Annotated in this window: 108 protein-coding genes and 2 pseudogenes (1 of these 110 only partly in view); 67 read left to right on the top strand and 43 right to left on the bottom strand. The window is 64.5% G+C overall.

The features are described from left to right. Positions 1–476, top strand: the final stretch of a protein-coding gene (gene lpxD / locus IVA78_RS06535) for a UDP-3-O-(3-hydroxymyristoyl)glucosamine N-acyltransferase (RefSeq protein WP_247275939.1). It extends 592 nt beyond the left edge of the window; the window shows 476 of its 1,068 coding nt (coding positions 593–1,068); the start codon falls outside the window, past its left edge; the stop codon is at positions 474–476. After that, complete coding sequence (gene fabZ / locus IVA78_RS06530; protein WP_247275940.1) at positions 473–934, top strand: 3-hydroxyacyl-ACP dehydratase FabZ; 462 nt, start codon at positions 473–475, stop codon at positions 932–934. The genes lpxD and fabZ overlap by 4 nt, the downstream gene beginning before the upstream one ends. Before the next feature lie 9 nt (positions 935–943). Here the strand turns inward: fabZ and IVA78_RS06525 are convergent, their stop codons facing one another. Then, positions 944–1,267 (bottom strand): KTSC domain-containing protein, encoded by a 324-nt coding sequence (locus IVA78_RS06525; protein ID WP_247464842.1) that lies wholly within the window; start codon positions 1,265–1,267, stop codon positions 944–946. A gap of 176 nt (positions 1,268–1,443) precedes the next feature. Here IVA78_RS06525 and lpxA point away from each other — a divergent pair, with 176 nt between their 5' ends. From lpxA to lpxB, 3 genes are read left to right on the top strand one after another with little or no spacing between them, the layout of a single operon-like run. After that, positions 1,444–2,235 carry an acyl-ACP--UDP-N-acetylglucosamine O-acyltransferase gene (lpxA, locus tag IVA78_RS06520; protein ID WP_247275942.1) on the top strand — a complete coding sequence of 264 codons (792 nt, stop codon included), beginning with the start codon at positions 1,444–1,446 and terminating at the stop codon, positions 2,233–2,235. A gap of 19 nt (positions 2,236–2,254) precedes the next feature. Next, positions 2,255–3,112, top strand: a complete 858-nt coding sequence (gene lpxI / locus IVA78_RS06515; RefSeq protein WP_247418443.1) for a UDP-2,3-diacylglucosamine diphosphatase LpxI — start codon at positions 2,255–2,257, stop codon at positions 3,110–3,112. Beyond that, positions 3,109–4,293 (top strand): lipid-A-disaccharide synthase, encoded by a 1,185-nt coding sequence (gene lpxB / locus IVA78_RS06510; protein WP_247275944.1) that lies wholly within the window; start codon positions 3,109–3,111, stop codon positions 4,291–4,293. The genes lpxI and lpxB overlap by 4 nt, the downstream gene beginning before the upstream one ends. Here lpxB and IVA78_RS06505 read toward each other — a convergent pair. The 8 genes from IVA78_RS06505 to gltX all read right to left on the bottom strand — a co-directional run bounded on the left by IVA78_RS06505 (position 4,290) and on the right by gltX (position 13,582). Beyond that, positions 4,290–5,057: an SDR family oxidoreductase gene (locus IVA78_RS06505; RefSeq protein ID WP_247275945.1), complete on the bottom strand. Its 768-nt coding sequence runs from the start codon at positions 5,055–5,057 to the stop codon at positions 4,290–4,292. The two genes, lpxB and IVA78_RS06505, sit on opposite strands and share 4 nt — an antisense overlap. Then, positions 5,054–6,163, bottom strand: a complete 1,110-nt coding sequence (ugpC, locus tag IVA78_RS06500) for a sn-glycerol-3-phosphate ABC transporter ATP-binding protein UgpC (protein WP_247275946.1) — start codon at positions 6,161–6,163, stop codon at positions 5,054–5,056. The genes IVA78_RS06505 and ugpC overlap by 4 nt, the downstream gene beginning before the upstream one ends. A gap of 10 nt (positions 6,164–6,173) precedes the next feature. After that, positions 6,174–7,031 (bottom strand): carbohydrate ABC transporter permease, encoded by an 858-nt coding sequence (locus IVA78_RS06495; RefSeq protein WP_247275947.1) that lies wholly within the window; start codon positions 7,029–7,031, stop codon positions 6,174–6,176. After that, entirely contained in the window at positions 7,024–7,953 is a 930-nt protein-coding gene (locus IVA78_RS06490; protein WP_247275948.1) for a sugar ABC transporter permease, read from the bottom strand. The genes IVA78_RS06495 and IVA78_RS06490 overlap by 8 nt, the downstream gene beginning before the upstream one ends. Then, the gene (locus tag IVA78_RS06485; protein ID WP_247275949.1) at positions 7,950–9,236 is read right to left on the bottom strand and encodes an ABC transporter substrate-binding protein; all 1,287 of its coding nucleotides are present in this window, start codon (positions 9,234–9,236) and stop codon (positions 7,950–7,952) included. The genes IVA78_RS06490 and IVA78_RS06485 overlap by 4 nt, the downstream gene beginning before the upstream one ends. Positions 9,237–9,293: 57 nt before the next feature. After that, the gene (locus IVA78_RS06480) at positions 9,294–10,472 is read right to left on the bottom strand and encodes an ROK family transcriptional regulator (protein ID WP_247275950.1); all 1,179 of its coding nucleotides are present in this window, start codon (positions 10,470–10,472) and stop codon (positions 9,294–9,296) included. Between the two features lie 231 nt (positions 10,473–10,703). Then, on the bottom strand, positions 10,704–12,008 hold the full coding sequence (gene gltA, locus IVA78_RS06475) for a citrate synthase (protein WP_247275951.1): 1,305 nt from the start codon (positions 12,006–12,008) through the stop codon (positions 10,704–10,706). A 146-nt stretch (positions 12,009–12,154) separates the two neighbouring features. Next, positions 12,155–13,582, bottom strand: a complete 1,428-nt coding sequence (gene gltX / locus IVA78_RS06470) for a glutamate--tRNA ligase (protein ID WP_247275952.1) — start codon at positions 13,580–13,582, stop codon at positions 12,155–12,157. A gap of 143 nt (positions 13,583–13,725) precedes the next feature. Here gltX and IVA78_RS06465 point away from each other — a divergent pair, with 143 nt between their 5' ends. The 4 genes and pseudogenes from IVA78_RS06465 to IVA78_RS06450 all read left to right on the top strand — a co-directional run bounded on the left by IVA78_RS06465 (position 13,726) and on the right by IVA78_RS06450 (position 18,492). Continuing rightward, a complete protein-coding gene (locus IVA78_RS06465; RefSeq protein WP_247275953.1) occupies positions 13,726–15,402 on the top strand; it encodes a glutamine--tRNA ligase/YqeY domain fusion protein in 1,677 nt (558 codons plus the stop codon). Between the two features lie 7 nt (positions 15,403–15,409). Then, positions 15,410–15,796 carry an SgcJ/EcaC family oxidoreductase gene (locus IVA78_RS06460; RefSeq protein ID WP_247275954.1) on the top strand — a complete coding sequence of 129 codons (387 nt, stop codon included), beginning with the start codon at positions 15,410–15,412 and terminating at the stop codon, positions 15,794–15,796. Positions 15,797–15,885: 89 nt separating this feature from the next. Beyond that, positions 15,886–16,119, top strand: coding sequence for a DUF2171 domain-containing protein (locus IVA78_RS06455; protein ID WP_247275955.1), 234 nt, complete (start codon positions 15,886–15,888; stop codon positions 16,117–16,119). Positions 16,120–16,214: 95 nt separating this feature from the next. Beyond that, a pseudogene (locus IVA78_RS06450) lies at positions 16,215–18,492 on the top strand (ComEC/Rec2 family competence protein). A 138-nt stretch (positions 18,493–18,630) separates the two neighbouring features. Here IVA78_RS06450 and IVA78_RS06445 read toward each other — a convergent pair. From IVA78_RS06445 to IVA78_RS06420, 6 genes are all read right to left on the bottom strand, one after another. Beyond that, positions 18,631–19,065 carry a hypothetical protein gene (locus tag IVA78_RS06445; protein WP_247275957.1) on the bottom strand — a complete coding sequence of 145 codons (435 nt, stop codon included), beginning with the start codon at positions 19,063–19,065 and terminating at the stop codon, positions 18,631–18,633. A gap of 554 nt (positions 19,066–19,619) precedes the next feature. Beyond that, the gene (gene lexA, locus IVA78_RS06440) at positions 19,620–20,321 is read right to left on the bottom strand and encodes a transcriptional repressor LexA (RefSeq protein WP_247275958.1); all 702 of its coding nucleotides are present in this window, start codon (positions 20,319–20,321) and stop codon (positions 19,620–19,622) included. 177 nt (positions 20,322–20,498) lie between these two features. Beyond that, positions 20,499–21,710, bottom strand: coding sequence for a gephyrin-like molybdotransferase Glp (glp, locus tag IVA78_RS06435; protein WP_247418393.1), 1,212 nt, complete (start codon positions 21,708–21,710; stop codon positions 20,499–20,501). Positions 21,711–21,931: 221 nt separating this feature from the next. Further along, the gene (locus IVA78_RS06430) at positions 21,932–22,138 is read right to left on the bottom strand and encodes a hypothetical protein (RefSeq protein WP_247275960.1); all 207 of its coding nucleotides are present in this window, start codon (positions 22,136–22,138) and stop codon (positions 21,932–21,934) included. A 161-nt stretch (positions 22,139–22,299) separates the two neighbouring features. Next, positions 22,300–22,923: an HAD-IA family hydrolase gene (locus IVA78_RS06425; RefSeq protein WP_247275961.1), complete on the bottom strand. Its 624-nt coding sequence runs from the start codon at positions 22,921–22,923 to the stop codon at positions 22,300–22,302. 16 nt (positions 22,924–22,939) lie between these two features. Beyond that, positions 22,940–24,073, bottom strand: a complete 1,134-nt coding sequence (locus tag IVA78_RS06420; protein WP_247464839.1) for an alpha-hydroxy acid oxidase — start codon at positions 24,071–24,073, stop codon at positions 22,940–22,942. 319 nt (positions 24,074–24,392) lie between these two features. Here IVA78_RS06420 and IVA78_RS06415 point away from each other — a divergent pair, with 319 nt between their 5' ends. After that, positions 24,393–25,730, top strand: a complete 1,338-nt coding sequence (locus tag IVA78_RS06415) for a S41 family peptidase (RefSeq protein ID WP_247275963.1) — start codon at positions 24,393–24,395, stop codon at positions 25,728–25,730. 80 nt (positions 25,731–25,810) lie between these two features. Here IVA78_RS06415 and IVA78_RS06410 read toward each other — a convergent pair whose 3' ends face one another. The 5 genes from IVA78_RS06410 to IVA78_RS06390 all read right to left on the bottom strand — a co-directional run bounded on the left by IVA78_RS06410 (position 25,811) and on the right by IVA78_RS06390 (position 32,982). Further along, a complete protein-coding gene (locus tag IVA78_RS06410) occupies positions 25,811–28,531 on the bottom strand; it encodes an EAL domain-containing protein (RefSeq protein WP_247418384.1) in 2,721 nt (906 codons plus the stop codon). Between the two features lie 175 nt (positions 28,532–28,706). Beyond that, positions 28,707–29,225 (bottom strand): cyclic pyranopterin monophosphate synthase MoaC, encoded by a 519-nt coding sequence (gene moaC, locus IVA78_RS06405; RefSeq protein WP_247418383.1) that lies wholly within the window; start codon positions 29,223–29,225, stop codon positions 28,707–28,709. Position 29,226: 1 nt separating this feature from the next. Beyond that, complete coding sequence (trpC, locus tag IVA78_RS06400) at positions 29,227–30,048, bottom strand: indole-3-glycerol phosphate synthase TrpC (RefSeq protein ID WP_247418382.1); 822 nt, start codon at positions 30,046–30,048, stop codon at positions 29,227–29,229. Positions 30,049–30,055: 7 nt separating this feature from the next. After that, positions 30,056–31,069 carry an anthranilate phosphoribosyltransferase gene (gene trpD, locus IVA78_RS06395; protein ID WP_247275967.1) on the bottom strand — a complete coding sequence of 338 codons (1,014 nt, stop codon included), beginning with the start codon at positions 31,067–31,069 and terminating at the stop codon, positions 30,056–30,058. A 14-nt stretch (positions 31,070–31,083) separates the two neighbouring features. After that, complete coding sequence (locus IVA78_RS06390) at positions 31,084–32,982, bottom strand: SurA N-terminal domain-containing protein (protein ID WP_247464836.1); 1,899 nt, start codon at positions 32,980–32,982, stop codon at positions 31,084–31,086. Positions 32,983–33,203: 221 nt separating this feature from the next. On the opposite strand from IVA78_RS06390, the gene tpiA reads away from it, so the two are divergent. From tpiA to IVA78_RS06375, 3 genes are all read left to right on the top strand, one after another. Further along, positions 33,204–33,959, top strand: coding sequence for a triose-phosphate isomerase (gene tpiA, locus IVA78_RS06385; protein ID WP_247276044.1), 756 nt, complete (start codon positions 33,204–33,206; stop codon positions 33,957–33,959). A 139-nt stretch (positions 33,960–34,098) separates the two neighbouring features. Next, on the top strand, positions 34,099–34,479 hold the full coding sequence (gene secG, locus IVA78_RS06380; RefSeq protein ID WP_247275969.1) for a preprotein translocase subunit SecG: 381 nt from the start codon (positions 34,099–34,101) through the stop codon (positions 34,477–34,479). A 166-nt stretch (positions 34,480–34,645) separates the two neighbouring features. Further along, positions 34,646–36,277: a CTP synthase gene (locus tag IVA78_RS06375; protein WP_247275970.1), complete on the top strand. Its 1,632-nt coding sequence runs from the start codon at positions 34,646–34,648 to the stop codon at positions 36,275–36,277. Here the strand turns inward: IVA78_RS06375 and IVA78_RS06370 are convergent. The 3 genes from IVA78_RS06370 to IVA78_RS06360 form a co-directional block, all read right to left on the bottom strand. Next, the gene (locus tag IVA78_RS06370; RefSeq protein ID WP_247275971.1) at positions 36,240–36,974 is read right to left on the bottom strand and encodes an rRNA adenine N-6-methyltransferase family protein; all 735 of its coding nucleotides are present in this window, start codon (positions 36,972–36,974) and stop codon (positions 36,240–36,242) included. The genes IVA78_RS06375 and IVA78_RS06370 overlap by 38 nt on opposite strands. A 101-nt stretch (positions 36,975–37,075) precedes the next feature. Then, the gene (locus IVA78_RS06365; RefSeq protein ID WP_247275972.1) at positions 37,076–38,452 is read right to left on the bottom strand and encodes a HAMP domain-containing sensor histidine kinase; all 1,377 of its coding nucleotides are present in this window, start codon (positions 38,450–38,452) and stop codon (positions 37,076–37,078) included. Further along, entirely contained in the window at positions 38,449–39,123 is a 675-nt protein-coding gene (locus tag IVA78_RS06360) for a response regulator transcription factor (protein ID WP_247275973.1), read from the bottom strand. Before IVA78_RS06360 ends, IVA78_RS06365 begins: the two co-directional genes overlap by 4 nt. Positions 39,124–39,319: 196 nt before the next feature. Between IVA78_RS06360 and IVA78_RS06355 the strand changes: the two genes are divergently transcribed. The 3 genes from IVA78_RS06355 (at position 39,320) to IVA78_RS06345 (ending at position 41,819) form a co-directional block, all read left to right on the top strand. Beyond that, on the top strand, positions 39,320–39,646 hold the full coding sequence (locus IVA78_RS06355; protein WP_247275974.1) for an NIPSNAP family protein: 327 nt from the start codon (positions 39,320–39,322) through the stop codon (positions 39,644–39,646). Between the two features lie 116 nt (positions 39,647–39,762). Continuing rightward, on the top strand, positions 39,763–40,611 hold the full coding sequence (gene kdsA / locus IVA78_RS06350) for a 3-deoxy-8-phosphooctulonate synthase (RefSeq protein ID WP_247275975.1): 849 nt from the start codon (positions 39,763–39,765) through the stop codon (positions 40,609–40,611). Next, entirely contained in the window at positions 40,611–41,819 is a 1,209-nt protein-coding gene (locus IVA78_RS06345; protein WP_247448803.1) for an MFS transporter, read from the top strand. The genes kdsA and IVA78_RS06345 overlap by 1 nt, the downstream gene beginning before the upstream one ends. A gap of 40 nt (positions 41,820–41,859) precedes the next feature. Here the strand turns inward: IVA78_RS06345 and queF are convergent, their stop codons facing one another. Then, the gene (gene queF, locus IVA78_RS06340; RefSeq protein ID WP_247275977.1) at positions 41,860–42,312 is read right to left on the bottom strand and encodes a preQ(1) synthase; all 453 of its coding nucleotides are present in this window, start codon (positions 42,310–42,312) and stop codon (positions 41,860–41,862) included. Positions 42,313–42,363: 51 nt separating this feature from the next. After that, positions 42,364–43,341: a lyase gene (locus tag IVA78_RS06335; RefSeq protein ID WP_247464832.1), complete on the bottom strand. Its 978-nt coding sequence runs from the start codon at positions 43,339–43,341 to the stop codon at positions 42,364–42,366. Positions 43,342–43,515: 174 nt separating this feature from the next. Between IVA78_RS06335 and eno the strand changes: the two genes are divergently transcribed. The 5 genes from eno (at position 43,516) to IVA78_RS06310 (ending at position 48,387) form a co-directional block, all read left to right on the top strand. Continuing rightward, positions 43,516–44,799 (top strand): phosphopyruvate hydratase, encoded by a 1,284-nt coding sequence (gene eno, locus IVA78_RS06330; RefSeq protein WP_247275979.1) that lies wholly within the window; start codon positions 43,516–43,518, stop codon positions 44,797–44,799. A gap of 44 nt (positions 44,800–44,843) precedes the next feature. Further along, on the top strand, positions 44,844–45,983 hold the full coding sequence (locus IVA78_RS06325) for a zinc-binding dehydrogenase (RefSeq protein WP_247275980.1): 1,140 nt from the start codon (positions 44,844–44,846) through the stop codon (positions 45,981–45,983). A 111-nt stretch (positions 45,984–46,094) separates the two neighbouring features. Beyond that, entirely contained in the window at positions 46,095–47,093 is a 999-nt protein-coding gene (locus IVA78_RS06320; RefSeq protein ID WP_247275981.1) for an MBL fold metallo-hydrolase, read from the top strand. 226 nt (positions 47,094–47,319) lie between these two features. Further along, on the top strand, positions 47,320–47,871 hold the full coding sequence (locus tag IVA78_RS06315; protein ID WP_247275982.1) for an NAD(P)H-dependent oxidoreductase: 552 nt from the start codon (positions 47,320–47,322) through the stop codon (positions 47,869–47,871). Between the two features lie 198 nt (positions 47,872–48,069). Beyond that, complete coding sequence (locus IVA78_RS06310; RefSeq protein ID WP_008567889.1) at positions 48,070–48,387, top strand: septum formation initiator family protein; 318 nt, start codon at positions 48,070–48,072, stop codon at positions 48,385–48,387. Between the two features lie 168 nt (positions 48,388–48,555). On the opposite strand, the gene IVA78_RS06305 is transcribed toward IVA78_RS06310, so the two are convergent. After that, positions 48,556–48,726, bottom strand: coding sequence for a hypothetical protein (locus tag IVA78_RS06305; protein WP_247275983.1), 171 nt, complete (start codon positions 48,724–48,726; stop codon positions 48,556–48,558). Positions 48,727–48,780: 54 nt separating this feature from the next. Between IVA78_RS06305 and pdhA the strand changes: the two genes are divergently transcribed. The 9 genes from pdhA to IVA78_RS06260 all read left to right on the top strand — a co-directional run bounded on the left by pdhA (position 48,781) and on the right by IVA78_RS06260 (position 57,442). After that, positions 48,781–49,803: a pyruvate dehydrogenase (acetyl-transferring) E1 component subunit alpha gene (gene pdhA / locus IVA78_RS06300; RefSeq protein WP_247275984.1), complete on the top strand. Its 1,023-nt coding sequence runs from the start codon at positions 48,781–48,783 to the stop codon at positions 49,801–49,803. A gap of 29 nt (positions 49,804–49,832) precedes the next feature. Beyond that, complete coding sequence (locus tag IVA78_RS06295) at positions 49,833–51,224, top strand: pyruvate dehydrogenase complex E1 component subunit beta (RefSeq protein ID WP_247275985.1); 1,392 nt, start codon at positions 49,833–49,835, stop codon at positions 51,222–51,224. Between the two features lie 3 nt (positions 51,225–51,227). After that, positions 51,228–51,530: a DUF5076 domain-containing protein gene (locus tag IVA78_RS06290; RefSeq protein ID WP_247275986.1), complete on the top strand. Its 303-nt coding sequence runs from the start codon at positions 51,228–51,230 to the stop codon at positions 51,528–51,530. A gap of 1 nt (position 51,531) precedes the next feature. Further along, positions 51,532–51,984, top strand: coding sequence for a nucleoside deaminase (locus tag IVA78_RS06285; protein ID WP_247275987.1), 453 nt, complete (start codon positions 51,532–51,534; stop codon positions 51,982–51,984). Between the two features lie 62 nt (positions 51,985–52,046). Next, positions 52,047–53,399: a pyruvate dehydrogenase complex dihydrolipoamide acetyltransferase gene (locus tag IVA78_RS06280; protein WP_247275988.1), complete on the top strand. Its 1,353-nt coding sequence runs from the start codon at positions 52,047–52,049 to the stop codon at positions 53,397–53,399. A gap of 22 nt (positions 53,400–53,421) precedes the next feature. Continuing rightward, positions 53,422–53,655: a hypothetical protein gene (locus IVA78_RS06275; protein ID WP_247275989.1), complete on the top strand. Its 234-nt coding sequence runs from the start codon at positions 53,422–53,424 to the stop codon at positions 53,653–53,655. 16 nt (positions 53,656–53,671) lie between these two features. Then, positions 53,672–55,093 carry a dihydrolipoyl dehydrogenase gene (lpdA, locus tag IVA78_RS06270; protein WP_247275990.1) on the top strand — a complete coding sequence of 474 codons (1,422 nt, stop codon included), beginning with the start codon at positions 53,672–53,674 and terminating at the stop codon, positions 55,091–55,093. A 55-nt stretch (positions 55,094–55,148) separates the two neighbouring features. Next, positions 55,149–56,390, top strand: a complete 1,242-nt coding sequence (locus tag IVA78_RS06265; protein ID WP_247418374.1) for a threonine synthase — start codon at positions 55,149–55,151, stop codon at positions 56,388–56,390. Between the two features lie 83 nt (positions 56,391–56,473). Then, positions 56,474–57,442 (top strand): tripartite tricarboxylate transporter substrate binding protein BugD, encoded by a 969-nt coding sequence (locus IVA78_RS06260; protein WP_247275992.1) that lies wholly within the window; start codon positions 56,474–56,476, stop codon positions 57,440–57,442. A gap of 52 nt (positions 57,443–57,494) precedes the next feature. Here the strand turns inward: IVA78_RS06260 and IVA78_RS06255 are convergent, their stop codons facing one another. The 3 genes from IVA78_RS06255 to IVA78_RS06245 form a co-directional block, all read right to left on the bottom strand. Next, complete coding sequence (locus IVA78_RS06255) at positions 57,495–57,875, bottom strand: response regulator (RefSeq protein ID WP_247275993.1); 381 nt, start codon at positions 57,873–57,875, stop codon at positions 57,495–57,497. Between the two features lie 95 nt (positions 57,876–57,970). After that, positions 57,971–58,639: a response regulator transcription factor gene (locus IVA78_RS06250; protein WP_247275994.1), complete on the bottom strand. Its 669-nt coding sequence runs from the start codon at positions 58,637–58,639 to the stop codon at positions 57,971–57,973. Further along, a complete protein-coding gene (locus tag IVA78_RS06245) occupies positions 58,636–60,621 on the bottom strand; it encodes a PAS domain S-box protein (protein ID WP_247275995.1) in 1,986 nt (661 codons plus the stop codon). The genes IVA78_RS06250 and IVA78_RS06245 overlap by 4 nt, the downstream gene beginning before the upstream one ends. A 1,334-nt stretch (positions 60,622–61,955) precedes the next feature. Between IVA78_RS06245 and IVA78_RS06240 the strand changes: the two genes are divergently transcribed. Then, a complete protein-coding gene (locus tag IVA78_RS06240; protein ID WP_247275996.1) occupies positions 61,956–62,312 on the top strand; it encodes a hypothetical protein in 357 nt (118 codons plus the stop codon). Between the two features lie 76 nt (positions 62,313–62,388). Here the strand turns inward: IVA78_RS06240 and IVA78_RS06235 are convergent, their stop codons facing one another. After that, a complete protein-coding gene (locus IVA78_RS06235; protein WP_247418370.1) occupies positions 62,389–64,578 on the bottom strand; it encodes a lytic transglycosylase domain-containing protein in 2,190 nt (729 codons plus the stop codon). A gap of 319 nt (positions 64,579–64,897) precedes the next feature. Here IVA78_RS06235 and IVA78_RS06230 point away from each other — a divergent pair, with 319 nt between their 5' ends. The 8 genes from IVA78_RS06230 to IVA78_RS06195 all read left to right on the top strand — a co-directional run bounded on the left by IVA78_RS06230 (position 64,898) and on the right by IVA78_RS06195 (position 72,374). Continuing rightward, on the top strand, positions 64,898–66,634 hold the full coding sequence (locus IVA78_RS06230) for an adenylate/guanylate cyclase domain-containing protein (protein WP_247275998.1): 1,737 nt from the start codon (positions 64,898–64,900) through the stop codon (positions 66,632–66,634). 122 nt (positions 66,635–66,756) lie between these two features. Next, a complete protein-coding gene (locus tag IVA78_RS06225; RefSeq protein ID WP_247275999.1) occupies positions 66,757–66,933 on the top strand; it encodes a hypothetical protein in 177 nt (58 codons plus the stop codon). 151 nt (positions 66,934–67,084) lie between these two features. Beyond that, positions 67,085–67,297 carry a hypothetical protein gene (locus IVA78_RS06220; protein ID WP_247276000.1) on the top strand — a complete coding sequence of 71 codons (213 nt, stop codon included), beginning with the start codon at positions 67,085–67,087 and terminating at the stop codon, positions 67,295–67,297. Between the two features lie 101 nt (positions 67,298–67,398). Continuing rightward, positions 67,399–67,656: a hypothetical protein gene (locus IVA78_RS06215; RefSeq protein ID WP_247276001.1), complete on the top strand. Its 258-nt coding sequence runs from the start codon at positions 67,399–67,401 to the stop codon at positions 67,654–67,656. Between the two features lie 106 nt (positions 67,657–67,762). Then, on the top strand, positions 67,763–67,984 hold the full coding sequence (locus IVA78_RS06210; protein WP_247354391.1) for a hypothetical protein: 222 nt from the start codon (positions 67,763–67,765) through the stop codon (positions 67,982–67,984). A gap of 66 nt (positions 67,985–68,050) precedes the next feature. Continuing rightward, complete coding sequence (locus tag IVA78_RS06205) at positions 68,051–68,626, top strand: hypothetical protein (protein WP_247276003.1); 576 nt, start codon at positions 68,051–68,053, stop codon at positions 68,624–68,626. A 1,215-nt stretch (positions 68,627–69,841) separates the two neighbouring features. Next, positions 69,842–71,563 carry a dihydroxy-acid dehydratase gene (gene ilvD, locus IVA78_RS06200; RefSeq protein WP_247276004.1) on the top strand — a complete coding sequence of 574 codons (1,722 nt, stop codon included), beginning with the start codon at positions 69,842–69,844 and terminating at the stop codon, positions 71,561–71,563. Next, a complete protein-coding gene (locus tag IVA78_RS06195) occupies positions 71,550–72,374 on the top strand; it encodes a tetratricopeptide repeat protein (protein ID WP_247276005.1) in 825 nt (274 codons plus the stop codon). Before ilvD ends, IVA78_RS06195 begins: the two co-directional genes overlap by 14 nt. Before the next feature lie 16 nt (positions 72,375–72,390). Here the strand turns inward: IVA78_RS06195 and xth are convergent, their stop codons facing one another. Then, positions 72,391–73,188: an exodeoxyribonuclease III gene (gene xth / locus IVA78_RS06190; protein WP_247276006.1), complete on the bottom strand. Its 798-nt coding sequence runs from the start codon at positions 73,186–73,188 to the stop codon at positions 72,391–72,393. Positions 73,189–73,321: 133 nt separating this feature from the next. Between xth and IVA78_RS06185 the strand changes: the two genes are divergently transcribed. Then, complete coding sequence (locus IVA78_RS06185; RefSeq protein WP_247464828.1) at positions 73,322–75,652, top strand: PAS domain-containing sensor histidine kinase; 2,331 nt, start codon at positions 73,322–73,324, stop codon at positions 75,650–75,652. Positions 75,653–75,656: 4 nt separating this feature from the next. Here IVA78_RS06185 and erpA read toward each other — a convergent pair whose 3' ends face one another. Then, positions 75,657–75,986, bottom strand: coding sequence for an iron-sulfur cluster insertion protein ErpA (gene erpA, locus IVA78_RS06180; RefSeq protein WP_025036472.1), 330 nt, complete (start codon positions 75,984–75,986; stop codon positions 75,657–75,659). Positions 75,987–76,108: 122 nt separating this feature from the next. Here erpA and IVA78_RS06175 point away from each other — a divergent pair, with 122 nt between their 5' ends. The 12 genes from IVA78_RS06175 to surE all read left to right on the top strand — a co-directional run bounded on the left by IVA78_RS06175 (position 76,109) and on the right by surE (position 88,177). Beyond that, positions 76,109–77,317 carry a deoxyguanosinetriphosphate triphosphohydrolase gene (locus IVA78_RS06175; protein ID WP_247418365.1) on the top strand — a complete coding sequence of 403 codons (1,209 nt, stop codon included), beginning with the start codon at positions 76,109–76,111 and terminating at the stop codon, positions 77,315–77,317. 9 nt (positions 77,318–77,326) lie between these two features. Further along, positions 77,327–79,117, top strand: coding sequence for an arginine--tRNA ligase (gene argS / locus IVA78_RS06170; RefSeq protein ID WP_247418364.1), 1,791 nt, complete (start codon positions 77,327–77,329; stop codon positions 79,115–79,117). Between the two features lie 140 nt (positions 79,118–79,257). Beyond that, the gene (locus tag IVA78_RS06165; RefSeq protein WP_247464825.1) at positions 79,258–80,832 is read left to right on the top strand and encodes an SPOR domain-containing protein; all 1,575 of its coding nucleotides are present in this window, start codon (positions 79,258–79,260) and stop codon (positions 80,830–80,832) included. Between the two features lie 45 nt (positions 80,833–80,877). Then, on the top strand, positions 80,878–81,906 hold the full coding sequence (gene nagZ / locus IVA78_RS06160) for a beta-N-acetylhexosaminidase (RefSeq protein ID WP_247418363.1): 1,029 nt from the start codon (positions 80,878–80,880) through the stop codon (positions 81,904–81,906). Beyond that, entirely contained in the window at positions 81,903–82,742 is an 840-nt protein-coding gene (locus IVA78_RS06155; RefSeq protein WP_247276012.1) for a ScpA family protein, read from the top strand. Before nagZ ends, IVA78_RS06155 begins: the two co-directional genes overlap by 4 nt. 21 nt (positions 82,743–82,763) lie before the next feature. Then, positions 82,764–83,516 carry an SMC-Scp complex subunit ScpB gene (scpB, locus tag IVA78_RS06150; protein ID WP_247418362.1) on the top strand — a complete coding sequence of 251 codons (753 nt, stop codon included), beginning with the start codon at positions 82,764–82,766 and terminating at the stop codon, positions 83,514–83,516. Positions 83,517–83,679: 163 nt separating this feature from the next. After that, a complete protein-coding gene (locus IVA78_RS06145) occupies positions 83,680–83,916 on the top strand; it encodes a twin-arginine translocase TatA/TatE family subunit (protein WP_247276014.1) in 237 nt (78 codons plus the stop codon). Positions 83,917–84,005: 89 nt separating this feature from the next. Continuing rightward, entirely contained in the window at positions 84,006–84,542 is a 537-nt protein-coding gene (gene tatB / locus IVA78_RS06140; protein WP_247418361.1) for a Sec-independent protein translocase protein TatB, read from the top strand. Next, on the top strand, positions 84,539–85,351 hold the full coding sequence (gene tatC, locus IVA78_RS06135; protein ID WP_247418357.1) for a twin-arginine translocase subunit TatC: 813 nt from the start codon (positions 84,539–84,541) through the stop codon (positions 85,349–85,351). Before tatB ends, tatC begins: the two co-directional genes overlap by 4 nt. Before the next feature lie 199 nt (positions 85,352–85,550). Next, positions 85,551–86,882: a serine--tRNA ligase gene (gene serS / locus IVA78_RS06130; RefSeq protein WP_247418356.1), complete on the top strand. Its 1,332-nt coding sequence runs from the start codon at positions 85,551–85,553 to the stop codon at positions 86,880–86,882. A gap of 58 nt (positions 86,883–86,940) precedes the next feature. Next, positions 86,941–87,303 carry a hypothetical protein gene (locus IVA78_RS06125; protein WP_247418355.1) on the top strand — a complete coding sequence of 121 codons (363 nt, stop codon included), beginning with the start codon at positions 86,941–86,943 and terminating at the stop codon, positions 87,301–87,303. A gap of 106 nt (positions 87,304–87,409) precedes the next feature. Beyond that, positions 87,410–88,177 carry a 5'/3'-nucleotidase SurE gene (gene surE, locus IVA78_RS06120; protein WP_247276019.1) on the top strand — a complete coding sequence of 256 codons (768 nt, stop codon included), beginning with the start codon at positions 87,410–87,412 and terminating at the stop codon, positions 88,175–88,177. Between the two features lie 3 nt (positions 88,178–88,180). Here the strand turns inward: surE and IVA78_RS06115 are convergent, their stop codons facing one another. Then, a complete protein-coding gene (locus IVA78_RS06115) occupies positions 88,181–88,552 on the bottom strand; it encodes a response regulator (RefSeq protein WP_247418354.1) in 372 nt (123 codons plus the stop codon). Positions 88,553–88,775: 223 nt separating this feature from the next. Here IVA78_RS06115 and IVA78_RS06110 point away from each other — a divergent pair, with 223 nt between their 5' ends. Both IVA78_RS06110 and IVA78_RS06105 read left to right on the top strand, forming a co-directional pair. Beyond that, positions 88,776–89,426 carry a protein-L-isoaspartate(D-aspartate) O-methyltransferase gene (locus IVA78_RS06110; protein WP_247418353.1) on the top strand — a complete coding sequence of 217 codons (651 nt, stop codon included), beginning with the start codon at positions 88,776–88,778 and terminating at the stop codon, positions 89,424–89,426. A gap of 109 nt (positions 89,427–89,535) precedes the next feature. Next, entirely contained in the window at positions 89,536–90,918 is a 1,383-nt protein-coding gene (locus IVA78_RS06105) for a LysM peptidoglycan-binding domain-containing M23 family metallopeptidase (protein WP_247418352.1), read from the top strand. A 156-nt stretch (positions 90,919–91,074) separates the two neighbouring features. On the opposite strand, the gene IVA78_RS06100 is transcribed toward IVA78_RS06105, so the two are convergent. Beyond that, positions 91,075–92,079, bottom strand: coding sequence for an ATP-binding protein (locus IVA78_RS06100; protein WP_247418351.1), 1,005 nt, complete (start codon positions 92,077–92,079; stop codon positions 91,075–91,077). Positions 92,080–92,259: 180 nt separating this feature from the next. On the opposite strand from IVA78_RS06100, the gene yajC reads away from it, so the two are divergent. The 6 genes from yajC to IVA78_RS06070 are packed head-to-tail and all read left to right on the top strand — an operon-like array spanning position 92,260 to position 97,917. Next, positions 92,260–92,628, top strand: a complete 369-nt coding sequence (gene yajC / locus IVA78_RS06095) for a preprotein translocase subunit YajC (protein ID WP_247418350.1) — start codon at positions 92,260–92,262, stop codon at positions 92,626–92,628. A 60-nt stretch (positions 92,629–92,688) separates the two neighbouring features. Further along, positions 92,689–94,293, top strand: coding sequence for a protein translocase subunit SecD (secD, locus tag IVA78_RS06090; RefSeq protein WP_247295260.1), 1,605 nt, complete (start codon positions 92,689–92,691; stop codon positions 94,291–94,293). 10 nt (positions 94,294–94,303) lie between these two features. Further along, positions 94,304–95,323, top strand: coding sequence for a protein translocase subunit SecF (gene secF / locus IVA78_RS06085; protein ID WP_247418348.1), 1,020 nt, complete (start codon positions 94,304–94,306; stop codon positions 95,321–95,323). Positions 95,324–95,383: 60 nt separating this feature from the next. Next, a complete protein-coding gene (locus IVA78_RS06080) occupies positions 95,384–95,767 on the top strand; it encodes an MTH938/NDUFAF3 family protein (RefSeq protein ID WP_247464820.1) in 384 nt (127 codons plus the stop codon). Beyond that, positions 95,764–96,627 carry a phytoene/squalene synthase family protein gene (locus IVA78_RS06075; RefSeq protein WP_247418347.1) on the top strand — a complete coding sequence of 288 codons (864 nt, stop codon included), beginning with the start codon at positions 95,764–95,766 and terminating at the stop codon, positions 96,625–96,627. The genes IVA78_RS06080 and IVA78_RS06075 overlap by 4 nt, the downstream gene beginning before the upstream one ends. Before the next feature lie 45 nt (positions 96,628–96,672). Further along, the gene (locus IVA78_RS06070) at positions 96,673–97,917 is read left to right on the top strand and encodes a threonine ammonia-lyase (protein WP_247418344.1); all 1,245 of its coding nucleotides are present in this window, start codon (positions 96,673–96,675) and stop codon (positions 97,915–97,917) included. Between the two features lie 13 nt (positions 97,918–97,930). Here IVA78_RS06070 and IVA78_RS06065 read toward each other — a convergent pair whose 3' ends face one another. Beyond that, entirely contained in the window at positions 97,931–99,109 is a 1,179-nt protein-coding gene (locus IVA78_RS06065; RefSeq protein WP_247276028.1) for an aminotransferase class V-fold PLP-dependent enzyme, read from the bottom strand. A 156-nt stretch (positions 99,110–99,265) separates the two neighbouring features. Between IVA78_RS06065 and IVA78_RS06060 the strand changes: the two genes are divergently transcribed. Beyond that, positions 99,266–99,739, top strand: a complete 474-nt coding sequence (locus tag IVA78_RS06060; RefSeq protein ID WP_247418339.1) for a VOC family protein — start codon at positions 99,266–99,268, stop codon at positions 99,737–99,739. A 13-nt stretch (positions 99,740–99,752) separates the two neighbouring features. On the opposite strand, the gene IVA78_RS06055 is transcribed toward IVA78_RS06060, so the two are convergent. The 6 genes from IVA78_RS06055 to IVA78_RS06030 all read right to left on the bottom strand — a co-directional run bounded on the left by IVA78_RS06055 (position 99,753) and on the right by IVA78_RS06030 (position 105,572). Further along, positions 99,753–100,304 carry a CAP domain-containing protein gene (locus IVA78_RS06055; RefSeq protein WP_247418337.1) on the bottom strand — a complete coding sequence of 184 codons (552 nt, stop codon included), beginning with the start codon at positions 100,302–100,304 and terminating at the stop codon, positions 99,753–99,755. A gap of 93 nt (positions 100,305–100,397) precedes the next feature. Continuing rightward, the gene (locus IVA78_RS06050) at positions 100,398–101,492 is read right to left on the bottom strand and encodes a serine/threonine protein kinase (protein WP_247418335.1); all 1,095 of its coding nucleotides are present in this window, start codon (positions 101,490–101,492) and stop codon (positions 100,398–100,400) included. A gap of 7 nt (positions 101,493–101,499) precedes the next feature. Further along, on the bottom strand, positions 101,500–102,927 hold the full coding sequence (trmFO, locus tag IVA78_RS06045) for a methylenetetrahydrofolate--tRNA-(uracil(54)-C(5))-methyltransferase (FADH(2)-oxidizing) TrmFO (RefSeq protein WP_247418333.1): 1,428 nt from the start codon (positions 102,925–102,927) through the stop codon (positions 101,500–101,502). Positions 102,928–103,053: 126 nt separating this feature from the next. Further along, positions 103,054–103,206 carry a DUF1127 domain-containing protein gene (locus tag IVA78_RS06040; protein WP_007590701.1) on the bottom strand — a complete coding sequence of 51 codons (153 nt, stop codon included), beginning with the start codon at positions 103,204–103,206 and terminating at the stop codon, positions 103,054–103,056. 503 nt (positions 103,207–103,709) lie between these two features. Next, complete coding sequence (locus tag IVA78_RS06035) at positions 103,710–104,534, bottom strand: lytic murein transglycosylase (protein WP_247418331.1); 825 nt, start codon at positions 104,532–104,534, stop codon at positions 103,710–103,712. Positions 104,535–104,663: 129 nt separating this feature from the next. Beyond that, positions 104,664–105,572, bottom strand: coding sequence for a DUF2189 domain-containing protein (locus IVA78_RS06030; protein WP_247418329.1), 909 nt, complete (start codon positions 105,570–105,572; stop codon positions 104,664–104,666). A gap of 331 nt (positions 105,573–105,903) precedes the next feature. Here IVA78_RS06030 and IVA78_RS06025 point away from each other — a divergent pair, with 331 nt between their 5' ends. After that, complete coding sequence (locus IVA78_RS06025) at positions 105,904–106,290, top strand: DUF3597 domain-containing protein (protein WP_247276034.1); 387 nt, start codon at positions 105,904–105,906, stop codon at positions 106,288–106,290. A gap of 54 nt (positions 106,291–106,344) precedes the next feature. Here IVA78_RS06025 and IVA78_RS06020 read toward each other — a convergent pair whose 3' ends face one another. Next, positions 106,345–106,620, bottom strand: a complete 276-nt coding sequence (locus tag IVA78_RS06020; protein WP_247276035.1) for a GNAT family N-acetyltransferase — start codon at positions 106,618–106,620, stop codon at positions 106,345–106,347. Between the two features lie 319 nt (positions 106,621–106,939). Between IVA78_RS06020 and IVA78_RS06015 the strand changes: the two genes are divergently transcribed. Continuing rightward, positions 106,940–107,335 (top strand): SPW repeat protein, encoded by a 396-nt coding sequence (locus IVA78_RS06015; RefSeq protein WP_247276036.1) that lies wholly within the window; start codon positions 106,940–106,942, stop codon positions 107,333–107,335. 110 nt (positions 107,336–107,445) lie between these two features. Here IVA78_RS06015 and IVA78_RS06010 read toward each other — a convergent pair whose 3' ends face one another. Beyond that, positions 107,446–107,805 carry a hypothetical protein gene (locus tag IVA78_RS06010; protein WP_247418327.1) on the bottom strand — a complete coding sequence of 120 codons (360 nt, stop codon included), beginning with the start codon at positions 107,803–107,805 and terminating at the stop codon, positions 107,446–107,448. Positions 107,806–107,992: 187 nt separating this feature from the next. On the opposite strand from IVA78_RS06010, the gene IVA78_RS06005 reads away from it, so the two are divergent. From IVA78_RS06005 to IVA78_RS05990, 4 genes and pseudogenes are all read left to right on the top strand, one after another. Beyond that, entirely contained in the window at positions 107,993–108,397 is a 405-nt protein-coding gene (locus IVA78_RS06005) for a hypothetical protein (RefSeq protein WP_247418325.1), read from the top strand. A 105-nt stretch (positions 108,398–108,502) separates the two neighbouring features. Further along, positions 108,503–110,110 carry an acyl-CoA synthetase gene (locus IVA78_RS06000; RefSeq protein ID WP_247418324.1) on the top strand — a complete coding sequence of 536 codons (1,608 nt, stop codon included), beginning with the start codon at positions 108,503–108,505 and terminating at the stop codon, positions 110,108–110,110. 9 nt (positions 110,111–110,119) lie between these two features. Further along, positions 110,120–110,980 carry a DUF296 domain-containing protein gene (locus IVA78_RS05995; RefSeq protein ID WP_247464816.1) on the top strand — a complete coding sequence of 287 codons (861 nt, stop codon included), beginning with the start codon at positions 110,120–110,122 and terminating at the stop codon, positions 110,978–110,980. Between the two features lie 102 nt (positions 110,981–111,082). Continuing rightward, positions 111,083–111,880, top strand: a pseudogene (locus IVA78_RS05990) (AAA family ATPase). Positions 111,881–112,350: the final 470 nt, after the last annotated feature.

Here is a 112,350-nt window from a genome sequence, read left to right as displayed (position 1 = left end):
AGGACGGCTACGGCTTCATCTTCTTCGGTCCCGAAGGCCACCTGAAGGTGCCGCAGACCGGCCGCGTGCTGATCCAGAACAATGTGGAGGTCGGCGCCGGCACCACCATCGATCGCGGCTCCTTGCGCGACACCGTGATCGGGGAGGGCACCAAAATCGACAATCAGGTCCAGATCGGCCACAATGTGACCATCGGCCGGAATTGCCTGCTGGCGGCTCAAATCGGGCTGGCGGGTAGCCTGACCATCGGCGACAACGTGGCGCTCGGAGCAAAGGTTGGCATCAACAACCACCTCAAGATCGGCGATGGAGCCCAGGTCACCGCGATGAGCGGCGTCAAGGACGACATCCCGCCGGGCGGACGCTGGGGTGGTTTTTTTGCCAAACCGACCAAGCAATGGTTCAAGGAGATCATCGCGGTGGAGCGTCTGGTGCGCGACAGCAAGGTCGATCCGAAGGACGAGGGACGGGAATGACGCAGGAATCGCCTGTTAAGTTCGAGCTGGTAGATATCAATGCAATCCTGCAGACCCTGCCGCACCGCTTTCCGATGCTCTTGATCGACCGCGTGATCAACATCCGCGCCGATTACAGCGGCATCGGCATCAAGAACGTCACGTTCAACGAGCCGGCCTTCCAGGGGCACTTCCCCGAGCGCCCGGTCTATCCGGGCGTCATGATGATCGAGGCGATGGCGCAGACCGCTGGCGTGATCGGCATCAAGTCGGTCGAGGGTACCGAGAAGCCGCGGGCGGTCTACTTCCTCACCATCGACAAGTGCAAGTTCCGCAAGCCCGTGCTGCCCGGCGATACCATCGAATATCACATGCGCTCGCTCGGCCGCCGCAAAGCCATGTGGTGGTTTCACGGGGACGCCAAGGTCAACGGGCAGGTGGTTGCGGAAGCCGATGTCGGCGCCATGCTGACGGACTGAGCGCTCTCGTCATGCCCGGCAGTCGTAGCGGCTGCCGGCCACCTCGCGGCTGATATTGCGGTTGAAGAACTGGCCCATGGACGGTGCGCCCAGAAGGCCCTCGACCGTCTCCGCCGCCACGCCGCAATAACGATCGTACCTGCCGTTGATGGCGACGACGAGGTCCTGCCGCGCCCGTTCGTAGCAGACGCGCTGAAGCATCGTGCTGCGGTTGATGTCGCGGCATTCGAATGTCGCCAGATCCACGGGGCCGCGTTGGTCGGTCTCGATCGTCTCGGAGACGACCGGTGTGGCCACGAGCTGTGCGAGCAACAATGCAAGGGCTCTGACCACGATCGCTGAATCTCCGCATGAACTTGCTGACGAGCCGGGTAGGCCGCCTCATCCAGCACATGAAACACGACGAGATGATACGTCACTGGACAGATCGGGCATAGTCGCGCTAACCACCCGAAAACCGAGCGACTTCAATACATAACCTGACCTTCTTGACGAGTAAGATTGGCTTGATGAGCAAGATTGATCCCACCGCACGGATCGCGGACGGCGCGGTGATTGGCGATGGCAGCGAGATCGGACCCTATTGCATCATCGGCCCGAACGTCGTCATCGGCGCGAACTGCAAGCTGATCGGACACGTCACCGTCATCGGCCACACCTCGCTCGGCGATGGCTGCGTGATCTCGCCCTTTGCAGTGCTGGGCGGCGCCCCGCAGGATCTCAGCTACAAGGGCGAGCCGACGAAACTCGAGATCGGTTCCGGCTGCACCATCCGGGAAGGCGCGACGATGAATGTCGGCACGATCAAGGGTGGAGGGCTGACGCGAGTCGGCAACGGCGGCTATTTCATGAACAGCAGCCATGTCGGCCATGATTGCGTGGTCGGCGACAACGTGATCTTCGCGACGTCAGCGACACTCGGCGGTCATTGCGAGATTGGCGACGCCGTCTATATCGGCGGCCTGTCGGCGGTGCACCAGTTCACGCGCGTCGGCCCCTATGTCATGGTCGGCGGCGTGTGCGGTGTCCGCGACGACGTCATCCCATACGGGCTGGTCAACGGCCAATATGCGGTCCTGGAGAGCCTCAATCTGATCGGCATGAAGCGGCGCAAGTTCACCAGGCAGCGGCTTGCAACCGTGCGTGGGTTCTACCAAAAACTCTTCCATGGTCCCGGCACGTTCGCCGAGCGGCTGGAGGCGGCGCGGCCGCTCGCGGGCGAAGACCCTGCGATCGCCGAGATCCTCGACTTCATCGGCAAGGGCAAGCGCCCGCTCTGTCTTCCCGCCATCGCGAAGTGATCCTGGGATGGCCGCGGGCATGACATCGGCGGCTGCGGAGGTTTCCTCGCCGGTCGGCATCGTCGCCGGCGGCGGCGCCATGCCGTTCGCGGTCGCCGAATCGCTTGCGGCGCGCGGCATCACGCCGGTGCTGTTTCCGCTGCGCGGGGCCTGCGATCCGGCGCGGGTCGAGAAATTCCGCCACCGCTGGATCTCGGTCGGCCAGCTCGGCCGCGCGATGCGGCTGTTTCGCGAAGAAGGCTGCAGCGACCTGATCTTCATCGGCACATTGGTCCGCCCTTCGCTGTCCGAGATCCGGTTCGACGTCAAGACGCTGCGCCTGCTCGGCAACGTCATTCGCGCCTTCCGCGGCGGCGACGATCATCTGCTGTCCGGCGTCGGCCGCATGCTCGAGCAGGACGGCTTTCGCATGGTCGGCATCAAGGACGTCGCGCCCGATCTCCTGATGCCCGAGGGCTGCATCAGCCGCGCTTGGCCGAGTGACACCAGCAAGACCGACATCGAGCGCGGGCGGGCGGTGCTGAGCGCGCTCGGTCCGTTCGACATCGGGCAGGCCGCGGTGGTGATCGACGGTCATGTCGTGGCGATCGAGGACATCGAGGGCACTGACGCGCTGCTCGCGCGTGTCGCGCGGCTGCGTGAGGAGGGTCGCATCCGCGCGGCCAGGGGCCGCGGCGTGCTGGTGAAGGCGCCGAAGAGCGGCCAGGACCTGCGCTTCGACCTGCCGACGATCGGCCCGCGCACCATCGAGGGTGTTGCCAAGGCCGGCCTTGCCGGCATCGCTGTCGTCGCAGGCAACACCATCGCCGCCGAGCCGCAGGCGATGATTGCGCTCGCCGACGCAAAATACCTCTTTGTCATCGGCCTGCCGGCGTGATGCAGGGCCGCGATCGCAAGCGCAAGATCTTCCTGATCGCCACGGAGGAATCCGGCGACCGGCTTGGCAGCGCCTTGATGAAGGTGCTGCGCCAGCGGCTCGGCGACGGCGTTGAGTTCGTCGGCGTCGGCGGCCGCACCATGGCGCGCGAGGGGCTCGAGACGCTGTTTCCGATCGAAGAGCTGTCGATCGTCGGCTTTGCCGCCGTCGTTCAGCAATTGCCGAAAATCCTGCGGCTGATCCGCAAGACGGCGGACGCCGTGCTAGAGGCCGCGCCCGACGCGCTCGTCATCATCGACAGCCCCGATTTCACCCATCGCGTCGCCCGCCGCGTGCGTGCCCGCAATCACGCGATCCCGGTCGTCGATTACGTCTCGCCGCAGCTCTGGGCGTGGCGGCCGGGACGGGCGCGGACCATGCTCGGCTATGTCGACCATGTGCTCGGTCTTTTGCCGTTCGAGCCGGAGGAATACCGCAAGCTCGGCGGGCCGCCATGCAGCTATGTCGGCCATCCCCTGGTCGAGCAATTGGCGTCGCTGCGGCCGAACGCGGAGGAGCAGGCGCGCCGCGACGGCGAGCCGCCGGTGCTCCTGGTGCTGCCCGGCAGCCGCCGCAGCGAGATCCGGCATCACCTCGACGTGTTCGGTGCAGCACTCGGCCGCTTGCAGGCGGACGGGCGCGCGTTCGAGCTGATGCTGCCGACCATGCCGCACCTCGAAGCCACCATCCGCGAGGGCATCGCGAATTGGCCGGTCAAGCCGCAAATCGTGATCGGCGAGAACGACAAGCGCGCCGCTTTCCGCATTGCCCACGCGGCGCTGGCGAAGTCCGGCACGGTGACGCTCGAGCTCGCGCTGTCGGGCATTCCGATGGTGACGGCCTATCGCGTCGGCGCGATCGAGGCCTTCATCCTGCGCCGCGCGATCCGGGTCTCCTCGGTGATCCTCGCCAATCTGGTGATCGGCAAGGATGTGATCCGCGAGTTCCTGCAAGAGGACTGCACGCCGGAGAAGCTGGCAACGGCCCTCGCTACCCTGCTGACGGATTCGCCGCTGCGACGGGAGCAGGTCGAAGCGTTCGCCCGGCTCGATCAGGTCATGTCGACCGGCAACAAGTCGCCGAGCGTGCTCGCCGCCGACATCGTGCTCGCGACGATGCGCAAAGGCACTCGGGCGAGCTAGCCGAGGCCGCCGTCGACCTGGAAACATTGACGCGTGATACGCTGGCTTTCGTCCGAGGCGAGGAACAGCGCCATGTTGGCGATGTCGTCGGGTGTCACCGCATCGGGAACCGCCTGACGCGCGCGCACCTCGGCGATGGCCTGCTCGTCCGGATACCACAGCCGGCGCTGGCGCTCGGTGATCACCATGCCCGGCGCGATCGCGTTGACGCGAATGCGGTCGGGCCCGACCAGCCGGGCCAGCGAGTTGGTGAAGCCGACGATCGCTGCTTTCGCCGCGGCATAGGCCGGCAGCGCCGGTGCGCCACGCATCCAGGCGATGGACGACATGTTGATGATCGAGCCGCCGCCGCGCGCCTGCATCTGCGGCACCACCGCCTGTGCTGCGAAGAAGACGTGCTTGAGGTTGACACCGATCATCCAGTCGAACTCGGCCGGCGTTACCTCGGAGAGAACCTGGCGTTGATCGTTGGCGGCGTTGTTGACGAGAACGGCGGCGTCGCCGAGCGAACGGTGGACCTCTGCCATCGCGGTGCGCAAGGCGTCGATGTGCAGGAGATCGCAGGGCACGAACAGCGGCGTGGTCCCGCGCGCTGCCGCCACTTCCCGCACCAGCGTTTCACCGGCATTCGTATCGATGTCAAGGAAGGCGACGTGGGCCCCCTGGGCCGCGAAAGCCCGTACGAAGGCGGCGCCGATGCCGCTGGCGCCGCCGGTAATCAACACCACGCGGCCCGCCAGGCCGGAATAGGTGGTCTTCGTCATGCGATCAGTCGCTCCGTTTCGGGGTCGAAAAGGCAAATACGGCGCGTGTCGAGCGCAAAGGAGGCGGACGCGCCGGGCGCGGGGCGGATATCGGGCGAGACGCGCGCCATCGCGGGCTCGCCCCCGAGCCGCAGCAACACCATGGTCTCGGCTCCAGTCGGCTCGACCATCTCTACCGGCGCGTCGACGAGGACAGGCGCGTCGCCGGAAAATGCGCGGCTGCCTTCGGCAATGCATTCCGGCCTGATGCCAAACACCACCTCGCGACCGACGAAGGATGCCGCGGCGTCATATCCTCGAAGGCGAAGACGAACCTCCTCCGGCCGCCCGGCGCCGATCACGACCACCGGCCCGTCATTCCCGTTCTCGAGCCGTGCCGGCATGGTATTCATTGGCGGCGAACCCATGAAACGCGCGACGAACAGATTGGCCGGGTAGCGGTACACGGTATCGGGGTCGGCGAATTGCTGCACGCTACCCTGATGCATCACGGCGATCCGCGTCGCCATGGTCATCGCTTCGATCTGGTCGTGGGTGACATAGACGATGGTGGCGCCGATCCGCTGGTGCAGCCGCTTGATCTCCATCCGCATTTCGACGCGCAGCTTGGCGTCGAGATTGGACAGCGGCTCGTCGAACAGGAAGAGCAGGGGATTGCGCACCAGCGCCCGCCCCATCGCCACACGCTGGCGCTGGCCGCCGGACAATTGCGACGGCTTGCGGCCGAGCAGCGGCTCGATCTGGAGCAGCTTCGCCACGTTCGCGACCGCCTTCTCCTGCTCGGTCTTCGGCACATGGCGGCATTCCATGCCGAAGGTGATGTTCTGGCGCACGGTCATCGACGGATAGAGCGCGTAGGACTGGAACACCATGGCGATGTCGCGGTCCTTGGGCGGGATGTCGTTGACGATGCGCCCGCCAATCTCGATCGTCCCCGCGCTCGGTCGGTCGAGCCCGGCGACGATGTTGAGCAGCGTGGACTTGCCGCAGCCGGATGGCCCGACGAGGACCGTGAACTCGCCGCTCTCGATGTCGAGATCGACGCCCTTCAGTACCTCGAGGTTGGCGTACCGCTTGGACAGGGCGCGAATGCTCAGTGCTGCCATGACAAATCCATCATTTCACTGCGCCGGCGGTAAGGCCGCGCACGAAGTACCTGCCGCCGAGGAGATAGATCAACAAAGTGGGCAGGGCTGCGATGATCACCGCCGCGCTCTGCACGCCGTGCTGCGGGATATCTGCGACTGCAGCAGACAGCGCGATGAGAGCGGCCGTGACCGGCTGCTGTTGGCCGCTTGTGAACGTCACGCCATAGAGAAACTCGTTCCAGATGTGCGTGAACTGCCAGATCACGGTGACGATCAGGATGGGAGCCGAGAGCGGCAGAATGATGCGCCAGAAAATGCGAAAGAACCCGGCCCCATCGATGCGCGCGGCCCTGATCAATTCATGGGGCACGGCGGCATAGTAGTTTCGGCAGAACAACGTGGTGAAGGACAGCCCCTGGATCGTGTGAATCAGCACGAGGCCCGTCAGCGTGTTGATGAGACCGATGTCCCGCAGCACGATTGTCCAGGGCAGCAATCGCATCTGCTGGGGAAGGAAGAGGCCGAGGGTCACGATGCCGTAGATCCAGGTATCTCCGCGAAAACGCCAGAGCGACACGGCGTAGCCGGCGATCGCACCGAGCATGGTCGAGAAAATCGTCGCGGGAATCGTGATGAATGCCGAGTTCAGCATGTACGGTCTGATGCCGGCGCAGGTCTCGGCCACGCAGAATCCGCTCCAGGCAGTGGCGTAATTGCTCCAAGCCCAGTGTTTCGGCCAGCCGATCATCGAGGCCTGCGCGATTTCCTCATTGGTGCGGAGCGAGTTCAGCACGACAACGACCAACGGCGTGAGCCATGCCGCCGCGATCAGCAATACGATGAGATAGATCGATATCCGACTTGGTGCGAAGGTTCTGTCACGCATGAATAGCACGCCGCCGCTGGACATAACGCCACGCTGCATAGGGCAGCAGGACCGCGAGAAGAATGAGCAACATCAGCACCGCCGCCGCCGCCCCCCGGCCGAGCAGGCTGCGCTGGAACATCAGGTCGTAGACGACAAGGGCCGGCAGCTGGGTCGCGATTCCCGGTCCGCCGTTGGTGAGCGCGCGGACGAGGTCGAAGGCCGAAATCGCAAACTGCAGCTGCACCACGATCACGGTGATGGTGATCGGCCACAGCGTCGGCAAAATGACGCGCCGGTAGATTCGGATCGGACCGGCACCGTCGATCTGCGCGGCCTTGATGATGTCGGCGTCGACAGATCTGAGGCCGGCAAGAAAGAGCGCCATGGCAAAGCCGGAGGATTGCCAGATCGCGGCGATGACAATGGTCCAGATGGCCATGTCGCGGTCAATCAGCCAATCGAACTTGAAGGAGGTCCAGCCGAGATCGTGCACCAGTTTCTGGATCCCGATGCCAGGACTGAGCAACCAGCTCCAGACCGTGCCCGTCACCACGAACGACACCGCAAGGGGGTAGAGGAAGATGGATCTCAGCAGGTTCTCGCCGCGAATGCGCTGGTCGAGCAGGATCGCAAGGACAAGCCCGGTCACCACGCTCAGCAGCACGAAAGCGCTGCCGAACAGTAGGAGATTATCGAAGGCGATCTGCCAATTCCGCGATGCCGCGACCGCCGTGTAGTTGCGCAAACCCACCCAGCCCGAGACCGGGACCAGAGTGGATGGCGTGAAAGAAATCCAGATCGTCCACAGCGAGAACGACACGAGGTGCAGAGCGGACAGCAGCAGCGGCACCCAGATCATCAGATATTCAGGCAGCCGGCGCAGCGCGCCCGCAATCGCCGGCCGGACGGGCCGCGTTGCTATGGAGACGGTATCGATCAACGCGCGCCCTCGACGGCCTCGGCGAGGCGGGTGACCGCCTGCTCCGGCTTGATCGTCTTGTTCTTCACATATTCGGTGATCACGTCGATCATCGCAGCGGTCATACCGTTCTCCTGCGCCATATTGTGCGCGAGGCTCAGGACCGCCTGATTGCTGGCGATAGCGTCTTTCAGAGCTGCTGCGGTCCGCCGTTGACCATCCGACCAGCCTTCACCGGAAAGATCGACATCGGTGCGCACGGGTATCGATCCCGTAATCTGCGAATACATCGTCTGGATCGCTGGATCCATGACGAGCTGGGCCATCAGCGTCTGGCCGGCTTGGAGGTCGGGCTCCTTGCGCTGCCAGAATATGAACGCATCGGCATTCAACAGAAAGACCGGCTTGGTATTGTCGCTCGGGCCAGGGGCGATGATGAAGTCGTCGAACTTGAAACCGGCGTTGCGCAACACGCCCTGTGCCCACCCGCCCATGATCATCATGCCCATGTCGCCGTCGACGAAGCGCTTCAGGTTGGTCGAAAAGTGTTGAGCACCGACGTTGGGATCCATCCAGTCGGCGATCTTGCGCACCTGTGCGAAGGCAGCGCCTACCTCGGGCCCCTTCAATGCCTTCTCGTCAAGATTCATGATGGCTGCGCGGTAGGAGGCGGGACTGATGCCGGCGAGAGCGGCCTCGAATTTCTGGCCATCGTCGGGGCGGGTACCACCGTTAGCGATGGGATAAGTGACGCCGCCCGCTTTCATTTTTTCGGCAAGGTCGTTGAAGTCGGTCCATGTGACGGGGATCTTGCCGGCCTTGGCCTTGTCCATCGCGCGCTTGGAGAGAAACAGCATGTTGGTGCTGTAGATCTGCAGCGGCAGTGCAATCCATTTGCCGCCCGGCTTGTGCAGTCGTGCAAGATCAGGAGCGACAACCTTTTCGTAGCCGACGGCCGCAACAAGGTCGTCGAGATTGACGGTTGGAGCAATCTTCGACCAGGCCGCAATCTCCGGGCCCTTGAGCTGCGAACAGGCCGGTGGATCGCCGGCCATGATCTGAGCGCGTAGCTTGTTCATCATCTCGGTGGTGAACCCGGGGACTGGCGAGTGCTGCCAAACCCCGCCTTTCTCCTCGAATTTCTTGCCGAGCGCGGTGATAGCCGCCCCATCGCTGCCTGCGGACCATTGCGAGATCGCGGTCAGGCGCGGCTTGACCGCGCCTTGCGCGCGGGCAAAGGCCGGCAGCGCGAGCGCGGCGGCAGATCCAGCGAGCAGACGACGCCTTGTTGTTGTGATCGGCATGGCAAGTTCCTCCGTTTTAGGTGCTTTGCGCGTTGAGGCCGAACGACTTGGCGCATGTCAGGCGGCCTCCCTCGATGTGGCGGGCATGCCGCCGCGGCTGGCCAGGCAAAAGGCGGCGAAAGCGAGGGCAGCCTGCGGATCGTTGCCGGTCGAGGGTGGCACGAAAGCGATGGACACTTGCGCCAATGTCCGGCCGCCCAGCAGGCAGGCGTCGATCCCCTCGACCACGGCATTGCGATCGTCGTCGGAGAGAAGCGATGGCCAGCCGCTGATGGCGACGCCATCGCATGGCTTCACGTTCAGCGTGTTGCCGATCGCAAGGCCAAGCCGGAACAGCCGCCGCCGCAACTCCTGGCGCACCCGCCCCGAGCGCGGGATCGTGTGCACCCATTGGCTGCCGGGCTGGAGCAATTCGGCGTCGGAGATGTCGAGGAGCTCGGCCAAGGCGGCGAGCGAAGTATAGGCCTCGACACAGCCGAGATGGCCGCAGCGGCAGCGCGGTCCGTCCGGTCCAAATACCATGTGGCCCAGTTCGACCGGCTGGAGTGCATCGGCTTCAGTCGGGTCATCCATCCACGCGCCGGCAACGCCATGGCTGACAAAGACGAACAGATGCGTGCCGCTGAATGGATAGTTCTGCGTGCGGCAGCGGTGAAAGGTGGCGTGCGCCACCACGGAATTGGTGAATTCCAGCGGCACGCCGGCAAACATCTCGCCGATCAGGCCGCTGATGCGCCCGACGTCGCAGGGGATGATCGGATTGCCGGATATGGTCAAGCGGCCAAGGCCCGGAATGGAGACGCCGATCTGTGACAGTGTGATGTGGCGGCGGCGCGTCCAGTCGCGCAGCAATGTCATCGCTTCGCGGAACACGCGGCCGACCGTCTCGACCGTCGGCGCTTTCGGCAACGGCAGGCGCTCGGTGTAATGCAGCTCGCCGGAGAGACCGCCGACGCCGACGCTGAGCCATTGGGCGGTCAGCTCAACAGCTGCGAGCGCCACCGAGCCGTCGAGGGACACGAGGCCCGTCGGGCCGCCGACGTAAGGGGCAGGGCGCCGCACTTCCTCGATCAGGCGTTCGGCCTTGAGGTCGAGCAGGATGCGCGACAGGCTCGCCTCGGACAGGCGCACCGCCTTCGCCAGCGGCGGCCGAAACGAGCCGCCCGACTGCAGCAAGTGAGTCAAAATGGCAGCGCGCGTCTGCCGCCGACTTCTCGGCTGCTCCGGCATTTCCATCCCAGTCGTCATTCTTACTTAGTGTAAGAATTTGCGCGCGGAGCGTTTCGGCTGTCAAGCGATTACCGCTCCGATGCGCCGACTTGTTGTTGTGCGAGGCAGCAAGTTTGTACCGGTGGGAAACCTCGCTGCCGATGGTGCGCTCAGTGATGGGCGCGCCATCGTGGATGGCCGAACAAAAACGGCGCCATTGTGAGATGGCGCCGTTTCGAAAGCCGTGATGGTTCGAACTTATTGGCGGTTGGCGATCGGCACGTAGTCGCGCTTGGCGACGCCGGTGTAGAGCTGGCGCGGACGACCGATCTTCTGATGCGGGTCCTCGATCATCTCGCTCCACTGGCTGATCCAGCCGACGGTGCGGGCGACCGCGAACAGCACGGTGAACATCGAGACCGGGAAGCCCATCGCCTTCAGCGTGATGCCCGAATAGAAATCGACGTTCGGATAGAGCTTGCGTTCGATGAAGTACTGGTCGCTGAGCGCGATCTTCTCGAGCTCCATTGCCACCTTCAGCATCGGATCCTCGCCATGGCCGGTCTCCTTGAGCACGGCGTGACACATCTTCTGCATGATCTTGGCGCGCGGATCGTAGTTCTTGTAGACGCGGTGCCCGAAGCCCATCAGGCGGACTTCAGAGTTCTTGTCCTTCACCTTGGCGATGAACTCGGGGATCTTATCGACCGTGCCGATATCGTAGAGCATGTTGAGCGCGGCTTCGTTGGCGCCGCCATGCGCCGGGCCCCAGAGGCAGGCGATGCCCGCCGCGATGCAGGCGAACGGGTTGGCGCCGGAGGAGCCGGCGATGCGCACCGTGGAAGTCGAGGCGTTCTGCTCGTGGTCGGCGTGCAGGATGAAGATCTTCTCCAGCGCGTCGGCGAGAACCGGGCTCACCTTGTAGTCCTCGCAGGGCACCGCGAAGCACATGTTCAGGAAGTTCTCGGCGAAGCCGAGCGAGTTCTTCGGATAGATGAAGGGCTGGCCGACCGTGTACTTGTAGGCCATTGCCGCCAGCGTCGGGATCTTCGCGATCATGCGCATGGAAGCGATCATGCGCTGCTTCGGATCGTTGATGTCGGTGCTATCGTGATAGAACGCGGCGAGCGCGCCGACGGCCGCCACCATGATCGCCATCGGGTGGGCGTCGCGGCGGAAGCCCTGGAAGAAGCGAGCCATCTGCTCGTGCACCATTGTGTGATGCGTCACGCGGTGGTCGAAATCCTTCTTCTGCGCGGCGGTGGGCAGGTCCCCGTAGAGCAGGAGGTAGCAGGTCTCCAGGAAGTCGCCGTGCTCGGCAAGCTGCTCGATCGGGTAGCCGCGGTATTCCAGCACGCCCGCGTCACCGTCGATATAGGTAATCTTAGACTGGCAACTCGCCGTCGAGGTGAAGCCCGGGTCATACGTGAACAGGCCGGACTGGCCGTAGAGCTTACCGATATCGATGACATCAGGCCCGACGCTGCCGCTGAGGATCGGAAGATCGTAATTCTTGTTTCCGACCGTCAGCGTGGCGGTCTTATTGCTTGGTTTTGCGTCCATCGTAGGTCCCCGATGTGTGGTGAAACGGGCCGGAGCCGGAGCCCCAAAGGAGATCGTTGGGGGGCAGGCCGGATGTTCCAGAATGTACGGGGAGATGGGTATATTATTGCTGTGTGCGCTGCAAGATCACCGCACGCATGGTCGACTTACGTCGTAGACTGATCTTTAAGCCGGCCCAGGCTTTCCTGGCGTCCAAGGACCTCCAAAACCTCAAAAATACCAGGCGAGGTGGTCCGCCCCGTCAGTGCGGCCCGCAAGGGCTGGGCGACCGCGCCGAGCTTGAGACTATTTTCCTCGGCAAAACTGCGCAGCGCAGCTTCCGTGCTGGCGCCGCTCCATGTCTCGACTTTCTCCAGCGCGGAATGAAGCTGGCCGATCAGCTTGCGGTTCTCGGCTGTCAGCAGCGCCTGCGCCTTGGCATCGAGCTGCAACGGGCGGTCGGCAAAGATGAAGTAGGCGCCATCGATCAGCTCGATCAGCGTCTTGGCGCGCTCCTTCAGGGCCGGCATGGCCTTCAGGAGCTGCGCCCGCGTGTTGTCGTTTAACTTGGCCTTGATCTCGTCGCGGCTGGGCACGACGTGATCGAGCACATCTTCGAACATCTTCACGAGTGATTGATCGTCGGCATGACGGATGTAATGGCCGTTGAGGTTTTCCAGCTTGGCGAAATCGAAGCGGGCGGCGGCGCGGCCGACGCCGGCGAGGTCGAACGCTGCGATCATCTCCTCGGTCGAGAAGATCTCCTGGTCGCCATGGCTCCAGCCGAGCCGGACGAGGTAGTTACGCAGCGCCGCCGGGAGGTAGCCCATGGCGCGATAAGCATCGACGCCGAGCGCGCCGTGGCGCTTCGACAGCTTCGAGCCGTCCGGGCCGTGGATCAGGGGGATGTGGGACATGCTCGGCAGCGTCCAGCCCATCGCATCGTAGATCTGCTTCTGGCGGGCGGCGTTGATCAGATGGTCGTCGCCGCGAATGACATGGGTGACGCCCATGTCGTGATCATCCACGACCACTGCGAGCATGTAGGTCGGATTGCCATCGCCGCGCAGAAGCACGAGGTCGTCGAGGTTCTCGTTCTGCCAGACCACGCGGCCCTGGACCTGGTCCTCGATCACGGTCTCGCCGGTCTGCGGCGCGCGCAGGCGAATGGTGGGCTTCACATCGGTCGGGGCGGTCGCCGGGTCGCGGTCGCGCCATAGGCCGTCATAGAGGCGGGTACGGCCCTCTGCGCGCGCCTTCTCGCGCATGGCGGCGAGTTCTTCGGCCGTGGCGTAGCAGCGATAGGCTTTGCCGTCGGCGAGCAGCTGCTCGGCGACCTCGCGGTGGCGGGCGGCGCGGGCGAACTGGTAGATGACCTCGCCGTCCCAGCCGAGCTCAAGCCATTTGAGTCCATCGAGTATGGCAGCGATGGCGGCCTCGGTGGAGCGCTCGCGGTCCGTGTCCTCGATCCGCAGCAGCATCTTGCCGCCGTGCTTCTTCGCATAGAGCCAGTTGAACAGCGCCGTGCGGGCGCCTCCGATATGGAGGAAGCCGGTCGGCGAGGGAGCGAAGCGCGTGACGACGGAATCGGTCATTCTTGGCAGGGCCTATGCATGGGAAGCGGTGGTGTATAGCAGGAACGGGACATAACTAAAGCCCGTCGGCGGACCTCGTGGGCCTTGGCGCGGCCACACGAATTTGGCAGAAGAACCGCTGATTTCCCTACAGGATTTTCGTAATGACAGAACCGGTGGCGACTGAGGTTGGGCGCGATTTCATTCGTGACATCATCCAGGCCGATCTCGATCAGGGCAAGTACAAGGAGATCGTGACCCGGTTCCCGCCGGAGCCGAACGGCTATCTGCATATCGGCCACGCCAAGTCGATCGCACTCAATTTCGGCATCGCGCAGGAGTTTCCAGGCCGCTGCCATTTGCGCTTCGACGACACCAATCCGATCAAGGAAGAACAGGAATATATCGACTCCATCCAGGCCGACGTGCGCTGGCTCGGTTTCGACTGGGGCAAGAACCTGTTCTTCGCCTCCGACTATTTCGATCGCCTCTATGAATGGGCGGAGCAGCTGATCCGCGACGGTCTCGCCTATGTCGACGACCAGACCCAGGAGGAGATCCGCCTCACGCGCGGCACGCTGACCGAGCCCGGCAGGAACTCGCCGTTCCGCGAGCGCACGGTGGAGGAGAATCTCGAGCTGTTCCGCCGCATGAAGGCCGGCGAATTCCCGAACGGGGCGCGCGTGCTGCGGGCCAAGATCGACATGGCCGCGGGCAACATCAATCTGCGCGACCCCGTGCTGTATCGCATCCTGCATGCGCATCATCCGCGCACCGGCACCAAATGGAGCATTTATCCGAGCTACGATTATGCCCACGGCCAGTCGGATGCGATCGAGGGCATCACGCACTCGATCTGCACGCTGGAGTTCGAGGACCACCGCCCGCTCTATGACTGGTTCATCGAGAAGCTGCCGGTGCCCTCGAAGCCGCACCAGTACGAGTTCGCGCGGCTGAACCTGACTTACACGCTGCTGTCGAAGCGCGTGCTGACCCAGCTCGTTCGCGACGGCCATGTCGCGGGCTGGGACGATCCGCGCATGCCGACCATCGCGGGGATGCGCCGCCGCGGCGTGCCGCCGGCCGCGCTGCGCGAATTCGTCAGGCGCATCGGCGTCGCCAAGGCCAACAGCGTGGTTGACGTCGGCATGCTCGAGTTCTGCATCCGCGAGGAACTAAACCGCACGGCGCAGCGCCGCATGGCGGTGCTGAAGCCGCTGAAAGTGGTGATCGAGAACTATCCGGAGGGGCAGGTCGAGGAGCTCGAGGCGATCAACCACCCGGATGACCCCAGCGCCGGCACGCGCAAGATCAGCTTCGGCCGCGAGCTCTATATCGAGCGCGACGACTTCATGGAGAACCCGCCGAAGAAATTCTTCCGCCTGTCGCCAGGCAACGAGGTGCGGCTGCGCTATGCCTATTTCGTCAAGTGCACCGGCGTGATCAAGAACGACGCAGGCGAGGTGGTGGAGCTGCGCTGCACCTACGATCCCGCGACCAAGGGCGGCAACGCGCCCGATGGCCGCAAGGTCAAGGCGACGATGCACTGGCTGCCGGCAGCGACGTCGAAGCCTGCTGAAATCCGCATCTACAACCAGCTGTTCTCCAATCCGAGCCCGGACGCCTCGAATTTCGCGGCCGATCTCAACCCGCAGTCGCTGGAGATCTTGTCCGATGCGCGGATCGAGGCATCGGTCGCGGAGAGCAATTCGACCGAGCCGATGCAGTTCGAGCGCCAGGGCTATTTCGTGCGCGACAAGGACTCGACGCCGGGCAAGCCGGTGTTTTCGCGCACCATCGGTCTGCGCGACACGTTTGCAAAGGAAGTCGCGAAAGGTTGAGGCACCCATGAGCAACGAAACCGACGCCATCGTTTCCGCCATCATCGCGAAATGGTGCGCCGGCTTCGCGACGCTCGACGCCGCCGCGCTGTCCTCGCTCTATGCGAGCAACGCATTCTTCTTCGGCTCCAACCCGAAACTCTATCGGGGCAGGGACGGCGTTGCGGACTATTTCAACGGCCTGCCGCGATGGCGCAAGCCGAGTGCGACGTTTTCCGAGGTGCATGCCGCGCAGGCAGGTCCTGACATGATCAACATGGCGGCAACCGTCTCGTTCGACCTCGCCGGCGAGCGTCCTGATCTCGTCGTCAAGGTGAGCTGGGTCATCATCCGCGAGGACGGCGCGTGGAAGATCGTCAACCACCATGCCTCGTCGAAGGAACCGCTGATCTGACGAGCGGGCGGCACACGGCATCGTCATTTTCGCGTGGGAAACGAACGCGCGCCTCTGACGTTGGGGTGAATCCAAACGAGGGTCCATCCATGCAGAACATCGCAGAACATATGGAAATCATCGGCGCCGATGGCGTCCATATCGGCACCGTCGATCGCGTTGAGGGCAACCGCATCAAGCTGACCAAGAAGGACAGCGGCGAGGGCCGCCACAAGGGCCACCATCATTTCATCGATAAGGGTCTCGTTGCCGACGTCGAAGGCAACAAGGTCCGCCTCTCGGCCAAGGCCTCGGTCGCCGTGACCATGGAAGAGGAAAAGTAGGGGACGTCCAAGTTCGTTCCTGATCCGTACCGCTATTCGCACAGCCGCACGTTCCGGTAGCCTCTGCACCTATCGCGTATCGTAAGGTGCAGGGAATGGCGGAGCCTGGCCGGCCAGTGCGCTCCCAGGGAGTTGCCGGAACGTGGCCGGTTGGCCGCGCCGCGCCCGCTGGCGGCTTTGCGCCGGCGGGCTTTGGCGCCTGGCCCGCGATCGTCGAGACGGCGCGCGAATGGGCGCGTGCCGAGGCCGGCGCCGGTCGGCTGTTGCCCTGGGTGCCGGTCGCCTTCGGCGGCGGCATCGCGCTCTATTTCGCTGCCGATCACGAGCCGGTGCTGTGGGTCGTTGCCGCGTCGGCCATCGCTCATGCTCGGCGCCGTCCTGCTGCGGCGGAGTCGGCTGTTCGCGCCCGCGATCATGATCGCGGCTGTCGCGGCTGGCTTTGCCATGGCGACCTGGAAGACCGCGCGCATCGCCCATACGGTGCTGGCCAAGCCACTCTATTCGGTATCGCTGTCGGGCTACGTCGAGACCCGCGACATCCGCGAGCGCACGGATCGCTTCGTGCTGCGCGTCACCGCCATGGAGGCGCAGCGCAGCGACGTCAGGCTCGAGCGCGTCCGCCTCTCGGTGCGCAAGGGGATGGCACCGCAGGTCGGCAGTTTCGTGCAGCTGAAGGCGCGCTTGATGCCGCCGATCTCTCCCGTGCGCCCGGGTAGCTACGATTTCTCCCGCGACATGTTCTTTCAAGGCATCGGCGCCTCCGGTTTTGCAATGGGCGCGATTACGGTGGCAGCCCCGCAGGAGACCGGCGGCTTGCGGCTGCGCTACGCAGCCTTCACGCAGGGCTTGCGTGATGCGATCGACGCACGCATCCGTGCGACGCTCGAGGGCGACAACCGTGCGATCGCGACCGCGCTGCTCACCGGACGGCGCGATGCCATCACCACGCCCGTCAACGACGCCATGTTCATCTCGGGGCTTGGCCATGTGCTGTCGATCTCCGGCTATCACATGGCGGTCGTCGCCGGTGTCGTGTTTTTCGCGGTGCGCGCCCTGCTGGCCTTGATCCCGGGGCTGGCGGCGGGATTTGCCATCAAGAAATGGTCAGCGGCCGCCGCGCTGGTGGCGGCTGCGTTCTACCTGCTGCTGTCAGGCGCGGAGGTCGCCACGCAACGCTCGTTCTTCATGACGGCGGTGGTGCTGATCGCGGTCATGGTCGATCGCCGCGCTATCACCTTCCGCACGCTGGCCGTGGCGGCACTGATCGTGCTCGCGGTCGCGCCGGAAGCGCTGGTGCATCCGAGCTTTCAAATGTCCTTCGCCGCAACGCTCGGGCTCGTGGCGCTGGTGCAGATCGGCATGCCGAACCTGTTTGCCTCGCCCGATCATTCCGCGACGGCCCGTATCGCGCTGTGGGGCGGCCGCGAGATCGCGATGCTATTCCTGGCCTCGCTGATCGCAGGACTTGCGACCACGCCCTATGCCGCCTTCCACTTCCATCGCGTCACCCCGTTCGGCGTGCTCGCCAATCTCGGCGCGATGCCGGTGGTCTCGGCACTGGTGATGCCGGCTGGCCTGTTGGGACTGCTCGCGGCTCCCTTTGGGCTTGACAGCGTGTTCTGGTGGCTGATGGGGATCGGCATCGACTGGATGGTCGCGGTGTCGCGCTGGGTGGCGGCACTGCCGGGTGCAGTCGGCCGGATCCCTGCCTTCGGCACCGCGCCGCTGATCGCGGCAAGCCTCGGGATCATCTTGATGGGCCTGTTGCGCACGCCCTTGCGCTGGTCTGGCGCCTTGGTGCTGCTGGCCGCCATCGCGTGGGGCCTGTCGGTGCGGCAGCCCGACATCCTGATTGCCGGGGACGGCGCCAGCGTCGCGGTGCGGGGCAGGGACGGGCAGTTGCATGTGATCCGGGCGAGCAAGGATGGCTTTCTGCTCAAAGAGTGGTTAGCTGCCGACGCCGATCCGCGCGATGCCGGGAGTAGCTCGCTGGCTGACGGCGTGTCGTGCGACGAGTCCGGCTGTGTGACGCCGCTTGCCGACGGTCGGCTGGTCGCGCTTTCACTGCGCATCGATGCGCTGGCTGAGGATTGCAGTCGCGCCGCGCTGGTGGTCACGACGCGCCCCGCGCCGCCCGATTGCGCGGCGATGGTGGTCGACCGGCAGCGTCTCACCAGCCAGGGCGCGCTGGCGTTGACGCAGCGTGGTGACGGCTTTGCGATACAGGCGGTGAGAGCAAGAGGCACAAGCCGTCCCTGGTTGCCGGCCGGCGCCGGCGAGGGTGATTTCGATGGGAGCCTTGTGCCGAGGACGGCCGCGGCCCGCAACCGGGATGCAACGCCGGCGGAGACCGACTTGCAGGTCGACGATTAGGGGCCGGACGATTAAAAACAAATGCGAAGAGTAGGTCCGGGTCCGACCGGACTCCGCAGCACACAAATTATACCATCTCGCCGGCCTCGGCCGGCGATGGCATTTCAATCCTGGCCCGACCCCGCGGGCGGGGACGGCTCAGCCAATCGGCAGGCGCGTGATCGTCGACCGGCTATCGGCAACGATCTGCGGCTTGTGCTCGCGCTCGCTGACCGGCTGCGTCACCGGCAATTGCAGCACGGTTGCGCGCTGGCCTTCGACGAGCTGCGTCACCAGCACGTATTTGCCGTCGGGGAATTCGATCGCGTCATGATGGCGGTCGGGTATGTGCGGATCGATCTTGCCGAACTTGCCGACGCGGGAGTTGATGGTGCGCGTCCAGATCCAGCGATTATCGTAACGGACGTTGTCGGCGAAGGCGAGCTCCGTTCCCGGCAGCAGGCAGACGGCCACGGTCGGATCGGCCGCGGAAGCAAAGCCGCGCGTTGAGGTGCCGCGGAACGTTGTCGACACGATCGTCTCGCCGACTTCGGCGGGGCGAGATGCAACGGCATGCAGGCTGTAGTCACACATCGGGTGCTCCTCATTCGAAGATAGCAACCCGCGCCTCCTTCGGAGGCGCAAGCCTCTATCAGAGTGGAAGCACGTAACGCTCTGCTCGGTTGTGGGCAAATCTGCGGCTGGCGTTGCCGGACACGATCACATTATCTTTCCCGAAGTCATAGGAACAAAGCTCGCTTCAGTGCATTCGGCGGATGCGAGCGCCCGTGGCCTGCGGGCGCCGAGAGGGGGAATGTGGCCAGCTTCGCCGTGGCTGTCGGTTGATGGGAGTTTAGGCGTTGCGGAATAGCTCGCTCCCTACGTGCGCAGATTGCGTGCATGGTGCTGCAATTGAGTTGCGAATGCTTGCGCGGCCGATGCAAGCGATCAGCACGCTGCGAAGGCGCTTAAAGCGATCCTGCGCACGATCTCTTCACAAGCGATGCGTGCTTGGAGCCGCATGCCGAGGATGGAGCGCCGGAGAGAGGGGCCGGATAATCTGCGCAAGACCAAAAGACTATCCAGCTGGAGCGGACCATCGTCCGCTCCAATCGGAATCATTGGTATCGAATGACCGCTGGCCCGTCTCAGTACTTGCGGTACAGCCCGATCAGCTTGCCCTGAATCTTCACCCGGTTCGGCGGCAGGATGCGCACCTCGTAGGCGGCATTGGCGGGCTCGAGCGCGATCGACGCCCCCCGGCGACGAAAGCGCTTGAGCGTCGCTTCCTCGTCGTCGATCAGGGCCACCACGATGTCGCCGGTATCGGCGCTCTCGTTACGCTGGATCAGCGCCATGTCGCCATCGAGAATGCCGGCTTCGACCATCGAATCGCCGCGCACTTCGAGTGCGTAGTGTTCGCCCGAGCCGAGCATGTCGGGCGGCACGCTAATGGTGTGACTGCGGGTCTGCAACGCTTCGATCGGCGTGCCGGCCGCGATGCGACCCATCACGGGCACCGCAACGGGACGCTCGCCTTCGTCCGCGGAAGAACTGGAGCTCGCGCGCACCTTGCCGAGATTGCCCTCGATGACGCTCGGCGTGAAGCCGCGGCGGCTGCCGGCGGCGGCCTGGAGCTCGGGCAGCTTGATCACCTCGATGGCGCGGGCGCGGTTGGGCAGGCGGCGGATGAAGCCGCGCTCCTCGAGCGCGGTGATCAGGCGATGGATGCCCGATTTCGAGCGCAGGTCGAGCGCATCCTTCATCTCGTCGAAGGAGGGCGGCACGCCACTTTCCTTCAGACGTTCGCTGATGAACCGCAGAAGCTCGTATTGTTTGCGCGTTAACATCTCGACCAAAGTCCCCCGGTTGATGTCGTTCGATTCCGAGACGCTAAATTGGAGCGGTGAACCGCTACATGCTCGAAACAAATCATGAACGGACACTATATGTTCGATATGTGTTCCGCAACTGCTTAATTTACCGTGAACGGGACAAAGTTCGCGGAACGCGTGTGGTGGATGCGTTCAGACGGGCAGGCGCAGGACCTCGCAAGGCGAGCCGGCTTCTGCCTTCGGAGCGAACGGTGCGCGGACGAGAAGTGCCTGTGCTGCAGCGAGATTCGCAAGCAGCGAGGAATCCTGGTGATTGACGGGAAGGGCCACCAACGTGCCATCGTCGCGCGTCTCCAGATGTGCGCGCAGATAGTCCGCGCGCATATCGTTTGCATCCACATCGCGGCCGAGCACGGCCCGTTCTTGTCGGTGATGAATCATGGATCGTCCCGACAAGGCGCGAATCAGCGGCACCAGGAACAGGAAGGCGCACACGTAGGATGACACAGGATTGCCCGGCAGGCCGATCACGCGCATCGCGCCGAGCCGCCCATGCATCATCGGCTTGCCCGGGCGCATCGCGATCTTCCAGAACGCCATCGCGATGCCTTCGTCCCTCAACGCCTGCTGGACCAGATCATGGTCGCCGACCGACGCGCCGCCGCTCGTGACCAGGATCTCGGCGCCGCTCTCGCGGGCGCGGCGGATGCCGGCAGTGGTGGCCTCCAGCGTATCGGCGGCAATGCCGAGGTCGATGGTATCGGCCCCCTCGCTGCGGGCGAGCGCGTGCAGGGCATAGCCGTTGGAATAGACGATCTGGCCGTGAGCGGGTGTGGTTCCCGGCATGACCAGCTCGTCGCCGGTGGCGAGGATCGCGACCTTCGGACGGCGGCAGACGGCAAGCTGCGGATGATTCATGGCGGCGGCGAGCGCGAGATCGCGCTCGGTGAGACGGGTTCCCTTGCGCAGGAGCACGTCTCCTTCGGAGAAGTCGACGCCCGCGGGGCGGATGTGGCGGCCGGCAATCGCGGCTTCCTTGATCGTGATGCGCTTGCCGTCCGCAACCGTGTCCTCCTGGATCACGACCGCGTCGGCACCGTTGGGAATGACGCCGCCGGTGAAGATCCGCACGGCTTCGCCGGGGCCCAGCGTTCCCGCGAACGGACGACCCGCCGCCACTTCGCCAATCAAGGTGAGCGTACTATCGAGCTTTGTTGCATCGCTCGCGCGCACCGCGTAGCCGTCCATCGCCGACATTGCTTCCGGCGGCTGTGTGCGCAGCGCCGGGACATCGCGTGCGAGCACGCGATGATAGGCCTCGTTGAGGGAAACCATCGCTTCAGGCAGCGGCTCCGCACCCGCCAGCACCGCGGCAAGCGCGTCAGAAACCGGCATCAGGGCCAAGGGCGGAAACTCCTGCTGAGCATATCGGCAATGGGCGGCGAAAGTTCTAGCCGAGTGCAGGCGCGAGGCAAAGGCGCCGACAGGATGATTTATCCTGCGTGATCTCCGTCATGAAGAATCGTGCTCAGACCGGTCACGGCATGATCCGGAAGGCGAGACAGACCGGTACGAGGATAGCCATGGCGAGGACGAGAAGGATGAGCGCCACGGCCGGCATCGGATCAACTCTGCGTCTGTTCGCCCGAACTGACGCTGGATGTCACGTCCGGAGCTTTGGGGCTTTGATCCTTGTCCGGCAGCGGATCGGCCTGCGACTTTAGGTCGGCGGCCTTGCTGATCAGCTTGGCGGAGAGGCGCGAATCCGAAGTTGTCTTGGCGAATTCGAGCAGCAAGGAGGCTTGCTTTGTGAGGTAGGCTTTGCCCAGCACGAGAATAAGTCCGATGTAGACGTCCCAACGGACTCATAGAGTCCGGAGGGAGGTATTCCGTTCCCGGAACTCTGTACAAAAATGTACAAAGTGAATTGGTTCCATACCCGAGCGGATTTGGGTGCCCGAAACCCGACCCCGATCCTGTTCGGCATCGGTGGTCAAATTCCCAACGCTAGCAAGGCGTTGCCGACATCACCGGGCGAGGTGACATGCACCGCCGTCAGTCCACGCGCTCGCGCCCCCTCGACGTTCTCGGCCAGGTCGTCGAAGAAGACGATTCGGCTGGCTGGCACGCCGATCGCCGCCACGACATGATCGAACGCCTCCGCATCCGGTTTGCGCAGGCCGATGCTGGACGACAGATAGAGCTCGCGGAAATGCCCGAGCACGCCGGCATATTCCTTCGAAAAATAGTCGACATGCGGCCGATTGGTGTTGGAGAAGGCATAGAGCGGCATCTGCTTCGCCGCGCGCGGCAAGAGCTCGGCGATCTCAGGCATCTCGCCGGCGAAGATCGCGTTCCATCCCTCCAGAAACTGCGCGTCGGAAATGCCGATCCCGAGCGATGAACGCAGCGATTGGAAATAATCCTCGTCGCCGATCTTGCCGACCTCGTGCAGCCGGTAGGCCTCGTCACGCACATAGCGCGCGACGATGGCCTCGGGCTGGCAGCCGGCATGCCCCGCCCAGCAGGCGATCGCCTTGGAGAAATCGATATCGAGCACCACGCGGCCGAGATCGAACAGGAGCGCATCGGCGCTGCCGGGGGAGAGTGAGGTCATCGTGTTCTTTCACATTTCAGTATCGGTAGGGCTCGTGGTCGAACAGCGGGAACGCGCTGAACACGCTCGGCGCATTCGTTGCGGTCGCCTGATGCAGGCAGGATTTGTCGATTTCGGCGAACGAGGTGGCACCCAAGAGGCCGAGGCAGCGCAGCACTTCGTCCTCCAGCAATTCCAGCATTCGCATCACGCCGGCTTCGCCGGCCGCCGCCAGCGCCCAGCATTGCAGCCGGCCGATGCCGACGATGTCGGCGCCGGCCGCGATCGCCTTGATGATGTCGGTGCCGCGGCAGAAGCCGCCATCGACCATGATCTTGGCGCGGCCCTTCACCGCCTCGACGATTTCAGGCAGCACATGCATGGCGCCGCGGCCGTGATCGAGCTGACGGCCGCCATGGTTGGAGACGTAGATCCACTCGACACCGTGATCGATCGCGATCTGAGCGTCCTCGGCGGTGGCGATTCCCTTCAGGATCAGTGGGATCCTGAACTTGTCCTTGATCATCTTCACCGTCCGCCATTCCAGACCCTTCTGGAAATCGCCGCCGGTCGCGCGCAGGCGGCTTTCGCGAACGTAGCGCTTGGCGATGTCACGTTCGCGACGGCTGTAATGGGCGGTGTCGACAGTCAGGCAGAACGCGGCATAGCCGTTCTTCTCGCTCCGGCTGACGACATCGGCGACGAAGGCATCGTCGCCGCGGACATAGAGCTGATAGAGCCGCAGCGCGTCGGGCGCGGCCTCGGCGGTCTTCTCGAGCCCCGGCTCGGACACCGAGCTCAACATGTGCGCCGCACCGAAGGTGCCGGCGGCGCGCGCGACGCTTGCCGCGCCATCGGGATCGAAGATCTCCAGGGCACCGACGGGGGCGAGCACCACCGGCAGCCGCATCCTGCGGCCGAGCTGCTCGACGGAGCCGTCGACCTTGCGAACGTCGCGCAGCACGCGCGGGCGGAAGGCGATCTCGTCCAGCGCCATGCGGTTGCGGCGCATCGTGGTCTCGGTCTCGGCAGCGCCGACGATGTAGTCCCAGGCATTCTGGTTGAGATTGGCGCGCGCCTTCCGGATGAACTCGTGTAGATTCTGGAACGGCTCGTTGCTGGCGCCGAGTTCGACGTTCCTGTCCGGCCGGATGCGGGGCGCGTCATTCATTGGTGTCCTCCCGAGAATTTGAAGTCTTGTCGCCATCGCCTAGCGTGTCCGGCCCCCCAAAACCATCCTAAAATCGCATAGCTGCGAGGCGTGGGCGGCCGACCGATGCCGCGTTGCGCGAAGCGGTTTCGGAACGTTGCCAAAAGCTTAAGCCGAGGCGAAGGGATTTCGCCGGTGTACCGCCGCCGGCCTTCCAGGCGGCCTTGAAGAAACCAGAATGGTGTTGTGAGAGGTGACCTGGATCGCCATTTGCATGGCGGCTTCCAAGCCCGAGAGATAAGCCCTCAACAGAACCGCTAAGCAAAAGGCCAGCCTATCCATGCGGAAAACCCTGCTGTTCCCCCTGGGCGCGCTCACGGGAGTGTGTCTGACCCTTCTGGTAGCCAGTCCCCACGGCAGCGTGTGGGCGGCACGGGCGGCGGCGAGCGCGGACGATGCCTATTCCCAGCTCAATCTGTTCGGCGCAGTGTTCGAGCGGGTCAAGGCGAACTATGTCGAGAAGCCCGACAGTGCCAAGCTGATCGAAGGCGCGATCACGGGCATGGTGACCTCGCTCGATCCGCACTCGCGCTACATGAATGCCAAGGCCTGGACCGAGATGCAGGAGACCACCTCCGGCGAGTTTGGCGGGCTCGGCATCGAGGTCACGATGGAGGATGGGCTCGTCAAGGTCGTCTCGCCGATCGACGACACGCCGGCCTCGAAGGCCGGCATCATGTCCGGCGACCTCATCAGCAAGATCGACGGCGAGGCCGTGCAGGGCATGACGCTCGAGCAGGCCGTCAACAAGATGAAGGGGCCGGTCGCCACCAAGACCAAGCTCACCATCGTGCGCAAGGGTGCCGACGCGCCGCTCGATGTCGCGATCACCCGCGAGATCATCCATGTGCGCCCGGTGCGCTTCCACGTCGAGAATGGCGACATCGGCTATATCCGCATCACCTCGTTCAACGAGCAGACCACCGACGGCCTGAAGAAGGCGATCGCGTCGGTCTCCAAGGAGGTCCCCCCGGAGAAGCTCGCAGGCTATGTGGTGGACCTGCGCAACAATCCCGGCGGCCTGCTCGACCAGGCCGTCTCGGTGTCGAGCGCATTCCTCCAGCGTGGCGAGGTCGTCTCGACCCGCGGGCGCAATCCGGAAGAAACCCAGCGCTTCACCGCGCATGGCGGCGATCTCACCAAGGGCAAGCCGCTGGTGGTTCTGGTCAATGGCGGCTCGGCGTCGGCTTCCGAGATCGTGGCCGGCGCGCTGCACGATCACAAGCGCGCGACGATCATTGGCACGCGCTCGTTCGGTAAGGGCTCGGTGCAAACGATCATTCCGCTCGGCGCCGGCAATGGTGCGCTGGCGCTGACCACGGCGCGCTACTACACGCCGTCGGGCCGCTCGATCCAGGCCCAGGGCGTCGCGCCCGACATCGAGATCCTCCAGGACGTGCCGCCCGAGCTGAAGGGCCGGATGGATACGATGGCGGAGTCCCAGATGCGCGGGCACTTGTCGGCCGCCGATGGCACCGAGCAGACCGGTTCCCAATCCTACGTCCCGCCGGAGGAGAAGGACGACAAGGCGCTGCATGCGGCCTATGACTTCCTTCACGGCGTCACCGCGAATGCCGTCGCCGCCAAGCGCGCGACGAAGGCTGCGGTGCCGAACTAGACTTGACGGCCTCAGACATGGATCGCCTGGGAGCGGATGACCGCTTCTGGGCGATTTCGTTTGCGGCGCAGTCTGCGAGCCTAACCGGCCTCGCGGCGTCGGCTCTCGCTGCCTTCGCGTCGGGCGAGACGGCTGCGATGCAGCGCGAACAGCTCCAGCATCTTGTCGGCCGGTTTCGCGGCGCTGAAAAGATAGCCCTGCATCTCCGAACAACCGAGCGCCCGGAGCAGGCGCTGCTGCTCTTCGGTTTCGACGCCCTCGGCCGTGGTGGTCATGCGGCGGGCGGCAGCTAAGTTGACAACGGCCTGGACGATGCTGGCGGAGCCGTCGGGGCCGGCGATGTCTTCGACGAAGCAGCGGTCGATCTTGATCTTGTCGAAGGGGAAGCGGTGCAGATAGCTCAGCGACGAGTAGCCGGTGCCGAAATCGTCCAGCGCGATGCGCACCCCGATGGCGCGAAGCTGGTGCAGGATCGCCAGCGCTGCTTCGTCGTCGCGGATCAGCACGGCCTCGGTGATCTCGAGCTCGAGCCGGCTCGCCGGGAGGTCCGAGGCGGCCAGCGCCGCCATGATCTTGAGCGCCAGCGTGCCGCTCTTGAATTGCACTGGCGAGACGTTGACGGCGAGGCGGATGTCGTCGGGCCAGATGGCTGCGTCCCGGCAGGCGGTCGCCAGCACCCATTCGCCGATCTCGTTGATCAGGCCGGTGTCTTCGGCGATCGGGATGAACTCGGCTGGCGAGACCATGCCGCGCTCGGGATGGCGCCAGCGCACCAGCGCCTCGCAGCCGGTGATGTGGTCGTCGTTCAGGCCGAGGCAGGGCTGGTAATAGACCTCGAGGCCGCCATGGGCGATGGCGTGACGCAGGTCGATCTCGAGCTGCCGCCGATCGCGAACCTTAGCGTCCATGTCCGGCTCGAAGAAGCGATAAGTGCGGCGTCCGGCGGCTTTGGCGGCATACATCGCCATGTCCGCGTTCTTCAGGATCTGATCGAGCACCTCGCCGTGTTCCGGCGCCAGCGCAATGCCGATGCTGGCGTCCGCGGTGAGATGATGGCCCATGCAGTCGAAAGGGGTGCGGATGGCCCGGAAGACCCGTGCGACGAGATCGTTGACCTGGTCCGGCGAGGTCACCGCGCTCTGCACGATGGCAAATTCGTCGCCGCCGAGCCGGGCCACGAAATCCGCCGGGCCGGCACAGCGGCGCAGGCTCTGCGCGATCGACTTGAGCAGTTCGTCGCCGACGAGATGGCCAAGCGCGTCGTTAACGCCCTTGAACTCGTCGATGTCGATATAGTGCACCGCGATCTGTTCGCCGTCGGCGATGGCGGCCAGCTGTTGCCGCAGATGCTCGTGGAACATGGCGCGATTGGGCAGATCGGTCAGCGCGTCGTAATGGGCGAGGTGCGTGATGCGCGCCTCGATCCGCCGGCGCTCGGTGATATCCTCATGCGTCGCCACCCAACCGCCGTCCGCAAGCGGCTCGTTGACGATCTGGATCGAGCGGCCGTCGGAGGTGTCGACGACCATGGCGTTGCGCACATGGACGCCGCTCAGCACGCGCGCAACGTAGTCGTCGACATCGCCGGTGAACGAGCCCGTCGCTTTCCGATGGGCGATGATGTCGTGGAAGCTGCAACCGGGCTTCACGATCGCGGCCGATAGCCCGTACATGTCGATGTAGCGTTGGTTGCAGATCACGAGCCGCCGCTCGGAATCGAACAGCAGAAGGCCCTGGGTCATGTTGTTGACGGCGCGGTCGAGACGCTGCATTTCCAGCATCAGCCGTTCCCGCGAGAGGCGGTGCTGCTCCAATAGCTTGCGCACGATCGCGATCAGCACGCCCGCGATGGCGAGCGCAGAAGACGCGGCGACCGAGATCAGGATGCCAATCTGCTCGCGCCAGTCCGTCAGGGCCGCCGCGCGCGTCAGGGTGGCCATGATCAGGATCGGGAAGTGGGGCAGGGCGCGCGAGGAGATCAGCCGGTCTTCTCCGTCGACGGGGCTCACGAAGCGGCCGGCGAAGTGATCGAGCCCGAAAACCCTCTGTTGCGAGAACGGGCCGGTCTTGAAATTCCGGCCCATCAATTCGCTGGAAAGCGGATAGCGGGCGAGCAGCGTGCCGTCTCGATGCAGCATCGAGATCGTCGCGCCTTCGCCGAGCACGACGGAAGCGAAGAATTTCTCGAAATTAGCGGGCTCGATACCGCGCCCGACGACGCCCAGGAACTCGCCGTTCGGTCCCAGGATCTTGCGCACGATCAGGATGGTCCAGGCACCCGAGATGCGACTGTGCAGCGGCTCGATCAGCACGTCAGGCGAATGCGGATCGTATTTGAAGGTGCGGAAATAGGCGCGATCGGCAACGTTCACTTTCGGGGCCGGCCATGCCGTCGACGAATTGACCAGATTGCCTTCGGCGTCGATGACGTTGACCCCACCCATGTAGGGCAACGCCTCGATCTTCGAGCGCAGCATCCGGTGGACGTCCTGCCCCGAGAGGCGCCTGCGATAATCCTCCGCGTCACGGATGCCGGTCGCGCGGACGTGGTCGACGAAATCCCGTTGGATGACCGCAAAATCCTGCAATTGCTGGTCGAAATGATGGGCGAGCATCAGCACGGTGTTTTCCAGCTCGCGGCCGGAGTTGCGCAGCGCACGTTCGCGGAAATTCTGCGCCATCAGCGTCGCGCCGACGGCGATCGCCGCGATCAGCAGCGTGCCGCCCACCACCAGCCAGCGGATCGGTCCGCTGCGCACGAAGGCCTGGTCAAAGAGGCGACTGCCGAATCTCGTCATCATGCTGGATCATTGCCGTGCACACGCCAGGATGAATTCCTGACCTCGAAAACACCCGTTGGTTTACGGGAACGGTATGGAGGCGAAGTTAGGAAGCGCGGTTAACGCGATGTGAACGGCCGGGTGCAAAGGCAACCGATGTGCGCGGCGCAGAAGGTGGATCGCTGACGTCCGCGTGTCAGGCGCGGTGATGGCCGGACTTGCCGCCGAGCTTCTCGACGAGATGGATGCCCTCGATGCGTACGCCGCGCTCCACCGCCTTGATCATGTCGTAGATCGTGAGGCAGGCGACCGAGACGGCGGTGAGCGCCTCCATCTCGACGCCGGTGGGACCCGTAACCTTCACGCTGGCGCGGACAAGGCAACCCGGCAGTTTCGCATCGGGCCCGATGTCGACCGTGACCTTCGACAGCGCGAGCGGATGGCAGAGCGGGATCAGCTCGGAGGTGCGCTTGGCGGCCATGATTCCGGCAATGCGCGCAGTCCCGAGCACGTCGCCCTTCTTGGCGTTGCCGGACACGATCAGCTCGAGCGTCGCCTTGGTCATGATGACGCGGCCTTCCGCCACCGCAAGCCGCTCGGTCGCGGGCTTGTCCGAGACGTCCACCATCCGCGCTTCACCGGACGCGCCGATATGGGTGAGGGCAGCGCCGGCCTTCGACTTGGCTGGGATTGTCTTGGATGGCTTGCGCGCCATGTCAGCGCGTACCCGTCGCGCGCGGCGCCGTCTCGCGCGCCAGCAGCGTGCGCGTGGCGGCGGTGACGTCGGCCTGCCGCATCAGGCTCTCGCCGACGAGGAAGGTCGACATGCCGACGCGCTCGAGCCGCGCAAGATCCGCGGCTGTGAAGATGCCGCTCTCGCCGACCATCAGCCGGTCCCCGGGGATCAGAGGCGCCAGAGCCTCGCTGGTCGCAAGCGTGGTTTCGAAGGTGCGCAAATTGCGGTTGTTAACGCCGATCATCGGCGAACGAAGTTTCAGCGCGCGGTCGAGCTCGGCGCGGTCGTGGATCTCGATCAGCACATCCATGCGGTAGGCGAAGGCGGCATCTTCGAGGTCTCTGGCAGTCGCATCATCGAGCGCGGCCATGATGATCAGGATGCAGTCGGCGCCATGCGCGCGAGCCTCCGCCACCTGATAGGTGTCGAACATGAAGTCCTTGCGCAGCACCGGCAGCGAGGTTGCCGCGCGCGCCGCCACCATGAAGTCGAGATGGCCCTGGAACGAGGGCGTGTCGGTCAGCACTGAGAGGCAGGCGGCGCCGCCGGCCTCATAGGCCTTGGCAAGCTGGGGCGGATCGAAATCGGCGCGGATCAGTCCCTTGGACGGCGAGGCCTTCTTAATCTCGGCGATCAGCGCGTAGTCGCCATTGGCGTGCTTCGCCTTGATCGCGCGCACGAAGCCGCGCGGGGCGGCTTGCGCCTTGGCCTTTGCCTCGACAATCGAGAGCGGCTGCGCGCGCTTGGCCGCGGCAATCTCCTCGCGCTTGTACGCTTCAATCTTGGTCAGGATATCCGACATGTCAGGCTCAGCCGTTCGAAACCGCGATCAGATGTTTTAGCCGCGCGCTCGCGGCGCCGCTGTCGAGCGATTTTGCGCCGATCGCAACCCCTTCCTTGAGGTCCTTGGCGCGTCCGGCCACGACGAGCGCGGCGGCGGCGTTGATCAGCGCGACGTCGCGGTAGGGGCTCGGCCTGCCGTCGAGCACGCTTTTCAGCGCGATCGCGTTGGCATCGGCGTCGCCGCCTTTGAGTGCGCCCGTCTCGCAGCGCGATAGGCCGGCCTCCTCGGGCGTCACCTCGAAATTCCGGATCTCGCCATTGTGGAGCGCGGAGACGAAAGTCGGGCCGGTGAGGGTGATCTCGTCGAGGCCGTCGGAGCCGTGCACCACCCAGGCTGACTCCGAGCCGAGGTTCTTGAGCACCTGCGCCAGCGGCTGCACCCATTGCCGCGAAAAGACGCCGACCATCTGCCGCTTCACGCCAGCCGGATTGGAGAGCGGACCGAGCAGATTGAAGATCGTGCGCGTCGCGAGCTCGACCCGGGTCGGGCCGACGTTCTTCATCGCGGGATGGTGCGCGGGGGCGAACATGAAACCGATGCCGCATTCGCGCACGCAGTGTCCGACCTGCTCGGGCCTGAGGTCGATCTTCACGCCGAGCGAGGCCAGCACGTCGGCGGCGCCCGAGCGCGACGACAGCGCGCGGTTGCCATGCTTGGCCACCGGCACGCCGGCGCCGGAGACGATGAAGGAGGCGCATGTCGAGACATTGACGGAGCCGGAGCCGTCGCCGCCGGTGCCGACGATGTCGACCGCATCAAGCGGCGCCGTCACGGTCAGCATCTTGGAGCGCATCGCCGTCACAGCGCCGGTGATCTCGTCCACGGTCTCGCCGCGCACCCTGAGCGCCATCAACAGGCCGCCCATCTGCGAGGGCGTGGCCTCGCCGGACATCATGGCATCGAAGGCGGAGGCGGCTTCGTCACGCGACAGGCTGGCGCCGGTCGCCACTTTTCCAATGATCGATTTCAGGTCGTCCATCGCGTGCTTTCAACTCACTGGTTCGCGCCGGTCACCTGCGCGAAGGCGGCCTGATTAATGGTGGTCCCGATGTCGGTTTCAAGCTTGTTGACGTAGGAAGCGACCTGCTCCTCGGTCTGCGCACGGTCGAGGCTGTCCTTCAGCTTCTTCACCGCCTCGGAGGCTGCGTCGACCGCGGGTTCGACGATGTCGGTGACGCGGAAGATGATCACTTCGCTGCCGCCGCTCACGGGCGTCTGCCCGACGCCGTCCTTGGCGGTACGGAAGGCCGCCGACACCACAGTTGCGGGCACGCCGGCAGGCGAATCGTCGCGCTTGAAGCCGGTTGCGGTCTCGACTTTGGCGCCGATCGCAGCGGCCTCATCGGCGAGCTTGCCGCCGGATTCGAGCTTCTGCACCATCTCGGTCGCCTTGGCCTTCAGCTTGGCCGCGACCTGGTCCTGGCGCCAGCGCGCCTCGACCTGGTCGCGGACCTCGTCGAGATTGCGGTCGCGCGAGGGCGTGATGGCGAGGACGTCGTACCAGACATAGCCGCCTTTGAACGAGATCGGGTCGTTGTCGACGCCGACGTCGGTGTTAAAGGCCTGCGACACCACGTCGAGACCCTGCGGAATGTTGGCGACCGGCTGGCCGTTCGGGGCGCGGCCGGAACGGTCGACGGCGTCGATGGTCACGGCCGTGAGCCCGAGCTTCTGTGCCGCGTCGATCACGCTGGAGCCGCCCCCACGCTCGTCCTCCATCTTGTCGCGGAGATCCGCGACCTTGACGCGCGCGCGCTCGGTCGCGATCTCGCGCTTGATATCGCTGGCAACGCTCGCGTAGTCCGCCTCCTTGCCCGGTTCGATTTTCTCGACCTTGACGATCGCGACGCCAAGCCCCCCCTGGATCGGCTGGCTGATCTCGCTGGCAGGAAGCGCGAAGGCGGCTTCGCCAACGGCGGGATCGAGCGAAGACTTGGTCACGAGCCCGAGGTCGACGTCGGAGGCGCTCAGCCCGCGCTCCTTGCCGAGGTCCTCGAACGACGTCCCGCCGACGAGGCGCTCGCGTGCGGTCTGCGCGTCGGCCATGTTCGCAAACACGATCTGCTGGATCTGGCGCTTCTCCGGCGTGCCGAGCCGGTCCTTGCGCTGGTCGAACACTTTCCTGGCGTCCTCGTCCGAGACCTCGGTCCACTTGCCGATCTCCTCCGGCGAGACCACGACGAAGGCGACCTTGCGATATTCGGGCGCGCGGAACTGGACCTTGTGATCCTCGAAATAGGCGGGGAGCGTCTCGGGCGAGGGCGCATCGATGGTGCCTGCCTGCGCGGCGTCGAGCCTGACGAACTCGATGGCGCGCTGCTCGTTCTGGAAGCGCGTCAGTACGTCGAGCATCGTTTTCGGCGGCTCGAGGCCGGCGCCGATCGTGCCGGTGATCTGCCGGCGCAGCGACACCTTGCGCTGCTCGGCGACGTAGCGCTGCTCGGTGTAGCCGAAATTGCGGATCACGGCCTGGAAGCGGTTCGCATCGAAGTTGCCGCCGACGCCCTTGAAGTTCGGGTCGTTCATGATGACCTGGCGGATCTGCTCGTCGGACTGGCCGAGCCCGAGCCGACGCGCCTCCTCGTCCAGGGCGGCCTCCGCAATGGTCTGCTGCAGCACCTGACGATCGAGGCCGAAGGCGCGCGCCTGATCGGGCGTCAGCGGACGGCCGAACTGGCGGCTGATCTGTTGCAGGCGGTCCGTGTAGATCTGGCGGAACTCGTTGAGCGAAATCTCGGTGCGGCCGATCTTGGCCACCGTGGACTGCCCGAAGCCGCGGAAGATGTCGGCGATGCCCCAAATGCCGAAACTGACAATCAACACGCCCATCACCACGGCCATAATGGTCTTGCCGAGCCAGTTTGATGAGGCCTTGCGCATTCCTCGAAGCATTTGGTCCAACTTGTTTGGCAGGAGGGGAACGGGAGCGCGTCTTAATGCAGATTCCGCAAAAGCGCGTCACCAAATTGATAGATCATCATAAAGTGGCGGCTTTCCCCCCGCAACCTCGCCTCAAGCGGCTGCTCGAAGCTGCGGTTAAAAGCCCCGAGGTCTGGAACTGGCGCGACAGCTCTGCTAGCGCATGCACAAACCTCATTTTGCTGGACATTGACATGACCGACGCCATCCGACCGCTGATCGCCGGCAACTGGAAGATGAACGGCCTGAAGGCCCAGGTTGCGGAATTCGACGCCATGCTCAACGGCGCGGCAGATGTGACTGGAAGGGCCGACCTGCTGGTCTGCCCACCGGCAACCCTGATCGCCGCCTTCGCCGACAGGGCGCGGGGCAAGAAGGTGACAGTAGGAGCCCAGGACTGCCATCCCAAGGCCTCGGGGGCCCATACCGGCGATGTCGCCGCCGAAATGCTGGTGGATGCGGGTGCTGCCGCCATCATCGTAGGTCATTCCGAGCGCCGCGCCGACCACGGCGAGGGCGATGCCCTGGTCCGGCAGAAGGCCGAGGCAGCCTGGCGCGCCGGGGCGACCGCGATCGTCTGCATCGGCGAGACGCAGGGCCAGCGCGATGACGGCCAGACCCTGGACGTCCTGCGCGGCCAGCTCGACGGCTCGCTGCCGGACGGCTCCAGCGCGGCCAATCTGATCGTCGCCTATGAGCCGGTCTGGGCGATCGGCACCGGCCTCACCCCCACATCCCAGGATGTCGAGCAGATTCATGGCTTTATTCGGGAACTCCTGACGTCCCGGTTCAGAGCCGATGGTGCCAGGATGCGGATCCTCTACGGCGGCTCGGTCAAGCCCTCGAACGCGGCCGAACTGATGGCCGTGAAGAACGTCAACGGCGCGCTGGTCGGCGGGGCCAGCCTGAAAGCAGCTGATTTCCTTGCGATCGCGAAGGGCTGTCCCTAGCTCATCCAAACCATGGGTCCGGATCCGATCGGGGGTGGCAATACCCCCTCCGATCGTGTAACACCGCGCAACTTCAGGAAAACCCGCGAAGCGCGATCGGCCGCCGTCAGGCGCCGCCCGCTTATGACGGAAGGATACTATGCAGACCGTTGTCATCGTCATCCACCTCATGATCGTCGCCGTCATGATCGGCGCCGTCCTGCTCCAGAAGTCGGAAGGCGGCGGCCTCGGCATGGGCGGAGGCGCGGGCTTCATGTCGAGCCGCGGCACCGCAAACCTCTTGTCGCGCACGACAGCGATCCTGGCCGCGGGCTTCTTCCTGACCAGCCTGTTCCTGTCCTGGTACGCCGGTTATGACCGCAAGCCGTCGTCGATCATCGGCCAACCTGGGCAGACTCAGCCGGCCGGCGGATCCCCGATCGCGCCGCCGACCTCGGGCGGTATCCTGGATTCGCTGAAGAAGGCCGACGAGCAGCAGAATCAGGCGCCTGCCGGCCCGCAGGTGCCGCGCTCGCAATAAAGCAGGGGGGCCATGCAGGTCGGCTGCTACCGTCCTGCATCAAAAATCCCCATCAAGGCACTGTCACCACTCTCAGTTCTGGATCACCCACAGGCCCGCAGAATCTTTGGGGCGGAATGCGAATCGCTTTGGCGAATCGAATTCGAGGGATTAGAGGTTAAGTCCCATGGCGCGGTATATATTCATCACCGGCGGCGTGGTTTCTTCGCTCGGCAAGGGTCTGGCTTCAGCGGCACTCGGTGCGCTGTTGCAAGCCCGGGGCTACAAGGTCCGCCTCCGCAAGCTCGACCCCTATCTCAACCTCGATCCCGGAACGATGTCGCCGTATCAGCACGGCGAAGTGTTCGTCACCGATGATGGCGCAGAGACCGATCTCGATCTCGGTCACTATGAGCGCTTCACCGGCAGGCCTGCGACCAAGGCCGACAACATCACAACGGGGCGCATCTACCAGGACATCATTTCCAAGGAGCGCCGCGGCGATTATCTCGGCGCGACCATCCAAGTGGTTCCGCACGTCACCAACGCCATCAAGGAATTCGTCCTCGACGGCAATGACCATTACGATTTCGTGCTGGTCGAGATCGGTGGCACTGTCGGCGACATCGAGGGCCTGCCGTTCTTCGAGGCGATCCGCCAGCTCAAGAACGAGCTGCCGCGCGATCATGCCGTCTACATCCATCTCACGTTGCTGCCCTACATCCCCAGCGCCGGCGAGCTCAAGACCAAGCCGACGCAGCACTCCGTGAAGGAGCTGCGCTCGATCGGCATCCAGCCGGACATCCTGCTCTGCCGCACCGACCGCGAGATCCCGAAGGAGGAGCGGCGCAAGCTCGGGCTGTTCTGCAACGTGCGCGAAAGCGCCGTGATCGAGGCGCGCGACGTCGACAACATCTACGCCGTGCCCGAGGCCTATCACAATGCGGGCCTCGATGATGAAGTGCTCGCCGCCTTCGGCATCGCCTCGCGGACTCCGCCCGAGCTGCGCAGCTGGCAAGAAATCAACGAACGCGTGCGCAATCCCGAGGGCAACGTGACCATCGCCATCGTCGGCAAGTACACCGGCATGAAGGATGCGTACAAGTCGCTGATCGAGGCGCTGTCGCATGGCGGCATCGCCAACAAGGTGAAGGTCAATCTCGACTGGATCGAGAGTGAGATATTCGAGAAGGAAGATCCCGCGCCGTTTCTCGAGCACGTCAACGGCATCCTGGTGCCCGGCGGCTTCGGCCAGCGCGGCGCGGAAGGAAAGATCAAGGCGGCGCAATTCGCACGCGAGCGCGACGTGCCGTATTTCGGCATCTGCTTCGGCATGCAGATGGCGGTGATCGAGGCCGCGCGAAATCTCGTCGGCATTGAGGATGCCAACTCCACCGAGTTCGGCCCGACCAAGGAGCCGCTGGTCGGCCTGATGACGGAATGGCTGCGCGGCAACGAGCTCGAGAAGCGCTCGCAGGCCGGCGACCTCGGCGGCACGATGCGGCTAGGGGCCTATCCTGCAACGCTCAATCGCGGCAGCCGCGTCTCAGAGGTCTATGGCGGCGCCACCGAAATCTCCGAGCGTCACCGCCACCGTTACGAGGTCAACACTGCCTACAAGGATCGCCTCGAGCAGCACGGCCTAAAATTCTCCGGCCTGTCGCCCGACGGCGTGCTGCCGGAGATCGTCGAGTACGAGGATCACCCCTGGTTCATCGGCGTCCAGTTCCACCCCGAGCTGAAGTCGCGCCCCTTCGAGCCGCACCCGCTGTTCGCCTCGTTCATTCAGGCGGCGATGGTGCAATCGCGGCTGGTCTAGACGCCTCAGCTCGCTTTCTTGACGATCTTACGGAGAGCGGCATCGATCGTCGATTGCCAGCCAGATCAATCCGTCCCGGCAACATCGGCGCCGCAAGCTCGGGCGAAAGCAGTGCCGTGACAAGTTTCATCTGCGGCCGCCGCGTCAGCCTGTAGACGGCCGCGGGTGGCACGTTCAGCATTGCCCGATCCACCAGCTTGGCGCGCAGGCCCAGCCGGTCGAGCACCGGGCGCGGCACCGGGCAGCTCATGCCGTAAGTGAACTGATAGAAGGCGCCGCCGGGGCGGATGTAGCTGAATGCGCCGCTGACAATCGAGACGACTTTGCGCATTGACATGTTGAGCATCGGCAATCCGCTCACCACGGCGCCGACCGGCGCGCCCTCATAAAGGCGATGCGTGGTGAGCCGCGCCGCATCGATCCACAATATGCGAGCCCCGGGAAAGCGCACCTGCAGCAGCTTCATGAAATCGGAGCCGTATTCGACCAGCGTGAGGTCTTCCTGGCGCACGCCGCGCTTCAACAGCTTGTAGGTGAATGCGCCGGTGCCGGGACCGAGCTCGAGGATGGGGCCGGTCGATGCGTCGATCTCGCGCGTGATGAGATCCGCCAGTGCCGCGCTCGACGGCGCGATCGCACCGACCTGACGCGGTGCCGACATCCAGGCGAGGAAGAACGAGAGAAAATCGTTGGGCATGCGCACTCCGGCATTTTGCTTCGCGCCTCGCAAATCAGAGGCGGCTCACAATCTCACGGGAGTGCATTGCGACAGCATTGCGTAGGTGATGCCGACCAAGATCACTTGGCGCGGATCGGCGGCAATGTGATCCGGAAGCATGCGCCGCCGTTCGCTCCGTCCAGCACCGAGACGTCGCCGCCATGCAGCAGCACGATCTCGCGAACCATGTTGAGGCCGAGGCCGGCGCCGCGATCGAGCGGCGTGAGCCGATAGAACGGCTCGAAGATCATCTCGCGTTGCTCGGGCGGAATGCCCGCGCCCTCGTCGGTGACTTCGATGCAAGCGGGCTTGCTGACGCGGATGCCGATCGTGCCGCGGCGCGGGCCGTGCTGGATGGCATTCTGCACCAGGTTGGTCAGGGCGCGTTCGAGCGCGACCGTGTCGCCGAGTGTCTCGATCGCTGTTTCCGGTGCGTCGAGCGCCAGCTCATAGCCCGCGGCGATGGCAAGCGGAGCAAGCTCGGCGGCGACGCCCTGGGCGATTGCGACGAGGTTGACCCGTGCGAAAGGGTGCCCGCAGCGGTCGAGCCGCTGGATATCGAGCAATTGCTCGGCGAGCGTGGCGAGCCGCGCGGCATCCTCGATCAGGCGGGTCTTGTCAGGTCCCGGCGGAAGCGACTCCAGGCGCGTGTTCAGGATCGCGATCGGCGTGCGCAGTTCGTGCGCGGCATCGGCGACGAAGCGCTTGTGCCGGGCATAGCCTTCATCGAGCCGCGCCAGCGCGTCATTGACTGCGGTCACGAGCGGCACGACCTCGAGCGGAATCTGGTCCACCGACAGTCGCGCGCCGCGCTGATGAATGTCGATGCGGCGCGCCTGATCGGCGGTCGTGTCCAGCCCCCTGAAGGCGCGCCGCACGATCATCGGAGTAGCGATCAACGTCGCCGTTCCCATCAGGAGCAGGCCGGGCAGGGCGATGCCGAGAAACATCAGCGAGGTCATGAGCACCGCCTTGGCGCCGGTTAGCGTGCCCTGCGTCGCCGTGATGACCTGCACGTTGCCGGCGTCGGCATCGACGCGCTTCAACCGCGCGGGGGCTTTGCGTGGATCGTCCTCGAAAAGCTGCCAGCCGAGCCGCGCCTGGCTGATGTGGTCGAGCGCCCCGCCGATCGTGGCGAATTCGGCCGGCACAGCGCCTTCGCTGAGCGAATGGCCCTCTCTGTCACGGACCAGGAACCACAGGTCGGGCGTCTCCGCGCGCAGCTGTTTCAGCTCCGGCGTCGCGCGCAGCATCAGGCCGCCCTGTGCGTCGCGGGTCAGCGCATGCTGCACGGCGTCGATGACACGGTCCTCGTCGCGCGCGGCGAGCACGAAGCCGGAGGCGCATAGCCCCGTGATGATGACGGCCACCAGTGCGACGAGCAGCGCGGCCTGGAGGGACAGCAGGCGCCAGCTCAGCCGCGAGCGCAGGCAATAGGGATCGGCGTGCCTGCTCACGGCAGCTTCTTCAGGAGATAGCCGACGCCGCGAATGCCGTGAATCTCGACATCCGCATCCGCTTCGGCAAGCTTGCGGCGCAGCCGCGATATGTGGGTATCCAGCGCGTTCGACTGGATTTCGTCGTCGAAATTGTAGACGGCCTCTTCCAGTGCCGAGCGCAGGACGGTCCGGCCCATGCGGCGGATCAGCGCTTCGAGCACCAGCAGCTCGCGGCGCGGTAGCTCGAACGGGTGGCCGTCGATGCTCGCCTCGCGATGGCCGACATCGAAGGCGAGGCGGCCGGCGCGGATGACATCCGGCGTGAGACCGGCGGGCCGCCGCAGCACCGCGCGCAGACGCGCGAGCAATTCCTCGACCGCGAAGGGCTTTGCCAGATAGTCGTCCGCGCCGCTGTCGAGCCCGGCGACACGGTCGGCGAGCTCGCCGCGGGCCGTCAGGACGATGATGGGCACGCTGTCGGCGCGCGCCCTCAGCTTCGGGATCAGGGCAAGACCGTCACCGTCCGGTAGCTGGCGGTCGAGCAGGACTGCGGCGTGGACCTCGGCGGAAAGCGCTTCCTCCGCTTCGCAGAGCGTCGGCACGTGGTCCACCACCATGTCGTAGCGCTTCAAGGCCGATGCCAGCGCGCCCGCCATCTCCGCCTCATCCTCGACGAGCAAAATTCGCATGATCTCGCACCTCAGCCTTCAGAGCCGTTCTAGCCGCCGTATCATTGCGGCAGCATTGCGGGAACCGGCTGCGACGCGGTGACAGTGAAGGGGGCACCAGCCATGCGCGGAACGCCGCAGGGGCGGCCGGGTGAGGCTCAAGACAGCATCACGGCCAATCGTTATAACCGCTGCACTTGATCAGGGAGGAACATGAATGATCTACGAAATGCGCCAGTATCGCTGCGTGCCTGGCCGTTTGCCGGCGCTCTTGAAGCGGTTCGAGACGGTCACGCTGAAGCTCTGGGAGAAGCACGGCATCAAGCAGGCCGGCTTCTTCACGACGCTGATCGGTGAGTCCAACCAGGAGCTGACCTATTTTCTGGCCTGGGAGACCCTTGCCGAGCGCGAGAAGAAGTGGGGCGCGTTCATGATCGATCCGGATTGGCTCGAGGCGCGGGTCAAGTCGGAAGCCGATGGCCAGATCGTCGCCAACATCGTCAGCCAGATACTGACGCCGACCGCTTTCTCGGCGGTGAAGTAGTGAGCCTGGCGCGGCGGGGAACCTTGGTGCAACCCTGATATTCGAACGGTCCCGGCCGAAGAGGGTTGATCCGACCCTCATCGCCGCTATGGTCGCGCCGAAACGAGGGATTTGCCTTGAGCTCTTCGAATTCAGCGGCGCCGGTCGTCACCATTGGCACGGTCAAATTCGGCAATGACCTGCCGATCTCGGTCATTGCCGGGCCGTGCCAGCTCGAGAGCCGCCAGCATGCGCTGGAGGTCGCCTCCGCGCTGAAGGAGATCGCCGCGCGGCTGAACATCGGCCTCGTCTACAAGACCTCGTTCGACAAGGCCAACCGCACCAGCGCGTCCGCTGCGCGCGGGCTGGGCCTCGCGCAATCGCTGCCGATCTTCGCGGAGATCCGCTCCTCGCTCGGCTTGCCGGTGCTGACCGATGTGCACGAAGCCACGCAATGCGCCGAGGTGGCGCAGGCCGTGGACATCCTCCAGATACCCGCCTTCCTGTGCCGGCAGACCGATCTGCTTCTTGCAGCGGCTGCGACCGGGAAGGTCGTGAACGTCAAGAAGGGCCAGTTCCTGGCGCCTTGGGACATGGCGAATGTCGTGACCAAGATCACGGGTGCGAACAATCCCAATGTGCTCGTTACCGAACGCGGCGCCTCGTTCGGCTACAACACGCTGGTTTCCGACATGCGCGCATTGCCGATCCTGGCACGCACCACCGGCGCGCCTGTGATCTTCGACGCCACCCATTCGGTGCAGCAGCCGGGCGGGAAGGGGACTTCCTCGGGCGGCGAGCGCGAGTTCGTGCCGGTGCTGGCACGCGCGGCTGTTGCCGTTGGCGTTGCCGGCGTCTTCATCGAGACCCATCCCGACCCCGACAGCGCGCCCTCCGATGGTCCCAACATGGTGCCGCTGCGCGAGTTCGAGGGGCTGATCGCCAAGCTGATCGCGTTCGACGCACTCGCAAAGAACCCGGGCTAATGCAGCGAGGCGAGGCGCGGCCGCAGGATCACGGCTTGCCGACAGCACTCTACGTCATATCGGGCGCAAGCTTCGCCGCAGCGCTTTCGGCACGCGCGCTCGATCCGGTGCTGCCGCACGTCGCCGAAGATTTTGGCGTCAGCATCGCGACCGCCGCCGGCTTTGCTGCGGTGTTCGCCTTCACCTTCTCGATCATCCAGCCCATCATCGGCGCCGCCGCCGATCTATTCGGCAAGACGCGGCTGATGATCGGCTGCCTCGCGCTGCTCGGCCTTGCCAACATCCTGGGCGCGCTCTCGACCTCGTTCTCGGTTCTGTTTGCGACCCGCATCCTCGCCGGTATCGGCTCGGGCGGCGTGTTTCCGGTGGCGCTGAGCCTGACCAGCGATCTCGTTGGGCCGGAGAGACGCCAAGTCGCGATCAGCCGCACGCTTGCAGGCGCGATGACCGGCAATCTGCTTGGCGCCTCGGCCTCCGGGCTGATCGGCGATTTCCTCGGTTGGCGCGGCGTGCTCGCGGTGCTCGGCGTGCTGGTGATCGCCGCCTCGATCGCGGTCGCGGCCGGCTTTCACGGCGCCAAGGTCAAGCATCCGCCGAAGACCAGCCTGTCGGCACTGAAGGCCGGCTATCGCACCATCTTCACCAATCCGAACGCCTATGTCTGCTACTCGGCCGTGTTCATCGAAGGCTGCTGCGTGCTCGGCCTGTTTCCCTACATCGCCTCGTTCCTGTTTGAGCTCGGGCAGACCTCGCTCTCGATCGCCGGCATCGTCATCGCGGGCTTTGCGGTCGGCGGCTTGTTCTACACGCTGACGGTGTCGCGCCTGCTGCCGCGGCTAGGGATGAAGGGCATGATGATCGCGGGCATGACGCTGGTGGCCTCACAGCTCATGGCCGTCGCATTCGGCCCACGTTGGGAAGTGCAAGCACTGAATCTCGTCGTGATGGGATGGGGCTTCTACATCGCCCATGGCTGTCTGCAGGTCTTCGCCAGCGAGCTCCCGGTCGAGGCGCGCGCCACCGCACTGTCGCTGCATTCGTTCTTTTTTTTCATGGGACAGACCGTGGGGCCGCTCGCCTATGGCTTCGGGCTCCAGCATGCTGGCAAAATGCCGACGCTGGTCGCGAGCGCCGGGATCATGGTGGTGCTGGGCTTCGTCTGCGCCCGGTTGCTCAAGCCGCGTGCACCGGCGGATGCGCGGGCCTGAACAATACCGTTCAGGCCACGCCAAGCTGGACAACAGGACGCTATCCCCGCCCGCGATAAGGCGCGACACCTTGCTCCGGCACCCACAATCCTTTCGGCACGCGGCCGGTTTGCCAGAACACGTCGATCGGAATGCCGCCGCGCGGATACCAATAGCCGCCGATGCGCAGCCATTTCGGCTTGATCTCGCTCGCGATGCGCTTGCCGATCATCACGGTGCAGTCCTCGTGGAAAGCGCCGTGATTGCGGAAGCTCGCAATGTAGAGCTTGAGCGACTTCGACTCCAGCAGCCATGGGCCCGGCGCGTAGTCGATCATCAGATGCGCGAAATCCGGCTGGCCCGTGACCGGGCACAGCGAGGTGAATTCCGGCACGGTGAAGCGCACCAGATAATCCGTGCCCCTCTGCGGATTGGGCACGCGATCGAGCTGCGCTTCTTCCGGTGTGTGCGGCCACTCGACCGCGCGGCCAAGCTGCAGGGATTTCTTCGCCATCGTCGTCACATCCTGTTTCGGATGCCGGGATGGACGCAAATGTCGCTGTCGTCAACCGGCGGCGATGGTGTGGATCATGACGATCCGGTCGTTGCCGGATTCGCAGCCCCAGAGCTCGCCCGGCCTGCCGTCGAGCTGTCGCACATTGGCATTGGCCTTATTGCTGGCGAAGACGTTGAACCGCTCGGTTGTGGGATCGAAACGGACGATGGCGTTGGCGGAGAAATCGCTCAGCCAGACCTTATCCTTATCGTCGACATAGACTGCGTAGGGCCGGGGGCGCTCGCCCGGCAGCTTCCAGGTCTTCCAAGAGCCGTCCGCGGGATCGTGCACCGAGACATGGCCGCTGTTCCACTCGCTGACCCAGATCCGGCTCTTCGAATCGGACCACACCCGCCGCGAGCCTTGGCTCGGCGTCGGCGGCTCGACCACGCTCGCATTGCCGCTCGCGCGGTCAATCTTCGCGATGTAGTTCCCAGCGAGCGAGGCGTACCAGATGTCGCCGTCCGGGGTGACCGTGATGCCGTAGGGGCCGATTCCCTTGGGCGCCTTGAACACATTCATGTCGCCAGACTTCGGCACGAGCCGGCCGTAATAGCCGGACTGACCGGTGAACCAATACGTGCCGTCCTTGTCGAACACGCCGGTGTTGAGATTGGCGGCGGCGAACTTTTCCGGCAGGCGGAACAGCGTGACCTTGAGATCGCCGGGGTCGGCCCGCGCAATTGCGTTCTGGCCGCCCTCGGTGATCCATGGCGCGCCGTCGGGGCCGATGGTCACCCCGTGCGGGGCAGCACCCTGGCCGAGGCTGACCGTCTTGAAGGTGCCATCCTTGGGGTCGAGCCTGCCGAGCATGCCCTTGCCCTGCGCGGTGAACCACACTGTGCCGTCAGGGGCGGGCGTCAGATCGTGCAGGCCGATGCCGGCACTGATCGGGAAATACTTTGTCCGGAACGGGCCTTCCTGCGCGAAACCTGGGCGGATGGCGAGCAGGGCGGCGCTTGAGACAAGAAACTCGCGGCGATTCATGGCGTTACCCCGACTGTTTCAGATTGAGGTTGGACGCGCAGATCAGATGCCGTGGAGCATAATCTGAGGGGCTTCACGCGTCAGTCGAAGCCAGCCGTCCAAGCGTTCACATTTGCTTGCGCTCCGTGTAAGACCCGCGACACCGATCAGCCCTAACGAACGGAAGTGCACATCATGACCGCCATCATCGACATCATCGGCCGCGAAATTCTCGATAGCCGGGGCAATCCCACGGTCGAAGTCGATGTCGTGCTCGAAGACGGCGCACTGGGCCGCGCCGCGGTGCCGTCGGGGGCCTCCACCGGCGCCCATGAAGCGGTGGAACTGCGCGACGGCGACAAGGCCCGCTATCTTGGCAAGGGCGTCTCCAAGGCGGTCGGCGCCGTCAACGGCGAGCTCTTCGAGGCCCTCAGCGGCCTCGATGTCGAGCAGCAGGCCCAGATCGACCAGATCATGATCGACCTCGACGGTACGCCGAACAAGAGTCGCCTCGGCGCAAACGCCATTCTCGGGGTATCGCTGGCCTGCGCCAAGGCGGCCGCGAACTCGCTGGACATGCCGCTCTATCGTTATGTCGGCGGCACCTCGGCGCGCCTCTTGCCGGTGCCGATGATGAACATCATCAATGGCGGCGTGCACGCCGACAACCCGATCGACTTCCAGGAATTCATGATCCTGCCGGTCGGCGCATCGAGCTTTGCCGAGGGCCTGCGCTACGGCGCCGAAGTCTTCCATACGCTGAAGTCGGAGCTGAAGAAGGCCGGCCACAACACCAATGTCGGCGACGAGGGCGGCTTCGCGCCGAACCTGCCGTCGGCCGATGCCGCGCTCGACTTCGTCATGAACGCGATCGGCAAGGCCGGCTTTAAGGCCGGCTCCGATATCGTGCTCGGCCTCGATTGCGCCTCGACCGAGTTCTTCAAGGACGGCAAATACGTCTATGAAGGCGAGGGCAAGACGCGCTCGATCTCCGAGCAGGCGAAGTACCTTGCCGACCTCGTCGCGCGCTATCCGATCGTGACCATCGAGGACGGCATGTCGGAGGACGACATGGACGGCTGGAAGGAGCTCACCGACCTCATCGGCAAGAAGTGCCAGCTGGTCGGCGACGATCTCTTCGTCACCAACGTCAAGCGCCTCGCCGAAGGCATCAAGGCGGGCAGGGCCAATTCGATCCTGATCAAGGTCAACCAGATCGGCACGCTCACCGAGACGCTTGCCGCGGTCGAGATGGCGCACAAGGCGGGCTACACCTCAGTGATGTCGCACCGCTCGGGCGAGACCGAGGATTCCACCATCGCCGATCTCGCGGTCGCCACCAATTGCGGTCAGATCAAGACCGGCTCCCTTGCGCGGTCCGACCGCACCGCCAAATACAACCAGCTCCTGCGCATCGAGCAGCAGCTCGGCAAGCAGGCGCTCTACGGCGGCAGGGCGGCACTGAAGGCGCTGGCTTAAGCCGGCGCTTCGACCTGCGAAACGACGAACAGGGGAGGATCGACATGAGCGACGGCAACACCGGACTGCAATTGCGTTCGCTGATCAAGGCGAGCGGCGAGCTGGAAATCTCGCTGGTCGACGTGCCGACCCCCGAGCCTGCCGCGGACGAGGTCGTCGTCCGCGTCGACGCGGCGCCGATCAATCCGTCCGACCTCGGGCTTCTGATCGGCGCGGCCGACATCAGCACGGCGAAAGCTTCGGGCAGCAAGGACGCTCCCGTCATCACCGCGAAGGTGCCGGAGGGCGCGATGCGGGCGATGGCAGGCCGGCTCGACCAGTCGATGCCGGTCGGCAACGAGGGCGCCGGCGTCGTCGTCAGGACCGGCTCGTCGGATGCCGCCAAGGCGCTGATGGGCAAGACTATCGCCATGATCGGCGGTGCGATGTATTCGCAATATCGCACGCTGAAGGTGAGGGAGTGCCTGCCGCTGCCTGAGGGCACGACGCCGGCCGAGGGCGCCTCTTGCTTCGTCAATCCGCTCACCGCGCTCGGCATGACCGAGACGATGCGGCGCGAAGGTCACAAGGCCCTGGTGCACACCGCGGCCGCCTCCAATCTCGGCCAGATGCTGAACAAGATCTGCATCAAGGACGGCATCCCGCTGGTCAACATCGTGCGCAGCAGGGAGCAGGCCGACATCCTGCACAAGATCGGCGCCAAATACGTGGTCGATTCCACCGCGCCGAGCTTCCTCGGCGATCTCACCGATGCGCTAGTCGAGACCGGCGCCACCATCGCCTTCGACGCTATCGGCGGGGGCAGGCTGGCCGGCGACATCCTCAACTGCATGGAAGCGGCAATCAACAAGACCGCGAAGGAGTACAGCCGTTACGGCTCCAACGTGCACAAGCAGGTGTACGTCTACGGCGCGCTCGACACGCGGCCGATCGAGCTGCCGCGCGGCTTCGGCATGGCCTGGGGCGTCGGCGGCTGGCTGCTGTTTCCGTTCCTGATGAAGATCGGGCAGGCGGACGGCGCCAAGCTGCGCCAGCGCGTCCTCGACGAATTGAAGACCACCTTCGCCAGCCATTACACCAAGGTGGTCTCGCTTGCCGAGGCGCTCGATCCCGCCAACATCGCCGTGTACGCCAAACGCGCCACAGGCGAAAAATTCCTCATCAACCCGAATAAATTATCGTGATGTGCGACGGCACGTCACCGAAAGAAGGACTTGCCTTCTGAGCGAACCGGGGGATTATTCCCGCCGCCGTTGAAAGCGGAAAAACCGCAAGGCACTCAGAAGGGGATCTGCATGACCGACCTCAATCGCCGTCACCTGCTTGCAGGCGCCGCCACCCTCAGTGCGGCTGCCGTTACCGGGCTTGGACCGATCGCCGCCGATGCCTCAGTGCCGCCGGCCGGAACGCAGGCGCCGGGCTTCTATCGCTATAAGGTCGGCAGCTTCGAGTGCACCTCGATCAATGACGGTGCGCGCACCTTCCCGATGCCGGACAAGTTCGTCGTCAACGTGCCGAAGGACGAGGCGCTGGCCGCAGGCGAGGCGGCCTACATGCCGAAGGGCATGGTCACGGTGCCCTTCAACCCGCAGCTCATCAATACCGGCTCCAAGCTGGTGCTGATCGATACCGGCAACGGCATCGCGAATTTCGAGCCGAGCAAGGGCGCCGTCGGTCGCACGTTGCAAAATCTCCAGGCCGCTGGCGTCGATCCCAAGAACATCGACGTCGTGCTGCTCTCGCATCTGCATCCCGACCACACCAACGGCATCCGCCTCGCCGACGGCGCGCTCGCCTTCCCGAACGCGGAGATCATGGTGCCGGGCAAGGACTGGGAGTTCTGGACCAGCGAGGACAACGCCGCCAAGGCCGAGTCCAACGCGATGATGAAGAATTATTTCGCGAACGTGAAGAAGACCTTTGCCGGCCTCGAGTCCAAGGTCACCAAGTACGAGTGGGGCAAGGAGGTCGCGCCCGGCATCACCTCCATCGCGACGCCGGGTCATACGCCCGGCCACACCTCGTTCGCGGTCGCATCGGGCGATGCGAAGGTGCTGATCCAGTCCGATGTCACCAACATTCCGGAATTCTTCCTGCGCAATCCGGACTGGCACGTGATGTTCGACACCGATGCCGCGCTGGCGCAGGCGACCCGCCACAAATTCTACGACATGGCGGCGGCCGAGAAGGCGACCGTGGTCGGCTTCCACTTCTCCTTCCCCTCGATCGGCCATGTCGAGAAGGACGGCGCAAAATATCGCCTGATCCCATCGGCGTGGAATCCAACGATCTGATCTGGGTTAGTCTCGTCTAGACGTTCGCGCGAATGATCGGGCCGCCACTTGGCGGCCTGACTGTTTTGGCCAACAGGTCAAAGGACGCGATTTCCCCAGAAGAGCCGAGGGCACTTTCACGAAACACAGCGTTTCCAAATCGAGCCAGTTCATGCACTTGCATCCATCGGTCCGGATGGCTTAAGTGCCTTCCCGGCACTCCCGCTCAAGATCCCAAGGACACACCATGGCCTACAACATTGTCACGATCGCCGGCAGCCTGCGCAAGGACAGCTTTTCGCTCAAGATCGCCAATGCCCTCGCCAAGCTCGCACCTAGCTCGCTCAAGCTCGAGGTCGTCACGCCGGCGGGCATTTCCTTCTTCAACCAGGACCTCGAGGGCGCGCCGCCCGCCGACTGGCTGGCCTTCCGCGAGAAGCTTCAGAAATCTGACGGCGTCATCTTCGTCACGCCCGAATACAACCGCTCGATCCCGGGCGCGCTGAAGAATGCCATCGACGTCGCCTCGCGGCCCTATGGCAAGAGTTCGTTCAACGGCAAGCCGGTCGGCATCATCTCGAATTCGCCGGGGCCGCTCGGCGGGGTCAGCGCTGCCAAGCATTTGCAGACCATCCTGCCTGGTATCAGCGGCCCGATCATGCAGCAGCCGGAGGCCTATCTGAACGCCGTGGGCGACGCCTTCGATGCCGAGGGCAATCTGACCAAGGAGTCGCTGAAGCCGGTGCTGCAGGCCTATCTCGACGCCTTCGCGGCGCACGTGGCGAAGCATCACGGCTAATCCAAGTCGCCGGCGGCTAGACGCCAGGTCCTGATCTTGAGGAGGCGCGTCAGCGCCGTCTCGAAGGATGGCCGCGGGGACAGCGGGGCCTTCATGATTCGAGACGGCCGCTATGCAGCCTCCTCACCATGAAGGTCAGATCCTCGTCAGCTAGGGCCGATTAGCACTCCCTTAACCAACCTGTCCCATCTTCCCAAGATGGTCTCCCGCGCGCGCCTGAAATCGATCCTGACCGGCCTTGCCCTGTATGCGATGGCGGCGGCCATCGTCGGCTATTTCGGCGTCAACGCCTACACCGGCAAATACGGCCTCAATGCCCGCCAGGAGCTCGATCAGGAGATCATCGCCCTGACCAGCGAACTGGCGCAGCTCAAGCGCGAGCGCGCCCGGAGCGAGCAGCGCGTCTCTTTGCTGCGCACGTCGAGGATTGATCCTGACATGCTGGACGAGCGGGCGCGCTACCAACTCGACTATGTCAATCCGCATGATCTCGTTCGGATGATCCCGGCGAAATAGCGTTCTCGCTGCCGAGCGGTCGTGACATGATCGGCCATGGTGTCTTGGTCGAAACGGTCGGGGCGTCGGGCGTGAGTCCCAAAAGATGATGCTCGATCACGACCCGCAGACCAAGAAGCTCCCGAAGAGGGTCGGCTTCTTCTGATTGGGCGGACGGAGAGGGCGGCGTCATTTCGGCATCGCCCGTCCTCCCCATTTCTTGACGCGGTCACGAATCTGCGCGTGCGGCAGCCTTGCATCGAATTGTTGCCCGATCGGCGCCAAAGATTTTCCAATATTACGATCACGTTGCAGTGCGGCATAATGAAAGTCGTGCCATGCCGCCGCGGTGCTTTCCAACGGTGTTTGACTTGGGTTAGAGAGGGCGAAAGTTTTCTCTGACCCGGAATTCCCATGGCCGCACCCAAGAAAGCCGCCGCAAGCACTCCACAGGACAAGGCCGACGGCGGTCCGCCCCCGGAATTCACCAGGGAGCAGGAGCTCAAGGCGCTCCGCGACATGCTCCTGATCCGGCGCTTCGAGGAAAAGGCTGGCCAGCTCTACGGCATGGGCGCGATCGGCGGTTTCTGCCACCTCTATATCGGCCAGGAGGCCGTGGTGGTCGGCATGCAGATGGCCCTGAAAGAGGGCGATCAGGTCATCACCGGCTATCGCGATCACGGCCACATGCTCGCCACCGGCATGGACGCCAACGGCGTGATGGCCGAGCTCACGGGCCGCCGCGGCGGCTATTCCAAGGGCAAGGGCGGCTCCATGCACATGTTCAGCAAGGAGAAGCACTTTTACGGCGGCCACGGCATCGTCGGCGCGCAGGTCTCGCTCGGCACGGGTCTCGCCTTCGCCAATCACTATCGCGGCAACGACAATGTCAGCGTCACCTATTTCGGTGACGGCGCGGCCAACCAGGGTCAGGTCTATGAGAGCTTCAACATGGCGGAGCTCTGGAAGCTGCCGGTGATCTACGTCATCGAGAACAACCGCTACGCTATGGGGACCTCGGTCTCGCGCGCCTCGGCGCAGCAGGACTTCTCCAAGCGCGGCGCCTCCTTCAACATTCCCGGCAAGCAGGTCGACGGCATGGACGTCCGCGCCGTGAAGGCTGCGGGCGAGGAGGCGGCGGCCTGGTGCCGTGCCGGCAAAGGCCCCTACATTCTCGAGATGCAGACCTACCGCTATCGCGGCCACTCGATGTCCGACCCTGCAAAATATCGCACGCGCGAGGAGGTCGAGAAGATCCGCCACGACCAGGACCCGATCGAGCAGGTACGTAACCGCCTCTTGGCGGCCAAGGTCAGCGAGCAGGATCTGAAGGCGATCGACGCCGAGGTGCGCGACGTCGTCAACGCGTCCGCCGATTTCGCCCAACATGATCCCGAGCCGGATGCCGCCGAGCTCTGGACCGACGTTTACCGCTGAACGCGCGCAAGCTTTCTTTTGGAGTCGATATGCCAATTCAAGTGCTGATGCCCGCGTTGTCGCCCACGATGGAGAAGGGCAACCTCGCCAAATGGCTGAAGAAAGAGGGCGAGACGATCAAGTCCGGCGACGTCATCGCCGAGATCGAGACCGACAAGGCGACGATGGAAGTCGAGGCAACCGATGAGGGCACGCTCGGCAGGATCCTCATTCCCGAGGGCACCGCCGACGTTGCCGTCAATACGCCGATCGCGACCATCCTCGCCGATGGCGAGAGCGCCGCCGATCTCGCGAAGGCCCCAGCGCCGGCCAAGCAGGAGAAGGCTGCGGAGTCCGCGCCGCCCGCCGCCGCCAAGTCCGAGGCCCCCCAGCCCAAGGCGGCGCCGTCCGCGCCGCAGCCCGTGGCCGAGCCCGATCCGGAGGTACCCGCCGGCACCGAGATGGTGACGCAGACCATCCGCGAAGCCTTGCGCGATGCCATGGCCGAAGAGATGCGCCGCGACGGCGATGTCTTCGTGATGGGCGAAGAGGTGGCCGAATATCAGGGTGCCTACAAAGTCACGCAAGGGTTGCTTCAGGAGTTCGGCGCCAAGCGCGTGATCGACACGCCGATCACCGAGCACGGCTTTGCCGGTGTCGGCGTCGGTGCCGCGATGACGGGCCTCAAGCCGATCGTGGAGTTCATGACCTTCAACTTCGCCATGCAGGCGATCGATCAGATCATCAACTCCGCGGCCAAGACGCTGTACATGTCCGGCGGCCAGATGGGCTGCTCGATCGTATTCCGCGGGCCCAATGGTGCCGCTGCGCGGGTCGCAGCCCAGCACAGTCAGGATTACTCGGCCTGGTATTCGCACATTCCCGGCCTCAAGGTGGTCGCGCCGTATTCGGCGGCCGATGCCAAGGGGCTGCTTAAGGCCGCCATCCGCGATCCCAACCCGGTGATCTTCCTCGAGAACGAGGTGCTCTACGGTCACACCGGCCAAGTACCCAAGCTCGACGATTTCGTGATTCCGATCGGCAAGGCGCGCATCGTGCGCTCCGGCGGCCACGTCACCATCATCTCGTGGTCGAACGGCATGACCTATGCGCTCAAGGCCGCCGACGAGCTCGCCAAGGATGGCATCGAGGCCGAGGTGATCGACCTACGCACGCTGCGCCCGATGGACACCGAGACCATCATCAACTCGGTCAAGAAGACCGGTCGTGCGGTGACGGTGGAGGAGGGCTGGGCTCAGAGCGGGGTCGGCGCCGAGATCGCCGCGCGCATCATGGAGAACGCCTTCGACTATCTGGACGCGCCGGTTACGCGGGTCTCCGGCAAGGACGTGCCGATGCCCTATGCCGCGAACCTGGAGAAGCTCGCGCTGCCCTCGGCAGCGGAAGTCGTCGAGGCCGCCAAAGCCGTCTGCTACAGGTAGACCATGGCGGGCCCCAAGGAGCAGCCACTGCCGCCCGACGTCATGACCCGCGAGGACGCGGTCGAGATCCTGCGTGTGTTCGTGCTGGACGGTGGGCTGTCGATGGCGTTCCAGCGCGCCTTCGAGGAGCCCGACATGTGGGGCCTGCTGCTCGTCGATCTCGCGCGCCATGCCGCGCGCGCCTATGCGCGCGAGAGCGAATACACCGAGGAGGATGCCTTGAACCGGATTCTGGAGATGTTCCAGGCCGAGATCGAGCGTCCGACCGACACCGGCAGCACGACGCCACGCGGCAAGGGGCACTGACGTGGCCATCGAATCCTATCACTACGATTTTATGCTGGAGGCGATCCGCGAGGCGGAAACCTCGATCGCGCAGGGCGGCCTGCCGATCGGTGCGGTGCTGACGCGCGACAACAAGATCATCGCCCGCGGTCACAACAAGCGCGTGCAGGAGAACAACGTGATCCTGCACGGCGAGATGAGCTGCCTGCGCGAAGCCGGCGCGATCACGTTTCATGACACCGTCATGTACACCACCCTGTCGCCATGCTCGATGTGCGCCGGCGCGCTGGCGCTGTTCAAGGTCAAGCTGGTGGTGATCGGGGAATCTGTCACCTTCGAGGGATCCAAGGACATCCTCGACAAGTTCGGCATCCCCTGGATCGACCTTGCCGACGACCGCTCCATCACCATGATGAAGAATTGGCGTTCCAATCCCGCCAATGAGCGTCTGTGGCAGGGCGACATCGGCAACTAAACCTGGTCTGTTCGTCTTCGCTTCAGGGGACGACGTTTTGAGAAGTTCTTCGTGAGGTCAGCATGCCCATCAACATCCTGATGCCCGCTCTTTCGCCGACGATGGAGAAGGGCAACCTCGCCAAGTGGCTGAAGAAGGAGGGCGACAAGGTCAAATCCGGCGACGTCATCGCCGAGATCGAGACCGACAAGGCGACCATGGAGGTCGAGGCGATCGACGAAGGCACGATCGCCAAGATCCTGGTGCCCGAGGGCACCCAGGACGTTCCGGTCAACGACGTGATCGCGGTGCTGGCCGGCGAGGGCGAGGACGTGAAAGCCGCGGGCGCCGCGAAGCCGACCGCCTCGGCTGCACCGCCCAAGACCGCTGAGGCACCTGCTGCCGCGCCGGCACCGGCACCTGCGCCGGCCGCACCCAAGGCGACGCCGGCTGCCGCCGCACCGGCTCCGCCGGCTGCAGCTCCCGCCGCGCAGGGCAACGGCCATGGCGGCCGCGTGTTCTCATCGCCGCTCGCGCGCCGTATCGCGAAGGAAGCCGGCATCGATGTTGCGATGATCACGGGCACTGGCCCGCACGGCCGCGTGGTCGCGCGTGACGTCGAGCAGGCCAAGTCCGGCAAGGGCCTCAAGGCTCCCGCCGCAGCACCGTCTGGGGCGCCCTCGATCGCGCCGACCATGTCTGACAAGCAGATCCTGTCGCTGTTCGAGCCGGGCTCCTACGACATCGTCCCGCATGATGGCATGCGCCGGACCATCGCGCAGCGCCTGACCGCATCGATCCAGAACGTCCCGCACTTCTATCTCACCATCGATTGCGACATCGGCAAGCTGCTGGCCGCGCGCGAGGAGATCAATGCGGCTGCTCCCAAGGACAAGGAGAAGAAGCCGCTCTACAAGATCTCGGTCAACGACTTCGTCATCAAGGCGATGGCGGTCGCACTCCAGAAGATCCCGAACTGCAACGTCAGCTGGACCGAAAGCGGCATGGTCAAGCACCACCATTCCGACGTCGGCGTTGCCGTCGCGATGCCAGGCGGCCTGATCACGCCTATCATCCGCAAGGCCGAGACCAAGACGCTCTCGACCATCTCCAACGAGATGAAGGACTTTGCCGCGCGCGCCCGCTCGCGCAAGCTGAAACCCGAGGAATACCAGGGCGGCACCACGGCCGTCTCCAACCTCGGCATGTACGGCATCAGTCACTTCACCGCGGTGATCAATCCGCCGCACGCGACCATCCTCGCGGTCGGCACCAGCGAAGAGCGTCCCGTCGTGCGCGGTGGCAAGATCGAGATCGCAAACATGATGAGCGTGACCTTGTCCTGCGATCACCGCGCCATTGACGGCGCGCTCGGCGCCGAGCTGATCGGCGCGTTCAAGCAGCTGATCGAAAATCCCGTCATGATGATGGTCTGACGCGGCGGCAGAGGGGGCAACGTTGCATGTCCGTACCCGCTGGCCATGGATATCGCTGCTGCTTGGGGGGATCGTCGCGCTCAATCCGATCGGGCTCGATTTTCTTCAGTCCGCCTTCCTGTCGGCAGAGCAATTATCGCGGAACATCGCTCAACCCATTGTGTTGAGCGCGCTGGCTATTCTGGTCCTGGTCGGGATCATCGAATGGCTAGTCAGGTTTGTTGTCTTCAAGCGCCGCGCTCGCGGCGCCTCTTGAATTGAACGGGAGCGCCATGGCCGATACATCCTTCGACGTCATCATCATCGGCTCCGGTCCCGGCGGCTATGTCACCGCGATCCGCGCCGCACAGCTCGGCTTCAAGACGGCGATCGTCGAAAAAGCGTATCTGGGCGGCATCTGCCTGAACTGGGGCTGTATTCCGACCAAGGCGCTGCTGCGTTCGGCCGAGATCTACCACTACATGCAGCACGCCAAGGATTACGGCCTGTCGGCAGAGAAAGTGTCTTTCGACCCGAAGGCTGTGGTGCAGCGCTCGCGCGGCGTCTCGAAACGACTCAACGACGGCGTCGGCTTCCTGATGAAGAAGAACAAGGTCAGCGTGATCTGGGGCGCGGCGTCGATCGACGCGACCGGCAAGGTCACTGTGAGTAAATCGGACGTCGAGGGCCCGAAGGGCACGTTGGGCGAGGGGAGCTACCAGGCCAAGCACATCATCGTTGCGACCGGCGCGCGGCCGCGCGTGCTGCCCGGGCTGGAGCCGGACAAGAAGCTGGTCTGGACCTATTTCGAGGCGATGGTGCCGGAACGGATGCCGAAGTCGCTGCTGGTGGTCGGCTCCGGCGCGATCGGCATCGAGTTCGCCTCGTTCTTCCACACCATGGGCTCCGACGTCACGGTGGTCGAGGTGCTACCCCAGATCCTCCCCGTCGAGGACGCCGAGATCGCGAGCCTGGCGCGCAAGCGCCTGGAGAAGCAGGGCATCAAGATCATGTCCTCGACCAAGGTCACCAAGCTCGAGAAGAAGGCCGATAGCGTCGTCGCCACCATCGACGACGGCAAGGGCAAGCCTGTGGCGACCGAGTTCGAACGGGTGATCTCCGCTGTCGGCGTGGTCGGCAACGTCGAGAATCTCGGCCTCGAAAAGCTTGGGGTGAAGACCGATCGCGGCATCATCGTGGTGGACGGCCACGGCAGGACCAACGTTCCTGGCATTTACGCCATCGGCGACGTCGCAGGTCCCCCGATGCTCGCGCACAAGGCCGAGCATGAGGGCGTGATCTGCGTTGAGGCAATCAAGGGTCTCAATCCGCATCCCATGGACAAGAACATGATCCCGGGCTGCACCTATTGCCATCCGCAGGTGGCATCGGTCGGGTTGACTGAGGCCAAGGCCAAGGAGAGCGGCCGCGAGATCCGCGTCGGCCGCTTCCCCTTTGTCGGCAACGGCAAGGCGATCGCGCTCGGCGAGGACCAGGGCCTCGTCAAGGTGATCTTCGACAAGAAGACCGGACAGCTTCTCGGCGCTCATATGGTCGGCGCTGAAGTCACCGAGCTGATCCAGGGCTACGTCGTCGCCATGAACCTGGAGACCACGGAAGAAGAGCTGATGCACACAGTGTTCCCGCATCCGACGCTGTCGGAGATGATGAAGGAAGCCGTGCTGGATGCTTATGGACGGGTGCTGAATATTTGAACGCTCGCCATGACGACCAAAGAGCTGTTCTCCAGAATAAGAAGGAAACCACCCCATGCACGACAACGACAACCTCACCATCGAACGTCCGACCTTCGTCACGCATCTCGAATGCGCGATGGAAGGCGATCATTACGCCCCCGACCAGGTCCACAATCTCTCCAAGGCCGGCAAGCCGCTGCTGGTCCGCTACGATCTCACTGGGGTGAAGAAGGCGCTGACCAAGGACGCCCTGGCCCAGCGTCCCGCCGACATGTGGCGCTACCGCGAGCTGCTGCCGGTGCGCAAATGCAAGGACATCGTCTCACTCGGCGAGGTCACGACGCCGCTGATCCGGCTGCCGAAGCTCGGCGCCAAACTCGGCGGTGGCGAGATCATCGTGAAGGACGAAGGGCGCCTGCCGACCGGCTCGTTCAAGGCGCGCGGCCTCGTGATGGCGGTGTCGATGGGCAAGGCGCTGGGCATCAAGCACATGGCGATGCCGACCAATGGTAACGCCGGCGCCGCGCTGGCGGCCTATGCGACCTCCTGCGGCATCAAGACAACGATCTTCTGCCCGGCCGATACGCCCGAGGTGAATGTCAGCGAGATCGAGCTCCAGGGCGCGACCGTCTATCGCGTCAACGGCTATATCGACGATTGCGGCAAGATCGTCGGCGAGGGGAAAGCAAAAGTCGGCTGGTTCGACACGTCGACGCTGAAGGAGCCGTACCGCATCGAGGGCAAGAAGACGATGGGCCTCGAGCTTGCCGAGCAGCTCGGCTGGGACGTGCCCGACGTGATCTTCTATCCGACCGGCGGTGGCACCGGCCTGATCGGCATGTGGAAGGCGTTCGACGAGCTCGAGAAGATCGGCTTCATCGGGTCCAAGCGTCCGCGCATGGTCGCGGTGCAGGCCTCGGGCTGCGCGCCGATGGTGCGGGCCTATGACGCCGGCGCCGAGCATGCGACGCGCTGGGAGGATGCCCACACCATCGCCTCGGGCATTCGCGTGCCGCAGGCGATCGGCGATTTCCTGATCCTGCGCGCGGTGCGGCAGAGCAAGGGTTTTGCCATCGCGGTCGACGACGACAAGATCTCGTCGGCGCTGAGCGAGGTTGCGCGCGAGGAGGGACTGCTGTTGTGTCCCGAGGGCGCCGCCACCTACGCTGCCTACAAGCAGAGCCTTGCCGATGGCCGTGTCAGCAAGACCGACCGCGTCATGCTGTTCAACTGCGCGACCGGACTGAAATATCCATTGCCGCCGGTCACCCGGACGCTCGATCGCCACAAGCCGATCGATTACACGCAGTTCTAGCGCGGCAATACGCCACGAACGATCCCTCTTCCCGTACGCGGGCAGAGGGTCACAATAACAAAGACATCGCTGGGGAGAGGACTATGAAGGCCGCTTGGGCTGCGCTGATTGCCATTCTCGCTGTTGCAGGCGCCGCGCGCGCTGACGACTATCCCACGCGTCCCATCACCATCATCGTGCCATTCGCGGCCGGCGGGCCGTCGGATGCAATGGCGCGGGTGCTTGCGGAGCGCATGCGCGTATCGCTTGGCCAGCCCGTGGTGATCGAGAACGTCACCGGTGCGGGCGGCTCGATCGGCGTCGGTCGCGCCGTGCAATCACCGCCGGACGGCTACACCATCTCGTTCGGCCATCTCGGTACCCACGTCGCAAACGGTGCCGTCTACAAGCTCAAATACGACCTTGTCGCCGACCTCGAGCCGGTGGTGCTGTTGCCGAGCAATCCGATGATCGTGGTCAGCAAGAACGCGGTGCCGGTGACCTCGCTGAAGGAGCTCATTGAATGGCTGAAGTCGCGGCCATCGCCGCCCACGGCAGGCACGGCCGGCGCAGGCTCCGGCAGCCACATCGCCGGCGTCTATTTCGAGAGCGTCTCCGGCATCAAGCTGCAATACGTGCCGTATCGCGGCACAGCGCCCGCCCTCAACGATCTCATCGCCGGCCAGATCGATCTCATCGTCGACCAGACCTCCAATTCCATCAACCAGGTCCGCGCCGGCACCATCCGCGCCTACGCCATCACCGACGACAAGCGCCTGCCGTCGGCGCCGGAGATTCCGACCGCGGAGGAGGCGGGCCTGAAGGGTTTCAAGATGACGCTGTGGTCAGGCATGTGGGTGCCGAAGGGCACGCCGAAGGAGGTCGTGACCAAGCTCAACGCGGCGGCCGTGGAAGCGCTGAACGATCCTGGAGTGAAGAAGCAGCTCGAAAGCCAGGGCCTGGAGATGACGCCCAAGGATCAGCTCACGCCAGAAGCGCTCGGCAACCGCCAGAAGGCGGAGATCGCTAAATGGTGGCCGATCATCAAGGCGGCGAATATCAAGGTGGATTGAGGTGGGCTGCGCTGGTGTCAGCGTCGCATTCGCTGATCGCCGGACAATCACTTCATGGTTTCGTCACCTGCTGCAGCGCCACCTCCAGGCATTTCATCAGATCCGAGGCGGCAAACGGTTTACCGAGGAAACAACTTGCCCCGGCTTTAAGCGCACGCACACGCACGCTCTCCTCCGGGAAAGCGGTGATGAAGATGAACGGCGTTGACGACCCCTGCGCGCGCATCTGCGTCAGCAGATCGATTCCAGTGACCGACGGCATCTGCACGTCCGCGATCACGCAGGAGGTGTCGGTCGAATCGGTCGACCTCAAAAACTCCTCGGCGGAGGCGAATGTGTGGACGATGTATCCGCGGGATTCCAAGAGATTGTTGATCGCGGCCCGCACGTAGGGATCATCGTCAAGCACAGAAATGACCGAAGCCACTGACAAGACGTCCGCTCCTCGCCCGGAATTACGCTTGCCGTCGCTACGGCCTCACATAAACCCGCAAGGTGGACCCGCCGGTCATCGTTGGAAACTCATACTTAGGTTTGTACGTCGGGCTTGCTGGGTCGAATCCCGAGCGCCTCGCTCATCCTCACCAGGTCGGCCAGCGACTTCGCCCCCATTTTCCGCATGATTTGGCCGCGATAGATCTTGACGGTGATTTCCGCCAAACCGAGCTGGGCGGCCACTTGCTTGTTCATCAGGCCCGACGTCACCAGTGACAAGACGTCCCGCTCCCGCGAGGTGAGTGACTCGAAGCGCGATCTGACGTCCGAGACGGTCTTGTAAAGATCGCGGCGCTTGCGGTCTCGCTCGATCGCGGCCTGGACCGCGTCGAGAATTTCCTGGTCGCGAACCGGCTTGGTCAGGAAGTCGATCGCGCCGCTCTTCATGGCCCGAACAGTCATGGGAATATCGCCATGACCGGTGATGAAGATGATCGGCGTATGGATATTTGCCTTGGCAAGATCGGTTTGCAGCTCAAGGCCGCTCGTTCCGGGCAGGCGGATGTCGAGCACCAGGCAACTGGGGACTTCCGGCGGCTTGGTCTGGAGGAGTTGCGGCGCCGAGCCGAATGCTTCGACCTTGAGGCCGACCGACTCGAACAGATTGGTAAGCGCACGACGCATGGACGCGTCGTCGTCGACGATGAAGACGATTGGCTGATCGCCGTCCTCCTTGGGCGAAGGCCCCGCGCGCTCGTTCACGGTGCTTCCTCTCGATGGAGTGGCAGGGTGATCTGAAAAGTCGCTCCGCGCTCCTGGTTCGGTATGGCGGAAAGTCGTCCGCCGTGTGCCTCGATAATCGAGCGGCAGATCGACAGGCCCATGCCCATGCCGCTGGACTTCGTGGTAAAGAACGGCATGAACAGGCGGTCCATTGCCTGTTCGCAGATGCCGACGCCGCAGTCGGAGACGCTCACCAGCACCGCGCCATCGTCGTCGGCCGCTGAACGGATCGCCAGCTCGCGCGGGCGGTCATCGATGCCTTCCATGGCCTCGATGCCGTTCTTGATCAGGTTGATGAGGACCTGCTGCAATTGAATTCGATCGCCAAAGATCCTGGGCAGTGCCGACGACAGTTCCATTCGAACCGACACGGCATGGCTCGCCATCTCGCGCTGAACGAGCGCGACAGCCTCGCGCACGACCACGCTGACTTCGAGCGGAGCCATCTCGATATCGGAACGCTTGGCGAGCGCCCGAACGTGACGGATGACGTCGCTGGCACGCTTGCCGTCCTCGATGATCCACTCCACGGAGCGGCGCGCCGCCTTGAGATCGGGCGGACTGCGCTGCAGCCAAGCTAGGCAGGCGTCGGCGTTTGCGATCACGGCGGCGAGGGGCTGGTTGATTTCGTGAGCAATTGAAGCGGTCAGCTCGCCCAGCATCGTGACGCGAGTCACATGAGCGAGCTCGGCTTGCGCCTTGCGCAGCGCCTCTTCGGCGTGATCGGCCCGGATGGCCGCGGTCACGTCGGTGCAGACGCCCCGATAACCCAGAAAGGTGCCGTTGGCGTCGAAGAACGGCTTGCCGCTCGTCCGCACATAGATCGGCTGTCCGTTGCGGTCCTTGCTGCGGTAAACCAGATCGCGGAACGGGACGTGGGCATCGAGCGCCGCCCGATGTTGTCGCCATTTTTCGGGCTCGAGATCGGCGTCGGGAGCAATGTCCCAACGCGTGAGCCCGATCAGGCCCGCGGGGGCGGTGACGGTATCAGAATGTTCCGAGATGTGAGTGACGCGATGGTCTGGTCCCGTCTCCCAGAACCAGTCGGAGGCGGTTTCGGCATAGTCGCGAAAGCGCTGCTCGCTGTCACGAAGTCTGCGCTCTGCCTCCTTGGTCGCCGTGATGTCAGTCACCGACCCCACGAACTCCACGTGACCGCTCGCATCTCGCGTCGCGCGGGCGACCGCTCGGACGTACTTGATGGAACCGCCGGGCATCACCAGCCGGTATTCGTGATCGTAATCTTTTCCCTCGCGCGCCGCCCGGCCCGTGATCCGCTGCACTGCGAGCCGGTCCTCCGGATGGATGCGCTGGAGCATGAAGGGAATCTCTGGCTTGGTCCCCTCGTCGCATTGGAAGATGCGATAGGTCTCCTTGGACCATGTGATCTCGCCGGTTGCAGCCCTCCAGCCGAAACTGCCGGTGTGGCTCAATTCCTGTGCCTGGGCGAGGTAAGCTTCGCTCTGTCGCAGCGCATTCTCCGCTTCCTTGCGCTCGGTGATGTTCTCGCAGGCGACCAGCACGATCGGCCCGCCATTGCCCCGCAGCATGGTCTTGGCATTCTCGCGCACCCATAGCACCGAGCCGTCCTTGCGAACCTTCCGGATTTCCCAGGTGTGTGACTGATCAACGGTCTCAAGGCACAGCGCAACACACGCGCGTACGAAGTCGCGATCTTCCTCGAAGAACACATCCAGCACTGATCGGCCGATCAACTCCGCGGCCGTATAGCCCAGTTGCGCCGCGCCGAACGTGTTCACGTTGATCACGGTTCCGCTCGGATCGACCATGAAATACATGACCGGGTTGTGCTCGAAGACTTGCTGCCACTGCTTGACCGCCTCCAGCAGACCGGCGTCGCTGGGCTCGCTGCGCGGCTTGGGGGTGACAACTTGCCTGAGGCAGCCGGCGAGGTATTGCGCGGCTGACTTCCCGAACGTTGCTGCCCGGCCCGGCTTCATCGCAGACGCTCCCGGCGCTCTCTGCGTGAACACAAGTAGAGCACGTTGCCGCCGGAGGAGCAATTCCGGCCAAAGTCGGATGCCGGTGACGACGTTGGGCTTGGAATTGGCTGCTCGCCGTCCTGGTCACCTCAGCGCCCGATTTTTCGCGGTAGCCGTGCAACCCGCGCATCGTGCGTGGTCTCGTTGAACGCGAGCCCGCGCGAGAGCCCCCGGGCGAGTACGGGACAAACCTAGGTATAGCTCGTCTATTCCTAGTCATGGCGGCCATTTACCTCCGTACAATTGAGCGCCTCATGCCTGGCGGACTAGCCTCATGACCATCGGGAGTGTCGACCAGCCAATCGCATCGGTCGGGCGAGATCGGGTCTCAAGCCTACGGCCGAGGCCTCTCACTAACAGGCACGACCAAGGACGAGGCCGCTGCATTTCTCGACACCCAGCCGCGTTGGAGCAATTCACGACCCGCGTGAGGTCGACGGGAACCAAGCAACAAGGGAGAGAACAATGTGCAATACGTCGCAACTTCCTGAGCCTCGCCTATCCGAGTCCGAACGTTGCTCTTCAATCAAAGGCTGTGCGGTGTGTGGCGGCAAGTTTGGCCTGATCCGCTACTATTCCTGGCGCACAGCGCTCTGCTCCAAGAAGTGCGTTGATCGCTTCCGCACACGCCGCGAACGCGACCGCCGGTGGCTGTTCCGGGCTCAGGTCGCGTGAGGGCTGAACTGGAGAGCTGACTTCTAATCGCGGAGCTCGTGCGTTGAACCGCTCATGCAAGCTCTTGTGCTCGATGGTTCTCCTTGGCTCCGCTGCGACGGTCCAGGCGCAGGAGACAAGAGACGGTGCCGTTCATCGCCAGCATCCACCCCAGGACCAGGCGCTGCACGAAAAATTCTATTCGACCTGGCACATGCCGGACAATCCGAGCCTCAGTTGCTGCAGCAGCGCTGACTGCTATCCGACTGATATCAAGTACATTGACGGCCGGCTCTATGCACGGCGCAGGGAGGACGGCAGATTCATTCTGATCCCACCGCAAAAAGTGGAGCGAAACAGGGATAATCCGGACGGCCGAAACCATCTTTGCGCTCCACCGCCCGCACTTTCTCCGTTGGACAGCGTTTACTGCTTCGCTTTGGGAGGTGCCACGTGAGATTCGCGTTCGTATTGGTGAACGGCCGGACTCCGTTCCGGAAGACCTGGTGCATGCAGTGCTGCGAGCCGATCAGCAGCAGCTATCTCCGCGAGATTCGGACAGGTCTGCCTTACTGCGACTATCAGTGCTACGCGCTGTTCTGCGAAGCGCTCGCCAAAGATGGCGTGAGGGCGGCTTCATGAAATTCGTGGTGGTCAATCACGACCCCCCGTTGCCCGCCGTCACGTGCAGCACATGCTCGCGGTCAATCCGCTCCGGCTATGTCCGGCATGTGCGGACGCAGCGCCGTTACTGTGACTACGATTGCTACCGCCGCGGCGAACTCGTCACGTTTATGCGATGGTCGATGCCCGGGTGGACAGAACGGGCCGCCGAGAACGTCGAGTTCGCTGGAAACATGATCGAGACGTTGGCGGTCCTGACGGCCGTCTCGTGCTGGAGCTGCACGATACACGCCTGGACCTTCGCAAGAGCGTTGACCGGCGCATATTTGGACGGTCGCGATCTGATCACGATGGAAGGAGGTGACACCTAGCTGCGCGACTGCACGCGCGTGGAAGCCGCAGCACCGTAACCTTGCAGGCGCCGCGTTCAGCCCCGGGCGGCGTTGACTAGGGAGCAGGTGCTGCGGCCGCCACGGGTGCGGTTGCGCCAGCTTCGTGCGTGACGACGCGCTGGTCGCTCTTGCCGGCGATCATGCCGCTGTCTTCGAACCGTGCGCGGTAGACCAGCACGTTCTCGATCACGCGCTGGACGTAGTTGCGCGTCTCCGACAGCGGGATGCGCTCGACCCAGTCGACCGGATCGACCTTGGGGTCTCTGGGATCGCCACGCGCCTGCACCCATTCGCGCACGCGACCGCGGCCGGCATTGTAGCCGGCGAAGGTCATGATCTGGTTGCCGCGATATTCCGAGAACAGCGCGCTGAGCTCGGCCGCGCCCATCTGCGTGTTGTAGACGGGATCGGAGACCATCCTGTTCCAGTCATAGGTCAGGCCGAAGCGTTTGGCGGTGTCGCGGCCCGCTTCCGGCGTCACCTGCATCAGCCCGACCGCATTGGCCGGCGACTTGTCGCGCTGGTCGAACGAGCTTTCGGTGCGCGCCACCGAATAGATCACGCTGGTCTCGATCGCGGGCGCGACCTGTTTGTGCTCGGGAACGCCGATGGTGGGGAAGGCATAGTGGTCGAGCGCAAGCCCGCGTGCCAGCGCCGATTTGCCGATCTCCAGCATCACGCGCGCATCGCTGCGCCGGCCCGCGAGCTCGGCGAGGGCTTCGAGCGCCGCGAGCTCGGTGCTCTCCTTGGCAAAATCCTCGGCATAATAGAACACCACGCCGCGCTCGCCGATATCGTAGAGCATGTTGGCGGCGCGCACGCGTTCGTCCGCCAATTGCGTGTCGGCAGTGGCCAACACCGGGGAGGGCGCACGTAGCTCGATCCGGTCGAGGCCAAGCTTTGCGCGGGCGAGCTGGCCGTAATAGGCGGTCTGATAGCGCGCCGCCGCCTTGTAGCTCATGCGGGCGTCGACGGTGGCGCCCATCGCTTCGGCGGCGCGGCCGCGCCAGTAATGGGCGCGCGACAGCGCGATCGGATTGGCCGAGCCTTCGTCGATTGCGGCGAAGTGCACCATCGCCGTCTTGGGATCGTCGAGATAGCGCAGCGCGATCCAGCCGCACATGAAATGGTAGTCGACGCGGTAGACTTCCTTTTCCGGCACCGCGGCCGTGCGCACCACGTCGTAGGCGGTCTTGAACTTGCCCTGGTCGAGCAGCTTGCGTGCCAGCAGGCGGCGCTCGCGCCACCAGGCATCGGTGTCCTGCGCCGCCATCGTGTCGGGCAGGGCGGTGAGGATCACCTCGGCTGCGTCGTCGATGCGGTCGTTCTGAAGATGCCATTGGGCGCGGCACAGTACATAGCCGAGATCGCGCCGCGCCTCGGTCGAGACGTCCTCGAGATAGTCCTTGGCCTTGCTAGCCTTGCCGGTGACGGCGGCGCAGGCCTTTACGATCGCGAGCGCATCCTCGCCGAGACGTTTGGCTGCGCGTCGTGCGCCTGCGTAGTCCTTGGCGCCGAGACGCTTGTCCATGCGCGCGCGGTGATCGTCGGTGGATAGAAGGTCGTGGAACGCCGCGTAGGAGTCTTCTTCGCTCCGCTCGGACAATTCATCCGTGCGCCAGGCCTCGCGCACGAGACGCGCGGCCCTGTCGGTCTCGCCTTCAGTGAGCAGCACACGGGCCAGCGCGAACCTGCCCTTGGCGCTGGTCGGCCGGTCCATGGTGAATTTGTGCACGATGGCCGGCTCGCTCTTCTCCTGCCACAGCCGCGCCTCGGCGCGCCGGCGCAGCAGAGCGCTGCTCGGCCAGTCCGGATTGGCGGCGAGGAAGGCGGCGTAGCGCTTGAAATTCGCCGTGCTCTCGGAATGGCGCAGCATGAACCAGTCCACAAGCTTCTGTCCGGCGGGGTCAGTGATGCGGTCGCGTGCGGCGCCCGCATCCTCGGTCTTGCCCTTGCGCGCGAGGTCGATCGCATCCCTCAGCGCGGCGAGATCGCCGGTCAGCGGCGGCGGTGCCGGCTTATCCGAGGGTACCTCGACCGTCTTCTTCGACTTGCGCTTGGCTTCGGCGTGCTTGCCGTGCCGCGCCTTGGCGGCCGAGGCATGGCGGTGCTTGCCGGCCTTCGCCTCATTCGTCTTCTTCGGAGCAGATGATTTATGACTGCTCTTCGCCGCCAACGCCGTGGGAAGGAGGGCGATCGCGGCCACGGCAACGACACACGCGAGCGAGCGTAGGCACTGGTTCATTCCATGGCCCCCCTGCGAAACCACTACAAACCAAGGTCCGCGACGACATGCGGCTTGAGAATCAAAAAAAGACACCAAAACGATGTCATGACATCGTTTCGCATTTCTCACGCTCCCGCAACAATGCGGCAAAATACGGATGGGAACTCGGGAACGTGCGAAATGGTGGAAGGACAGCGCCTTTAAACCTCTGTTAGTGGGCTCTCGCAGGGGTTGTGTAGGTTCAGGACGTCAGGCCCGCCAGATTGTGCGTGTCCCTACGACCAATTCCGGTGTATTGAGTTCCATCGTTCATCCTTTCAGCCTTTGCCCTGCACCTATGCCGATTTTCAACCAGTCGATTCGGCGCAAGATCGTCGGGGTCGCCCTCGGATTGATCGTTCTCATGTTGATCACCTCGATCCTGTCGATGGTGATGTCGAGCCAGGTCGGCGTGCTCTTGGACGAGCTGACCAACCGTTACATCCCGGCCTATGGGCATCTGGCGCGGGCCAACGTCCGTTCGCTGGAACGGGCGTTGGCACTGCGGCGCATGGTCATGACCAAGATGCAGTCGCCATCGGACGAGGAGGCCTATGCGGCGCGCCTGCGCGAGTTCGATCAAACCGACCGCAAGATCGAGGAGGAAGCCGAGAGTGCACGCAAGCTCATCAACGCCATCATCGACGATCCCAGGACCCCGTCCGACTATGCCGCGCTGGCGCGGATCGAGCTCCGCATCGAGACCGCCGTCACTGAGCTGCGCCGCGATCTTGACGAGGACCACGGAAAGCTGGTCAAGCAGGTCGATGCCAAGCAGATGGCGGAGGCCCGCGGCACGCTGGAGCACATCGATGCGCTGCGCGACCAGTTCAACCAGAAGATCGATGCGATCCGCACCGACATGCTGGCGCAGGTTTTCTTCAGCACGTCGCAGGTGATCAGCCGCCAGCACCAGACGATCATCGTGTCGGGCGTCGTGACCCTACTCGCAGCGATCGTCGGATTTGCCTTTGCGCTGCTCGTGAGTAGCGGTATCACGCGCCCGGTGCGACTGCTGCTCGCTGGCACCCGCGAGGTCGAGGCGGGTCGGTTCGACAAGCCGATCACCGTTTCCACGCAGGACGAGATCGGCGAGCTTGCCGCGGCCTTCAACCGCATGATCGAGCAGTTGCGCCACAACGAACGCATCCGCGAGACCTTCGGGCGCTACATCGACCCCAAGGTGGTGCAGGGCCTGATTGACCGGCCGGAGGTCGCCATCGAGGGCCAGCGTCGGGTCATGACCATCATGTTCTGCGACATGAGCGGCTTCACTTCGATGAGCGAAGGCATGACGCCGCGCGGTCTCGTCAAGGTGATGAACCACTATTTCACGGTGATGTCCGGCCCCATCCGCAGCAATCGCGGCGTCATCGACAAATATATCGGCGACGCCATCATGTCCTATTGGGGGCCGCCCTTTATCGAGGAGGACGAGCAGGCGATGCTCGCCGGCCTTGCCGCCATCGAGATGGCCGATCAGGTGCCCGCGCTCCAGAAGCAGCTGCCGGATCTGCTCGGCATCCGCGCCATGCCGGCGCCCTGCGATCTGCGCATCGGCATCGCCACCGGCGAGGTCCTGACCGGCAGCATCGGCTCCGAGCTGATGATGAGCTTTACCGTGATGGGCGACGCCGTGAACCTCGCCTCGCGGCTGGAGGCCGCCAACAAGGCGTATGGGACCCGCATCCTGATCTCGCAGGCAACGGCAGAGGCGGTCGGCGCGCGCCTCGAGCTGCGCGAGATCGATCGTCTCGCGGTGGCGGGCCAGAGCGCACCGCAAGCTGTTTTCGAGGTGATGGGCAGGGCCAACGCACTCACCGATGCCCAAGCGAGCCTGCGCACGCACTATGCCGAAGGTCTCTCCGCCTATCGCGCCCGGCGCTTCGGCGATGCCCGCGCCGCCTTCAACGCCGCGCTCGAAGCGGTCCCGGGCGACGGTCCTTCGCGCACGCTGCTCGGCCGCATCACGCAGTTCGAGGCCAACCCGCCCGACGGCGGTTGGGATGGCGCCTGGCGGTTGGAGCAGAAATAGCCGTGCCTGCCGTCCTTCGCCGCAGACCGGAAAAAACGATTCTGGTTCATAACGATGTTCGCCGTGACCTATTTCCCGGGCTTAGGCTTGATGTCCTTGAGGCGTCTGATGGGGACACGCCGATGACACATCTTGAGGACAGGCTCGAACGGTTCGAGACGCTCACCGCGGAGTGCGAGCTGATCGCCAAGCTCGCGACCGACAGCGCCAAGCGCGAGTTCTATCTGAATCTCGGAGAACAGTACCGCCAGCTGGCGCTGGACACGCGGCAGGCGATCGCGACCAGGGCCGCGGCCTGAGGCCGGCTGCAATCCGTTCTTAACATTTGGCGCGCATTCTCGCAGCATGCGGATGTCGCTGATCGGCGACGGTTCGTGGTGGGAAGGCCGGGATTCGTTGCAATGCAGCGCGCCCCGCGAGTGTCACTTGCCATGTTCGACGGGCAATCCCATGCGCCTCGTTGCAGTGATCACAGTCGCGCTCATGATGGCAGCCTGCAATCAGGAGCAGGACATCACCGGCTCGGCCTCGACCTGCCCGATGCGAAACTACAGCAGCTACAATCCCCGCGACATGAACCAGTGCGTCAGCGCCTGCAAAGCATGCGATCGCGGCACCACGGTGACCTGCACGACCTCCTGCACCCTCAAGGGGGCGCACTGATCCAAAGTCCCTGACGCGCCAAGCCCGGCGGTGCCTAGGCACCGGAACGATTCACATGGATTAATCATTGAGGAAGCGGGCAGGACGCGGAGTTCGATGGAATGGGTATGCTCGATCCCGGCCGGTTCCTGGTGTCGTGCTCGCATTGCGACGCCTGGCCGATGGCTGCCAACGTCAAACGTTCAAGCTGGTCGGCGTCCCCGCACGAAGTCCGCTTCGTGTGCCCGCGCTGCCGCCGCGAGGAGACCGCGATCGTCTCCGCCTCCGGCGAACTGACGCCGATCAAGCGCATCGATGTTCCGCCACGCGACGTCGCCGTTGCGTGGGCGCAAGCCCAGCGCCCGCGCGGGCGGACGTAAGTCGCCACGCACTCGCAGTCTGACGGGACGTCCCTTGATCTCCGATTTGGAACCGGGCCCACCGGCGGGCGTTTCTGCCCAACATCAACCCATCGAGGCCGGGCGAATGATCAGCGAGCACTTCGACACCCGCACACGGATCAACATGAAATTGGCGTTGGACCGGATCTGCCGCGGTCGCCCCGATGGCGAGGACTATGGCTTCCGGAGGTCGGTCGCTGAAAACATCGTCCGGTGCGCGCTTATGGGCCGAACCGGTATCGGCCAGCTCGTCGACGCCGGCGAACGGGCCGTGGTCCGGACGCGCTCCGAGAGAACGCCGGCCTGATCGTGCTGGCTTGCGTAAATCGTAAATCATCACCAGACGTGGTAAGACGACCGTCTGGAGATCACCATGGCTCTCATCCTGCCATCTCATGACGACCGTTTCCGGCTTCACCCCGTCGCGCCGCGCCTTGCGCGGATGTTCTGTTTTGCGCTGTTGGCGGTGTCAGGCGCGCTCGGAAGCTTCGCGTTCGCCTGCGCCACGCCGTTTGCGGCCTTCGCGGTTGTCGCGGCCGCGATGCTGCCGCTGCGGCCGGCACTGCTCGTCGTCACCGGCGTCTGGCTCGTGAACCAGGCCATCGGCTTCGGCGCGCTGCATTACCCTATCGACGGCAGCACCATCGCCTGGGGTTTTGCGACCGGCGCGGCCGTGCTGCTGGCGACCGCCGTTTCGTCCGCCGTGCTGCGTACGCTGCCGCAGGGCCGCAGGCCGCTGGCGCTGGCCGTCACGCTCGTTGCCGCCTATGCGGCCTATGAGCTCGCGCTGCTCGCCGCGACGCCGGCCCTCGGCGGAGAGGGCGCCTTCACCGCTGCCATCGTGACGCGCATTGGGCTCACCAGTGCCGTGTGGCTCGCCGGTCTCGTCGCCGTCTGCGAGATCGTCCGTGTGGGCGATCCGTTCGTCCGCGCGCTGCGGAATGCCTGAGCACATCCCGACGGGCAAAACACCAGGCAATTTCGGCCTGTCCCGTGTCAAGCGGCGCGTTCAAAAATATTCCGCTTTACCGAAATTCGGAAATGACGTATGTGTCGTGCATCCCGGCTCATCCGAGAGGGGCGATCATGTGTCGTGATGATCGCGGAGCCGGGCTTGCGGTGGACGCGGCAGCGTCGGGCGCGAAAGGCCAAGGGCAGGGCGGATTGCTCTCCGTGAGCCCTTGAGCTTCGCGCAGACGGACGGCGCTGTCAGGTTCGTCGCGCCAGCATGTCGATGGCAAAGTGCACAACGCCGTCGAACCCTGCGGCGCAGGCGAGCCGCGCGTACGGCAAAACCGTGTGGTCCTGGCCGTCGTTGCTACGGTCAAGCCCTGGCGGATGCGGCATGGGCGTCAACCGGCGCGGTGTCCGTGACTTCTACGAGGGCGAGGGAGGCCAGAACGAATTCGGCTCCCAGGAGAGCGCGGCATAAGCCGTCAAACCACTGCGCAGGGAAGGCCGTGTGTTGGGCTTCACCTGTATGCCGCTGTGCAGTTTTCTGCGTGTGCCTTTCGCACAGCGGACCGTGGGTGCCAGGTCAGCACCCGGCCGCCCCTGCGCCCTCCCGGCTTTGAGGGTGGAGCGACGAAGCAAAGCTCGGGCGAAATGCGCCGCGAGGATGCGAAGGCGTGTCTGCGCGTTGAAATGCACGTCGGAGAGTTACGATATCCCCTCTCGATCCATCATTGCGATGCGCCGACGGCGGTGTGTCACACCTCCCTCGTGCTCCGGACGCCAGCGCCGGGCTTGCCTGGCGATGTGGAGCTTGTCGCGGACACGAGCGAGGTGTGCACGGACATGATCAGGCAAAGCGGGTCCCCGACTCAGTGCAGCCGCGCTTCCTGTCACCAACCAGATCCGGGCGGAGCTTCTTCGCTCCTTCAAGTCGGAGATTGGGCCTCGCCGCGAGGTATCACTGTAGGCTTATCCGTGTCTTCCGAGCCACGATTGTGCTATCCGCGCAACACTCCCCCGGATTTAACTTTGATCACCGACCGTTCGCGTCGTCGCCGCTTTTTAGCCACACCCGAACATGAATAAAATCACTCTAATGTTTTAAGGGTAGCGGCCAGTCTTCGACGGCGACGGGAAATCCCAAGGTCGATTCAAATCTTGGCTCTGATTTTTCGGGTCTGAAAGGGTTGACCGGGGAAACTGGTTTGCGATGCGCGCGAAGATCGACAAGCAGAGGCTGCCGAGCCGTCACGTGACGGAAGGTCCTGCGCGCGCGCCTCATCGCTCCTACTTCTACGCGATGGGTCTGACTACCGAGCAGATCCACCAGCCTTTCGTCGGCGTCGCCTCGTGCTGGAACGAGGCTGCGCCCTGCAACATCGCTTTGATGCGTCAAGCACAGGCGGTGAAGAAGGGGGTCGCATCGGCCGGCGGCACTCCGCGCGAATTCTGCACCATCACCGTCACCGACGGCATCGCCATGGGCCATGATGGCATGCGCTCCTCGCTGCCGTCGCGCGAATGCATCGCCGACTCGGTCGAGTTGACGGTTCGCGGCCACGCCTATGATGCGCTCGTCGGCCTCGCCGGCTGCGACAAGTCGCTGCCGGGCATGATGATGGCTATGGTCCGCCTCAACGTGCCGTCGATTTTCATTTACGGCGGCTCGATCCTGCCCGGCAATTTCCGCGGCCAGCAGGTCACGGTGCAGGACATGTTCGAGGCGGTCGGCAAGCATTCGGTTGGCGCCATGTCGGACGAGGACCTCGACGAGATCGAGCGCGTGGCCTGTCCCTCGGCGGGTGCCTGCGGCGCGCAGTTCACGGCCAACACCATGGCGACTGTCTCCGAGGCGATTGGCCTTGCGCTGCCATACTCAGCCGGTGCGCCGGCACCTTATGAAATCCGCGACGCCTTCTGCATGACCGCGGGCGAGAAGGTGATGGACCTGATCGCCTCCAACATCCGGCCGCGCGACATCGTCACCCGCAAGGCGCTGGAGAATGCGGCCGCCGTGGTCGCCGCGTCCGGCGGCTCGACCAATGCTGCGCTGCACCTACCGGCGATCGCGCACGAGGCGAGCATCAAGTTCGACTTGTTCGACGTCGCCGAAATCTTCAAAAAGACACCATATGTCGCGGATTTGAAGCCGGGCGGCCGTTATGTCGCCAAAGACATGTTTGAAGTTGGCGGCATCCCGCTTCTGATGAAGACGCTGCTCGACAACGGATTTCTTCACGGTGATTGCCTCACCGTCACCGGTCGAACGATCGCCGAAAACCTCAAGAGCGTGAAATGGAATCCGCACCAGGACGTGGTGCACCCGGCAGACAAACCCATCACCGTCACGGGCGGTGTGGTCGGTCTGAAGGGCAATTTGGCGCCAGAAGGTGCGATCGTGAAAGTCGCGGGAATGTCCAACCTCAGGTTCACCGGTCCGGCCAGGTGCTTCGACCGTGAGGAGGATGCTTTCGAGGCGGTCCAGAAGCGCACCTATCGCGAAGGCGAAGTCATCGTGATCCGCTACGAGGGGCCGAAGGGCGGTCCCGGCATGCGGGAAATGCTCCAGACCACCGCAGCGCTGACTGGCCAGGGCATGGGCGGCAAGATCGCGCTCATCACCGACGGCCGCTTCTCCGGCGCGACTCGCGGCTTCTGCATCGGTCATGTCGGGCCCGAGGCCGCGATTGGCGGCCCGATCGGGCTGCTCGAGGACGGCGACATCGTCGAGATCGATGCCGTCGCCGGTACCCTTAACGTAAAATTGAGCGACCAGGAGCTCGCCCAGCGCAAGACCAAATGGGCACCTCGCGCGACTAACCACACGTCGGGTGCGCTCTGGAAGTATGCTCAGCAGGTTGGACCAGCGCTCGGGGGGGCGGTGACCCATCCGGGCGGCGCGCACGAGAAACAGTGCTATGCGGACATCTAGGCGTGCCATAGTTGCGTTTGTGTTGGGGGCTATAGCGCTGGCCGCACCGGCGCTCGCCTTCGACGGTGCGCCGGTGAACAAGGACGCGACCATCCCGGTCGTGACCACCTTGCCGGGCGCCGCGAATACGGTTCGCAGCCGAATTCCGCCGGCGGTCGTAACCCAGGAAACCTCGCTTAGCGCCCTGCAATATGCCGCCGAGGGCGGCCACCCCATCGCGCAGTGGAAGCTCGGCCGCATGTACGCCAATGGCGACGGCGTCGCCCAGGACGATCTGCGCGCCTTCGAATATTTCAGCCGCATCGCCAATGCGCATGCCGAGGACAGTCCGTCGGCGCCGCAGGCGCAGATCGTGGCCAACGCCTTCGTCGCGCTCGGCCGCTATTATCTCAGCGGTATCCCGAACTCGAAGATCAAGTCGGATCCGGAGCGGGCGCGGGAGATGTTCTCCTATGCCGCGTCTTATTTCGGCAACGCGGACGCGCAGTATGATCTGGCCCGCCTGTACCTGAAGACGCCGGACGCCTCGCGCGAGGATTTTCGCTACGGCGCGCGCTGGCTCGGCCTCGCCGCACAAAAGGGCCAGCATCAGGCGCAGGCCCTGCTTGGCCAGATGCTGTTCAACGGCGACCGCCTGCCGCGGCAGGTCGCGCGCGGCCTGATGTGGCTGACGCTGGCGCGTGACAGCGCCGGGGCCGAGGAGACCTGGATCAAGGAAAGCTATAACCGCGCCTTCGCCAAGGCCTCCGACGACGACCGCGCCATGTGCCTGCAAATGCTGGAGCAGTGGGTGCAGGGCCGCCGGGAGTGATCTGCAGAGGCGGCTCTTATGCCGCCTCAAGATCGAGATCCGCCCATACCGGCACGTGGTCCGACGGCTTCTCCCAACCGCGCACATAGCTGTCGATGCCGACATTGGCGAGCCGGTCGCTGGCCTGCGGCGACAGCAGGAGATGGTCGATGCGCAGGCCCTGGTTCTTCTGCCAGGCCCCGGCCTGGTAATCCCAGAAGGTGTAGAGCCCGGGCTCATCCGTGACCGCCCGCAAGGCATCGGTCAGGCCGAGCCCGAGCAGGGATTGAAAGCTCTCCCGCGTCTCGGCCTTGAACAGGGCATCCTCGGTCCAGGCGGCGGGGTTGTGGACGTCGCGGGCATGCGGGATGACGTTGAAGTCGCCCGCGAGGATCAGCGGGACCTCCTCCTTAAGGCGTTCCTTCGAATACTCAAGAAGCCGCGACATCCATTTGAGCTTATAGGGATATTTGTCGGTGCCGACCGGATTGCCGTTGGGCAGATAGAGGCAGGCGATGCGCAAGACGCCCTGCTTGAGCGTTACCACGCCTTCGAGAAAGCGGGCATGCGCATCCTCGTCATCGCCGGCGAGTCCCGATTTGGTCTCGTCGAACCGGAGCTTGGAGAGCAGGGCGACGCCATTGAAGGTCTTCTGCCCATGCGTAACCACGTTGTAGCCGAGCGCCTCGATCTCCAGCCGGGGGAAGGCCTCATCGACGCACTTGATCTCCTGGAGGCAGACGATGTCCGGCTGGCACTCCTTCAGCCAGGTCAGCAGCAGGTCGATCCGCTGCCGGACCGAGTTCACGTTCCAGGTGGCTACTCTGATGGGCATTGGGAGGGGCTCCAGGCGGGGCCACCGTTAGAACAAAATGCAAACGCGCCCGTCAAGGCGGCCGCAGAATCTCCCACAAAATTAACCCGGCTTAAGCGCGCGACGGGTCATTGATGCCGAAAAGGTGCCTCGGATGGGATGGCCGGACAAATCCATGACGCGAACTGAGCCGCGCGACGGCGTGATCGGCGCGTTGCTGTATAGGCTAGGCGGCTTCGAGATCGAGGATGGTCTGACCGCCGATCTCAGCGAGCGCGAGCTGCGGCGCATCCGCGCCAAGCAGATCGAGGCGGTGACGCGGCTGATCCCGGTGACGATGGCCGTCACCATGCTCAACGTCGCCGTCGTTCTGATCCTGTTCTGGGGCAGGGGCTGGAACGACGTCCTCGCGATCTGGGGTATGACGCTCGCCGCCACCGCCTCGCTCGCGGTCCGTTCGTGGCGGCGGTCGCATCGAAATCCGCCGCAGGAGGCCTCGCCGCGTGCCGCGCGGCAGATGCTGCGGCAGGCGTTCTTCCTCGCCGCGATCTGGGGCATGCTGCCGCTGGCGCTGTTCAGCCGCATCGAGCCAACCAGCCAGCTCATCCTGGCCTGCCTGATGGTCGGCATGATGTCGGGCGGCGCGTTCACGCTGTCGACCTTCCCGCGTGCCGGCCTTGTCTATCTCGCCACCATGACGATCGCCTGCGCCGGTGCGATGCTACTGTGCGGTGACGGGCCCTATCTGGTGACCGCGGTGTTCCTGCTGCTGTTCGCATTCTTCATGGCGCGCAACATCGTCTCCCACGGCAACCTCTTCCTCGGCAATCTCAAGGCCCAGCTCGAGCTTGAGCGGCAGACCGAGATCATTTCGCTGCTGCTGAAGGACTTTCAGGAGAACGCCAGCGACTGGCTGTGGCAGACCGATGCCGAAGGGCATCTCGTCGACGTACCCCAGCGCTTCGCGGACGTGGCGCAGCTGCCGCTTCAGCTCCTGAAGGGATCGCACTTCGCCGACGTGCTCGACATGCTCTGCCCCGAGGACAAGAGCGCGGCCTACAACATCATCGGCCTGATGGAGCAGGCCGAGGCGCTGCATGAGATGAATATCAAGGTCGTCGCCGGCGGCGAGGCGCGGCTGTGGTCGCTGACGGCGAAGCCCGCCCACGATCGCGACGGCCAGTTCCTCGGCTATCGCGGCTTCGGCCGCGACGTGACCGAACGCTGGCGCGCGGAGAAGGCCGAAGCCGAGAGCCGCGCCAAGTCCGACTTCCTGGCGGTGATGAGCCACGAGATCCGCACGCCCATGAACGGTGTGCTCGGGCTTGCCAGCATGCTGCTGGAGACAAAGCTCGATCCGGAGCAGCACGAGGCCGTCACCACGATCCGCGAGTCCGGCGACAATCTCCAGCGCATCCTCAACGACATCCTCGATCTGTCCAAGCTCGAGGCCGGCCGCTTCGCGTTGGAAGCGATCGACTTTGCGCCGCGGGCGCTGGTCGAGACCGCCGCGACCGTGGCGCGCGCGAGCGCCAAGAGCAAGGGACTTGCAGTCAAGGTCGAGCTCGATCCTAACCTGCCGCCGACGCTGCGCGGCGACGCCGCGCGCATCCGCCAGGTGCTGCTCAACCTCGTGTCCAATGCGGTGAAGTTCACCGACGAAGGCGAGGTGAGGGTTTCGGCCACCTGCCAGGCGCGGCGCGATCTGCTGGCGACGGTCGAATGGGCGGTGACCGATAGCGGCATCGGCATTGCCCCCGATAAGCTCGGCCAGCTCTTCAGCGACTTCGCCCAGGCGGACGCCTCGATCAGCCGCCGTTTCGGCGGCACCGGCCTTGGCCTTGCGATTTCCCGGCGCATCATCGAACAGATGGGCGGCACCATCGGCGTTACCTCGATGCCGGGCGAGGGCTCGACTTTCCGCTTCACCCTGGTGTTGCCCTGGAGCCAGGCGGAGGCGTCAGACCACGATGCGGGCCGCGACGACGGCGACGAGCTCAAGGCTCGCATCGCCGGGCTCGACCGGCCGCTGAAGGTGCTGGTCGCCGAGGACGACGCCGTCAACCGCATGGTCGTGAGCAAGATGCTCGGCGGATTCGATGTTGAGCTGCGCGTCGTCACCGACGGCGTCGACGCCGTCGCGGCAGCCTCTGAAGGCGACTACGATGTCGTGCTGATGGACGTGCGCATGCCCGACATGGACGGACTTGCCGCAACCCGCGCGATCCGTGCGCAAGGCGGGCGCTTCGAAGTCCTGCCAATCATCGCGCTCACCGCCAACGCCTTCCCCGAAGACGTCAGGATCTGCCGCGAGGCCGGCATGTCGGACTTTCTGCCCAAGCCGCTGCGCAAGCCTGCGCTGGTCGCGGCCCTGCTACGTGCGCTGGACGGCCACGTCATGTCGGAGGATGCGCCGCTTCGGCCGGAGCTGATGCCGGTCGAGGTGGAGTGGACGGACGAGGAAAGGCAGATCACCGGCGCGTAGGTGCTCAGATCGAGAAGCTGGTCCCGCAGCCGCACGAGGCAGTCGCGTTCGGATTGTTGACTCGGAACGAGGCGCCGATCAGATCGTCGACGAAATCGACCTGCGATCCCGCCAGGAACGGCTGCGAGGCCGAATCGACCAGCACCACAGCATTGTCCTGCTCGATCACGAGATCGTCATCGGTGCGGGCACGGTCGATGTCGAACTTGTACTGGAAACCCGAGCAGCCGCCGCCCTCGACGGAGATGCGTAGCATCGCGCCTGACCCTTCGCCCTTGAGGATCTCCCCAATCCGGCGTGCGGCCCGGTCGCTGATGGTCACGGCAGTCGTCATCGTTCGTCTCCGATAGTCCCGCGGTCATACCAAGTTCATTGCCCAATTCGTTTGGTATCCCGCGCCCGACATAGTTAAGTGCCACCATACGCAGAATCAAATGGATAGGGACTAAATTCGCCGTGTCCGTCGGAATGGCAGCCCCCCGCGCGCCCTTTGCCTGCGACCCCGATCGCAGCCGCGGCCGGCTAGTCGCGGAGCCCCCGAGCCGGACCCGCAGCCCGTTCCGACGCGATTGCGACCGCGTGATCCATTCCACCGCGTTCCGCCGCCTGAAGTACAAGACCCAGGTGTTCGTGTTCCACGAGGGCGACCACTACCGCACCCGGCTGACCCATTCGCTCGAGGTGGCCCAGATCGCCCGTGCGCTGGCCCGGCAGCTCGGGCTGGACGAGGATCTCACCGAAACCTTGGCGCTTGCCCATGATCTTGGCCATCCGCCGTTCGGCCATGCCGGCGAGCGGGCACTGGACGCCTGCCTGAAGGAGTTTGGCGGCTTCGACCACAACGCCCAGACGCTCCGCGTCGTCGCCGCGCTGGAGCACCGCTATCCCGAGTTCGATGGGCTGAATCTGACCTGGGAAGCACTGGAGGGCATCGTCAAGCACAACGGCCCGTTGACCGATCGCAGCGGCGCGCCGATCGGACGCTATCGCGAGCACGGCGTTCCCGTCGGCATCGCCGACTACATCAAGACGCATGATCTCGAATTATGGAGCTTCGCCTCGCTCGAGGCGCAGGTCGCCGCGATCGCCGACGACATTGCCTATGACGCTCACGACATCGATGACGGTCTACGCGCCGGCCTGTTCCAGCTCGGCGATCTCAAGGTGATGCCGCTGACGGCGGAGATCATCGCCGAGACCTCGGCGCATTATCCCGATCTCGAAGATGTCAGGCGCGGCGCCGAGCTGGTGCGCGAGCTGATCTCGCACCTGATCGGTGCGGTGTTCGCCGAGGCGCAGAAGAACCTTGCGGCGGTCAAGCCGCAATCGGCGCAGGACGTGCGCCAGCAGAGCCGGGCGCTGATCGCGTTCCCCGCCGAGGTCGCCGAGGAGGAGGCCGCCATCAAGGCCTTCCTCTACCAGCACATGTACCGCCACAAGCGGGTGATGCGGGTGATGGAGGAGGCGGAGCAGATCCTGTTCGACCTGTTCGCAAAGTACCTGAAGGTGCCGGCCGAACTGCCGCCGGAATGGCTGCTGGGGGCGGAGGCAGACAATGAGGGCGACCGCGCCCGTCGGATCGGCAATTTCATTGCCGGAATGACCGACCGTTTCGCCCTGACCGAGCACCAGCGGCTCTTTGACTCGACCCCGGATTTGCGTTAGGCGGCGGCCATGCCCGACGCGTCCTCATCCCTGCACCTGTTCGCCGACGTGCTCGCGCGCGTGCACGCCGCCTGCCGTACGCTGGCCGTGGACGCCAACTGGCCTGAGGGCATCGATTTCTCGCGCATGGTGGTTGAGCCGCCCCGCGATGCTTCCCATGGCGACATGGCGACCAACGCCGCGATGGTGCTGGCGAAAGAGGCAAAGGCAAAGCCGCGCGATCTTGCCGAGCAGATCGCCGAGCGGCTGCGCGCCGATGCGCTGATCGCCAAGGTCGACGTCGCCGGTCCCGGCTTCATCAATTTGACGCTGAGTCCCGCCGCCTGGGCCGAGGCGCTGCGCACGGTGCTGCGCGAGGGCGCCGATTACGGCCGCGTCCGCGGCGGCTCCAAGGTCAACGTCGAATATGTCTCGGCCAATCCGACCGGACCGATGCATGTCGGCCATTGCCGCGGCGCCGTGTTCGGTGACGCCCTGGCGAGCCTGCTTCAGTTCGCAGGCCACGACGTCACGCGCGAATATTACATCAACGACGCTGGCGCCCAGGTCGACGTGCTCGCACGCTCCGCGTTCCTGCGATATCGCGAGGCGCTCGGTGAGGACATCGGCGCGATTCCGGAAGGACTCTATCCCGGTGACTATCTGAAGCCGGTCGGCGCGGCGCTGGCGAAGGAGCATGGCGACAAGCTCCGCGGAATGAGCGAGGCGGAGTGGCTGCCGACCGTGCGCGCCAAGGCGATCGCGATGATGATGGAGGAGATCAAGGACGATCTCGCCGCGCTCAACATCCGCCACGACGTGTTCTTCTCGGAGCGCTCGCTGATCGAGAACGGCAACAACCAGGTTGCCAAAACCATCGATTTCCTGCGCGCCAAGGGCGACATCTACGAGGGACGCCTGCCGCCGCCGAAGGGCGCGCCGGTCGAGGATTGGGAAGACCGCGAGCAGTTGCTGTTCAAGGCGACTGCCTACGGCGACGACGTCGATCGGCCGCTGATCAAGTCGGACAATTCCTACACCTACTTCGCCTCCGACATCGCCTACCACAAGAACAAGTTCGACCGTGGTTTTGCGGAGATGATCGACGTCTGGGGCGCCGACCATGGCGGCTACATCAAGCGGATGCAGGCGGCGGTAAAGGCGACGACGTCCGGCAAGGGCGCGCTCGACGTCAAGATCGTGCAGCTCGTGAAGTTGCTGCGCAGCGGCGAGCCGGTGAAAATGTCGAAGCGGAGCGGGGACTTCGTCACCCTGCGTGAGGTGGTAGATGAGGTGGGCCAGGATGCTGTCCGTTTCATGATGCTCTACCGCAAGAACGATGCGGTGCTCGACTTCGACCTCGCCAAGGTCGTGGAACAGTCGCGCGACAACCCGGTGTTCTACGTTCAGTACGGTCACGCCCGCGGCCACTCGATCTTCCGCAACGCGCGGGCTGAGGTGTTCCCGGAACTGCCGGAGGATACCGGCGCGCGGACCGCTTGGCTCAGTGAGTCGGCGGTGGAACGGTTGTCGGACCCGGTCGAACTCGATCTTCTCAAGCGCCTCGCAATTTTTCCGCGCATGCTGGAAGCTGCCGCCGCGGCCCACGAACCGCACCGAATTGCCTTTTATCTCTATGATTTAGCCAGCGAATTTCATGCACTTTGGACGAAGGGGCGCGATTTGCCCTATTTACGCTTCATTATCAATAATGATGCAGATCTTACGAAGGCGCGGCTGGCCATGGTCCAGGGCGTTGTCTCAGTCCTGGCATCGGGCCTCGCCATCCTCGGCGTCCATGCCCCGGACGAGATGCGGTAGTTTGGGGCGAACTACTTAAGAGGAATTCGGGGGTAACCGGCAGAAGCCGGATCGCTTAGACTTGGTTGAAAGCCTTGTGGGTCGAAAGCCGTGCCTTGGTCGAGGGGCGCGCGGCTTTCCCGAAGGGACGCATCATCACGATGGCCGAACGATATCAGGACAGACCGTTTCCCTCCGATGACTATGGTCGCGGTAGCGAGCAGCATGGGAAGGCGGAAAATGATCCCTTGGCCGAGCTCGCCCGTCTGATCGGACAGACCGATCCGTTCGCAGCGCAGTCGCCGCCGACCGCACGCCCGACGGCAGCGCCCGCGCAGAGTTATCGAGAAGACGATTATCGCCAGGACGATGATCGGCAGGTTTATGCCGAGCAGGCCTCACCGCCGCCCGGGCCGCCGTCATGGATGCGGCGCGCCAACGTACAGCCGCAGCCGACAGCCGCGCCGGAGCCCGACTATTCCGTCTCCGTAAACCCGGTTCATCCGTTGCATCGCTATTCGGCCCAGCCGACCGCAGCTGCGCCTGAGCCGGACTTTCATCAATCGCAGGCCCATCAGGATCACGCTTATCAAGCCCAAGCCTATCAGGATCAGGCCCACCAGCAGCACGGTCAGGCTTATCAGGATCAGGCCTATCAGGAGCCGTACGCGCAGCCCGATCCGTCGCGCTATGATGATGCGCTCTATGGCCGGCTCGAGACAGGCGAGCAGGACTACCAGCGCGATCCGGCCTACCCCGACGATCCTTACGCCTACCAAAGCGACTATCCTGAGGCCGAACTTGACGAGCCGAAGAAGCAGCGCGGCGGCATGATGACAGTCGCGGCGATCCTAGCGCTTGCCGTGGCCGGGACTGGTGCTGCCTTCGCCTACAAGACCTATGCGGGCTCCCCCCGCAGCGGCGAGCCGCCGATCATCAAGGCCGACAACACACCGACCAAGATCGTGCCGGCGCCGACGGACTCCTCCGCCAAGGTGCCGGATCGCATGGTGAGCGGTGACGGCACCGAGAAGATCGTGCCGCGGGAGGAAGCGCCTGTCGACGTCAATGCCAGAGCGGCTGGTCCCCGCGTGGTGTTCCCGCCGCTGAACCAGAATGCGAATCCACCGTCGGTGGCGAGCGTGTCGCCGTCGATGGTGCCGCCGCCGAGCGCGGGGGCGGCCCCGAGCAACGGCACACTGCCGAACAATTCGCCGCGCTCAATCAGGACGGTGGCTGTGAAGGGTGATCAGACCGATAGCGCTACGCCGCAATCGGCTGCAGCCGCCAAGCCCGCAACTGCGCCAAAACCTGTTGCCGCGCCGCCTGCGCCAATCGCGCCGCGCAATCCACCGACGTCGGCCAATGCCAGCGCCAACCAGCCTTTGTCGCTCGCGCCGCAATCGGGACCGACGGCCGAGCCTCCGCAGCGGATGGCTGCGACCAACCCGACGCAAATTGCGCCCGCCAGCAGCGGTGGGGGCTACATCGTGCAGGTTTCCTCGCAGCAGAGCGAGGACAGCGCCGCCGCGTCCTATCGGGTGCTTCAGAGCAAGTACGGCAGTGTGCTCGGGTCCCGTTCGCCGGTGATCAAGCGCGTCGACCTCACCGACAAGGGCAAGGGCATCGTCTACCGCGCCTTCGCCGGTCCCTATGGCTCGGCCGAGGAGGCGACGCAGGCATGCAACAGCCTCAAGTCCGCAGGTCTGTCCGCCTGCTTCGTCCAGAGGAATTAACGGCCGTTTCCTTGACCCCCTCGCGGGGCAGGGTTAATCGGCCGTATGAGCACGCGGGCCTTCATTACCGGCGTATCCGGAACGGAACTGACCGCCGCCGAGCGGGAGTTTATCCGCGCCGAACGTCCATGGGGCTTCATCCTCTTCAAGCGTAATGTCGCGGCACCGGCTCAAGTTGCTGCATTGGTTGCGGAATTGCGGGCAGTGGCGGGTGCTGCCGACGCGCCCGTCCTGATCGATCAGGAGGGCGGACGGGTGCAGCGGCTGGGGCCTCCGCACTGGCCGCTCTATCCGCCGGGAGCCGTATTTGCGAATTTGTACGACACTGATTCGGCGCTCGGGCTTACTGCGGCGCGCCTGAGCGCCCGCCTGATCGCGGCCGATCTCGCCGATCTCGGCATTACGGTGGATTGCCTGCCGCTCGCTGACGTGCCGGTGCCGGGTGCCGATGCCGTCATCGGCAACCGAGCTTATGGCACGGAGCCGGGCAAGGTTGCCGCGATTGCGCGCGCGGTCACCGAGGGGCTGGAGCAGGGCGGCGTGCTGCCGGTTCTCAAGCACATTCCCGGTCATGGCCGCGCCACTGCCGACACCCATTTCAAGCTGCCGACAGTCGACACGCCCCGGGACGAGCTGGACCGGACCGATTTCGCCGCGTTTAAGCCGCTCTCGGATCTGCCGATGGCCATGACTGCACATGTTGTGTTTAGCGCGATCGACGCCGCCCAACCGGCGACGACATCTGCGACAATGATTGCTGACGTGATTCGCGGCACAATCGGGTTCCAGGGTTTGTTAATGAGTGATGACGTGTCGATGAACGCGCTGTCGGGGAATATCGCCGAGCGGACCCGCGCCATCTTCGCGGCTGGCTGCGACGTGGCCCTGCATTGCAACGGCAACATCGAGGAGATGCGCGACGTCGCCAGCCAGACACCCGAACTGTCCGGCAGAGCACTGGAGCGGGCGAAAGCCGCGCTCGCCGCGCGTAAGCCGCCGCAGCCGTTGGACCGGGCGGCCGCACGCGCAGAACTGGACGCATTGATCGCACGGGCAAACACGGCATCCGCATGACCGCAGAAATCCTATCCTTCGAAACCGGGCGGCCCGCAGAGCTTGCCGAGGGTGAGCCGGCGTTGGTCGTGGACGTCGAAGGCTATGAGGGCCCACTCGACCTGTTGCTCGCACTGGCGCGGCAGCAGAAGGTCGACCTCGCCAAGATTTCGATCCTGGCGCTGGCCGACCAGTACCTCCACTTCATCGAGGCTGCGCGGAAAATCCGGCTGGAGCTCGCTGCTGACTATCTCGTGATGGCGGCCTGGCTCGCCTTCCTAAAGTCGCGCCTGCTGCTGCCGGAGCCGCCGAGTGCGGAAGGCCCGAGCGCGGAGCAGATGGCGACTGCGCTCGCCAACCGCCTGCGCCGGCTGGAAGCCATTCGCGAAGCCGCCAATCGGCTGATGAACAGGCCGCAATTGCAGCGCGACATCTTTCCGCGCGGCGAGCCCGAGCACATCGCCGAGATCAAGCATCCGAAATACACGGCGACGCTGTACGACCTGCTCACCGCCTATGCCGCGCAGCGCCAATCGCGCGTGCTGGCGAGCGTGCATCTGGCCAAGCGTACGGTGTGGTCGCTCGCCGAAGCGCGCGCCACGCTGGAACGGCTGGTCGGCAGCATCAGCGAACAGGATGATTGGGGCGTTCTCGATGACTTCCTGATCCGGCATGTCGCCGATCCGACGCAGCGCGCGACGGTGTTCGCCTCGAGCTTCGCCGCCGCGCTCGAACTGGTGCGCGAAGGCCAGCTCGAGCTGAACCAGAAAGAGGCGTTCGCGCCCATCTATTTCCGGAAGGGGCGTCCTAAACCGGTTCCGGACGCAGCTCCTGCGCCCGATGCGCCGGTCGGTTAAGTGCAAGAAGGAGGATCTGCCATGGCAAGCCTGGCTGAAGCGCGGGTAGAAGAGGCCGAGCCGATGGAGAACGAATCCCAGGCACGGCCGGAGGAATTGCGGCTGCTGGAAGCGCTCCTGTTTGCCTCGAGTGAACCGCTGGATACCGCGACGCTGGCCAAGCGGATGCCAGACGGTGTGGACGTCAAGGCCGCGCTTGAGCAGCTCCAGGCCGACTATGCGTCGCGCGGCGTGAATCTCGTGCGCATCGCCAACAAATGGACCTTCCGCACCGCCGGCGATCTCGCCTGGCTGATGACGCGGGAGAGCACCGAGACCCGCCGTCTGTCGCGCGCCGCGATCGAGGTGCTGGCGATCATCGCTTATCACCAGCCGGTGACGCGCGCCGAGATCGAGGAGATCCGCGGCGTCGTCACCTCGAAGGGCACGTTGGATGTGCTGCTGGAGACCGGCTGGATCAAGCCGCGCGGCCGGCGCAAGACGCCCGGCCGCCCGCTGACCTTCGGCACCACCGAGGAGTTCCTGTCGCAGTTCACTTTGGAACAGCTCGGCGACCTCCCGGGCCTCGAAGAGCTCAAGGGCACTGGCCTGCTGGATTCGCGCCTGCCGACCGGATTCAGCGTGCCGACGCCGTCGGATGACCCGACGCTGCGTGAGGACGAGGATCCGTTGGAACCGGGTGAGGACCTCGATTTGGCGCTGGCGCCTGCGGTCGAGCCGGAGACACCGGAAAGCGGCGATGAGGGTGGCAGCCAAGGTGGCGGCGAGGAGTGATGTCCGTCCGTCTACGGGCCCTGCGACCGGTTAACACTAGCAAGATTACGTAGCGCCGACAGCGAATTGGCGCTGCCTTGGTCCTTGTTTTTGACACCCGCCAAGCCTAGGTTTCGGTAAACATCGGCCGGGTCCCGGCCACGCGCGTTTGGAGGGTTGCAGGATGGGTTCACTCAGCATTTGGCACTGGATCTTGGTGATCGCAGTGGTCCTGCTGCTGTTCGGCCGCGGTAAGATTTCGGATCTGATGGGCGACGTGGCGCAGGGCATCAAGGCGTTCAAGAAGGGCATGCAGGACGACGACAAGCCCGCCGACAAGCCCGAGCCGGCCAAGTCCATCGAGCACAACAATGCCGCACCGACCGCGGCACGGTCCGACGTCGGCAGCAAGGCCGTCTGAGCCAGAGAGCACGCGAGAACGCGGGTAGCGGACCCGATCCTGCGCGCGGTGGATTGGGCCGGTTGCGGCTGGCGTGAACGGAAGACCTCATGTTCGACATCGGCTGGAGTGAACTGGTCCTCATCGGGGTCGTGGCCCTGATCGCCATCGGCCCGAAGGAGCTGCCGGGCGTGCTGCGCATGGTTGGGCAGTGGATGGGCAAGGCCCGCAAGATGGCCGCCGAATTCCAGGGCCAGTTCCAGGAAGCGATGCGCGAGGCCGAGATGGCCGACCTCAAGAAGAGCTTCGACGAGGTCAAGGAAGCCGCGACCGGCTTCAATCCGCTGACTTCGCTTCAGAAGGATGTCAGCGACGCGCTACGCGTCGATGCGCTCGACAAGCCGGCCGAGACGCCAGCCACCGGGGCCGTCGAACCGGCGGCGACTTCGAGTGAAGCGCTGGCGACTTCGAGTGAAGCGCCGGTAACGCCAACGACACCAGAAGCGCCGACGCCCGCGACCTTCATGGAAGCCGAGGCGCACGCAGCAGCGAACGAGCCGCTTGCGATCACCCGTGAGGTCAAGCAGGCCCAGGTCGCGCAAGACACCTCGCCATCCGAGGCGATTAAGGACGTCAAAGCGTCATGACCGACGCCGATATCGAGGCCAGCAAAGCCCCTTTGATGGACCACCTGATCGAGCTGCGGTCGCGGCTGATCAAGGCGCTGCTCGGATTCGGCGTTGCCTTCATCTTCTGCTTCTTCTTCGCCAAGCAGATCTACAACGTGCTGGTCTGGCCGTTCGTGTGGGTGGCGGGTCCCGAGAATTCCAAGTTCATCTACACGGCGCTGCTGGAATATTTCATCACTCAGCTCAAGCTCGCGCTGTTCGGCGCCGGCTTCATCTCTTTCCCAATCGTCGCGACGCAGATCTACAAGTTCGTGGCGCCCGGTCTCTACAAGCACGAGAAGCAGGCCTTCCTGCCGTATCTGGTCGCAACCCCGTTCTTCTTCGTGTTGGGTGCAGCGCTGGTCTATTTCGTCGTCCTGCCGATGCTGGTCCGCTTCTCGCTCGGCATGCAGCAGGCCGGCAGCGACGAGACCGCGCAGATCCAGCTCTTGCCCAAGGTCGGCGAATATCTGTCGCTGATGATGTCGCTGATCTTCGCCTTCGGCATCGCCTTCCAGCTTCCGGTGATCCTGACGCTGCTCGGCCGGATCGGCATCGTCACCTCGAAGATGCTGCGCGAGAAGCGCCGCTATTTCATCGTCATCGCCTTCGTCATCGCGGCCGTGCTGACGCCGCCCGACGTGCTCAGCCAGTGCTCCCTGGCGTTTCCCTTGCTAGCGCTCTACGAGGGTTCGATCATCGCGGTGGCGATGGTGGAGAAGAAGGCCGCGGCCTCGCGGGCGGCCACCGGCACCGACTTATCGACGCCGGCCAATCCGGCGGAGTAGAGGACGGCCAAGCCACCGGCGTCATTCCCCGCGAAGGCGGGGAATCCAGGACGCAGCGGCCCGTCGAGAAATCACTACTGTCTCTGGGATACTGGATCATCCGCCTTCGCGGATGATGACAGCCGTGCTAGGAGACCCGCTGATGTAAACTTACAACGTTCAACGTTGCATGTTTACGCGCTTCTCCGGGACCACCGCCATGCACGACATCAAATCGATCCGCGACAATCCGCAAGCCTTCGACGCCGGCCTCGCACGGCGCGGCCTGAAGCCGATGTCGGCCTCGCTGCTCGCGATTGACGAGAAGCGGCGCGCGGCGATCCTGGCGTCGGAGCAGGCGCAGGCACGGCGCAATGCGGCCTCGAAAGAAATTGGCGATGCCAAGAAAGCCAAGGACGAGGCGCGCGCCGCCAAGCTGATGGCCGAAGTGGCCGAGCTCAAGACGACGATGCCGCAGCTCGAAGCCGTGGCGAAGGCTGCCGACGAGGAGCTGACGAAAGAGCTATCGGCGATTCCTAACATTCCGTTCGATGACGTGCCCGATGGTGTCGACGAGCGCGGCAACGTGCAGCACCACGTATTCGGCAACAAGCGCAACTACGCATTTGCCCCGAAGCTGCATGACGATCTCGGCACCGCGCTTGGCTACATGGATTTCGAGGCGGCGGCAAAACTCTCCGGGGCGCGTTTCGTCGTGCTGAAGAAGGGGCTGGCACGGCTCGAACGCGCCATCGGCCAGTTCATGCTCGACCTGCACACCACCGAGCACGGCTACACCGAAATCAATCCGCCGCTTCTGGTGCGCAACGAAGTGATGTTCGGCACCGGGCAGCTGCCGAAATTCGAGGACGATCAGTTCTGGGCGATCAAGGGCGAACTGCTGGCTGCGCCCGACCATGAGCGGCTGAAGACCGAGCGCCTCGGTCTGATCCCGACCGCAGAAGTGTCGCTCACCAACCTCGCGCGCGAATCCATTCTCGACGAAAAGCAATTGCCGATGCGCCTCACCGCGCTGACACCGTGCTTCCGCGCCGAGGCGGGCGCGGCCGGGCGCGACACCCGCGGCATGATCCGCCAGCACCAGTTCACCAAGGTCGAGCTGGTCTCGATCACGACGCCGGAAGTGAGCAAGGACGAACTGGAGCGGATGCTGTCCTGCGCCGAGCAGGTGTTGCAGAAGCTCGACTTGCATTATCGCGTGATGACGCTCTGCGCAGGAGATATGGGATTTTCGTCGCGGAAAACTTATGACATCGAGGTCTGGATGCCCGGGCAGGGCGACGGCGGCATGTTCCGCGAGATATCGAGCTGCTCGGTCTGCGGCGACTTTCAGGCGCGGCGCATGGATGCGCGCTCGCGCGGGCCGGACGGCAAGCCGCGCTTCGTGCACACGCTGAACGGCTCAGGCACCGCGGTCGGTCGCGCGCTGATCGCGGTGATGGAAACCTATCAGCAGGAGGATGGCTCGATCGCGATTCCCAGCGTGCTCCAGCCCTATATGGGCGGGCTGAAGGTGATCGCGCGCGAGTAGGGTTGCGAAGATCGCCCGGCCGGTTATCCTGCCGGCCTCTCAACGCGAGCTACCCGTCATGGCCTTGCACCGCGACATCTTCTGGGTCGGCCGACAATGGGCGGTGACGGGTGCCGGCATCCAGGCCGTCGATCAGCGCCTGCGCGGCGTGCTCGACATCGAGATCGCGCGGCTCTGGGACGACGATCTCGTGGGGAGCCGGCGGGCCAAGCCTGGGGTCAATACTGCGGATTTCGACAAGGCGCTGGCCGTGGCGCGCGAACGCTTTCCGCAGGCGCCGGCGTCCGATCCGTTCGTCGCGCAGCTGGTGGCGCTCGGGGTCATCGAGACTCCCGCCGTGAACCCCGTTGTGCCGGCGATGCAGCTGCGTACCGAGGGCCGGCTGGCGCGTTTTCTGCCGCAATGGCGCATCCGCCGGTAGCAGAATGAAGCCGGAACCTGGCCGCCGGGCCGAACCGGCCGGTTTGCCTGATTGGGCATAGCCGGATAAGACGGCTCAGACCCGCTTCAGGAAATCGACCTTTCGCATGCGTATTCTCTGCACCAATGACGACGGCATCCACGCCCCCGGCCTCAAGGTCGTGGAGGAGATCGCGCGCGCCTTGTCCGATGACGTCTGGGTGGTGGCCCCGGAGCTCGACCAGTCCGGCGTATCGCATTCCCTGTCGCTGAACGATCCGTTGCGCCTGCGCGAGGTCGGGCCGCGGCACTTCGCCGTGCGCGGCACGCCGACCGACTGCGTCATCATGGGCGCGCGCCACATCCTCGGGCCAAAATTGCCGGACGTCGTGCTCTCGGGAGTCAACAAGGGGCGCAACGTCGCCGAGGATGTGGTCTATTCCGGCACCATCGCCGGCGCGCTGGAAGGCACCATCCTGGGGCTGCCTTCATTCGCGCTGTCGCAGGAATTCAGCGTTGAAACCCGCGAGCGGCCGCCGTGGGACACCGCCCGCAAGTTCGGGCCCGATATCCTGCGCAAGGTGATCGCCGCAGGCATCCCGAAGGACACGGTGATTAACGTCAACTTCCCGTCGTGTGCGCCGGAGGATGTGCTCGGCATCCGCGTCACGCGTCAGGGCAAGCGCAATCTCGGCTTCCTCAGGATCGACGAGCGCAGGGACGGCCGCGGCAATCCCTATTTCTGGATCGGCTTCGAGCGCACGGCGATGATGGACACGCCCGCAGACGGCACCGATCTCGCAGCACTTCGCGAGCGCTACGTCTCGGTCACGCCGCTCAGGCTCGATCGCACCAACGAAGCGTTTTCAGAAGAATTGAGCGCGACGCTGAAGTAGCGCCTAGCCGCCGCGAAGCGCGGCCTCGATGGTCTTGCCAAGCGCGTCGAGCTGGAACGGCTTTTGGAGCGCCGGCCGATCGCGGTACTGTTCGGGCAGGCCGGAGGAGCCGTAGCCGGTGGCGAAGATGAAGGGGCAGCCCTTTGCCTTGATGACCTCGGCGACCGGCGAAATGACCTTGCCGTTGACGTTGACGTCGAGAATGGCGATGTCGAACTCGGTCGCCTGGGCGAGCCGCATGGCCTCGGTGATATCGCCGGCCTCGGCTGCGACCTTGTAGCCGAGCTCTTCGAGCATGTCCGCAACCATCATCCTGATCATCACCTCGTCCTCGACGAGGAACACAGAGCGGCCGGAAAGCCCCGTCGCGGTCATGATTGAGTCCTTGCCCATTCCCAAAAACGTTCGCAGATAACATGAATCGACGCAATGCGCGTTTTGACGAACGGACGCCTGAAAATGGCGATCACGACTGATTGTTGCACGCCGATCCGTGATCAAATATCCAGCCGAATGGTATCATGAGTTCCTGGCCACGGAACAAGATTCTCGCGCCCGGGTTGGCCCGAACGGGCCTGACAAGACAGCACTGGCAACGATGACCAGCCATCAACCTCCGCCGGAAAAGATGATGTTTCAGCTCACGCTGAGGCGCCGGGGCATCAGCAATCAGGCCGTGCTGCGGACCATGGAGGAGGTGCCGCGCGAGCTGTTCGTCGAGGACGCCGACCGCGACGGCGCCTATCGCGACAGTGCGCTGCCAATCGCCTGCGGGCAGACCATCAGCCAGCCGTTCGTCGTCGCCTACATGACCGAGCAGCTCCAGCTCCAGAAGCGGCACCGCGTGCTCGAGATCGGCACCGGCTCCGGTTATCAGGCCGCCGTGCTGTCGCGGCTCGCCGGGCAGGTACTCACGGTCGAGCGCTACCGCAAGCTCGCGGACACCGCACGCGCCAGGCTCGAAGAACTCGGCTGCCACAATGTCGAGGTGATGCTGGGCGACGGCCTCAATTTGCCGGCCAATATCGGCCCGTTCGACCGCATCATCGTCACCGCCGCGATGGAGCAAATTCCAGAGAACCTGATCGAGCGGCTGGATGTCGGGGGCATCCTGATCGCACCGGTCGGACCGCATCAGGGCGTGCAGACGCTGACTCGCCTCAGCCGGACTGAGGCGGGGATCGAGCGCAAGGAACTCGTCGAGGTCCGCTTCGTGCCGGCGCTGCCTGGCGTGGCACGGGAGCTGTAGAACTCCGGATTGGCTGCGCCGCCAACATCTTATTGGGAGGGTTAAGCCGTTATTTACTCGGCGCGTGTTTACTTAAAACACCAGTTCTGTTGCGTACGAGTGAGTAACCATGTCCGCTGTCGCCGAGTTGCTTTACTCGCGCCGCGTGCCGCAGGTCGCGGTGCTGGCGCTGATCTCCATCAGTTTTGCGGGGTGCAGCGCCGACATGTCGTCGCGACTGTCCCAGTCGAATTTCTCCAATCCTTTCGCCTCGGAATCCACTGGTTCGGTGCAGCAGGCGCCACCGCCGCAACGTGAGCTGCCGCAATATGCGCGGCCGCAGACGCAGCCTGGTTCCTATCAGTCCCAGCCCCTGCCGCCGCCGGCGGTGTCCGCCCCGCAATCCTATCCCGTCGCCTCTGGCGGCGGAGTGTCCGGTGGCGGGCGCGGCGTCGGCTCCTTTGCGCCGCCGGCGCAGCCGCATCTCGAAACGACGGCGACCGTGCCGCCGCGCTCGGTTGCAGCGGCCCAACCGGCCGGCGGCACCAAGATCATCGTCGGCACCAGCGACACGCTCGACGTGCTCGCCAAGCGCTATCATGTCACCCCTCAGGCGATCCTCGCCGCCAACGGCTACAAGGGACCGCGCACGCTCTCGCCCGGCCAGCAGCTGATCATTCCGCATGCGGCCACGGCCGCTTCGCCCGCGCCAGCGATGGCTCCCGTCGTGGCGCCTGCGGCGAAGCCGGTTGCCGTCGTCGCTGCGCCGCCGAGCATGCACTTTGTCAACCGCGGCGACACGCTCGCCAGTATCGCCCGCAAGAACCACATCTCCGCGGCCGAGCTGGCGCGCGCCAATGGTCTCGACCCTTCGGCCAAGCTCAAGCTCGGCACCAAGCTGACCGTGCCCGGTGCCAAGACCGCCGCCGTCGCGGCGCCGGCTGCTGCGGCTCCAGTCGCGACCGCCCCGGTTGCAGGAACGCTCCAGCCCGTCGCGGCCGCTCCGGCGCCCGCCACCAAGATGGCCGCTGCCGCCGCGCCCGTGCAGAGCGCGCGCCTCGCCCAAGCCACGGCCAATGTCGAAGAGAAGGCCGCCGAGACGCCGGCGAAGGCTGCGGACGCCACCGGCGCGCTGCCGACCTTCCGCTGGCCGGTGCGCGGCAAGGTGGTCACGAGCTATGGTGCCAAGACCAATGGCAAGTCCAATGACGGCATCAACCTTGCGGTGCCCGAGGGGACGCCGGTCAAGGCGGCTGAAGACGGCGTCGTCGCCTATTCCGGCAATGAGCTGAAAGGTTACGGCAATCTCGTCCTGGTTCGGCACTCCAACGGCTACGTCACCGCATATGCCCATGCGAGTGAGCTGCTGGTGAAGCGCGGCGATACCATCAAGCGCGGTCAGATCATTGCCAAGTCGGGTCAATCCGGGGAGGTGGCGTCGCCGCAGCTCCACTTCGAGATCCGCAAGGGATCGAGCCCAGTTGACCCGCTTCAATTCCTGAACGGGGCGTGAGGCGCGGGTCTCAGTCGCCACAACAACGGTGTCGTCGCCCGGCTTGACCGGGCTACCCTGTACGCCGCGGCCTCTCGGTCGATCACAAACTCTCTGGAATACTGGATCGCCCGCCTTCGCGGGCGAAGACAGTTGTGGGCGGCGCGATACTGGCCGCTAATTCACGGTCAGCTTCACGCCGAGCCGGCCCGCCAGCTCCTGCACGAACTGCCAGGCGACGCGGCCTGAGCGCGAGCCGCGCGTGGTCGACCATTCGAGCGCCTCGCGCTCCAGCGCCTCGTCGTCGACCTTGATGCCGAAATGGCTGCAATAGCCGCGCACCATGGCGAGATATTCGTCCTGGCTGCAACGGTGGAAGCCCAGCCAGAGGCCGAAGCGATCCGACAGCGAGACCTTCTCCTCGACCGCTTCGCCGGGATTGATCGCGGTCGAACGCTCGTTCTCGATCATCTCGCGCGCCAGCAGATGGCGGCGGTTGGAGGTCGCGTAAAGGATGACGTTCTCGGGCCGGCCTTCGATGCCGCCTTCGAGCACGGCCTTGAGCGATTTGTAGGACGCATCATTGCCATCGAAGGAGAGATCGTCGCAGAACACGATGAAGCGAAAGGAGGAGGCGCGCAAGCACTCCATCAGCGCGGGCAGGCTTTCGATGTCCTCGCGATGGATTTCGATCAGCTTCAGCTTGTCGGCCGGTTTGCGCTCCGCGTTGATGCTGGCATGCGCCGCCTTCACCAGCGATGACTTGCCCATGCCGCGGGCGCCCCAGAGCAGGGCGTTGTTGGCGGGCAGGCCATTGGCGAAGCGCTCGGTGTTCTCCATTAGGATGTCGCGCATCCGGTCGACGCCCTTCAGCAGGAACAGCTCGACGCGGCTGACCCGCGGCACTGCTGCAAGGCGGCCGTCGGGGTGCCAGACATAGGCATCCGCCCGCTCGAACGACTCGGGTTCGAGGGTCGGGCTGCCCTGGGCCGCGAGGTGCGCCGCAATGGTCTCCAGCGCGCGGACGATGCGCTCCTGCGAGAGGTCTGGGGCAGACTGAAGAGTTGCCTCGAGCGTTGCCTTGGAGGCCGCCTTGGGACGTTTTGCCGCGACGCCGGAAGGCGGCCTGGCAGGGGTACGGAGGCCTTTGCCGGCCGGGCTTTTGCTTGGTTTTTTGGGCATGTGCGAAGTTCCTGAGAACGCAGCCTTATCGGGCCTGAGGACGCGCCGCAAGGTGGCCAAAAGGGCGGTCTGGCAGCGTTGCAATTGGGGCAATGGCCGCTATAGTCCGCGCGAATTTGACCGAACCGGTCGCCTTGAGGGCATGGCCGGCTTTCCCCCGTTCTCACGAGGATCGTCCGAATGCTGATTACCCCTGCGTATGCCCAGGCTGCGGGCGCTGGCGACACCAACAGCATGTTGATGTCGCTGCTGCCGTTCGCCCTGATCTTCGTGATCATGTACTTCCTGATTCTGCGTCCGCAGCAGAAGAAGGTCCGCGACCACGCAGATCTCGTGAAGAATATCCGCCGCGGCGACACGGTGGTGACCTCGGGCGGCCTCGTCGGCAAGGTCACCAAGGTCGTCGACGACGACCAGATCGAGTTCGAGATCTCCGACGGCGTGCGCGTGCGGCAGATGCGCCAGATGATCTCAGGCGTGCGCGCCAAGGGCGAGCCGGCCAAAGAATCCGCCAAGGAAAGCGTCAAGGATGACAGCGCGGCGAAGTGAGTGCTTCCCGCGACTCTTTATAGGTCTCCTGCAAGTCTCCTGATCTGACAGGTCTAGTCGATGTTGTATTTCACGCGGTGGAGGGCGCTCGGGATTATCCTGACGGCGCTGATCGTGTGCCTCTGCGCGGTCCCCAACTTTTTTCCTGAGGCGCAGGTCAAGACCTGGCCCGCCTGGGCGCAGCGCCGGCTCGTGCTCGGCCTCGACCTCCAGGGCGGCTCCTATCTGCTGCTCGAGGTCGATTCCGCCTATGTGAAGAAAGAGAGGCTCGATCAGGTCCGCGACGACGTTCGCCGGACGCTGCGCGATGCGAAGATCGGCTTCACCGGCGGCGTTACCGTGCGCAACGACGCCGTCGAGGTTCGAATCACCAAGGAATCCGATGCGCAGGCCGCACTCGCCAAGCTGCGGGAGTTGTCCCAGCCGCTGGGCGGCCTCATGGGATCCAGCGGTCAGCGCGACCTTGAGGTCACCGATGCCGGTGGCGGCGTGATCCGCCTGAGCATCCCGCAGGCCGCGATGCTCGATCGCATGCGCAAGACCATCGAGCAGTCGATCCAGATCGTCGAACGCCGCGTCAACGAGCTCGGCACCGTCGAGCCCGTGATCCAGCGCCAGGGCAACGACCGCATCCTGGTGCAGGTCCCCGGCCTCCAGGACCCAACGCGCCTGAAGGAATTGCTAGGCAAGACCGCGAAGATGGAATTCCGCATGGTTGACACCTCCGTGCCGCCGGATCAGGCGCAGCAGGGCAGGCTGCCGCCGGAATCCGAACTGTTGATGAGCGCGTCCCCGCCGCCGACACCTTATGTGGTCAAGAAGCAGGTGCTGGTCGCCGGCGGTGACCTGACCGACGCCCAGGCAAGCTTCGACCAGCGCACGGGTGAGCCGGTCGTCAGCTTTAAGTTCAATACGTCGGGCGCCCGCAAATTCTCTCAGGCGACCCAAGAGAATGTGGGACTGCCGTTCGCGATCGTGCTCGACAACAAGGTGATCTCGGCGCCCGTCATCCGCGAGCCGATCACCGGCGGCCAGGGCCAGATCTCCGGCAATTTCACCGTGCAATCGGCCAACGATCTCGCGATCCTCTTGCGCGCCGGTGCGCTGCCGGCGCCGCTCACGGTGGTCGAGGAACGCACCGTCGGACCGGGTCTCGGCCAGGACTCGATCGAGAAGGGCGAGCTTGCGGCCTATGTCGGCTCGATCCTCGTCATCGTGTTCATGCTCGTGACCTACCGGCTGTTCGGCGTGTTCGCAAACGTCGCGGTGGCGATCAACGTCGCGATGATCTTCGGCCTGCTGTCGCTGCTCAACGCCACGCTGACGCTGCCCGGCATCGCCGGCATCGTGCTCACCGTCGGCATCGCCGTCGACTCCAACGTGCTGATCTACGAGCGCATCCGCGAGGAGCTGCGCGCCGGCCGCAACGCAATCTCGGCGATCGACGCCGGCTTCAAGCGGGCGCTGGCGACCATCCTCGATTCCAACATCACTACCTTCATTGCTGCCGCCGTGCTGTTCTACATCGGCACCGGCCCGGTGCGCGGCTTTGCCGTGACGCTCGGCATCGGCATCATCACCACGGTGTTCACCGCCTTCACCCTGACCCGGCTGATCGTCGCCTGGTGGGTGCGGTGGAAGCGGCCGCAGAGCGTGCCGATCTAGGAGCCTGATCGTGACTCACACTGTTCTCATCGGGCTCGGCGTCCTCATTGCCATTCTCACCGTGGTCGCGGCCCTCGGCCTCTTGCCGTCGCTGCGCATCGTCCCGGACGATACGCATTTCGACTTCACGCGCTTCCGCCGCATCAGCTTCCCGATCTCGGCGGCGCTGTCGATCGTCGCGATTACGCTGTTCTTCACCCACGGCCTGAATTTCGGCATCGACTTCCGCGGTGGCACCTTGCTCGAGGTGCAGGCCAAGTCCGGAACCGCCGATATCGCGGCGATGCGCACGACGCTCGACGGCCTGCGTCTCGGCGAAGTCCAGCTGCAGCAGTTCGGTGGTCCCGCGGATGTTCTGATCCGCGTTGCGGAGCAGCCAGGCGGCGACGCTGCCCAGCAAGACGCCGTGCAGAAGGTCCGCACTGCGCTCGGCAATTCCGTCGAATACCGCCGGGTCGAGGTCGTCGGCCCGCGGGTGTCCGGTGAGCTCTTGGCCTACGGCATGCTCGGACTGATGCTCGCGATCATTGCGATCCTGATCTATCTCTGGTTCCGCTTCGAATGGCAGTTCGCGCTGGGCGCGATGATCGCCAACGTGCACGACATCGTGCTCACCATCGGCTTCATGTCGATCAGCCAGGTCGATTTCGATCTGACCAGTATCGCCGCGCTGCTGACCATTCTCGGCTATTCCCTCAACGACACCGTCGTCATCTACGACCGCATCCGCGAAATGCTGCGGCGCTACAAGAAGATGCCGATGCCGCAGCTGCTCAACGAGTCCATCAACTCGACGCTGTCGCGCTCCATCATCACCCACGTCACGGTGACGCTGGCACTGCTCGCGCTATTGCTGTTCGGCGGTCATGCCATCCACAGCTTTACCGCGGTGATGATGTTCGGCGTGGTGCTGGTCGGCACCTACACCTCGATCTTTATCGCGGCCCCGATTCTGATCTATCTCGGCGTCGGCGAGCATCGCGAGGATGCGCCCGATACGGCTACGCCGGCGAAGAAAAACAAGGCATGATCCGAACCGCACACGCTCGCACGCGTTTGCGGGGGTAGTAAGCCAATTCGGGCGGAGCTCATGGCCGGCGACCCCAACGCACCCCACTTCCCGCGCTCTGCGCCGATTGAGGCCTATGGCAAGGGCGGCTTCGCCTTCGCCGGTATGTCACATCGGGGATCGCTTCTGTGCCTGCCGGACGCGATCTGGGCCTGGGACGTCACGGATCCCACCAGGATTGACCGCTACTCGCTGGATCGCGTGTTCGCGGCCGCCAACAGCATCGACACGCTTCTGGTCGGCACCGGAACGGGGGTTTGGCTGCCGCCGCCGGAACTGCGCCAGGCCTTGAAGGCGGTGAGGGTGGTGCTGGACACGATGCAGACCGGTCCCGCGGTGCGCACCTACAACATCATCATCGGCGAGCGGCGCCGTGTCGCGGCCGCGCTGATCGCGGTGCCATGAGCAGCACCGCGCCGCCACCCGACTCGGTTGCCTTCTGCGCCGATCTCGTGCGTAGCCACGACTTTCCGCGTTATGTTGCGACGCTGTTCGTACCCGCCGCAGAGCGCCGCGCGCTGCTGGCGCTCTATGCGTTCAATGCCGAGATCGTGCGGGTTCGCGACCAGGTGAGCCAGCCCTTGCCGGGCGAGATTCGCCTGCAATGGTGGACCGACATGCTGTCAGGCCATGTCCATGGCAGCGCCGAGGGCAATCCGGTGGCGGCGGAGTTGCTCCGCGCGATCCGCCATTACGACCTGCCGGTCGAGCCGCTGTCGCTGCTCGCCGACGAGCACCAGTTCGATCTCTACAACGATCCGATGCCGACCATGGCGGCACTGGAGGGCTATCTGGCGGCGACCTCATCGGCGCTGTTTGCTCTCGCAGCCCGGATCATGGCGCCGCCGTCGGAATCAGTCGAGCACCTCGCCCGTCATGCCGGGCTGGCCCAGGGTATCGTCCAGGTCATTGCTAACCTGCCGCGTGATGCGGCGCACCGGCGATTGTTCCTGCCACACCAGGTGCTGGCGAGCCACAAGTGCAACATGGAGGATGTGTTCGCCGGCAAGGCGACGCCGGGTCTGCGCGCCGTGCTGGACCAACTCGCAGGCGAGGCGCGGCAGCATCTGACCACGGCCTCGTCGCTGCTGCCGCAGGTACCGCCGTCCGTGCGGCCTGCGTTTTTGCTGCTGAGCCAGGTCCGGGCCGATCTCAAGCGCCTGTCCCTACCTGCGCGCAATCCGTTCGCGCCGCAGCCGGCCTCACGGTTGCGCACGCTGTGGACGCTGTGGCGGGCTTCGCGCTCCAGGGAATTTACCAAATAGGAGCCGGCTTATCGCCTGAGGCGGCCAAATGCTCTATGCTGTCCTATGGCTGACTTGTCCCAAAGCTTGACGTCCGATCTCGGCGACTTTCCGGTTGCACCAAGCGACATCCATGCGGCCGCCGAGACCATCCGGGGTGCCGTCGTCGAAACGCCCTGTAACTACAGCCGGACGCTGAGCAACATCTGCGGCTGCGACATCTGGCTCAAATTCGAGAACCTTCAATTCACCTCCTCGTTCAAGGAGCGCGGCGCCCTCAACCGGCTGGCCGCGCTGAGGCCGGAGGAGCGTGCGCGCGGCGTCATCGCGATGTCGGCGGGTAACCACGCACAGGGCGTCGCCTATCACGCGAGAAGGCTCAACATTCCCGCCACCATCGTCATGCCGATCGGCACGCCCATGGTGAAGATCGAAAACACGAAGCACCACGGCGCTGAAGTGGTGGTCACCGGCGCGACCCTGGAGGAGGCGGCCGCGTTCGCGCGGAGCCACGGTGAGGCGCGCGGCATGATCTTCGTCCATCCCTATGACGATCCGCTGGTGATCGCCGGGCAGGGCACCGTCGGGCTGGAGATGATGAAGGCAGTGCCGGAACTCGATACGATGGTCGTCCCGATCGGCGGCGGCGGGCTGATCAGCGGCATCGCCATTGCCGCCAAGTCCATCAAACCGTCGCTACGAATCCTGGGCGTCGAGGCCTGGCTCTATCCTTCGATGTACAACGCCATCCATGATGGGAATCTGCCGGCGCGCGGCGACACGCTCGCCGAAGGCATCGCGGTCAAATCGCCCGGCAAGATCACCACCGAGATCGTCCGCCGCCTCGTCGACGACATTGCCCTCGTGAACGAAGCGGAGCTCGAGCGCGCTGTGGCGACCCTGATCTCAATCGAGAAGACGGTGGTCGAGGGTGCCGGTGCCGCCGGCCTTGCCGCGCTGATGTCCGATCCATCCCGCTTCGCCGGCCAGAAAGTGGGCCTGGTGCTGAGCGGCGGCAACATCGATACGAGGCTGATCGCCTCGGTCCTGACCCGTGAACTGGCGCGCGAGGGGCGACTGACCCAGCTTTCACTCGATATTCCTGACCGGCCCGGGCAATTGGCCGCGGTGGCCGCGCTACTCGCTGAAGCCGGTGCCAACATCATCGAGGTCTCGCATCAGCGGACGTTCTCAGACCTGCCGGCCAAGGCGACGCTGCTACAACTGGTCATCGAGACCCGCGACAGCGCCCATCTCGACGAGGTGATGGCAAGGCTCAGCGCGTCCGGGTTGAGCGCGCGCTGCACCTGAGCGGCGCGCCCGGCTATCGCGGTGCTAAACCCGCGAGGTGCCCGATCAGTCCGTCGATCTCGGCTTCCGTGTTGTAATAGTGCGGAGAAGCGCGCACGACCGGCGGCAGCGCGCGGATTTCTGCGTCGATGCGGGTGCTCGACGGATCCGAGGCGCCGATCGTGATCCCGGCCGCAGCGGCGCTGCTGACGATGGCATCCGCTTCATGTCCATCCATCGTGAAGCTGACGATGGCGCCCGGCGTGCGGCCGAGGTCGCGTATCTTGATGCCGCGAATGCAGGCGAGGCCGCTGCGAAGACGGTCTGCAAGCAGGCGGCAGCGCTGTTCGATCGGACCAAGGCCGATCGCGAGGGCATAATCGACGGCAGCTCCCAGGCCGAGCCGGGCCGCGTAGTTGTTTTCCCAGGTTTCGAAACGGCGCGCATCATCGCGGAGTCGATATTCATCGCGCGAGACCCAGGGCGCGGCGAAATGGTCGATCATCGGCGGCTCGAGCCCTTGCAGCATCGCTCTGCGGACATAGAGAAAGCCGGTGCCGCGCGGGCCGCGCAGGAATTTGCGCCCCGTGGCCGACAGCATATCACAGCCGATGGCTTCGACATCGACCTCCATCTGACCGATCGCCTGGCAGGCGTCGAGCAGATAGGGAATGCCGTGTGCCCGCGCGGTCCTGCCGACGGCCGCCGCAGGATTGACCAGCCCGCCATTTGTTGGAGCCCAGGTGATGGCGATCAGCTTCACGCGCTCGTCGAGCATGCGTTCGAGCGCCTGAACATCAAGCTCGCCGCTGGCATCGCTTGGCACGACTTCGATGACCGCGCCTGTACGTTTGGCGACTTGAAGGAACGCAACATAATTGGCGGCATATTCCGCCTCTGCGGTCAGGATGCGATCGCCCTTGCGAAACTGAAGAGCATAGAACGCCATCTGCCAGGCAACGGTTGCGTTCTCCACGAGGGCGATCTCATCTGGTGCGGCATTGAGCAGCCGCGCCGCCGAGCCGTAGACCGCTTCAAGGCGGCGCGCTTCCTGATCGGCGGCGGCATAGCCGCCGATATCGCTCTCCAGATCGATGTGCTGCTTCATCGCCGCGACGACGGCCGCCGGCATAAGTGCCGCGCCGGCGTTGTGGAGATACGCGAGCCGGGAGGCGGCCGGCGTGTCGGAACGTATCTGGTCGATATCGATCAAGTGAGAGCGAGAGCCTGCTAATTTGGGGTCCTGAAGCTAAGACACAATGACGCACGCGCGCAAGACGGGCAAAGCGAAGGTGCGGCTGGAGCACGCCGATCCAGATGCCTATGCTGACGGAGCGTGATGGCGTTGGGGAAACTGAAAGGAAGCGCGATGGCGAAGAACACGATCTGCCTCTGGTACGACAAGGACGCCGAGGCTGCTGCAAGCTTTTATGCCAAGACCTTTCCGGACAGCGCCGTGAGTGCCGTTCACCGCGCGCCCAGCGATTACCCAGCCGGCAAGGCGGGCGATGTTTTGACCGTCGAATTCACCGTGGCTGGCGTCGCTTGTCTCGGCCTCAATGGCGGTCCCGTGTTCAAGCACAACGAAGCCTTTTCGTTCCAGATCGCCACTGACGATCAGGAGGAGACAGATCGCTACTGGAACGCCATCGTCGGCAATGGCGGGCAGGAGAGTGCGTGTGGCTGGTGCAAGGACAGATGGGGCGTTTCCTGGCAGATCACGCCGCGTGTATTGATCGAAGCGCTGGCGGCCGGCGGCCCTGAGGCCAAGCGCACCTTCGACGCGATGATGGGGATGACGAAGATCGACGTCGCGGCCATCGAGGCAGCGCGCCGCGGCTGAAATTGCCCTGGCCTCAGATACAGAGGCTGAGCAGCTTGATGTGGCAGCCGCTGGATTTGGGCTTGCCTGCGGGCGCGGCCTCGCGCTTCACGGCAACCAGCGGCTCCTTGTCCTTCTTCCTTTTGCCCTTCGGCTCGTAATCGCCGGCGATCACCATCGCCCAATAGGTGCGCTTGCCGCTGGCGTTCTTGGCGCTCGCGACGCCGACGCGCGAGGCGTTATGCAGCAGCAGGTTCTTGCGGTGCCCGGAGGAGTCGATCCACTGTCCCAGGGTGCTCTCGAAATTGTCGTAGCCGTAGGCGATGTTCTCGGCGGCGCGGCCCGCACCGGCCGGAGCGACGCGGCGGTTGAACGGGCCGAGTGCGTCATGGCTGAGGTCGTCCTTGGCCGCCATCGCGCGGGCCTGGTCCATGGCGATACGATCGAGCGTGGCGTCGCGCACGACGCGGACCTCTCCATGCTTGAGGCGGAAGCTCGAGATCAGCTCGGCCGGGGATTCCGCCATTGCGGGCGCGCCTGTGAGCAGCAGAAGGCCGGCGATCACCCCGCCAACCACACGATGCATCCTCGTCCCCCAAGCACCCATGACCCCACCAAGTCTGCCTTTGCCCGACCGCTTCTCTCTTGCCAATGTGGACGCTTCAAGGCGCGCGGGACCTTAGCTCGTTGGCAGGTCCGCCTCGAAATTGAAGCGGTCGCGCAGGTTCTTACGCTGCTCCAGGATGTCCTTGAAGAAGGCCCGGTCCTGGTCGTTCTTCATCATCGGCTCGATCAGGTCGAGCTGGTTCATGGCGACCAGTTGCAGGATCTCGGTGCGCGGCCTGCCGCTGCTGTCGCGGGGCAGGGCGTGTACGACCTGGATGTGTTCCGGCGGCTTGGGCCCCTTGGCGGCCGCAATCTCGTTGCGGAGCTCGCCTTCGAGCGCGGCCTGGTCGGCTTCGACGAAGGCATAGAGCCCGACGCCGGAGCGGCGGTCGGCGAAGGCGACGATAGCGGTGTCGCGCACGGCCGGATTCTTGCGGATCAGCTCCGACAGCACCGGCGCGTCGTTGACGAGGCGGCGGCCACCACCCTCGCGGTCGGTGAAGTTGAATAGGCCGCGTGTGATGGCGCGATAGACCTTCTTGCCGGTGGCGAGCCACAGGCTCGCGGCGAATGACTTCTTCGCTAGGATCTTTCGCTCGCGCGGCGTCAACGCCTCGGGCGCGTAGGAGCGCTTGTGTTTGAGCAGGTGCCGGAGATCTTCATAGGCCAGAATGCGGTAGAGCCGGCCGCGCCGCGCAAAGCAGGCGGCGAGCTGGAAGTCGGTGACATAGGCGCGGCCGTCGCGACCGACCAGCCAGTTCTGCTCCTTGGCGAGATCGTTGTGGCAGATGCCGGCGCGGCGAAGCCGCCGCAGCGCGGCCTTGGCCGAGCGGAAATAGGCGAGGTCGCCATGCGGCTTGGCCAGATGCAGCGCGACGCCATCAACGAAGCCGCGCACCAGCGCGCGGCGTCCGGCCCATAGCAGCTCCGGACCGACGTTGAGACCTTTGGCGAGCGCGAGCGCATGCTTCTCGCGCGCGAACAGGTGGCGTGCCAAGAGGAACGACCACCACGGCACCTCGTCGAGACGGCGCAGCACCGCGTCGACATCGCCGTTCTCGCTGCGGAAGCGGCCGCGCTCGACGGTCGAGAACACGTCGCGCTTGAGCAGCACGCCCTCGGTCCAGCGAGCCGACAGCTCCGCGGCGTCGTCTTGGGGGAGGCTCATCGAAAACTCACGCGGCGGCGGCAATGCGCAGGTGATCGGTGATCCAGCGATCGAGATCGGCGAGCGCGCGTGCGCTCAGCGCCTGCTTCTTGGCCACCGTCTTCTCGTTGCCGCGCAGCCGCGTGCCGTCTGGCTTTTTGGTCGGCACGGTCGCGAGCGGCGGGAACAAGCCGAAGTTGATGTTCATCGGCTGGAACGAGCGCGTGCCGGGCTCGATGGTTTCGATATGGCCGCCGGTGATGTGGCCAAGCAGTGATCCCAGCGCCGTCGTGCTGGGCGGGCTCGCCAGCGTCTCGCCGCGCGCGTCGGCGGCCGCATAGAGGCCGGCGATCAGGCCGACGCTGGCGGATTCCACATAGCCCTCGCAGCCCGTCATCTGACCGGCAAAGCGCAGCCGCGGCTGCGCGCGCAGGCGCAACTGGCCGTCGAGCAGCTTTGGCGAATTGAGGAAGGTGTTGCGATGCAGGCCGCCGAGGCGGGCGAATTCAGCCTTCTCCAGTCCCGGTATGGTGCGGAAGATGCGCTGCTGCTCGCCATATTTCAGCTTCGTCTGGAAGCCGACGATGTTGTAGAGCGTGCCGAGCTTGTTGTCCTGGCGCAGCTGCACGATCGCGTAAGGCTTCGTGGTCGGCTCGTTCGGATTGGTAAGGCCGACCGGCTTCATCGGGCCGTGGCGCAGCGTCTCGGGACCGCGCTCCGCCATGACTTCGATCGGCAGGCAGCCGTCGAAATAGGGCGTGTTGGTCTCCCACTCCTTGAACTCGGTCTTCTCGCCGGCGATCAGCGCCGCGACGAAGCCGTCATACTGCTCTTTGGTCATCGGGCAGTTGATGTAATCGGCGCCGTTGCCGCCAGGACCGACCTTGTCGTAGCGCGACTGGAACCAGGCCACTGACATGTCGATGGATTCGCGGTGCACGATCGGCGCGATAGCGTCGAAGAAGGCGAGCGCATTCTCGTCGGTCAGCTCGCGGATGGCATCGGCCAGCGGCGCGGAGGTGAGGGGACCGGTCGCAACGATGACGTTGCTCCAGTCGGCTGGCGGCAGGCCTGCGACCTCGCCGCGGGCGATCTCAATGAGGGGATGGTCGTTCAGCGCCGCCGTGACCGCCGCCGAGAAGCCGTCGCGGTCCACGGCCAAGGCGCCGCCCGCGGGCACCTGGTTGGCATCGGCCGCGCGCATGATCAGCGAGTCGAGCCGGCGCATCTCCGCATGCAGCAGGCCAACTGCGTTATTGGCCGCATCGTCCGAGCGGAACGAATTGGAGCAGACAAGCTCAGCGAGCCCGTCGGTGCGGTGCGCCTCGGTCATGCGGGTCGGCCGCATTTCGTGCAGCACCACGGGCACGCCGGATTTGGCCACTTGCCAGGCGGCTTCGGAACCGGCAAGGCCGGCGCCGATCACGTGCACGATGTTCGATCGGGATCCTGTCATGGGGCGGACAGGTAGCGCTTTTCGGCGGCCAGTGGAATCGCCGAGATCGAGTTTTCTGCCATCAGAAACGATAACGCCCGCACGAAGCGGGCGCTATCGGTTCGTCCGGCGAACGGCTGAACGATATCAGCCCTGATACTGGCCGGCGGCAACGCGCGGGATGTCCGAGCGGTCGAGGCCGATGTCGGCCAGTTCGCGATCGCTGAGCTGGGACAGCTCGGCAACATTGCGCTGATAGTCCCGGAATGCCTGGATCATGCGGATGAGCGAGAGCAGCATTGGTAGTCTCCTGTAGTTCGATTCAGCCCTTGCCCGGGCCTCGTCGTTGAAATGAATATAGGTGAGAGTAGTGCAGTGCGAAAGTTCCTATGTTGCGATGCAGCTAAGCGATGAATGCATAGCAATGGTAACCGACGATTAACCTGAGGGCGCTCCCGCTCAAATCATGATCATGAGGCGGATTCCGGTCCGGTAATGTCCCGTCATCGCAGGGGTTAGTGTGAATGCGCAGTTTAATGCATTCCGGAAATATGTTTCACCCAGCGATCCGTTAGGAGGTTTCCAGCGTCTACACCCAAGTTCAGTATGCGCTATTCGCATGCTTTTGGGGGATATAAGAATGAATAAATATTCACATTAGCCAGTTGCGCTCCGATTCGTCGCGTGCGGAGAGGACTGGACCGGCTGGGGTGCATCCGAAAAAGGTGATGCACGCCGCCAGGGGCGCATCCCAGAGAAGGCCGGTCGCCGAGCGATTGGCCCTCCGCGCTCCATCGCGGGGCTTACGGAGCGCGCGCGAGCTGGGTGGCGAAATAAGCCACGGTCTTGGAATAGACCTCGCTCTTGTTCCACTGCTGGAGCACCGCGAAGTTCGGACTGCCCGGCTGCCAATCCTTGCCGCGCTGCCAGCCGTAGCCGGCGAGATAATTGGCGGTGGAGGCGAGCACGTCAGGCACGTTGTGCAAGAGGTCGCGCTTGCCGTTCCCGTCGAAATCAACGGCGTACTTCATCCAGGACGACGGCATGAACTGGGTCTGGCCGAGCTCACCGGCCCAGGCGCCCTTCATGTCGGCGGGAGGGAGGTCGCCGCGCTCGACGATGCGCAGAGCATCCATCAGCTCGGCGCGAAACTGCTCGGAGCGCCGGCAATCATAGGCCAGCGTCGCCAGCGAGCGGATGGTGGCGAACTTGCCGGTGTTGACGCCGAAATCGGTCTCGAGGCCCCAGATCGCGACCAGCACCTCGCCTGGGACGCCGTAGGCCTGCTCGATGCGCGACAGCACCGAGCCGTATTGCTTCATCATATTGGAGCCGCGCTGCATGCGGGGCGGCACCATGCGGCCTGAAAACTCCTCAAAGGTCTGGCTGAAGACTTTTTGCGAACGGTCGCGATTGAGGACGCCCTGATCGAGCGTCACGCCCGCGAGTCCCGATGCAATGGCCTGTTGCGAGATGCCCTTCGCCGCAGCATCGGTTTTGAAGTCCGCAAGCCAGGCGTCGAAATTGCCGGAGCCGCAGGCAACAGCGGCGAGCACTGGCTGGGCTGACAGGATAGACGCGGAGAGGGCGAGGGCTGCGAGAGCGAGACGAGAAATCGTCGTGGTCATCAGATGAAATGGATTCCGTGAAGTGATCCGACCGGCGCGCATAATCTCGGTTGCAACCGCGGCCAAAGCAAGGCGTTTGACGGCGCGCAATCCTGCCCGAGCCGGGCAGGATCGCACGTCACGATATCGTCAGGCGTCCGTCCTATTCCGCCAGGGGAAGAGATTGGCGGGGAAATCGGCGGCGGGCTTGCGCGGACGATGCGGCGGAGGCGGCACGGGACGAGCGCCTGGATCGGACACGATCACCTTGCGATAGAGGTGCCAGGTGGCATGGCCGAGCACCGGGATCACCACGGCGAGGCCGAGGAACGCCGGGATCGTTCCGAGCGCCAGCAACACCGCTACGATTAAACCCCAGGCTACCATCGGCACCGGGTTCTTCGCAACGAGGCGCAGCGAGGTGCTCATTGCCTCGAATGCTCCGGCATGGCGGTCGAGCATCAAGGGGAACGACACGGCACTGATGCAGAGCGCGGCGAGCGCGAACAGGAAGCCCGTGCCGCAGCCGACCACGATCAGCCACCAGCCCTGCCGCGTCGTCAGAACGCGCGTCAGGAAATCCGAGATACCGGTCACGCCCTCATAGCCGAATGCCGCAACGTAGATCGCCTGCGCGGTCGCGACCCAGGTCACGAACAGAGCGAGCAGCAACGTGCCGAGGCCGAGCATCGCACCGAACGACGGCGAGCGCAGCACCTCCATGGCATCCCAGGCGGTGGCCTCCTCATGGCGTTCGCGCCGGCTGGAGAGCTCGTAGAGACCGAGCGCCGCGAAGGGGCCGATCAATGCGAAACCCGCGGCCAGGGGAAACAGCAGCGGCAGCACCGAGTAGCCCATCACCACACGGGCGAGCACGAGGCCGAGCACCGGATAGATCACGCAGAGGATGATGGCGTGGCTCGGAATGGCCTTGAAATCCTCCCAGCCGCGCTTCAGCGCGTCGTGCAGGTCGGACAATTGGATGGTTCGGATCATCGGTCCAGCCGCTTCCGCGGTCCGGGCCGTGCCGGGGACATTGCCCTGGTAGAGTGTGGCCATGGTCGCTAGCTCCCTTGCCATACGGCCGATCTCGCGCCGGCAAGGCGCGCGCGGCCGCTTGCTTGAACGATCGCGATTCCGACCAGACGCGAATTCCGGATGGCATCGCGAGCTGAACGGTAAGCGTACTCCCAATTGCGAGTCCTGTCCCCCACGCGTGGGTGAAATTCGATGACGCAGTGCAAACCTCGCCGATGTCATTCGGCCGTCATTTCGCCGCAGATAAGCTGATGCTGCGTGCTGGTTCGCACAACTTCGCGGGCGCAACGCAGGAACATCGTTTATAAGTGCCACTCAAGGCCGTCCAACGGATCCTTTACGGGGAGAAGACATGAGCATTTTCGGGAAAATCATGAGCGCGATCTTCGGCAGCCATCCGGCTGCTGCCGCGCCCGCCGGCAGCGCGCCCGCTGGGGCCGCGCCGGGTACATCGGCGCCGGCTGCCACGCCCATGGCGGCCGTCGACGTCGCCGCGATCGTCGACAAGGCGGTGGCTGCGCACAAGGGCGAGAAGCTGGAATGGCGCACCTCCATCGTCGACCTCATGAAGGCGCTCGACATCGATTCCAGCCTCGCTGCGCGCAAGGATCTCGCCAAGGAGCTGGGCTACACCGGCGACATGAACGACTCCGCGAGCATGAACGTCTGGCTGCACAAGCAGGTGATGTCCAAGCTCGCCGCCAATGGCGGCAAGCTGCCGCCGGAGATCAAGCACTGACCGATCGCTCGGTCGTACCGCACGGGGCTCGCGATATCGCGGGCCCTTTTAGGTTCAGGCGAGGAGATCCGCATCTTCCGGGTGCCTGTCGAGATAGTCGACCACGAAGCCGCAGCCGGCGATCACCTTCCTGCCGTCGCGGCGGATCAAGTCAAGCGCGCCCTTGACCAGCTCGGACCCAATACCGCGGCCACGGAGGGCGCGCGGCGTTTCGGTATGGGTGATGATCACGGCCGACGGCGTCAGCCGGTAATTGGCGAAGGCGATGTCGCCGCCGACATCGAGCTCGAAGCGGTTCTTGTCCTTGTTGTCGCGTACCGAAGCCGCCATGTGGGACCTTTCCATAGTGCAGATTGCGTCCCGATTTAGGAGGCTGACCCCGCCCTTGCCAAGGTGAGACCAAGGGAGATTGCGGCAGGGGAGATATCTGCAAACGCGCGTCCCTGCGGCCGCATTGCAGCATCGACGTCTCGCTCTGCGAGCATGATACAGCGGCCGCAAATAATCCTCGATATTGCTCTTGCAAGGTCCGCGGCGGTTCCCACGTCCTTTGGAGGACATACGCCCGAATGCGGCCGGCAGGGTCGCCAGACATTCGGAGTGTCGTGATTGCCAGCCGCAGACGTATGCCTCGTTGTAGGAGGGTACGATGTCGGACTTTGGTTTCTTCAATACTCATCGAACATGGGAAGACTGGTGCGGGATGCTGCTCGGCGCGGTGATCGTGGCTTCGCCGTGGTTTCCCATCCAGGATCAAGCGATCGCCGGACACCAGACGATGATCCTGAATACGGTCGCAATCGGTCTGGTCGTGTTTGGCCTCAGCCAGCTCGAATATGTCGCCTTGCAACGCTGGCAAGAGGTGATGACGATCCTGGTCGGGCTGTGGCTCATCGCTTCGCCTTACGTCATCGGCTATTCCGGTGAAGGCTTTCTCCGCATCTATCACACGAGCCTGGGTGCGGTGGTGGTGCTGCTCGGCATACTCCAGCTGTGGCAGGACTGGGATCTGAATGACCAGGACATGCTCAAGCACGGACAATAGCCCGTAGATATCGTCAGGCCCGCCGGTTACGGACGGCGGGCCTCTGCCCTCAGTTCGTGACGATATCTGACTAATCCGAGCGCCTCTCGACCCAATGAGGGCGGTTCGGTTCAATCCGTGGCTTTGGCGAGCCTGGACTCTTCGGGCTGCGGCTGCGAGCGGAGGCAACCTCGGCAGATGACCAGGGAGCGGTTGACCCTGGCGTCCTGCTCGGCGTCGCTGCCCTCCTGCGCCTGCCACCATTCCTTCGAATAGGGCTGAAGTCCGGCGTGCGATCGCTCGTGCTGGGATCGGACTGCGGTGCGCGTCGGTCCGGACGCTGCGTGCGGCCGGTTGGGATCCTCGCCGGCGCCATCCCAGGCATAGCGCGCGGGCTTGAAGGCGGGATCTGAGGCCAGATGCGCTTGCGGGGCCGCGGCACATCCGGCAAGCGCCAGCGTGAGCAGGAGGAAGGCGGGCGCTTTGACCATAATGCGATACTCTTTACGCGAGACCTGAGCGAGGTTGCGCTGATCATGTTTAAAATTCCCTGAACGGCTGCGGCTGCGCCGGCGACAACGCGCATGCGTTATCTGACTCCTCCTGCTTGCTGAGTTCGCCGCCGCCGCGCGCGCCGACGATGCAAAGCCGTTCAATCCGTCCGATTATCCGCCGGGCGTGCAGAAGGCGCTGCGCTATGCCAATGAGGACTGCGACAGCCAGGGCGGCGGCGCCGTGACCTTCGCGCCTGATACGGTACGCAGAATCGACCTGACCGGTGACGGGCGAGACCACTACATCGTCGATTTCAGCGGCGCCAAATGCGGTGGGCGCGAGACCATCTATTGCGGAACTGGCGGCTGCACGATGAACATCCTGGTGGCGTTGCCGGGTGGGGACGTGCGTCTCGTCTTCGACGGCCGCGCCCACAGCTACGCGATCAAGCCGAAATCGATCAAGCCCGGCGCTTCGCATGTCATCCGTTTCGATCTGCATGGCGGCTATTGCGGCGGCTTTGGTGCGCAGACCTGCGCCAAGGAGAGATCCATCACGACAAGGCCGTTTGCGTTAAGGGAGCCGTAGGGCAGGCGCGCGGCAGGCGGCCTTGCGGGGACGCGTTCGATCGCGATAAATGGGCTGCAATGAGCGGGCAGATAAAGTGCTGTCCGCACTCGAAGAGGAAGCCCGATGCAGCTCCTGCGCATGTCCCGCCGCGTCATGAATCTCGCTTACATGCTGACCCAGAATGCGCGGCGGCATGGATCGCGACCTGGCTTTGTCTGGGGTGACAAGTGCTGGACCTGGCGCGAGATCGATGCGCAGGTCTCGGCGCTGGCGGTGGCGCTCGCCGCGCGCGGTATTACGAAGGGCGACCGCATCCTTGTCCATTCCAAGAATGGCGACGAGATGTTCTTTTCGATGTTCGCCGCGTTCCGGCTCGGTGCAGTCTGGGTCCCCACCAATTTTCGCCTGATGCCGGATGAGGTCAGCTATCTCGCCCAGGCCTCCGGGGCGAAGGCGTTCTTGTGCCATGCCGATTTTCCCGAGCACGCGGCGGCGGTGAAGGGCGGCGCACTGGAATTCACCTGGAGCATCGACGGCAAGGCCGCATTGGGCGAGCGCTCGGTGGCGGACGCCATCGCCTCGCATACGGGCGCTGCCGTGGACAATGTCGCAGTCGAGCATGACGATCCCTGCTGGTTCTTCTTCACCTCCGGCACCACCGGGCGCTCCAAGGCGGCGGTGCTGACCCACGGCCAGATGGGCTTTGTCGTCACCAACCATCTGGCCGATCTGACACCCGGTGTGACGGAGGAGGATGCCTCGCTGGTGGTGGCGCCATTGTCGCACGGCGCCGGCGTGCATCAGTTGATGCAGACCGCACGCGGCGCGCGTACCGTGCTGCTGCCGACTGAGAAATTCGACATCAACGAGGCGTTTCGCCTCATCGAGGCGCAGCGCGTCAGCAATCTGTTCACGGTGCCGACCATCTTGAAGATGATGGTCGAGCACCCCGCGGCCGACAAATACGACCATTCCTCGCTTCGCCACGTGATCTATGCCGGCGCGCCGATGTATCGCGAGGACCAGAAAGCGGCGCTGAAGAAGCTCGGCAAGGTGATCGTGCAGTATTTTGGCCTTGGCGAGGTCACCGGCAACATTACCGTGCTGCCGGCCGCGTTGCACGATTCCGAGGACGGCCCGCATGCGAAGATCGGTACCTGTGGCTTCGAGCGCACCGGCATGCAGGTCTCGATCCAGGACGATGAGGGCCGCGAGCTGGGAGCCAACCAGAGCGGCGAGATCTGTGTGATCGGCCCCGCGGTGTTCGCTGGCTACTACGACAACCCCGAAGCCAATGCGAAAGCGTTCCGCAACGGCTGGTTCCGCACCGGCGATCTCGGTCACATGGACGAGGAGGGTTTTGTCTACATCACGGGACGGGCCTCCGACATGTACATCTCCGGCGGCTCCAACATCTATCCACGCGAGATCGAGGAGAAGATTTTGACGCATCCGGCCGTCGGCGAGGTCGCCGTGCTCGGCGTGCCCGATCCGACCTGGGGAGAGGTCGGCGTTGCCGTCTGCGTCGCGCGCGAAGGCGAGAAGCCGGTGAGCGAAGCGGAGATGGCGGCATTTCTCTCGCCGATGGTGCCGCGCTACAAGATGCCGAAGCGGTTCTTCTTCTGGGAGGCGCTGCCGAAATCCGGCTACGGCAAGATTCCAAAACGCATGGTACGCGACGAGCTCGAGGCGCGAGGCCTGCTCGATCTCGACAAGACGAAGGCCAGCTGAGCGGGCGTCATGCGCAGCATCAAGCAGCCGGGCGCACCTCACGCAGAACGCATCCAATGGGTGGAGGCGAGGGGACGCGCCTTCGCCTTTACGCTTCAAGCCGGTCTGCCGCTGCTGGAAGCCGCGCGCCGCGGTTTTGCCGCGGAGGGTTTTGCCGGCGGCGTGCTCAATTTTGGTGCTGGCGCGCTTGGACCGTTCGGCTATGTGATGCCGGCACTGTCGAAGACTGGCGACAATGCAGCGTTCTACAGCGATGCGTTTCGGCCCAAGGGCGTGACGCGCACGAAGCTCGGCAGCATGACCCTGGGTGTGCGGGAGGGTGCGCCGTTCTTTCATTGCCACGGGCTGTGGACGGAGGCCAATGGCCGCGCCAGCGGCGGCCACATGTTGCCCGACGAGACTGTTGTCGCCGAACCGTTCGCCGTCGAAGCCTTCGGTCTCGATGGTGCGATGTTCACGGCCGAGTCCGATCCAGAAACGAATTTCAAGCTGTTCGGGCCGGTTGCGGCTGAGAGCACCGGTGCGCAGGCCAAGAGCCGCGCCTTCGCCCTGCGGCTGCGGCCTAACCAGGATTTTGCCGGCTGCCTCGAAGCATTCTGTCGCGCGCAAGGCATTGTGCGTGCGAAAATTCACGGTGGCGTCGGCTCGACCATCGGCGCGCGCTTCACCCATGGCGGCGTTACCGAGCCGTTTGCCACTGAGCTGGCGGTAACGTGCGGCGCGATCGAGGCCGGTTCGTCCGGCGCGCTCGAAGCCGCCCTCGATGTCGCCCTGATCGATTACACGGGCGACCTCGCCGAGGGCCGCTTGGTCCGCGGCGACAATCCCGTGCTGATGACCATGGAGCTGGTGCTGGAGCCCATGGGCTAAAAGGCACGACCGTAGCTTGTGACTTTCCGCAGATGCCACTTCCATGCGGTTTGTGTTCCTGATATGTTCCTTGAAGATTTCGGCGGGGACGGGAGCGGGAGCATGAGCCGGACACGACGTCGACAGACCACACGGCGTGCGCCCTATCTCAGGCGTGTCTGGCTCGATCGCTCGCGGGTCGAGGACTGGGAGGTTTATCCGTTCTGCCTTCCCGCCTTCAGGGATGAGTTCGATCACAGCTTCGAGTCCGCGGTCACGATCATCGTCGGCGAGAACGGCGCCGGAAAATCGACCATTCTTGAGGGCATCGCGGGGTTGGCCGGCTTTGCCAGCACTGGCGGCCGCAAGGGTTTTCAGGAGATAGACGGCGGCGGCATCGAAATCACTGGCGAAGTGCTGTCGTCTGCTTTGCGGGCCGCGTGGGTCCCGAAGGTGACCGACGGCTGGTTCTTCCGTGCCGAGACGTTCTTTTCGATCGCACGCTACATGGACCGCTCGGCCGTGAGCGCCGCGCAAGCCATGGAGGGCGTGTTTGGTGCAAGCGTTCAGGAGGCGCCGGACTATCTCTCCTTTTCCCATGGCGAGGGCTTTTTGGTCTTCTTCGAGGAGCGTTGCCAGAAGCAGGGCATCTACATCTTCGACGAGCCGGAATCGGCGCTCTCGCCGGCGCGGTAGATGGACTTCCTTAAGCTCCTGCATCGCATGGACCTCTCCGGCAATTGTCAGGTGATCATGGCGACCCACGCACCCTTGCTGATGGCCTATCCGAATGCGCAGCTGCTGCGGCTGGGTAAATACGGCCTGGAGCCGGTTACGGTGGAGCAGACCGATCATTATCGGGTGATGCGGGAGTTTTGCGCCGACCCGCGCGGCTTCGCGGAGGCCACGCTGGCGGAATGATTGAGGGCAATCGTCACACCCACTCTCCCGGTCGTCATTGCGAGCGAAGCGAAGCAATCCAGAGTCTTTCCAGGGTGACAGTTTGGATTGCTTCGCTTCGCTCGCAATGACCCAGTGCGCGGTATGGGAGCAGCCTGCATCCACATTGGCCTTCTGGTTGCAAGCACAGGTTCACCTTCTCGCGGCACATCTGCCCGAGCCCTGTTTGGATCATCACCCTCAAAACGGCCGAGGGCGCAGGGAAGACCGGGCGCCGGCTGGCGCCCGCGGTCCGCTGTGCGCAAATGCGCTGGAAACAGATGCACAGCGGCATACAGGGCAGCCTGGACATCCCGGCCTTCCCTGCGCAGTGGTTTGACGGCTTATGTCGTGCTCTTGTGTCTGGGAAATCTGCCAGAATGTGCAAACGGGCGGTTCTCGCAAAACCGCCCGTTGCTGGATCTGAGCCCGGTCGCGCTCAAAGGCCGTGA

Source organism: Bradyrhizobium sp. 137, assembly GCF_023074095.1.
GTDB lineage: Bacteria > Pseudomonadota > Alphaproteobacteria > Rhizobiales > Xanthobacteraceae > Bradyrhizobium.
This window is presented reverse-complemented; position numbering and strand designations above follow the sequence as displayed.

What these genes read in the sequence shown, in the direction of transcription:
- fabZ (WP_247275940.1), top strand. Translation starts at nt 473, where the DNA reads ATGACGCAGGAATCGCCTGTTAAGTTCGAGCTGGTAGATATCAATGCA.
- lpxA (WP_247275942.1), top strand. Translation starts at nt 1,444, where the DNA reads ATGAGCAAGATTGATCCCACCGCACGGATCGCGGACGGCGCGGTGATT.
- lpxI (WP_247418443.1), top strand. Translation starts at nt 2,255, where the DNA reads ATGACATCGGCGGCTGCGGAGGTTTCCTCGCCGGTCGGCATCGTCGCC.
- IVA78_RS06505 (WP_247275945.1), bottom strand. Translation starts at nt 5,057, where the DNA reads ATGACGAAGACCACCTATTCCGGCCTGGCGGGCCGCGTGGTGTTGATT.
- ugpC (WP_247275946.1), bottom strand. Translation starts at nt 6,163, where the DNA reads ATGGCAGCACTGAGCATTCGCGCCCTGTCCAAGCGGTACGCCAACCTC.
- IVA78_RS06495 (WP_247275947.1), bottom strand. Translation starts at nt 7,031, where the DNA reads ATGCGTGACAGAACCTTCGCACCAAGTCGGATATCGATCTATCTCATC.
- IVA78_RS06485 (WP_247275949.1), bottom strand. Translation starts at nt 9,236, where the DNA reads ATGCCGATCACAACAACAAGGCGTCGTCTGCTCGCTGGATCTGCCGCC.
- IVA78_RS06480 (WP_247275950.1), bottom strand. Translation starts at nt 10,472, where the DNA reads ATGGAAATGCCGGAGCAGCCGAGAAGTCGGCGGCAGACGCGCGCTGCC.
- gltA (WP_247275951.1), bottom strand. Translation starts at nt 12,008, where the DNA reads ATGGACGCAAAACCAAGCAATAAGACCGCCACGCTGACGGTCGGAAAC.
- gltX (WP_247275952.1), bottom strand. Translation starts at nt 13,582, where the DNA reads ATGACCGATTCCGTCGTCACGCGCTTCGCTCCCTCGCCGACCGGCTTC.
- IVA78_RS06465 (WP_247275953.1), top strand. Translation starts at nt 13,726, where the DNA reads ATGACAGAACCGGTGGCGACTGAGGTTGGGCGCGATTTCATTCGTGAC.
- IVA78_RS06460 (WP_247275954.1), top strand. Translation starts at nt 15,410, where the DNA reads ATGAGCAACGAAACCGACGCCATCGTTTCCGCCATCATCGCGAAATGG.
- IVA78_RS06455 (WP_247275955.1), top strand. Translation starts at nt 15,886, where the DNA reads ATGCAGAACATCGCAGAACATATGGAAATCATCGGCGCCGATGGCGTC.
- IVA78_RS06445 (WP_247275957.1), bottom strand. Translation starts at nt 19,065, where the DNA reads ATGTGTGACTACAGCCTGCATGCCGTTGCATCTCGCCCCGCCGAAGTC.
- lexA (WP_247275958.1), bottom strand. Translation starts at nt 20,321, where the DNA reads ATGTTAACGCGCAAACAATACGAGCTTCTGCGGTTCATCAGCGAACGT.
- IVA78_RS06425 (WP_247275961.1), bottom strand. Translation starts at nt 22,923, where the DNA reads ATGACCTCACTCTCCCCCGGCAGCGCCGATGCGCTCCTGTTCGATCTC.
- IVA78_RS06420 (WP_247464839.1), bottom strand. Translation starts at nt 24,073, where the DNA reads ATGAATGACGCGCCCCGCATCCGGCCGGACAGGAACGTCGAACTCGGC.
- IVA78_RS06415 (WP_247275963.1), top strand. Translation starts at nt 24,393, where the DNA reads ATGCGGAAAACCCTGCTGTTCCCCCTGGGCGCGCTCACGGGAGTGTGT.
- IVA78_RS06410 (WP_247418384.1), bottom strand. Translation starts at nt 28,531, where the DNA reads ATGATGACGAGATTCGGCAGTCGCCTCTTTGACCAGGCCTTCGTGCGC.
- moaC (WP_247418383.1), bottom strand. Translation starts at nt 29,225, where the DNA reads ATGGCGCGCAAGCCATCCAAGACAATCCCAGCCAAGTCGAAGGCCGGC.
- trpC (WP_247418382.1), bottom strand. Translation starts at nt 30,048, where the DNA reads ATGTCGGATATCCTGACCAAGATTGAAGCGTACAAGCGCGAGGAGATT.
- trpD (WP_247275967.1), bottom strand. Translation starts at nt 31,069, where the DNA reads ATGGACGACCTGAAATCGATCATTGGAAAAGTGGCGACCGGCGCCAGC.
- IVA78_RS06390 (WP_247464836.1), bottom strand. Translation starts at nt 32,982, where the DNA reads ATGCTTCGAGGAATGCGCAAGGCCTCATCAAACTGGCTCGGCAAGACC.
- tpiA (WP_247276044.1), top strand. Translation starts at nt 33,204, where the DNA reads ATGACCGACGCCATCCGACCGCTGATCGCCGGCAACTGGAAGATGAAC.
- secG (WP_247275969.1), top strand. Translation starts at nt 34,099, where the DNA reads ATGCAGACCGTTGTCATCGTCATCCACCTCATGATCGTCGCCGTCATG.
- IVA78_RS06375 (WP_247275970.1), top strand. Translation starts at nt 34,646, where the DNA reads ATGGCGCGGTATATATTCATCACCGGCGGCGTGGTTTCTTCGCTCGGC.
- IVA78_RS06370 (WP_247275971.1), bottom strand. Translation starts at nt 36,974, where the DNA reads ATGCCCAACGATTTTCTCTCGTTCTTCCTCGCCTGGATGTCGGCACCG.
- IVA78_RS06360 (WP_247275973.1), bottom strand. Translation starts at nt 39,123, where the DNA reads ATGCGAATTTTGCTCGTCGAGGATGAGGCGGAGATGGCGGGCGCGCTG.
- IVA78_RS06355 (WP_247275974.1), top strand. Translation starts at nt 39,320, where the DNA reads ATGATCTACGAAATGCGCCAGTATCGCTGCGTGCCTGGCCGTTTGCCG.
- IVA78_RS06345 (WP_247448803.1), top strand. Translation starts at nt 40,611, where the DNA reads ATGCAGCGAGGCGAGGCGCGGCCGCAGGATCACGGCTTGCCGACAGCA.
- queF (WP_247275977.1), bottom strand. Translation starts at nt 42,312, where the DNA reads ATGGCGAAGAAATCCCTGCAGCTTGGCCGCGCGGTCGAGTGGCCGCAC.
- IVA78_RS06335 (WP_247464832.1), bottom strand. Translation starts at nt 43,341, where the DNA reads ATGAATCGCCGCGAGTTTCTTGTCTCAAGCGCCGCCCTGCTCGCCATC.
- eno (WP_247275979.1), top strand. Translation starts at nt 43,516, where the DNA reads ATGACCGCCATCATCGACATCATCGGCCGCGAAATTCTCGATAGCCGG.
- IVA78_RS06325 (WP_247275980.1), top strand. Translation starts at nt 44,844, where the DNA reads ATGAGCGACGGCAACACCGGACTGCAATTGCGTTCGCTGATCAAGGCG.
- IVA78_RS06320 (WP_247275981.1), top strand. Translation starts at nt 46,095, where the DNA reads ATGACCGACCTCAATCGCCGTCACCTGCTTGCAGGCGCCGCCACCCTC.
- IVA78_RS06315 (WP_247275982.1), top strand. Translation starts at nt 47,320, where the DNA reads ATGGCCTACAACATTGTCACGATCGCCGGCAGCCTGCGCAAGGACAGC.
- IVA78_RS06310 (WP_008567889.1), top strand. Translation starts at nt 48,070, where the DNA reads ATGGTCTCCCGCGCGCGCCTGAAATCGATCCTGACCGGCCTTGCCCTG.
- pdhA (WP_247275984.1), top strand. Translation starts at nt 48,781, where the DNA reads ATGGCCGCACCCAAGAAAGCCGCCGCAAGCACTCCACAGGACAAGGCC.
- IVA78_RS06295 (WP_247275985.1), top strand. Translation starts at nt 49,833, where the DNA reads ATGCCAATTCAAGTGCTGATGCCCGCGTTGTCGCCCACGATGGAGAAG.
- IVA78_RS06290 (WP_247275986.1), top strand. Translation starts at nt 51,228, where the DNA reads ATGGCGGGCCCCAAGGAGCAGCCACTGCCGCCCGACGTCATGACCCGC.
- IVA78_RS06280 (WP_247275988.1), top strand. Translation starts at nt 52,047, where the DNA reads ATGCCCATCAACATCCTGATGCCCGCTCTTTCGCCGACGATGGAGAAG.
- lpdA (WP_247275990.1), top strand. Translation starts at nt 53,672, where the DNA reads ATGGCCGATACATCCTTCGACGTCATCATCATCGGCTCCGGTCCCGGC.
- IVA78_RS06265 (WP_247418374.1), top strand. Translation starts at nt 55,149, where the DNA reads ATGCACGACAACGACAACCTCACCATCGAACGTCCGACCTTCGTCACG.
- IVA78_RS06260 (WP_247275992.1), top strand. Translation starts at nt 56,474, where the DNA reads ATGAAGGCCGCTTGGGCTGCGCTGATTGCCATTCTCGCTGTTGCAGGC.
- IVA78_RS06245 (WP_247275995.1), bottom strand. Translation starts at nt 60,621, where the DNA reads ATGAAGCCGGGCCGGGCAGCAACGTTCGGGAAGTCAGCCGCGCAATAC.
- IVA78_RS06240 (WP_247275996.1), top strand. Translation starts at nt 61,956, where the DNA reads ATGAAATTCGTGGTGGTCAATCACGACCCCCCGTTGCCCGCCGTCACG.
- IVA78_RS06235 (WP_247418370.1), bottom strand. Translation starts at nt 64,578, where the DNA reads ATGAACCAGTGCCTACGCTCGCTCGCGTGTGTCGTTGCCGTGGCCGCG.
- IVA78_RS06230 (WP_247275998.1), top strand. Translation starts at nt 64,898, where the DNA reads ATGCCGATTTTCAACCAGTCGATTCGGCGCAAGATCGTCGGGGTCGCC.
- IVA78_RS06225 (WP_247275999.1), top strand. Translation starts at nt 66,757, where the DNA reads ATGACACATCTTGAGGACAGGCTCGAACGGTTCGAGACGCTCACCGCG.
- IVA78_RS06220 (WP_247276000.1), top strand. Translation starts at nt 67,085, where the DNA reads ATGCGCCTCGTTGCAGTGATCACAGTCGCGCTCATGATGGCAGCCTGC.
- IVA78_RS06215 (WP_247276001.1), top strand. Translation starts at nt 67,399, where the DNA reads ATGGGTATGCTCGATCCCGGCCGGTTCCTGGTGTCGTGCTCGCATTGC.
- IVA78_RS06210 (WP_247354391.1), top strand. Translation starts at nt 67,763, where the DNA reads ATGATCAGCGAGCACTTCGACACCCGCACACGGATCAACATGAAATTG.
- IVA78_RS06205 (WP_247276003.1), top strand. Translation starts at nt 68,051, where the DNA reads ATGGCTCTCATCCTGCCATCTCATGACGACCGTTTCCGGCTTCACCCC.
- ilvD (WP_247276004.1), top strand. Translation starts at nt 69,842, where the DNA reads ATGCGCGCGAAGATCGACAAGCAGAGGCTGCCGAGCCGTCACGTGACG.
- IVA78_RS06195 (WP_247276005.1), top strand. Translation starts at nt 71,550, where the DNA reads ATGCGGACATCTAGGCGTGCCATAGTTGCGTTTGTGTTGGGGGCTATA.
- xth (WP_247276006.1), bottom strand. Translation starts at nt 73,188, where the DNA reads ATGCCCATCAGAGTAGCCACCTGGAACGTGAACTCGGTCCGGCAGCGG.
- IVA78_RS06185 (WP_247464828.1), top strand. Translation starts at nt 73,322, where the DNA reads ATGGGATGGCCGGACAAATCCATGACGCGAACTGAGCCGCGCGACGGC.
- erpA (WP_025036472.1), bottom strand. Translation starts at nt 75,986, where the DNA reads ATGACGACTGCCGTGACCATCAGCGACCGGGCCGCACGCCGGATTGGG.
- argS (WP_247418364.1), top strand. Translation starts at nt 77,327, where the DNA reads ATGCCCGACGCGTCCTCATCCCTGCACCTGTTCGCCGACGTGCTCGCG.
- IVA78_RS06165 (WP_247464825.1), top strand. Translation starts at nt 79,258, where the DNA reads ATGGCCGAACGATATCAGGACAGACCGTTTCCCTCCGATGACTATGGT.
- nagZ (WP_247418363.1), top strand. Translation starts at nt 80,878, where the DNA reads ATGAGCACGCGGGCCTTCATTACCGGCGTATCCGGAACGGAACTGACC.
- IVA78_RS06155 (WP_247276012.1), top strand. Translation starts at nt 81,903, where the DNA reads ATGACCGCAGAAATCCTATCCTTCGAAACCGGGCGGCCCGCAGAGCTT.
- scpB (WP_247418362.1), top strand. Translation starts at nt 82,764, where the DNA reads ATGGCAAGCCTGGCTGAAGCGCGGGTAGAAGAGGCCGAGCCGATGGAG.
- IVA78_RS06145 (WP_247276014.1), top strand. Translation starts at nt 83,680, where the DNA reads ATGGGTTCACTCAGCATTTGGCACTGGATCTTGGTGATCGCAGTGGTC.
- tatB (WP_247418361.1), top strand. Translation starts at nt 84,006, where the DNA reads ATGTTCGACATCGGCTGGAGTGAACTGGTCCTCATCGGGGTCGTGGCC.
- tatC (WP_247418357.1), top strand. Translation starts at nt 84,539, where the DNA reads ATGACCGACGCCGATATCGAGGCCAGCAAAGCCCCTTTGATGGACCAC.
- serS (WP_247418356.1), top strand. Translation starts at nt 85,551, where the DNA reads ATGCACGACATCAAATCGATCCGCGACAATCCGCAAGCCTTCGACGCC.
- IVA78_RS06125 (WP_247418355.1), top strand. Translation starts at nt 86,941, where the DNA reads ATGGCCTTGCACCGCGACATCTTCTGGGTCGGCCGACAATGGGCGGTG.
- surE (WP_247276019.1), top strand. Translation starts at nt 87,410, where the DNA reads ATGCGTATTCTCTGCACCAATGACGACGGCATCCACGCCCCCGGCCTC.
- IVA78_RS06115 (WP_247418354.1), bottom strand. Translation starts at nt 88,552, where the DNA reads ATGACCGCGACGGGGCTTTCCGGCCGCTCTGTGTTCCTCGTCGAGGAC.
- IVA78_RS06110 (WP_247418353.1), top strand. Translation starts at nt 88,776, where the DNA reads ATGACCAGCCATCAACCTCCGCCGGAAAAGATGATGTTTCAGCTCACG.
- IVA78_RS06105 (WP_247418352.1), top strand. Translation starts at nt 89,536, where the DNA reads ATGTCCGCTGTCGCCGAGTTGCTTTACTCGCGCCGCGTGCCGCAGGTC.
- IVA78_RS06100 (WP_247418351.1), bottom strand. Translation starts at nt 92,079, where the DNA reads ATGCCCAAAAAACCAAGCAAAAGCCCGGCCGGCAAAGGCCTCCGTACC.
- yajC (WP_247418350.1), top strand. Translation starts at nt 92,260, where the DNA reads ATGCTGATTACCCCTGCGTATGCCCAGGCTGCGGGCGCTGGCGACACC.
- secD (WP_247295260.1), top strand. Translation starts at nt 92,689, where the DNA reads ATGTTGTATTTCACGCGGTGGAGGGCGCTCGGGATTATCCTGACGGCG.
- IVA78_RS06080 (WP_247464820.1), top strand. Translation starts at nt 95,384, where the DNA reads ATGGCCGGCGACCCCAACGCACCCCACTTCCCGCGCTCTGCGCCGATT.
- IVA78_RS06075 (WP_247418347.1), top strand. Translation starts at nt 95,764, where the DNA reads ATGAGCAGCACCGCGCCGCCACCCGACTCGGTTGCCTTCTGCGCCGAT.
- IVA78_RS06070 (WP_247418344.1), top strand. Translation starts at nt 96,673, where the DNA reads ATGGCTGACTTGTCCCAAAGCTTGACGTCCGATCTCGGCGACTTTCCG.
- IVA78_RS06060 (WP_247418339.1), top strand. Translation starts at nt 99,266, where the DNA reads ATGGCGAAGAACACGATCTGCCTCTGGTACGACAAGGACGCCGAGGCT.
- IVA78_RS06055 (WP_247418337.1), bottom strand. Translation starts at nt 100,304, where the DNA reads ATGCATCGTGTGGTTGGCGGGGTGATCGCCGGCCTTCTGCTGCTCACA.
- IVA78_RS06050 (WP_247418335.1), bottom strand. Translation starts at nt 101,492, where the DNA reads ATGAGCCTCCCCCAAGACGACGCCGCGGAGCTGTCGGCTCGCTGGACC.
- trmFO (WP_247418333.1), bottom strand. Translation starts at nt 102,927, where the DNA reads ATGACAGGATCCCGATCGAACATCGTGCACGTGATCGGCGCCGGCCTT.
- IVA78_RS06040 (WP_007590701.1), bottom strand. Translation starts at nt 103,206, where the DNA reads ATGCTGCTCTCGCTCATCCGCATGATCCAGGCATTCCGGGACTATCAG.
- IVA78_RS06035 (WP_247418331.1), bottom strand. Translation starts at nt 104,534, where the DNA reads ATGACCACGACGATTTCTCGTCTCGCTCTCGCAGCCCTCGCCCTCTCC.
- IVA78_RS06030 (WP_247418329.1), bottom strand. Translation starts at nt 105,572, where the DNA reads ATGGCCACACTCTACCAGGGCAATGTCCCCGGCACGGCCCGGACCGCG.
- IVA78_RS06025 (WP_247276034.1), top strand. Translation starts at nt 105,904, where the DNA reads ATGAGCATTTTCGGGAAAATCATGAGCGCGATCTTCGGCAGCCATCCG.
- IVA78_RS06020 (WP_247276035.1), bottom strand. Translation starts at nt 106,620, where the DNA reads ATGGCGGCTTCGGTACGCGACAACAAGGACAAGAACCGCTTCGAGCTC.
- IVA78_RS06015 (WP_247276036.1), top strand. Translation starts at nt 106,940, where the DNA reads ATGTCGGACTTTGGTTTCTTCAATACTCATCGAACATGGGAAGACTGG.
- IVA78_RS06010 (WP_247418327.1), bottom strand. Translation starts at nt 107,805, where the DNA reads ATGGTCAAAGCGCCCGCCTTCCTCCTGCTCACGCTGGCGCTTGCCGGA.
- IVA78_RS06000 (WP_247418324.1), top strand. Translation starts at nt 108,503, where the DNA reads ATGCAGCTCCTGCGCATGTCCCGCCGCGTCATGAATCTCGCTTACATG.
- IVA78_RS05995 (WP_247464816.1), top strand. Translation starts at nt 110,120, where the DNA reads ATGCGCAGCATCAAGCAGCCGGGCGCACCTCACGCAGAACGCATCCAA.